The 115,343-nt window shown below is 71.3% G+C and carries 110 protein-coding genes (2 of these 110 only partly in view); 33 read left to right on the top strand and 77 right to left on the bottom strand.

Features of this window, described 5'->3' with window-relative positions; translation table 11 throughout:
* The 4 genes from infB to rimP form a co-directional block, all read right to left on the bottom strand.
* Nucleotides 1-1,359 carry the start of a translation initiation factor IF-2 gene (infB, locus tag F1734_RS12080; RefSeq protein WP_082061257.1) on the bottom strand. It extends 1,542 nt beyond the left edge of the window, so only the first 1,359 of its 2,901 coding nucleotides appear in the window; its start codon is at nt 1,357-1,359; its stop codon lies beyond the left edge, outside the window.
* Between the two features lie 150 nt (nt 1,360-1,509).
* A complete protein-coding gene (locus tag F1734_RS12075; RefSeq protein WP_010592706.1) occupies nt 1,510-1,830 on the bottom strand; it encodes a YlxR family protein in 321 nt (106 codons plus the stop codon).
* A gap of 44 nt (nt 1,831-1,874) precedes the next feature.
* Nucleotides 1,875-2,903: a transcription termination factor NusA gene (nusA, locus tag F1734_RS12070; protein WP_003938972.1), complete on the bottom strand. Its 1,029-nt coding sequence runs from the start codon at nt 2,901-2,903 to the stop codon at nt 1,875-1,877.
* Complete coding sequence (rimP, locus tag F1734_RS12065; RefSeq protein ID WP_010592707.1) at nt 2,900-3,508, bottom strand: ribosome maturation factor RimP; 609 nt, start codon at nt 3,506-3,508, stop codon at nt 2,900-2,902. The genes nusA and rimP overlap by 4 nt, the downstream gene beginning before the upstream one ends.
* Before the next feature lie 162 nt (nt 3,509-3,670).
* Here rimP and F1734_RS12060 point away from each other — a divergent pair, with 162 nt between their 5' ends.
* Nucleotides 3,671-4,171, top strand: a complete 501-nt coding sequence (locus F1734_RS12060) for a hypothetical protein (RefSeq protein ID WP_010592708.1) — start codon at nt 3,671-3,673, stop codon at nt 4,169-4,171.
* Nucleotides 4,168-4,614 (top strand): ferritin-like domain-containing protein, encoded by a 447-nt coding sequence (locus tag F1734_RS12055; RefSeq protein WP_010592709.1) that lies wholly within the window; start codon nt 4,168-4,170, stop codon nt 4,612-4,614. The genes F1734_RS12060 and F1734_RS12055 overlap by 4 nt, the downstream gene beginning before the upstream one ends.
* Before the next feature lie 18 nt (nt 4,615-4,632).
* On the opposite strand, the gene F1734_RS12050 is transcribed toward F1734_RS12055, so the two are convergent.
* On the bottom strand, nt 4,633-5,307 hold the full coding sequence (locus tag F1734_RS12050) for an O-methyltransferase (RefSeq protein WP_064066638.1): 675 nt from the start codon (nt 5,305-5,307) through the stop codon (nt 4,633-4,635).
* Between the two features lie 27 nt (nt 5,308-5,334).
* Nucleotides 5,335-7,068: a proline--tRNA ligase gene (locus F1734_RS12045; protein ID WP_203011724.1), complete on the bottom strand. Its 1,734-nt coding sequence runs from the start codon at nt 7,066-7,068 to the stop codon at nt 5,335-5,337.
* A 53-nt stretch (nt 7,069-7,121) separates the two neighbouring features.
* Here F1734_RS12045 and yaaA point away from each other — a divergent pair, with 53 nt between their 5' ends.
* Entirely contained in the window at nt 7,122-7,865 is a 744-nt protein-coding gene (gene yaaA / locus F1734_RS12040) for a peroxide stress protein YaaA (RefSeq protein WP_064066636.1), read from the top strand.
* Here yaaA and F1734_RS12035 read toward each other — a convergent pair.
* From F1734_RS12035 to mqo, 5 genes are all read right to left on the bottom strand, one after another.
* On the bottom strand, nt 7,836-8,969 hold the full coding sequence (locus F1734_RS12035) for an FUSC family protein (protein ID WP_064066635.1): 1,134 nt from the start codon (nt 8,967-8,969) through the stop codon (nt 7,836-7,838). The two genes, yaaA and F1734_RS12035, sit on opposite strands and share 30 nt — an antisense overlap.
* 159 nt (nt 8,970-9,128) lie before the next feature.
* The gene (locus tag F1734_RS12030; RefSeq protein ID WP_017680569.1) at nt 9,129-10,610 is read right to left on the bottom strand and encodes an MFS transporter; all 1,482 of its coding nucleotides are present in this window, start codon (nt 10,608-10,610) and stop codon (nt 9,129-9,131) included.
* An 11-nt stretch (nt 10,611-10,621) separates the two neighbouring features.
* Nucleotides 10,622-11,911: a uroporphyrinogen-III C-methyltransferase gene (gene cobA / locus F1734_RS12025; protein WP_225222750.1), complete on the bottom strand. Its 1,290-nt coding sequence runs from the start codon at nt 11,909-11,911 to the stop codon at nt 10,622-10,624.
* Nucleotides 11,912-12,022: 111 nt separating this feature from the next.
* Nucleotides 12,023-13,705 carry a long-chain-fatty-acid--CoA ligase gene (locus F1734_RS12020; protein ID WP_203011722.1) on the bottom strand — a complete coding sequence of 561 codons (1,683 nt, stop codon included), beginning with the start codon at nt 13,703-13,705 and terminating at the stop codon, nt 12,023-12,025.
* Between the two features lie 130 nt (nt 13,706-13,835).
* Nucleotides 13,836-15,365 carry a malate dehydrogenase (quinone) gene (mqo, locus tag F1734_RS12015; protein ID WP_026137715.1) on the bottom strand — a complete coding sequence of 510 codons (1,530 nt, stop codon included), beginning with the start codon at nt 15,363-15,365 and terminating at the stop codon, nt 13,836-13,838.
* A gap of 234 nt (nt 15,366-15,599) precedes the next feature.
* Between mqo and F1734_RS12010 the strand changes: the two genes are divergently transcribed.
* Both F1734_RS12010 and mtr read left to right on the top strand, forming a co-directional pair.
* A complete protein-coding gene (locus tag F1734_RS12010; RefSeq protein WP_026137714.1) occupies nt 15,600-16,607 on the top strand; it encodes an alpha/beta hydrolase in 1,008 nt (335 codons plus the stop codon).
* Between the two features lie 31 nt (nt 16,608-16,638).
* The gene (gene mtr / locus F1734_RS12005; RefSeq protein WP_203011721.1) at nt 16,639-18,012 is read left to right on the top strand and encodes a mycothione reductase; all 1,374 of its coding nucleotides are present in this window, start codon (nt 16,639-16,641) and stop codon (nt 18,010-18,012) included.
* Nucleotides 18,013-18,070: 58 nt separating this feature from the next.
* Here the strand turns inward: mtr and F1734_RS12000 are convergent, their stop codons facing one another.
* From F1734_RS12000 to F1734_RS11990, 3 genes are all read right to left on the bottom strand, one after another.
* Nucleotides 18,071-18,637 carry a hypothetical protein gene (locus F1734_RS12000; protein WP_026137713.1) on the bottom strand — a complete coding sequence of 189 codons (567 nt, stop codon included), beginning with the start codon at nt 18,635-18,637 and terminating at the stop codon, nt 18,071-18,073.
* Nucleotides 18,638-18,685: 48 nt separating this feature from the next.
* Nucleotides 18,686-19,543, bottom strand: a complete 858-nt coding sequence (gene map, locus F1734_RS11995; RefSeq protein WP_010592724.1) for a type I methionyl aminopeptidase — start codon at nt 19,541-19,543, stop codon at nt 18,686-18,688.
* A 70-nt stretch (nt 19,544-19,613) separates the two neighbouring features.
* A complete protein-coding gene (locus F1734_RS11990; protein ID WP_040271845.1) occupies nt 19,614-21,272 on the bottom strand; it encodes an AMP-binding protein in 1,659 nt (552 codons plus the stop codon).
* Nucleotides 21,273-21,378: 106 nt separating this feature from the next.
* Here F1734_RS11990 and F1734_RS11985 point away from each other — a divergent pair, with 106 nt between their 5' ends.
* Nucleotides 21,379-22,239 carry a helix-turn-helix transcriptional regulator gene (locus F1734_RS11985; protein WP_040271842.1) on the top strand — a complete coding sequence of 287 codons (861 nt, stop codon included), beginning with the start codon at nt 21,379-21,381 and terminating at the stop codon, nt 22,237-22,239.
* Nucleotides 22,240-22,279: 40 nt separating this feature from the next.
* Here F1734_RS11985 and F1734_RS11980 read toward each other — a convergent pair whose 3' ends face one another.
* From F1734_RS11980 to dxr, 5 genes are all read right to left on the bottom strand, one after another.
* Nucleotides 22,280-24,121, bottom strand: coding sequence for a penicillin-binding transpeptidase domain-containing protein (locus F1734_RS11980; protein ID WP_010592727.1), 1,842 nt, complete (start codon nt 24,119-24,121; stop codon nt 22,280-22,282).
* 67 nt (nt 24,122-24,188) lie between these two features.
* Nucleotides 24,189-25,025, bottom strand: coding sequence for a GNAT family N-acetyltransferase (locus F1734_RS11975; RefSeq protein ID WP_017680563.1), 837 nt, complete (start codon nt 25,023-25,025; stop codon nt 24,189-24,191).
* A gap of 84 nt (nt 25,026-25,109) precedes the next feature.
* Complete coding sequence (ispG, locus tag F1734_RS11970; RefSeq protein WP_010592729.1) at nt 25,110-26,264, bottom strand: flavodoxin-dependent (E)-4-hydroxy-3-methylbut-2-enyl-diphosphate synthase; 1,155 nt, start codon at nt 26,262-26,264, stop codon at nt 25,110-25,112.
* Between the two features lie 45 nt (nt 26,265-26,309).
* The gene (locus tag F1734_RS11965) at nt 26,310-27,527 is read right to left on the bottom strand and encodes a M50 family metallopeptidase (RefSeq protein WP_010592730.1); all 1,218 of its coding nucleotides are present in this window, start codon (nt 27,525-27,527) and stop codon (nt 26,310-26,312) included.
* 15 nt (nt 27,528-27,542) lie between these two features.
* Nucleotides 27,543-28,706 (bottom strand): 1-deoxy-D-xylulose-5-phosphate reductoisomerase, encoded by a 1,164-nt coding sequence (dxr, locus tag F1734_RS11960; protein ID WP_010592731.1) that lies wholly within the window; start codon nt 28,704-28,706, stop codon nt 27,543-27,545.
* A 142-nt stretch (nt 28,707-28,848) separates the two neighbouring features.
* On the opposite strand from dxr, the gene F1734_RS11955 reads away from it, so the two are divergent.
* Entirely contained in the window at nt 28,849-29,094 is a 246-nt protein-coding gene (locus tag F1734_RS11955) for a DUF2631 domain-containing protein (RefSeq protein ID WP_010592732.1), read from the top strand.
* A gap of 78 nt (nt 29,095-29,172) precedes the next feature.
* Here the strand turns inward: F1734_RS11955 and rlmN are convergent, their stop codons facing one another.
* Nucleotides 29,173-30,282 carry a dual-specificity RNA methyltransferase RlmN gene (gene rlmN / locus F1734_RS11950; protein ID WP_203011720.1) on the bottom strand — a complete coding sequence of 370 codons (1,110 nt, stop codon included), beginning with the start codon at nt 30,280-30,282 and terminating at the stop codon, nt 29,173-29,175.
* An 87-nt stretch (nt 30,283-30,369) separates the two neighbouring features.
* Here rlmN and F1734_RS11945 point away from each other — a divergent pair, with 87 nt between their 5' ends.
* Complete coding sequence (locus F1734_RS11945; RefSeq protein ID WP_040271831.1) at nt 30,370-30,738, top strand: LapA family protein; 369 nt, start codon at nt 30,370-30,372, stop codon at nt 30,736-30,738.
* A gap of 177 nt (nt 30,739-30,915) precedes the next feature.
* On the top strand, nt 30,916-31,776 hold the full coding sequence (locus F1734_RS11940; protein ID WP_017680559.1) for an HpcH/HpaI aldolase/citrate lyase family protein: 861 nt from the start codon (nt 30,916-30,918) through the stop codon (nt 31,774-31,776).
* A gap of 66 nt (nt 31,777-31,842) precedes the next feature.
* Here F1734_RS11940 and F1734_RS11935 read toward each other — a convergent pair whose 3' ends face one another.
* The 6 genes from F1734_RS11935 to rpsB form a co-directional block, all read right to left on the bottom strand.
* Entirely contained in the window at nt 31,843-32,541 is a 699-nt protein-coding gene (locus tag F1734_RS11935) for a class I SAM-dependent methyltransferase (protein WP_059174585.1), read from the bottom strand.
* Between the two features lie 37 nt (nt 32,542-32,578).
* Nucleotides 32,579-33,541 carry a phosphatidate cytidylyltransferase gene (locus F1734_RS11930; RefSeq protein ID WP_010592738.1) on the bottom strand — a complete coding sequence of 321 codons (963 nt, stop codon included), beginning with the start codon at nt 33,539-33,541 and terminating at the stop codon, nt 32,579-32,581.
* 2 nt (nt 33,542-33,543) lie between these two features.
* Nucleotides 33,544-34,101, bottom strand: a complete 558-nt coding sequence (frr, locus tag F1734_RS11925) for a ribosome recycling factor (RefSeq protein ID WP_006937444.1) — start codon at nt 34,099-34,101, stop codon at nt 33,544-33,546.
* Between the two features lie 28 nt (nt 34,102-34,129).
* Nucleotides 34,130-34,858: a UMP kinase gene (gene pyrH / locus F1734_RS11920; protein WP_003939001.1), complete on the bottom strand. Its 729-nt coding sequence runs from the start codon at nt 34,856-34,858 to the stop codon at nt 34,130-34,132.
* A 161-nt stretch (nt 34,859-35,019) separates the two neighbouring features.
* A complete protein-coding gene (gene tsf, locus F1734_RS11915) occupies nt 35,020-35,844 on the bottom strand; it encodes a translation elongation factor Ts (protein ID WP_010592739.1) in 825 nt (274 codons plus the stop codon).
* 159 nt (nt 35,845-36,003) lie between these two features.
* Complete coding sequence (rpsB, locus tag F1734_RS11910) at nt 36,004-36,837, bottom strand: 30S ribosomal protein S2 (protein ID WP_003939003.1); 834 nt, start codon at nt 36,835-36,837, stop codon at nt 36,004-36,006.
* Between the two features lie 321 nt (nt 36,838-37,158).
* Between rpsB and F1734_RS11905 the strand changes: the two genes are divergently transcribed.
* The gene (locus F1734_RS11905) at nt 37,159-37,707 is read left to right on the top strand and encodes a M23 family metallopeptidase (protein ID WP_203011719.1); all 549 of its coding nucleotides are present in this window, start codon (nt 37,159-37,161) and stop codon (nt 37,705-37,707) included.
* Here the strand turns inward: F1734_RS11905 and F1734_RS11900 are convergent.
* Together F1734_RS11900 and F1734_RS11895 are read right to left on the bottom strand one after the other, a co-directional pair.
* Nucleotides 37,662-38,918 (bottom strand): nucleotide-binding protein, encoded by a 1,257-nt coding sequence (locus tag F1734_RS11900; protein WP_017680557.1) that lies wholly within the window; start codon nt 38,916-38,918, stop codon nt 37,662-37,664. The two genes, F1734_RS11905 and F1734_RS11900, sit on opposite strands and share 46 nt — an antisense overlap.
* A gap of 492 nt (nt 38,919-39,410) precedes the next feature.
* Nucleotides 39,411-40,337, bottom strand: coding sequence for a tyrosine recombinase XerC (locus F1734_RS11895; RefSeq protein ID WP_017680556.1), 927 nt, complete (start codon nt 40,335-40,337; stop codon nt 39,411-39,413).
* Between the two features lie 97 nt (nt 40,338-40,434).
* On the opposite strand from F1734_RS11895, the gene F1734_RS11890 reads away from it, so the two are divergent.
* Nucleotides 40,435-41,595 carry a multidrug effflux MFS transporter gene (locus tag F1734_RS11890; RefSeq protein ID WP_017680555.1) on the top strand — a complete coding sequence of 387 codons (1,161 nt, stop codon included), beginning with the start codon at nt 40,435-40,437 and terminating at the stop codon, nt 41,593-41,595.
* Nucleotides 41,596-41,601: 6 nt separating this feature from the next.
* On the opposite strand, the gene F1734_RS11885 is transcribed toward F1734_RS11890, so the two are convergent.
* Nucleotides 41,602-42,396 carry a siderophore-interacting protein gene (locus F1734_RS11885; RefSeq protein ID WP_010592745.1) on the bottom strand — a complete coding sequence of 265 codons (795 nt, stop codon included), beginning with the start codon at nt 42,394-42,396 and terminating at the stop codon, nt 41,602-41,604.
* A 135-nt stretch (nt 42,397-42,531) separates the two neighbouring features.
* Between F1734_RS11885 and F1734_RS11880 the strand changes: the two genes are divergently transcribed.
* Nucleotides 42,532-42,768, top strand: a complete 237-nt coding sequence (locus tag F1734_RS11880) for a hypothetical protein (RefSeq protein WP_225222748.1) — start codon at nt 42,532-42,534, stop codon at nt 42,766-42,768.
* Nucleotides 42,769-42,771: 3 nt separating this feature from the next.
* Here F1734_RS11880 and dprA read toward each other — a convergent pair whose 3' ends face one another.
* The 9 genes from dprA to F1734_RS11835 all read right to left on the bottom strand — a co-directional run bounded on the left by dprA (nt 42,772) and on the right by F1734_RS11835 (nt 51,720).
* Nucleotides 42,772-43,899 carry a DNA-processing protein DprA gene (gene dprA / locus F1734_RS11875; RefSeq protein WP_010592747.1) on the bottom strand — a complete coding sequence of 376 codons (1,128 nt, stop codon included), beginning with the start codon at nt 43,897-43,899 and terminating at the stop codon, nt 42,772-42,774.
* On the bottom strand, nt 43,896-45,404 hold the full coding sequence (locus F1734_RS11870; protein ID WP_010592748.1) for a YifB family Mg chelatase-like AAA ATPase: 1,509 nt from the start codon (nt 45,402-45,404) through the stop codon (nt 43,896-43,898). The genes dprA and F1734_RS11870 overlap by 4 nt, the downstream gene beginning before the upstream one ends.
* On the bottom strand, nt 45,404-45,760 hold the full coding sequence (locus tag F1734_RS11865) for a YraN family protein (protein ID WP_026137711.1): 357 nt from the start codon (nt 45,758-45,760) through the stop codon (nt 45,404-45,406). The genes F1734_RS11870 and F1734_RS11865 overlap by 1 nt, the downstream gene beginning before the upstream one ends.
* Nucleotides 45,761-45,981: 221 nt before the next feature.
* A complete protein-coding gene (locus F1734_RS11860; RefSeq protein WP_003939014.1) occupies nt 45,982-46,296 on the bottom strand; it encodes a DUF2469 domain-containing protein in 315 nt (104 codons plus the stop codon).
* A gap of 37 nt (nt 46,297-46,333) precedes the next feature.
* Nucleotides 46,334-47,032 carry a ribonuclease HII gene (locus tag F1734_RS11855; protein WP_059174765.1) on the bottom strand — a complete coding sequence of 233 codons (699 nt, stop codon included), beginning with the start codon at nt 47,030-47,032 and terminating at the stop codon, nt 46,334-46,336.
* On the bottom strand, nt 47,029-47,787 hold the full coding sequence (gene lepB, locus F1734_RS11850) for a signal peptidase I (protein ID WP_017680550.1): 759 nt from the start codon (nt 47,785-47,787) through the stop codon (nt 47,029-47,031). Before lepB ends, F1734_RS11855 begins: the two co-directional genes overlap by 4 nt.
* Before the next feature lie 108 nt (nt 47,788-47,895).
* Nucleotides 47,896-48,237: a 50S ribosomal protein L19 gene (gene rplS / locus F1734_RS11845; RefSeq protein WP_003939017.1), complete on the bottom strand. Its 342-nt coding sequence runs from the start codon at nt 48,235-48,237 to the stop codon at nt 47,896-47,898.
* Between the two features lie 85 nt (nt 48,238-48,322).
* On the bottom strand, nt 48,323-49,228 hold the full coding sequence (locus F1734_RS11840) for a hypothetical protein (protein WP_026137709.1): 906 nt from the start codon (nt 49,226-49,228) through the stop codon (nt 48,323-48,325).
* Between the two features lie 146 nt (nt 49,229-49,374).
* Nucleotides 49,375-51,720, bottom strand: coding sequence for a Tex family protein (locus F1734_RS11835; protein ID WP_010592753.1), 2,346 nt, complete (start codon nt 51,718-51,720; stop codon nt 49,375-49,377).
* 112 nt (nt 51,721-51,832) lie between these two features.
* Here F1734_RS11835 and F1734_RS11830 point away from each other — a divergent pair, with 112 nt between their 5' ends.
* Nucleotides 51,833-52,789 carry a hypothetical protein gene (locus F1734_RS11830; RefSeq protein ID WP_010592754.1) on the top strand — a complete coding sequence of 319 codons (957 nt, stop codon included), beginning with the start codon at nt 51,833-51,835 and terminating at the stop codon, nt 52,787-52,789.
* 7 nt (nt 52,790-52,796) lie between these two features.
* Here F1734_RS11830 and trmD read toward each other — a convergent pair whose 3' ends face one another.
* From trmD to F1734_RS11750, 16 genes are all read right to left on the bottom strand, one after another.
* Nucleotides 52,797-53,498, bottom strand: coding sequence for a tRNA (guanosine(37)-N1)-methyltransferase TrmD (trmD, locus tag F1734_RS11825; RefSeq protein ID WP_010592755.1), 702 nt, complete (start codon nt 53,496-53,498; stop codon nt 52,797-52,799).
* Between the two features lie 6 nt (nt 53,499-53,504).
* A complete protein-coding gene (rimM, locus tag F1734_RS11820) occupies nt 53,505-54,062 on the bottom strand; it encodes a ribosome maturation factor RimM (protein ID WP_010592756.1) in 558 nt (185 codons plus the stop codon).
* A 10-nt stretch (nt 54,063-54,072) separates the two neighbouring features.
* The gene (locus tag F1734_RS11815) at nt 54,073-54,315 is read right to left on the bottom strand and encodes an RNA-binding protein (RefSeq protein ID WP_003939023.1); all 243 of its coding nucleotides are present in this window, start codon (nt 54,313-54,315) and stop codon (nt 54,073-54,075) included.
* Nucleotides 54,315-54,755 (bottom strand): 30S ribosomal protein S16, encoded by a 441-nt coding sequence (gene rpsP / locus F1734_RS11810; protein ID WP_017680547.1) that lies wholly within the window; start codon nt 54,753-54,755, stop codon nt 54,315-54,317. Before rpsP ends, F1734_RS11815 begins: the two co-directional genes overlap by 1 nt.
* A 176-nt stretch (nt 54,756-54,931) precedes the next feature.
* On the bottom strand, nt 54,932-55,678 hold the full coding sequence (locus F1734_RS11805; RefSeq protein WP_010592758.1) for a CPBP family intramembrane glutamic endopeptidase: 747 nt from the start codon (nt 55,676-55,678) through the stop codon (nt 54,932-54,934).
* Nucleotides 55,675-56,769 carry an amidohydrolase family protein gene (locus F1734_RS11800; RefSeq protein ID WP_203011718.1) on the bottom strand — a complete coding sequence of 365 codons (1,095 nt, stop codon included), beginning with the start codon at nt 56,767-56,769 and terminating at the stop codon, nt 55,675-55,677. The genes F1734_RS11805 and F1734_RS11800 overlap by 4 nt, the downstream gene beginning before the upstream one ends.
* A gap of 6 nt (nt 56,770-56,775) precedes the next feature.
* On the bottom strand, nt 56,776-58,356 hold the full coding sequence (gene ffh / locus F1734_RS11795; RefSeq protein WP_010592760.1) for a signal recognition particle protein: 1,581 nt from the start codon (nt 58,354-58,356) through the stop codon (nt 56,776-56,778).
* A 102-nt stretch (nt 58,357-58,458) separates the two neighbouring features.
* Entirely contained in the window at nt 58,459-60,972 is a 2,514-nt protein-coding gene (locus F1734_RS11790; protein ID WP_203011715.1) for a [protein-PII] uridylyltransferase, read from the bottom strand.
* Nucleotides 60,962-61,300, bottom strand: coding sequence for a P-II family nitrogen regulator (locus F1734_RS11785; protein ID WP_010592762.1), 339 nt, complete (start codon nt 61,298-61,300; stop codon nt 60,962-60,964). Before F1734_RS11785 ends, F1734_RS11790 begins: the two co-directional genes overlap by 11 nt.
* A 43-nt stretch (nt 61,301-61,343) precedes the next feature.
* Nucleotides 61,344-62,651 carry an ammonium transporter gene (locus F1734_RS11780; protein ID WP_010592763.1) on the bottom strand — a complete coding sequence of 436 codons (1,308 nt, stop codon included), beginning with the start codon at nt 62,649-62,651 and terminating at the stop codon, nt 61,344-61,346.
* Nucleotides 62,652-63,108: 457 nt separating this feature from the next.
* Nucleotides 63,109-64,698, bottom strand: coding sequence for a signal recognition particle-docking protein FtsY (gene ftsY, locus F1734_RS11775; RefSeq protein WP_203011714.1), 1,590 nt, complete (start codon nt 64,696-64,698; stop codon nt 63,109-63,111).
* Nucleotides 64,695-68,330 (bottom strand): chromosome segregation protein SMC, encoded by a 3,636-nt coding sequence (gene smc / locus F1734_RS11770; RefSeq protein WP_048772728.1) that lies wholly within the window; start codon nt 68,328-68,330, stop codon nt 64,695-64,697. The genes ftsY and smc overlap by 4 nt, the downstream gene beginning before the upstream one ends.
* A 25-nt stretch (nt 68,331-68,355) precedes the next feature.
* Nucleotides 68,356-68,643, bottom strand: a complete 288-nt coding sequence (locus F1734_RS11765; protein ID WP_003939033.1) for an acylphosphatase — start codon at nt 68,641-68,643, stop codon at nt 68,356-68,358.
* Entirely contained in the window at nt 68,643-69,569 is a 927-nt protein-coding gene (locus tag F1734_RS11760; protein WP_010592768.1) for an SMP-30/gluconolactonase/LRE family protein, read from the bottom strand. The genes F1734_RS11765 and F1734_RS11760 overlap by 1 nt, the downstream gene beginning before the upstream one ends.
* A 26-nt stretch (nt 69,570-69,595) precedes the next feature.
* The gene (locus tag F1734_RS11755) at nt 69,596-70,033 is read right to left on the bottom strand and encodes an OsmC family protein (protein WP_017680542.1); all 438 of its coding nucleotides are present in this window, start codon (nt 70,031-70,033) and stop codon (nt 69,596-69,598) included.
* A 19-nt stretch (nt 70,034-70,052) separates the two neighbouring features.
* Complete coding sequence (locus F1734_RS11750) at nt 70,053-71,000, bottom strand: LysR substrate-binding domain-containing protein (RefSeq protein WP_017680541.1); 948 nt, start codon at nt 70,998-71,000, stop codon at nt 70,053-70,055.
* 114 nt (nt 71,001-71,114) lie between these two features.
* Between F1734_RS11750 and pcaH the strand changes: the two genes are divergently transcribed.
* From pcaH to F1734_RS11705, 9 genes are all read left to right on the top strand, one after another.
* Nucleotides 71,115-71,867, top strand: a complete 753-nt coding sequence (gene pcaH, locus F1734_RS11745; RefSeq protein ID WP_203011713.1) for a protocatechuate 3,4-dioxygenase subunit beta — start codon at nt 71,115-71,117, stop codon at nt 71,865-71,867.
* On the top strand, nt 71,864-72,544 hold the full coding sequence (gene pcaG / locus F1734_RS11740) for a protocatechuate 3,4-dioxygenase subunit alpha (RefSeq protein ID WP_203011712.1): 681 nt from the start codon (nt 71,864-71,866) through the stop codon (nt 72,542-72,544). Before pcaH ends, pcaG begins: the two co-directional genes overlap by 4 nt.
* Before the next feature lie 147 nt (nt 72,545-72,691).
* Nucleotides 72,692-73,888, top strand: a complete 1,197-nt coding sequence (locus tag F1734_RS11735; protein WP_017680538.1) for a cation:proton antiporter — start codon at nt 72,692-72,694, stop codon at nt 73,886-73,888.
* Nucleotides 73,889-73,964: 76 nt separating this feature from the next.
* On the top strand, nt 73,965-74,669 hold the full coding sequence (locus tag F1734_RS11730) for a TetR/AcrR family transcriptional regulator (RefSeq protein WP_017680537.1): 705 nt from the start codon (nt 73,965-73,967) through the stop codon (nt 74,667-74,669).
* A gap of 31 nt (nt 74,670-74,700) precedes the next feature.
* On the top strand, nt 74,701-75,615 hold the full coding sequence (locus F1734_RS11725) for an ABC transporter ATP-binding protein (protein ID WP_010592776.1): 915 nt from the start codon (nt 74,701-74,703) through the stop codon (nt 75,613-75,615).
* On the top strand, nt 75,612-77,213 hold the full coding sequence (locus tag F1734_RS11720) for an ABC transporter permease (protein ID WP_203011710.1): 1,602 nt from the start codon (nt 75,612-75,614) through the stop codon (nt 77,211-77,213). Before F1734_RS11725 ends, F1734_RS11720 begins: the two co-directional genes overlap by 4 nt.
* A gap of 57 nt (nt 77,214-77,270) precedes the next feature.
* The gene (locus F1734_RS11715; RefSeq protein ID WP_017680535.1) at nt 77,271-77,849 is read left to right on the top strand and encodes a TetR/AcrR family transcriptional regulator; all 579 of its coding nucleotides are present in this window, start codon (nt 77,271-77,273) and stop codon (nt 77,847-77,849) included.
* Nucleotides 77,846-78,580: an ABC transporter ATP-binding protein gene (locus F1734_RS11710; protein WP_017680534.1), complete on the top strand. Its 735-nt coding sequence runs from the start codon at nt 77,846-77,848 to the stop codon at nt 78,578-78,580. Before F1734_RS11715 ends, F1734_RS11710 begins: the two co-directional genes overlap by 4 nt.
* Nucleotides 78,577-79,356, top strand: coding sequence for an ABC transporter permease (locus F1734_RS11705; RefSeq protein WP_017680533.1), 780 nt, complete (start codon nt 78,577-78,579; stop codon nt 79,354-79,356). Before F1734_RS11710 ends, F1734_RS11705 begins: the two co-directional genes overlap by 4 nt.
* Before the next feature lie 83 nt (nt 79,357-79,439).
* Here the strand turns inward: F1734_RS11705 and F1734_RS11700 are convergent, their stop codons facing one another.
* From F1734_RS11700 to nhaA, 3 genes are all read right to left on the bottom strand, one after another.
* Complete coding sequence (locus F1734_RS11700; protein ID WP_017680532.1) at nt 79,440-79,586, bottom strand: hypothetical protein; 147 nt, start codon at nt 79,584-79,586, stop codon at nt 79,440-79,442.
* 26 nt (nt 79,587-79,612) lie between these two features.
* A complete protein-coding gene (locus F1734_RS11695; RefSeq protein ID WP_203011708.1) occupies nt 79,613-82,615 on the bottom strand; it encodes a UPF0182 family protein in 3,003 nt (1,000 codons plus the stop codon).
* A gap of 139 nt (nt 82,616-82,754) precedes the next feature.
* The gene (nhaA, locus tag F1734_RS11690; RefSeq protein ID WP_010592782.1) at nt 82,755-83,981 is read right to left on the bottom strand and encodes a Na+/H+ antiporter NhaA; all 1,227 of its coding nucleotides are present in this window, start codon (nt 83,979-83,981) and stop codon (nt 82,755-82,757) included.
* A gap of 590 nt (nt 83,982-84,571) precedes the next feature.
* Here nhaA and F1734_RS26260 point away from each other — a divergent pair.
* Nucleotides 84,572-84,847, top strand: a complete 276-nt coding sequence (locus tag F1734_RS26260) for a hypothetical protein (protein WP_225222746.1) — start codon at nt 84,572-84,574, stop codon at nt 84,845-84,847.
* On the top strand, nt 84,844-85,698 hold the full coding sequence (locus tag F1734_RS11680) for an SDR family oxidoreductase (protein WP_234420184.1): 855 nt from the start codon (nt 84,844-84,846) through the stop codon (nt 85,696-85,698). Before F1734_RS26260 ends, F1734_RS11680 begins: the two co-directional genes overlap by 4 nt.
* A 9-nt stretch (nt 85,699-85,707) precedes the next feature.
* Here the strand turns inward: F1734_RS11680 and F1734_RS11675 are convergent, their stop codons facing one another.
* The 11 genes from F1734_RS11675 to F1734_RS11625 all read right to left on the bottom strand — a co-directional run bounded on the left by F1734_RS11675 (nt 85,708) and on the right by F1734_RS11625 (nt 98,466).
* A complete protein-coding gene (locus F1734_RS11675; protein ID WP_230831617.1) occupies nt 85,708-86,178 on the bottom strand; it encodes a hypothetical protein in 471 nt (156 codons plus the stop codon).
* Between the two features lie 93 nt (nt 86,179-86,271).
* Entirely contained in the window at nt 86,272-87,141 is an 870-nt protein-coding gene (mutM, locus tag F1734_RS11670) for a bifunctional DNA-formamidopyrimidine glycosylase/DNA-(apurinic or apyrimidinic site) lyase (RefSeq protein ID WP_017680528.1), read from the bottom strand.
* A 6-nt stretch (nt 87,142-87,147) separates the two neighbouring features.
* The gene (rnc, locus tag F1734_RS11665) at nt 87,148-87,909 is read right to left on the bottom strand and encodes a ribonuclease III (RefSeq protein ID WP_010592787.1); all 762 of its coding nucleotides are present in this window, start codon (nt 87,907-87,909) and stop codon (nt 87,148-87,150) included.
* A 20-nt stretch (nt 87,910-87,929) separates the two neighbouring features.
* Nucleotides 87,930-88,112, bottom strand: coding sequence for a 50S ribosomal protein L32 (gene rpmF / locus F1734_RS11660; protein WP_003939052.1), 183 nt, complete (start codon nt 88,110-88,112; stop codon nt 87,930-87,932).
* A gap of 2 nt (nt 88,113-88,114) precedes the next feature.
* Complete coding sequence (locus F1734_RS11655; protein WP_228287161.1) at nt 88,115-88,729, bottom strand: YceD family protein; 615 nt, start codon at nt 88,727-88,729, stop codon at nt 88,115-88,117.
* Nucleotides 88,730-88,846: 117 nt separating this feature from the next.
* Complete coding sequence (locus F1734_RS11650) at nt 88,847-89,608, bottom strand: DivIVA domain-containing protein (RefSeq protein WP_010592789.1); 762 nt, start codon at nt 89,606-89,608, stop codon at nt 88,847-88,849.
* Between the two features lie 191 nt (nt 89,609-89,799).
* Complete coding sequence (gene coaD / locus F1734_RS11645) at nt 89,800-90,294, bottom strand: pantetheine-phosphate adenylyltransferase (protein ID WP_003939055.1); 495 nt, start codon at nt 90,292-90,294, stop codon at nt 89,800-89,802.
* Complete coding sequence (gene rsmD / locus F1734_RS11640; protein WP_228287162.1) at nt 90,291-90,923, bottom strand: 16S rRNA (guanine(966)-N(2))-methyltransferase RsmD; 633 nt, start codon at nt 90,921-90,923, stop codon at nt 90,291-90,293. The genes coaD and rsmD overlap by 4 nt, the downstream gene beginning before the upstream one ends.
* The gene (locus tag F1734_RS11635) at nt 90,880-94,281 is read right to left on the bottom strand and encodes a pyruvate carboxylase (RefSeq protein WP_203011705.1); all 3,402 of its coding nucleotides are present in this window, start codon (nt 94,279-94,281) and stop codon (nt 90,880-90,882) included. Before F1734_RS11635 ends, rsmD begins: the two co-directional genes overlap by 44 nt.
* A 184-nt stretch (nt 94,282-94,465) precedes the next feature.
* Nucleotides 94,466-96,769, bottom strand: a complete 2,304-nt coding sequence (gene recG / locus F1734_RS11630) for an ATP-dependent DNA helicase RecG (RefSeq protein ID WP_010592792.1) — start codon at nt 96,767-96,769, stop codon at nt 94,466-94,468.
* A 59-nt stretch (nt 96,770-96,828) separates the two neighbouring features.
* Entirely contained in the window at nt 96,829-98,466 is a 1,638-nt protein-coding gene (locus tag F1734_RS11625) for a DAK2 domain-containing protein (RefSeq protein WP_017680525.1), read from the bottom strand.
* A 197-nt stretch (nt 98,467-98,663) separates the two neighbouring features.
* Here F1734_RS11625 and rpmB point away from each other — a divergent pair, with 197 nt between their 5' ends.
* Both rpmB and F1734_RS11615 read left to right on the top strand, forming a co-directional pair.
* Nucleotides 98,664-98,855, top strand: coding sequence for a 50S ribosomal protein L28 (rpmB, locus tag F1734_RS11620; protein WP_003939060.1), 192 nt, complete (start codon nt 98,664-98,666; stop codon nt 98,853-98,855).
* Between the two features lie 156 nt (nt 98,856-99,011).
* A complete protein-coding gene (locus F1734_RS11615) occupies nt 99,012-99,803 on the top strand; it encodes an enoyl-CoA hydratase-related protein (RefSeq protein ID WP_010592795.1) in 792 nt (263 codons plus the stop codon).
* Between the two features lie 68 nt (nt 99,804-99,871).
* Here the strand turns inward: F1734_RS11615 and F1734_RS11610 are convergent, their stop codons facing one another.
* The 3 genes from F1734_RS11610 to F1734_RS11600 are packed head-to-tail and all read right to left on the bottom strand — an operon-like array spanning nt 99,872 to nt 102,065.
* Complete coding sequence (locus tag F1734_RS11610) at nt 99,872-100,549, bottom strand: uracil-DNA glycosylase (RefSeq protein ID WP_010592796.1); 678 nt, start codon at nt 100,547-100,549, stop codon at nt 99,872-99,874.
* 18 nt (nt 100,550-100,567) lie between these two features.
* Nucleotides 100,568-101,089 carry a gamma carbonic anhydrase family protein gene (locus F1734_RS11605; protein WP_010592797.1) on the bottom strand — a complete coding sequence of 174 codons (522 nt, stop codon included), beginning with the start codon at nt 101,087-101,089 and terminating at the stop codon, nt 100,568-100,570.
* A 10-nt stretch (nt 101,090-101,099) separates the two neighbouring features.
* Nucleotides 101,100-102,065, bottom strand: coding sequence for a thiamine-phosphate kinase (locus F1734_RS11600; RefSeq protein WP_072786457.1), 966 nt, complete (start codon nt 102,063-102,065; stop codon nt 101,100-101,102).
* A 90-nt stretch (nt 102,066-102,155) separates the two neighbouring features.
* Between F1734_RS11600 and F1734_RS11595 the strand changes: the two genes are divergently transcribed.
* Nucleotides 102,156-102,752 (top strand): DUF3515 domain-containing protein, encoded by a 597-nt coding sequence (locus F1734_RS11595; RefSeq protein WP_010592799.1) that lies wholly within the window; start codon nt 102,156-102,158, stop codon nt 102,750-102,752.
* A gap of 23 nt (nt 102,753-102,775) precedes the next feature.
* Here F1734_RS11595 and F1734_RS11590 read toward each other — a convergent pair whose 3' ends face one another.
* Nucleotides 102,776-104,329, bottom strand: coding sequence for an acetyl-CoA hydrolase/transferase family protein (locus tag F1734_RS11590; RefSeq protein WP_010592800.1), 1,554 nt, complete (start codon nt 104,327-104,329; stop codon nt 102,776-102,778).
* 404 nt (nt 104,330-104,733) lie between these two features.
* Between F1734_RS11590 and F1734_RS11585 the strand changes: the two genes are divergently transcribed.
* From F1734_RS11585 to F1734_RS11560, 6 genes are all read left to right on the top strand, one after another.
* Entirely contained in the window at nt 104,734-106,836 is a 2,103-nt protein-coding gene (locus F1734_RS11585) for a RecQ family ATP-dependent DNA helicase (protein WP_203011704.1), read from the top strand.
* 141 nt (nt 106,837-106,977) lie between these two features.
* The gene (ectA, locus tag F1734_RS11580) at nt 106,978-107,517 is read left to right on the top strand and encodes a diaminobutyrate acetyltransferase (RefSeq protein WP_026137701.1); all 540 of its coding nucleotides are present in this window, start codon (nt 106,978-106,980) and stop codon (nt 107,515-107,517) included.
* 43 nt (nt 107,518-107,560) lie between these two features.
* Nucleotides 107,561-108,841 carry a diaminobutyrate--2-oxoglutarate transaminase gene (gene ectB / locus F1734_RS11575; RefSeq protein ID WP_010592803.1) on the top strand — a complete coding sequence of 427 codons (1,281 nt, stop codon included), beginning with the start codon at nt 107,561-107,563 and terminating at the stop codon, nt 108,839-108,841.
* A gap of 55 nt (nt 108,842-108,896) precedes the next feature.
* Nucleotides 108,897-109,292: an ectoine synthase gene (locus tag F1734_RS11570; protein ID WP_010592804.1), complete on the top strand. Its 396-nt coding sequence runs from the start codon at nt 108,897-108,899 to the stop codon at nt 109,290-109,292.
* Between the two features lie 49 nt (nt 109,293-109,341).
* Nucleotides 109,342-110,277 (top strand): D-isomer specific 2-hydroxyacid dehydrogenase family protein, encoded by a 936-nt coding sequence (locus F1734_RS11565; RefSeq protein WP_017680520.1) that lies wholly within the window; start codon nt 109,342-109,344, stop codon nt 110,275-110,277.
* 21 nt (nt 110,278-110,298) lie between these two features.
* A complete protein-coding gene (locus F1734_RS11560; protein WP_064066182.1) occupies nt 110,299-111,132 on the top strand; it encodes an NAD-dependent protein deacetylase in 834 nt (277 codons plus the stop codon).
* A 10-nt stretch (nt 111,133-111,142) separates the two neighbouring features.
* On the opposite strand, the gene proB is transcribed toward F1734_RS11560, so the two are convergent.
* The 5 genes from proB to F1734_RS11535 form a co-directional block, all read right to left on the bottom strand.
* The gene (gene proB / locus F1734_RS11555; RefSeq protein WP_010592807.1) at nt 111,143-112,243 is read right to left on the bottom strand and encodes a glutamate 5-kinase; all 1,101 of its coding nucleotides are present in this window, start codon (nt 112,241-112,243) and stop codon (nt 111,143-111,145) included.
* A 26-nt stretch (nt 112,244-112,269) separates the two neighbouring features.
* Nucleotides 112,270-113,724: a GTPase ObgE gene (obgE, locus tag F1734_RS11550; RefSeq protein ID WP_010592808.1), complete on the bottom strand. Its 1,455-nt coding sequence runs from the start codon at nt 113,722-113,724 to the stop codon at nt 112,270-112,272.
* Nucleotides 113,725-113,924: 200 nt separating this feature from the next.
* Nucleotides 113,925-114,188, bottom strand: a complete 264-nt coding sequence (gene rpmA / locus F1734_RS11545; protein WP_003939075.1) for a 50S ribosomal protein L27 — start codon at nt 114,186-114,188, stop codon at nt 113,925-113,927.
* A 36-nt stretch (nt 114,189-114,224) separates the two neighbouring features.
* Nucleotides 114,225-114,536: a 50S ribosomal protein L21 gene (gene rplU / locus F1734_RS11540; RefSeq protein ID WP_003939076.1), complete on the bottom strand. Its 312-nt coding sequence runs from the start codon at nt 114,534-114,536 to the stop codon at nt 114,225-114,227.
* A 202-nt stretch (nt 114,537-114,738) separates the two neighbouring features.
* On the bottom strand, nt 114,739-115,343 hold the final stretch of the coding sequence (locus F1734_RS11535) for a translation initiation factor IF-2 N-terminal domain-containing protein (RefSeq protein ID WP_203011703.1). The gene runs 2,608 nt beyond the window's last position; 605 of the gene's 3,213 nt are visible here — the last part of the coding sequence; its start codon lies off the right edge, out of view — the gene reads right to left on this strand; the stop codon is at nt 114,739-114,741.

Genomic DNA, 115,343 nt, shown 5'->3' with positions numbered 1-115,343 from the left:
GTCCTCGCCGTAGGTGATGTCGAACGACTCGAGCAGCTCGCGGTCCTCGTCCTCGGGGCTGACGACCTGAACGTTGTAGTTCATCTCGGAGCCGAGCAGCTCGAGAGTCTCGTCGTTCACCGACTGAGTGGCCGTGACCATCTCACCGAGGTTGAACAGCGCCTGCACGAGGGCCGACGGGTTCGCGTCGATCTTCTCCGCGAAGTCGGACAGGGACGCCCCGCGAGCGAGACGGATGGTCTCGCCGTTGCCGCGCGGCAGCCGCACACCGCCGACCGACGGTGCCTGCATCGAATCGTATTCCTGCCGCTTCTGCCGCTTCGACTTGCGGCCACGGCGCGGAGCGCCACCGGGACGGCCGAAGGCACCCGCGGTGCCACCGCGGCCACCGCGACCGGCACCACCGCCGCCACCACCGGGGCGACCGCGGAATCCACCGGGAGCGCCGGCACCGGTGCCGGCACCCGGAGCGCCGCCACCACCACCGCGGTAACCGCCGCCACCGCCGGCCGGACGCCCGCCGGGGGCACCGGGCCGACCGGGACGACCGGTCGGGGCGGGACGTGCAGCACGCTGCGGCATCGCGCCCGGGTTCGGACGCGGGGGCATCGATCCCGGGGACGGCCGGGGGCCACCCTGACCGGGGGCCGGACGGGGACCGCCGGGACCGGCCGCGGGGCGACCCTGACCGGGGGCCGGACGGGGACCGCCGGGACCGGCCGCGGGGCGACCCTGACCGGGGGCCGGACGGGCACCACCGGGACCGCCAGCGGGGCGACCCTGACCGGGAACCGGACGCGGGGCGCCCGGACGCGGCGCAGGACGCTCCGCGGGGGCGGACGAGTACGGGTTGTTGCCGACGCGCGGCGGCTTGGGACCGGGACGGGGACCGCCCGGCTTGGGACCGGGGCTCGGCGTCTGCGGGGCCGGCGCCTGCGGGGCCGGTGCCTGCGGCGCGGCCTGCGCGGCCGGGGCCTCCGGGGTGGCCGGCTTCGGGGCGGCCGGGCGCGGAGCGCCGGGCTTGGGGCCGGACGCGGCGGGACGCGCCGCCGGAGCCGGGCTGGGCGCCGGGGCGGCGGCTTCCGGCTGCGGGGCCGGGGCGGGTGCCGGTGCGGCCTGGGCGGGCGCAGCCGGACGGGGACCGGGGCGCGGCGCCCCGGGCTTGGGGGCCGCCGACGGGGCTGCGCCGTCGCCGTTCGCCTTCGCGAAGGACTCGCGCAGTCGGCGCGCCACCGGCGGCTCGACTGTCGAGGACGCCGACTTCACGAATTCGCCCTGTTCCTTCAAACGGGCGAGAAGTTCCTTACTGGTGACACCGAGTTCCTTGGCCAACTCGTGTACACGGGCCTTGCCTGCCACTGCTCTCCTCACTGATGAGGTCGAGCGGCTGGTGCCCGCACGACCTCGGGTTATCTCCGATGGACGTTCATCGCTGGTGCTTCACGGTGTGCTCATGAGTGTTCGTACCTGTTCTTCTCAGAGTTGGTGTCCCCGGTCCGGCGCGTATCGCTACGCCGAGTTCCCCTCGTTCCGGACCCCGACCAGCTGAACAAGCGCGGACGGGTCGATTGTTCCCGACACCCGCAGCGCTCTGCCGAATGCTCGACGCCGCTCCGCCTGACCGAGGCATTCCGGGTCGGGGTGCAGCCACGCGCCCCGACCGGGCATCCTCCGCCCCGGATCCGGCACCAGCACGAAACCTGTCGACTCCGTCGCCCGCGCCACGACCCTCAGCAGATCGGCAGCCAGCACCCGCTGCCGACACCCGACGCAGGTGCGCACCGGAGCGATGCGCTCTCGGCCGGCCGAGGGCAGCTCATGCTGAGCCATCGACCACTCTACCGCTGATCGGGCCGGAACCGTGCATTCCACCCCTACCTGCCTGTCGCGGGCGACCCCGCCGACTCCGAACCACCGGCCGCGGCGTCGCTGCGGATGTCGATCCGCCACCCGGTCAGCCGCGCAGCCAGGCGGGCATTCTGCCCCTCCTTGCCGATCGCGAGGGAGAGCTGATAGTCGGGGACGACGACCCGGGCCGCACGCGCGTCGGGATCGACGACTGTGACGGATACCACCTTCGAGGGGGACAGTGCGTTGCCGACGAACCTCGCCGGGTCCTCGTCGAAGTCGATGATGTCGATCTTCTCGTCCCCGAGTTCACGCATGACGTTGCGCACCCGTTGCCCCATCGGGCCGATGCACGCGCCCTTGGCGTTGAGCCCCGGCACTCGCGAATGGACCGCGATCTTGGAACGGTGGCCGGCTTCCCGCGCGACGGCGACGATCTCCACCGACCCGTCCGCGATCTCCGGCACCTCGAGGGCGAACAGCTTGCGCACCAGATTGGGGTGCGTCCGGGACAGCGTGATCTGAGGACCGCGCTGCCCACGGGAGACCCCGACGACATAGCAGCGGATCCGGTCACCGTGCTCGTACGTCTCGCCGGGCACCTGCTCGGCCGGCGGGATCAGCCCCTCGGCGCCGGTGGTCTCGCCACCGATCTTCACCACGACCATGCCGCGGGCGTTGGCGCGGGTGTCGCGCTGGACGACGCCGGCGACGACCTCGCCCTCGTGCGTCGCGAACTCCCCGAACCGCTGTTCGTGCTCGGCATCGCGAATGCGCTGCATGATCACCTGGCGCGCGGTGGTCGCCGCGATGCGGCCGAAGCCCTCGGGGGTGTCGTCCCACTCGGAGACGAGGTTGCCGTCCGCGTCGAACTCCTGCGCCATCACCCGCACAGCGCCGGTCCTGCGGTCCACGTCGACACTCGCGTGCGGCTGGTGCCCGTCGGTGTGCCGGTAGGCGGTGAGCAGGGCCGTCTGGATCGTCTCGATCAGCGCATCGAACGGGATGTTCTTGTCGGCCTCGAGGACCTTCAGGGCTGCGATGTCGATATTCACTTGTCCACCTTCACTTCGTCCGTGCCGTTGTAGTCGGTGCCGTTCTCGTCGTCCGGATCCTCGCCGTCGCTCTCGGCGATCTCGCCCGCACGCACCCGGCCGTCCGGCACCCCGCCCGCGAGTTCGAGTTCGCGCGGATTCGGCGCGTTGAACTCGACCTCGACAACGGCGCGGCGCACATCCGCGAGCGGAAGCACCCGCACGGACGGCCCGTTGCGGCCGGGGACGACGACCCGGACCTCGTCGCCGACGAGCTCACCGATGCGGCCGACGATCGTCTCGTCGTCCAGGTCGATCCGCGCCTTGCGGGCCTGGGACCGGCGCCAGTGCCGTTCGAGGGTGAGCGGGCGGCCGATGCCGGGGCTGGTCACCTCGAGCACGTAGGGCGACTCGCCGAAGTCGGCGACGGAATCGAAAACCTCCGAGACGAGAGTGCTCAGACGGGCGGCCTCGTCGAGGCTCAGTCCGGTGTCGCTGTCGACGAACAACCGCACCGTGCTGTGCTTGCCCGCAGACGTGACCACGACGTCCTCGAGGTCGTATCCCTCGCGCTCGATCGGTCCGGAGACGAGTTCGGCAATTCTCTCCGGGGGCGGCACCGGCATCGCGACAAGCTCCTCGTTCAGTTGTGATCGCAGCGGACGACATGCCGGCGCACGAGCGGACCGGCAGGTATCCCAGGATATCGCGCATTCGGTGCCCCCGTGACCAACCCCCGCGGCCGACCACCGTCGGATCCACGCGGACCGGGCTGGCACGATGGTGCGGTGCCGACGCTCGCATCCTCACCGCCCGTATCCCGCCGCACCGTGTTGCGGTGGTCCGGCGCCGCGCTCGGCGGTCTCGGCGCGCTCGCCGTCGCCGGGTGCGCTGCCGGCGAGGACGACGGCAGCGGAGAGGTCGATCCGCTGATCGCGCAGGCCGAGCGGGCGCGCGTCGACGCCGCGACCGCCGCCCTGCTCGTCGCGCTGCTTCCGGACCGTGCGCAGGCGCTGCAGGCCGTCGCCGCCGAACGCACGACCCACGCCCAGACCCTGGACGCCGAAGTGGCCCGGCTCGCCGGGACCGACCCGACGGTGTCGGACGTCACGACGACGACCGTCGCTCCGGCCGCGGATCCACCGACCCTCGATCTGATGCGCGACCGGCTGGGCACCTCGCGGCGCGCCGCCGCCGATCTCGCCCGCACCCTGCAGGGGTACCGGGCGGGCCTGCTCGCCTCGATCAGCGCCGCGTGCGCCGTGCACACGGGGGTGCTGCTGCCGTGAGTTCGCAGTCGCTGGGTGTCGAGCAGCAGGCCCTCGTGGACGCGTTGAACGCCGAGTACGCCGCGGTGTTCGGGTACGGAATCGTCGCCGCCTTCTCCAACCCCGCCCGGGCGGCCGAGGTCTCGGCCGACACCGCGGCCCACCGCGCCCGGCGCGACGCCACCACGGATGCGCTGCGGGCCGCGGGCGTGACCCCGCCCCCCGCTGCCGCCGGGTACACCACGCCCTTCCCGGTGACCGATCCGGTCTCGGCAGCACAGCTGGCGGTACAGATCGAGGCCGATGTCGCCGTGGCGTGGCGTTCCGTCGTCGAGCGGGCCCGCAGCGAGCACACCCGTGGAGCGGCGATCGAGGCGCTCACCGAGTCGGCGATGCGGGCGGCACGGTGGCGCGTCAACCTGGGGATCGCCCCGCCGTCCGTCGCGCTGCCCGGGCAACCCTGAGCCGTCCGGCGCGGCGGGTCAGGCGGTCATCACGGCGATCGCCACGCCGTCCCAGCCCTTGACCCCGACGGTCTGCAGCGCGGTCGCGTCGAGGCGGGGCTCCGCCCCCATGAGTTCGAGCACCTCCCGGGCGCCGCGCACACGCTCGTCGTCGAGGTCGGCATTGGTCACCGATCCGCCGCGGATCACGTTGTCGACGACGATCACGGTTCCGGGTCGGCCGAGCCGCAGCGCCCACCGCACGTAGTGCGGGTTGTTCTCCTTGTCGGCGTCGACGAAGACCAGGTCGAACGGGGCCTCGCCCTCGAGGGACGGCAGGAGGTCGAGGGCGGCGCCCACGCGGACCTCGACGCGCTCCCCCACCCCGGCGCGGTCGAGGTTGGCGCGGGCGACCTCGGCGTGCCGCGGTTCGTACTCGAGGGTGACCACGCGCCCGTCGTCGCCGACGGCCCGCGCCAGCCAGATGGTCGAGTACCCGCCGAGCGTGCCGATCTCGAGGATGCGCCGGGCACCGCGGATCCGGGCCAGCAGGTGCAGCAGCTTGCCCTGCACCGGTGCCACGTCGATCGGCGGCAACCCGGCCGCGGCGTTGGCCTCGAGCGCCGCGGTCAGGGCGGGGTCGTCGCCGACGAGGAGCTCGGCGAGGTAGCTGTCGGTGGCGGCCCAGTCGTCGGCCGTGTCGCTGTCGGTCATGACACCGATTGTGGGGTCCGACGCGCCTCAGCGGCCGAGGATCTCCTGCAGCGCCTCGTCGGCCGGAACCTCCCGGGACTCGCCGCCGAACCGGTCGCGCAGCTCGACCTTGCCGTTCGCCCATCCCCGTCCGACGACGACCACCAGCGGCACGCCGAGCAGCTCGGAGTCCTTGAACTTCACCCCGGGCGAGGCCTTGCGATCGTCGAGCAGGACCGCGACTCCGGCCTTGTCGAGTTCGGCCGCCAGGTTCTCGGCGCCCGCCCGGGCCGCCTCGTCCTTGTTGGCGATCACCAGGTGCACGCCGAACGGAGCGACCTCGGCCGGCCAGCGCAGACCCTTGTCGTCGTGCTGCTGCTCGGCGATCACCGCGACGAGCCGCGAGACGCCGACACCGTAGGAACCCATGGTCGGCCGCACCGGCTTGCCGTTCTCGCCGAGCACGTCGACGGCGAAGGCATCGGTGTACTTGCGGCCGAGCTGGAACACGTGGCCGATCTCGATGCCGCGCGCCGACACCAGGGGCCCGGCACCGTCGGGCGACGGATCACCGTCGCGCACCTCGGCGGCCTCGATCGTGCCGTCCGGGACGAAGTCCCGGCCCGCGACGAGTCCGACGACGTGCCTGCCGGGTTCGTCGGCGCCGGTGATCCACGACGTGCCGTCCACGACCCGCGGATCGACGAGGTAACGGACCCCGTTGTCCAGCAGCGCCTTCGGACCGATGTACCCCTTGACGAGGAACGGGTGGGCCGCGAAGTCGGCGTCCGTGAGCAGCTCGTACTCGGCCGGCTCGAGCGATGCACCGAGCCGCTTGTCGTCCACCTCTCGGTCGCCGGGGATGCCGATACCGAGCAGTTCCCACTCCCCGCCGGGTCGCCGCGTCTTGACGAGGATGTTCTTCAGGGTGTCGGCGGCGGTCACCGGGCGGTCGAGCGCCCCGGCTGCCCACTCGACGAGAGTCTCGATGGTCGGGGTGTCGGGGGTGTCGTGCACCACCGGCTCGGGCAGCCCGTCGAACGCGACCGGCTCGGGAGCCAGAGTGCGCACCGCTTCGACGTTCGCGGCGTAGCCCGACTCGAGGCAGCGCACGTACGTGTCCTCACCCACCTCGCTCTCGGCGAGGAACTCCTCCGACGCGCTCCCGCCCATCGCGCCCGAGGTCGCGGAGACGATGACGTACTTCACCCCGAGACGCGCGAAGATCCGCTCGTAGGCGTCGCGGTGGGCCCGGTAGGACTCGGCCAGGCCCTCGTCGGTGAGATCGAAGCTGTAGGAGTCCTTCATCACGAACTCGCGGCCGCGGAGGATCCCGGCACGCGGCCGCTCCTCGTCCCGGTACTTGGTCTGGATCTGGTACAGCGTGACCGGAAAGTCCTTGTAGGAGTTGTATTCGCCCTTGACGGTGAGCGCGAACATCTCCTCGTGGGTGGGCCCGAGCAGGTAGTCGGCGCCCTTGCGGTCGTGCAGCCGGAACAGCCCGTCGCCGTACTCGGTCCACCGGTTCGTGGTCTCGTAGGGGTCGCGCGGCAGCAGTGCCGGCAGCGAGATCTCCTGCGCGCCGATCGCGTTCATCTCCTCGCGCACGACGCGCTCGACCTGCCGCAGCACCCGCAGACCCAGTGGCAGCCACGAGTACACCCCCGGCGCTATGCGGCGGACGTAGCCGGCGCGCACGAGCAGCTTGTGGCTGGCGACCTCGGCGTCGGCCGGATCGTCGCGGAGGGTGCGGAGAAACAGGTGCGACATGCGGGTGATCACGGGAGAGCAGCCTACCTGCCGCCCCCGGACCGGCCTCGGTACGGTTACCGCTTGTGCTGGTGCTTCTGCCTCCTTCCGAAACCAAGTCCGACGGCGGCGACGGTGCGCCCCTCGACCTGGGCGAACTGTCGATGCCGCAGCTGACCGTGACTCGCGAGGCGCTGGCGCAGGCACTCGTCGACCTGGCCGCGGACCACGAGGCGTCGACCGTGGCGCTCGGCCTGGGTCCCACGCAGGCGGACGAGATCGAACGCAACGCCAAGCTGTGGGTCTCGCCCACGCGACCGGCGCTCGCGCGATACACCGGAGTGCTGTTCGACGCCCTCGACGCCGCCGGGTTCACCAGGGCGCAGCGGGCGAAGGCCTACCGGCGGCTCGCGATCGGGTCGGCGCTGTTCGGCGCGGTCCGTGCGGGCGATCCCGTCCCTGCATATCGCCTGTCGGGCGGATCGAAGCTGCCCGGGTTCGGCACCCTCGCGTCGTTGTGGCGCCCGGAACTGAGCGACGCACTGTCCGCGGAGGCCGCCGGGGAGCTCGTCGTGGACCTGCGCTCGGGGGTGTACCAGCAACTCGGACCTGTCCCCGGTGCGGTCACGGCAACCGTGCTCACCGAGCAGCCGGACGGCAGCCGCAAGGTGGTCAGCCACTTCAACAAGCACCACAAGGGCCTGCTGGCACGTGCGCTCGTGCTGACCCGCGCGGAGCCGGCGGACGTCGACGGTGTCGCGCGGGTCGCGGCCCGCGCGGGTCTGCGGGTGGAGACGGCGTCAGCCACCGAACTCGTGATTCTGACCTGATTGCGGTGTGCGCCCGGTGTCCTGCACCGCGGTGAGGAACCGGTGCGCCGGGTGCCAGAAGCTCCCGAGCACGGCCGCCACCCGGGGATCACCGGACCCGGCGGCCGAGCGCTGCAGTTCGGCGAGCCGGCGGGCGCACCGGTCGCGGGCCTCGTCGAATCGCGCGGGGTCGTCGTGGGCGTCCCCGATCCGGTCCACGAGCCCGGCAAGGGCCGTCAGGAGGGCGGGCACGGAACACCGCGCCGCGTCGTCCGCCTCGGCGAGAACACCGTCCGACGCCGCCTCGGCGACACGTGCGAGTTCGCGCAGCGCCGGCACGGCGTACCACAGCCGGTCCAGGACGCCCTGGGAGGCCGTGGCCTGGTCCCGGACCCGGTCTGCGATCGGACGCGGATTGAGCCGCGCGCTCTCGCGTGCCCACTGCGAGGATTCCGCCGCGCGCTCCATCATCCGGTCGATCTCCTCCGCCCGGCGCGCCCAGCCCCCGGTGCCCGGGCCCGCGTCGTCGCCCGTCCCGGCGGCCATGTCGCACAGCAGGGATCGGATCTCCCGGGTGAGTACCTCGAGCTCGTCTCCGACCGGGTAGACGGGCGGGAAGAGCGCCGCGGTCACCACGAGTCCGCAGACCGCGCCGATGGCGGTCTCGATCAACCGGTCTCCCAGCATCACCGGATCGCCCGCGACGCCCGTCGCGATGACGAACAGGGCGGTGATCGCCACCCAGATCCCGTTGGTGCCGAACACCCGCCACCGGCCGACGAACCAGCCGACGAGCACGGCTGCGCCGATCGACAGCGTCGGTCCGGGCACGAGCGCGATCGCCGCCGCGGCGAGCAGTACCCCGGACAGGACGATCGCCATCTGCACGAACGCCTGCCGGACCGACCGGAACACCGTCGTCTCGACGAGGAACACCGCGACGTACGGCGCGAGATAGGCCTGCGGCAGCGCGAGCCACTCGGCGGCGACGAGCCAGGCCATCATCGCAGCGACGGACGCCTTGGCAGCCTGGGTGGCGATGTGGCGCTCGTGGCCTCGTTCGCGGACGGCACGTACCGTCCACGACGCCGAGTATCGAACCCGGTCGGTGAAGGCGGACAGCATGTGCTCCGGCTACCCGGGACGCACGGCGGTCACACCCCGGTGCGGGCGGCCACCGCGGCGGAGGTCTGTGTGCTGTTGCACCTCCGGCGGCGGAGGTCTATGTACCCTGCGCCTCCGGCGGCGGAGGTCTATGTACCCTGTGCCTCCGGCGGCGGAGGTCTATGTACCCTGCGCCGCCTTCTCCGCTTCCTGGGCCTGCGCGACCTGCTCCGGGGTGAAGCGGATGAACAACGCCGCAGCCCCCGCGATCACGGCGCACACCGCGCAGCCGACGAGAGCGAACAGATAGCCCTCCCCCAGCGCGTAGAGCTGGGCGGGGTCCATGTCGGCGACGGCGCCGGACGTACCCCCCAGGGCCAGGGTCCGGGAGGTGGCCATCGCGCCGATCACGGCGAGACCGATCGGGCCGCCGAGCGTCTGCGCCACCTGGGCGATCGCAGCGAGCGGGCCGATCTCGTGCGAGCCGACGCCGGCGATCGCACACAGCGGCAGCGGGACCACGGCCAGGCCCACGCCGAATCCGACGACGAGCACCAGGACGAACAGCGTCGGCACGTACGCGACGGTGTGCGACATGGTCGACCCGTACAGCAGGCTGACCGCCATGATCAGGGCTCCGGTGACGACGAGCCACCGGGGCCGCACCCGGACCGCGAGCTTCGACGCGACCGCAGCGGCGGCGCCCAGCCCGAAGGCGAACGGCACGAACGCCAGACCGGCCTGCAGCGGCGAGTACCCGAGGATGTCCTGCACGAACAGGGCGACGAACGCGGCGAGGCTGAACATGACGGCACCGGCGAAGAAGATCGACACGAACGTCGCGACCCGGTCGGGATTGCGGAACAGCACGAACGGCAGCAAGGGGTTCTCGGCGCGGCGCTCCACGACGAGGAACACCGCGAGCAGCGCGGCACCGGCGAGCAGCGCGCCGACCACCGCCGGGCTGCTCCACCCCATCTCGGGGCCCTCGGTGAGCCCGAAGACGAGACCGGTGCAGCCGAGCGTGGCGAGCACCGCGCCCGGCACGTCCAGCGGCAGCCGCTCGGCGGCGGTCTCGCGGAGTGCGATCACGGCCAGGGTCACGATCAGGATCCCGATCGGCACGTTGATCAGGAAGATCCAGCGCCAGGACACCTCGGTCAGAGCGCCTCCGATGATCAGCCCGGCGATCGAGCCGACACCCGTCATGGCCGCGAAGATGGCGATCGCCTGGTTGCGGGCCGGTCCGGGTGCGAAGGTGGTGGCGACCAGCGCCAGGGCCGTGGGCGAGGCCACAGCGGCGCCGACGCCCTGCAGCGCGCGGGCCGCGACGAGGGTGCCCTCGTTGACGGCGAGTCCGCACAGCAGCGAGGCGAGCGTGAACAACCCGACGCCGGCGATGAACATGCGTTTACGACCGAAGGCGTCGCCGAGGCGTCCGCCGAGCAGCATGAGACCGCCGTAGCTCAGTGCGTACGACGTGAGCACCCAGTTGCGGCCCGCGTCGCTCAGGCCGAGGTCCTCCTGCAACGGGGCCAGCGCGAGATTGGCGACCGTGCCGTCGAGGACGACCATCAGCTGCAGGCCGCTGAGGACGACGATCGCCAGACCCAGCGCACGCGTGGTGACGGGGTAGCTCACGGGCGAGGAGGTTTCGGCCATGTGGATCAACGTTACCGAGCGTCCGAGGCGACCTCGGCCACCGGCCCGACGTCGAACGCGGCCACCGGCCCGATGACGACGATGGCCGGCGGGCGGATCTGCTCCTCCCGGACCCGCGCGGCGACGGTCGCCAGATCGGCGCGCAGCACCCGCTGGGTGCGCAGCGTGCCCTCCTGGATCACGGTGACCGGCGTCTGCGCGGGCCGGCCCCCCTCGAGCAGGGCGGCGGCGAACTGCTCGATCCGCTCGACCGCCATCAGCAGCACCAGCGTGCCGCGCAGGCGCGCGAGCGCACCCCAGTCGGTGAGCGAATCCGGGTGGTCCGGGGCCACGTGCCCGCTGACCACGACGAACTCGTGGGTGACCCCGCGATGGGTGACCGGGATCCCCGCCGCGGAGGGCACCGAGATGGCGCTGGTGATGCCCGGAACGACCGTCACGGGCACCCCGGCGGCAACGCATGCCTCGAGTTCCTCGTAGCCGCGGCCGAACACGTACGGGTCGCCGCCCTTGAGCCGGACGACGAACTTCCCGGCCTTCGCGCCGTCGATGAGGGCCTGGTTGATGGCCTCCTGCGCCATCGCCCGGCCGTAGGGGATCTTGGCGGCGTCGATCACCTCGACGTGGGGGCCGAGCTCGGCGAGCAGTTCCGGTGGGGCCAGCCGGTCGGCGACGACGACGTCGGCCCGGGCCAGCAGGCGCCGCCCGCGGACGGTGATCAGGTCGGGATCGCCCGGGCCACCCCCGACCAGCGCGACCCCGGGACGGGCGGGTTCGGCGTCTGCGACGACGGCGCCGGACTGCAGGGCCTCGCGGATCGCGGTGCGCACGGCCGCGGAGCGGCGGTGGTCGCCGCCGGCCAGCACACCGACGGTCATCCCGTCGTAGTGGGCGGTGGCCGGGGTGACCGCGGTGCCGCGACGGGCGTTGTCGGCCCGGACGCAGAAGATGCGGTCGCGTTCGGCCTCCGCGACGATCGCGGCATTCGTGTCCGGTTCGTCCGTGCAGGCGATGGCATACCAGGCGCCGTCCAGATCCCCGGCGCGGTAGTCGCGCAGTTCCAGGGTGATCTGCCCGGCGGTCGCCATGCCCTCGACGGCGGGCGTCGCGGCACGGGTGATCACGTGCACGTGGGCACCGGCGGCGACGAGCAGGCCGAGCCGCCGCTGTGCGACGGTACCGCCGCCGACCACCACCACGCGCCGGCCCCGCAGATTGAGCCCGACCAGGTAGTTGGTCTCGTCGTCGGCAGCACTGGACACCGGCACTTCCCATCTTTCGGCACTGTCTGCAACGCGCATCACGCTGCGTGGAACGCACAAACACTACGGGCACGGTGGTTTGCGGCGCCATCCGCCGTACGAACTTCGTGAGCGACGCCGCAGTCGCGACCCGCACGGCTGCCGGAGGGATCAGCCGGGGAGGAGAGACTCGCGGACCTGCCGGCGCAGCACCTTCCCGATCTGGGAGCGCGGCAGGTCCTCCACCACCACCACACGTCGCGGAACCTTGTAGGCGGCCAGGCGCGACCGGCAGTGCTCCCGCGCCGCCTCGGGGTCGACGTCCTCACCCGAAACCAGCACCGCCGCCACCACGTCCTCGCCGCCGTCGGAAGCCGGCAGTCCCACCACGGCGGCATCGACGATCCCCGGGAACGACCGCAACGCCGCCTCGACCTCGGACGGCATGACATTGAATCCACCGGTGATGACCAGTTCCTTGATCCGATCCACCACCGTGACGAATCCGTCCCGGTCGACCTGGACGATGTCCCCGGTCCGGAACCAGCCCCCGTCGAGCAGTGCTTCCGCCGTCTGTTCGGGCTTGTTCCAGTATCCGGAGAACACCTGCGGACCCCGGAGCAGCAACTCTCCCCGCTCCCCGGGTTCGACGTCGCGCGCCGGGTCGGCAGGATCGACCACCCGGATCTCGGTGCTCGGGAAGGGCACCCCGACGGCGCCGGGCCGGCGGGTGAGTCCGATGGGATTGCCGATCGCCACCGGCGACGTCTCGGTGAGCCCGTACCCCTCGACCAGTACCCCGCCGGTGACCTCCTCCCACAGTTCCAGGGTCTCCGTCGGCAAGGGCATCGCCCCGGAGATCGACCATCGCGCCGACGTCAGGTCCACCGATCGCTCCCGGGCCGCGCGGGCGAGCCGCTCGTAGATCGGCGGCACCGCCGGCATGAACGTGGGCGGGTGCTTCGCGGCGGCGGTGAGCACCAGATCCACGTCGAACTTGGGGAACAGGACCAGCCGGGCGCCGATACTCATCGCGAAGGTCACGCACAGCGTGAGCCCGTATGCGTGGAACATCGGCAACACCGCGTACACGACCTCTTCGCCGTCCACCAGGCCCGGTACCCACGCACGACCCTGGGCGGCGTTGGCGCCGAGGTTGCGGTGGGTCAGCATCGCGCCCTTCGGGACGCCGGTGGTGCCGCTCGTGTACTGGATCACCGCCAGATCCTCGACCGAGGGCCCCGGTCGATCGGGGTCGACGGGCCCGTCCGCCAGCAGCCGATTCCACGGAATCGTCCCGGGCGCAGAGCCGGTCAGCGCGTCCCGCGCCGCACGCGCTTTCGGAACGGGAAGGGCGAGCGCGAGCCGCTTGGACCACGGCATCGAACGCGTGATGTCCACCGCCACGATGTGCTCGACGGCCGTGTCCCCGGCGATCTGCTGCAGCAGCGGACAGACCTTGTCCCAGGCGATCGCCACCGTGGCGCCGTGGTCCGCGAACTGGCGGGCCATCTCTTCCTCGGTGTAGAGCGGATTGTGCTCGACCACCACGCCGCCGATCCGCAGGACCGCATAGAACGCGATCACATGTTCCGGGCAGTTCGGCAGGACGAGCGCCACCCGGTCACCGGGGCGCACACCGAGCCGCCGTAGCCCCTCCGCGCCGCGGTGCACCCGGTCGGCGAGTTGCGAATAGGTCAGTTCCGCGCCGAAGAACTCGAGCGCCGGACGTGGTCCGAACCGGGCTGCCGAAGTCTCGAGCATGTGGACCAGCGAGTGCTCCGGAGGCGTGATGTCCGAGGGCACGCCCTCGGCGTAGCTGGCGAGCCAGATCCGTTCCCTAGCGGTGCTCACAGCCCTGCCCCTCTCCACGCTGGAACCAGCGTAGACCGCCGGGCGGGGACACCGGCATGTTCCGGCGGACGAGGGCGGCCCGCGCGGGATCCGGGCGGGTCCCGCGCGGGCCGCCTCGACGACAGGACGGTCAGACCGTCGCCGGCTCCGCCGGGGCGGGGGCGTCGACCGGGGAGGCGACATCGAGCTGCAGGGACTTGGTACCCCAGCGCCAGACCTTGTCGAACAGTGCGGTGTCGTCCGAGAGCTTGACTCCGAGGGACGGCACCATCTCCCGCAGGGTGTCCTGCCATGCCGTCCACCGGTCGGGGAAGCACCGTTCGAGCACGTCGAGCATCGCCGGAACCGCGGTCGAGGCCCCCGGCGACGCGCCGAGCAGGCCGGCGATCGTGCCGTCGCCGGCATTGACCACGGCGGTGCCGAACTCGAGCACTCCGCCCGCGCCCTTGCGGCGGATGACCTGTACCCGCTGGCCGGCGGTGATGAGCTCCCAGTCCGCCATGCGGGCCTGCGGCACGAACTCGCCCAGGGTGCCGATGCGGTCGCGCGGCGACTGCATCAGCTCACCGATCAGGTACTTGGTCAGTCCCATCTCGGTGAGGCCGACGCCGATCATCGACAGCAGGTTGTTCGGCTTGACCGACCCGGGCAGGTCGGTGAACTTGCCGTTCTTGAGGAACTTCGGGGACCAGCCGGCGTAGGGGCCGAACAGCAGGCCCTGCTTGCCGCCGATCACGCGGGTGTCGAGGTGCGGGACCGACATGGGCGGTGCACCCACGGCGGCCTTGCCGTACACCTTGGCGCTGTGCATGGCGATCAGCTCCGGATTGGTGCAGCGCAGGAACTGACCGGAGACGGGGAAGCCGCCGAAGCCCTTGGCCTCCGCGATACCCGACTTCTGCAGCAGGTGCAGCGCGCCACCGCCGGCACCGACGAACACGAACCGGGCGTGCACCTTGCGGGCCTGGCCGGTGCGGCGGTTGCGGACCTTGACGCTCCAGCTTCCGTCGGACTGCTTGTCCAGATCCGTCACGTCGTGGCCGAAGTGCACGGTGCCGCCGGACGCGGCGACGTTGTTCAGCAGCTGCTTGGTGAGGGCGCCGAAGTCGACGTCGGTGCCGTCCTGGGTCCAGTTCAGCGCGATGGGCTCGGAGAAGTCCCGGCCCTGCGCCATCAGCGGCAGCCGTTCCGAGAAGTACTCGGGGCTCTCCGAGTACTCCATGCCGGCGAAGAGCGGGTGCCCGGCCAGCGCGTCGTAGCGGGCACGCAGGTACTTCACGTTGTCGGCGCCGTGGACGAAGCTGACGTGCGGAACGGGATTGATGAAGTTCTTGGGATCGGTGAGGATGCCGTTGTCCACCGCGAACGCCCAGAACTGGCGCGAGACCTGGAATTGCTCGTTGACGTTGATCGCCTTGGTGATGTCCACGCCACCGCCCGGCTTGGCGGGCGTGTAGTTCAGCTCGCACAGCGCCGAGTGGCCGGTGCCCGCGTTGTTCCAGGGATCACTGCTCTCGGCCGCCGCGGCGTCGAGCCGCTCGAAAGCGGTGATGGACCAGTCGGGCTGCAGCCGGCGCAGGATGGCGCCGAGTGTCGCGCTCATGATGCCCGCACCCACGAGCACTACATCGGTCTTGGCCTCTACCACGTTCTCTGACACTGGAGGATCGACTTCCTTGTCTGTTCGCACGCGCCGCTGCGTTCCGCACTGCACCGCGTGAGTGTCCCGTGCACGTCCGTGCTCGTCCGCCGGGTCTCGCTGAACTCACGGATCCCGGCGACGTCGCGGCCGCGCCGACTGCGACGAACAGGTTACCCGCGCGTTGTCCGGCGTTTGTCTTCACCCAATTGTGCCCCCACGACAGGTCCGCGTACCGACCAATACAGTGTGATCGTGACTACTTGGCAGCCCGATATCCTCGGCGACGGATACGAGCAGCTCACGCTGCATCTCGGCCCCGATCCGGACGGCGAGGGCGAGGCCACCGCCACCCTCGTCCGCTACCAGCCGTCCGTCTACCCCGGCGGCGAGTCCGCGCCGGACCGCGCGGTGATCTACGTGCACGGCTTCACCGACTACTTCTTCCAGCAGCACCTCGCCGAGCACTTCGCCGCCCAGGGGTACCGGTTCTTCGCCCTGGACCTGCGCAAGTGCGGGCGCTCGCGGCAACCCGGGCAGACCCCGCACTTCGTCACCGATCTGACCTACTACGACGCCGAACTCGAGGAGGCACTGCGGATCGTCCGCGGTGAGGTCGGCGGCGGGATCCTGCTCGTGGCGCATTCCACGGGCGGGCTGGTCCTGCCGTTGTGGCTCGATCGGATGAACCGCCGACCGGGCGGTACGGGCGGCGCCGGGATCCAGGGCCTGATCCTCAACAGCCCGTGGTTCGACCTGCAGGGACCGTCGATCCTGCGCGGCCTCGGCACCGTCGCGGTCGATGCCGTCGGCCGGGTGCGCAGCCGCGCCGTCATCCCGGGGCAGAGCCTGGACACCTACGGGATGAGTCTGCACAAGGACGCCAACGGCCACTGGGAGTACGACCTGGACTGGAAGCCGCTGGCCGGGTTTCCCGTCACGTTCGGCTGGCTCCGTGCCGTCCGCCGCGGCCACGCGACACTGCACCGCGGCCTCGATGTCGGCGTCCCGTCGCTGATCCTGCGGTCGAAGGACACCCGCTGGGCCCCCGCGTACGACCCCACGGTGGACACCGCCGACGCGGTCCTCGACGTCAAGCAGATCGCCCGGTGGGCCGGATGCCTGGGCGACCGCACGACGATCGTTCCGATCACCGGCGCCCGGCACGATGTGTTCCTCTCCACACCCGACGTGCTCGACGTGGCGTTCCGGGAATTGGATCTGTGGCTGGACTGGTTGGACGGTCACAGCAGATCCCTGTGATCGTCCACGCGAACCTGACAACGGGAGAACAGTGAGTCACTACGACCTGGCCATCATCGGCACCGGCTCCGGAAACTCGATCCTCGACGAGCGATTCGACGGCCGGAAGGTGGCGATCCTCGAGCAGGGCACCTTCGGTGGCACCTGTCTCAACGTCGGCTGCATCCCCACCAAGATGTACGTCTATGCGGCGGAGGTCGCGCAGACCGTGCGCAAGGCCGCGAAGTACGGTGTCGACGCGACGATCGACGGGGTCCGGTGGAGCGACATCGTCGACCGGGTGTTCGGCCGGATCGACCCGATCGCGGCCGGCGGCGACCGCTACCGCACCGAGGACTGCGCGAACGTCACCGTCCACCGCGGGCACGCCCGGTTCGTGGGCGAGCGCACCCTCGACACCGGCACGGGCGAGATCATCACCGCCGACCAGGTCGTCGTCGCAGCGGGCGCGCGTCCGGCGATCCCGCAGGAGGTACTCGACGGCGGGGTCCGCTACTACACCAACGACGACATCATGCGGCTGCCGAAACTGCCGGAATCGCTGGTGATCCTCGGCTCCGGGTTCATCGCGATGGAGTTCGCGCACGTCTTCTCCGCCCTGGGCACCCGGGTGTCGGTGCTCGCCCGCACCGGTCAGTTGCTGCGGCACCTCGACCACGACCTCGCCGAGCACTTCACCGGCCTGGCCACCGACCGGTGGGACGTGCACCTGTCCAACCCCGCGACGGCGTTCCGTCCCGTCGGCGACGGCGTCGAGGTGGAACTGGCCGACGGCACCACCGTCAGCGGCGACGCGCTGCTCGTCGCGGTCGGCCGGACACCCAACGGGGACGCACTCGACGCCGCCGCGGGCGGCATCGCGCTGCACGACGACGGCCGGATCGTCGTCGACGAGTTCCAGCGCACCACCGCGCGCGGGGTCTTCGCGCTCGGCGACGTCTCGTCGCCGCACCAGCTCAAGCACGTCGCCAATCACGAGGCCCGCGTCGTACAGCACAACCTGCTCCACGACGCGTGGGGCGAGGACGTCTCGGTCCTGCGCCGCTCGGACCATCGGTTCGTGCCGTCCGCGGTCTTCACCGACCCGCAGATCGCGACGGTCGGCCTGACCGAGGAACAGGCCCGCGCCCAGGGCTACGACGTCGCGGTGAAGATCCAGTACTACGGCGACGTCGCGTACGGCTGGGCGATGGAGGACACCGAGGGTTTCTGCAAGGTGATCGCCGACCGCACCACGGGCAAGCTGCTCGGCGTGCACATCCTGGGCGCCCAGGCGTCGTCGGTGATCCAGCCGCTGATCCAGGCCATGAGCTTCGGTCTCACCGCCCGGGAGACGGCCACCGGACAGTACTGGATCCACCCGGCCCTGCCGGAACTGGTCGAGAACGCTCTCCTCGGGTTGTGATCGGTGTGTCCTTTGGGCGGCTCCCACCGCCCAAAGGACACACCGGCGGCGAAGCCGCCTACCAGCTGCCGGTGCGCAGGGCGATCGCGCTGGCCAGTTCCGCCGGCGCCTCGGCCGGGATGTTGGCCACGCCGCTCAGTTCGACGACGCGGAACTCCGACAGGACGTACCGCATCGAGGCGTCGGCCTCCGGGCGGCGCGCGGCGCTGCCCACGAGCACGGTGGTGGGCACCTCGGCGGGGGCGGCGTCCGCGTCCCGTACGACGCCCTCGACGTCCGGCACCGCCGGGTGGCCCCGGTCGGCGACCACGAGGCTGGCGAACCGGCCGAACCGGCCCGAGGCGGCCGCCCACGCCAGCTCCGCTCCAGCCCCACTGCCGACGAGGTGCACCCACGGCAACTGCAGGGCGTCGAGCAATGCGTGCACGCCCGCGACGTCGAGACCCTCGATGGTCTCCGGTACGAACGTACGCAGATCCGAATGGTGCAGCCGCGCGCACACCGCGTCGTAGACGTCGGCGGATTCCCCGGCGCCGGGCAGCAGCAGCACCGCGTGCCGGCTCTCGGGGCCGTCGATTCGCACGGTGAAGGTGCCGGCCGGGATCGCCACGTCAGTCGGTTCCATGCCGAAGCACGGTACGCGACAAGGCGTTGCGCCCGGCACCCGGCCGCGTCACGGCAGCGTGAGGATATCCGCTCCGCTGTCGGTGACGACGATGGTGTGCTCGAACTGGGCGGTCCACTTGCGGTCCTTGGTGACCACGGTCCAGCCGTCGTCCCAGATCTCGTAGTCCACGGTGCCGAGGTTGATCATCGGCTCGATCGTGAACACCATTCCCGGCTCGAGCACGGTGTCGACGGACGGCTGGTCGTAGTGCAGGATCACCAGCCCGTTGTGGAACGTCTCGCCGATGCCGTGACCGGTGAAGTCACGCACCACCCCGTACCCGAACCGGTTCGCGTACGACTCGATGACCCGGCCGACGACGTTGAGGGCCCGGCCCGGCTTGACCGCCTTGATCGCCCGCATCGTCGCCTCACGGGTCCGTTCGACCAGCAGGCGGTGCTCCTCGGAGACCTCGCCCGCCAGGAACGTGGCATTGGTGTCACCGTGCACTCCCCCGATGTAGGCGGTGACGTCGATGTTGACGATGTCGCCGTCCTCGAGCACCGTCGAATCCGGGATGCCGTGGCAGATCACCTCGTTCAGCGACGTGCAGCACGACTTGGTGAAGCCCTTGTACCCCAGCGTCGAGGGATACGCGCCGTGGTCGCACATGTATTCGTGCGCGATCCGGTCCAGTTCGTCGGTGGTCACGCCCGGCGCGACGGCCTTGCCCGCCTCGGCCAGGGCCTGCGCGGCGATGCGGCCGGCGACCCGCATCTTCTCGATGGTCTCCGGGGTCTGCACCCACGGCTCGTGCCCTTCGTTCGCCGTCGGCTTCCACGCGTACTCCGGTCGCTCGATCCCGTTGGGGACGGCGCGGACGGGTGAGACGGTTCCGGGGACGAGTGCGGTGCGAACAGGCATGGTCACCAGGATAGGCCCCGACCGACGGGGGGCGACGCGGCGCCGGCCGCGCCGCCCCCACGCGGGCGGCTCAGCCCTGACGCAGGATGTAGCGCTGGATCTTGCCGCTGGGCGTCTTCGGCAGCTGCGGCACGAAGTGCACGGTCCGCGGGTAGGCGTGCGCCGCGAACTTGCGCTTGACCAGCTGCTGCAGCTCCACCTCGAGCTCGTCGGTGCCGTCGACGCCGTCGCGCAGCACCACGAACGCTTCGAGCACCTCGCCGCGCAGCTGGTCGGGCATGCCGACGACGGCGGCCTCGACGACGTGCTCGTGCATCACCAGCACGCTCTCGACGTCGAACGGGCCGATCCGGTAGCCCGCCATGATGATCACGTCGTCGTCGCGGGCGGAGAAGTAGAAGAACCCGTCCTCGTCGACCTGTCCGGCGTCGCCGGTGAGGTACCAGCGGCCGTCCTCGGTGAACCGCTGCGCGGTCTTCTCCGGCGCGTCCACGTACCCCGTGAACCACAGCAGGGGGCTGGCGTGGGTGTCGATCGCCACCCGTCCGGGCACGCCGGGGGCGGCGATGTCGTCGGAGTCGTCCGAGAGCACGGCGCAGGACCACCCGGGCAGGGGCTTACCCATCGATCCGGGCCGCACTTCTTCGCGCAGCCCGTCCGCCCACGCGTTGACGACGAACATGCCGTGCTCGGTCTGGCCGTAGTGGTCGCGCACGATCACGCCGAGGGTCTGCTCGGACCATGCCACGACGTCCGGGGTGAGCGGCTCGCCGGCGGACGAGGCGCGCCGCAGCGAGACCGACTCCGGCACGGGCGCCGAGTCCGCCCGCAGGCTGCGGTAGACGGTGGGCGCGGCCGCGAAGTTGGTGACCCCGAACTTTTCCATCACCTGCCAGGTGAGGGCGGCGGAGAACCCGGCGTGCAGCAGCAGGCTGCGCACACCGGCGGCCAGCGGCGCGAGCAGCGCGTAGTAGAGCCCGTACGCCCAGCCGGGATCGGCGGCGTTCCAGAACACGTCGTCCTCACGCACGTCGAGGCCGAAGTCCAGGTAGGCGTGGAACGACGCGAGCGCCCGCACCGGCACCGGCACCCCCTTCGGGGTGCCGGTCGTGCCGGAGGTGAACAGCTGCACGAGCCCGCCGTGCCCACCGACGGCGACCGCGGCGCCGCGCGGATCGTCCGCATCGTGCGAGGCCACCAGGTCGGCGAAGCGGACGCCGATGCCGGCGGTGCCGGCCTCGGCGGGACCGGCAACGACGATCTGCCACGGCGCGTCGGCGGGGATGTCCTCGCCGGGCGCGAGCTTGCCGACCTGGTCCGCGTCGGCGACGACGACCTTCGCCCCGCTGGCCTGCAGCCGGAAGCCGATCGCCGGGGGTGCGAAGGCGGTGAACAACGGCACGTGCACGGCACCGCGACGCCAGATGCCGAGCAGCGCCACCACCAGGTCCGCGGACTTGCCCATCAGGGTGGCGACATGGTCGCCCGGCTCGACGCCGAGATCGGCCAGGGCCGCGGCGAACCGGGAGGACTGCTCACGCAGCTCGCCGAAGGTCAGGTCGGTCGCGGTCAGATCCGCCTCGACCACTGTGAACGCGACGGCGTCCGCGGGATGCCCGTCGCACAGCAGCTGTGCGGCACACGCGTCGGCGGTGTCGTAGCGGTCCAGCAGTTCCCGCACCCGTGCCTCCTGCCCGGAATGCGCACGCGCGGTGGTCTCGGTGGTCATCGAATCCGTCCTCTCGTGAAGCGCCCCGGGGTGAACGTCCCGAGGATCGATTCCTTTATGATCCAAGTCACACGTCCGTCCCGATACCCCCGGAAAGGGGTGACCGATGGCGCCGGCCGGCACCTCGCCTCTCCTTCGTCCCCGCGACAGCGACGCCCTGCGCGGGGAGCTTCGCCGTACCGCGGCCGAGGCCCTGATCCCTGTCGTGTTCGCCGGGGAGGTTCGCGACGGGAACCTGCACCTGACCGAGTTCTTCGGCACCCGCACCAACGCTCTCGAGGGGGTCGTGGTCCCGCCCCGGGCCGGTCTGGGCGGCCTCGTGGTGGACCGGGCCCGGCCGGCGACGGTGCCGGACTACGGCCGGTCGTCGTCGATCACCCACCACTTCGATCGGCCGGTCCTCGGCGAGGGGCTGCGCTCGATCCTCGCGGTGCCGGTGATGGTGAGCGGGGCGGCTCGTGCCGTGCTCTACGGCGCGATCCGGGAGTGTTCCCCGCTCGGCGACCGCGCGGTGGGAGCCTTCGTGCAGGCGGCGCGACGGCTCAGCAGCGAGATCGCCGTCCGGGACGAGGTGGACCGGCGGCTGGCGATGCTCGGTTCCCTCGACCGCCCGGTCGAGAGCCCGGTCGCGGCCGCCCAGATCCGGGACGTGCACGCAGAACTGCGCGGTCTCGCCCAGTGCGTCGAGGATGCCGGCCTGCAGCGTAAGCTGCGGGACCTGTCGGACCGGCTGGCCGGGGCGCTCGGCGGCGCGGCACCGCTCCAGAGCGACGTGGTGCTCTCGCCGCGCGAGACCGACGTGCTCGCGCACGTGGCGCTGGGATGCACCAACGCCGAGATCGCCGACCGGCTGTCGGTCGGCCCGGAGACGGTCAAGAGCTACTTGCGCAGCGCGATGGGCAAGCTCGACGCCCACACCCGGCACGAGGCCGTCGTGTCGGCGCGACGCCTGGGGCTGCTGCCCTGACCGGCGGCCGGTGGGCTCTCCCGCGGCGCGCCCGGGCCGGTCAGTAGCCCTCCGGCAGCGCCGCGAACATGTCGCGGGTGACGGCGACGGCGTTGTCGGAGCTGCCGCCGCGCACGACGAGCGTCGCGAAGGCCAGGTCACCGCGATATCCGACGAACCATGCGTGGGAGCCGCCCGCGACCTCGGCCTCACCCGTCTTGCCGTACACCTCGCCCTGGTCGCGAATCCGGTCGGCGGTACCGCTGGTGATCACCAGGCGCATCATGCCGCGCAGGCCGTCGACCATCTCCGGGGTGACCGGCGGCCGGTCGCCGGTGACGACGGTCTCGCGTCCCTGCAGCAGGTAGGGCACGGGTGCGCTGCCGTGCGCGACGGTCGCCGCGGCCAGGGCCATCCCGAACGGGCTGACGACGACCCTGCCCTGACCGAAGCCGTCCTCGGCGCGCTGGACCAGGTCCTCCGCGGGCGGCACCGATCCGGAGAACGTGGGCATGCCCACCACGTCGTACTCGGGTCCGATGCCGAACTGCGCGGCCGCGACGGTGAGGGCGTCGGGCGCCATCTCGGAGGCGAGTTTGGCGAACGAGGTGTTGCACGAGCGCGCGAACGCCGTCGCCATCGGCACGGTGCCGACCGAGAATTCGTTGTAGTTCGGAACACTGCGCTCGCCGATCGTGATCCGGCCCGGGCAGGCCACCATGGTGCCCGGTCCCGCGAGCCCGCTGGAGATGGCGGCACCCGAGGTGATGATCTTGAAGGTGGAGCCGGGCGGGTACTGTCCGGCCAGCGCGACCGGCCCGTCGCGGTCGGCGGCCTTGTTCTGCGCGACGGCGAGGACCGCGCCGGTGGACGCCTCGATCACCACCATCATCGCCTGTTCCGTGCGGGCGTCGACGGCGGCCTGCGCCGCCACCTGGATGGGACGGTCCAGGCTGACGGAGAAGGACGGCGCGGGTTCGGGCGGCGTCTCGGTGAGGACCCCGGTGTCGACACCGTTCTGGTTGACCGCGACGACGCTCCACCCGGCCTTGCCGTCCACCTCGTCGATCACGGTCTTCTTGACCTGGCCGACGAGGTCGGGGGCGAAGGTACGGTCGGTGGCGACGAGATCGGCCTGCTCGGTGATCGTGACCCCGGGCACCGCCGCGAGGGTGTCGGCGACGCGTTCGTAGTCCTCCTCACGCAGCCGCACGACCGAGTAGGCGCCGTCGGCGGCGGTCGCGGTCTCGGCGATCGACTGCGCGGTCAGCGACGGGTCGAACTCGGTCAGCGCCGCCGACAGCGCCCGCGCCGCGGCCCGGACATCGCCCGCCTGCGCCGCATCGAAACCGATTCCGTAGACGATGCCCGGAACGAGCACGTCCGAGCCGGAATGCTCGTTGACGCGGGCACGCGGGGCGGGATTGGTCCGCAGCTGCATCCGCTGCCGGTCCCCGAGCTGGGGATGCAGGTTCGACCGCGTCCAGCGCACCACCCAGTCCTCGCCGCTGCGGCCCATGTTCATCTGCCCGGAGTACCGCCACACGCGCTCGCCGGGCAGGTCCCACTCGTAGACGTAGGTGACGGTCGCGGTGTCCCCGTCGATCCGCACCCCGTCGGTGTCCACCTCGAGACCCTCCGCCTGCAGCCCCGTCCACGTCGCCGCGAGCGCCTCCTCGGCCGAGTCGGGACGATCGGTCAGGGCAGCGGCCGCAGCGAAGTCCCGCTCGGCGAAGTCGGTGAGGAACTCCTGTGCGGCAGGCTCCGGTCCGGCGGGTTTGGGGGTGCATGCCACGACGCCGCCGGCCAATGCGACGGCGGCTGCCAGGATCGGCAGGAGCCGACGCGGTGCCTGGACGAACCGGACGGACGGGACCGGGGCGCAGACGGGTCGAGTTCTCATCGCCGTCATCGTAGGACCGGTGGCACCCGGGATCGGGGAGGCGACACGGCCCGGACGGAGCGGCCCCTCAGTCCAGCAGAACCGTGCAGAAGGTCGCGACCTGCCGGAAGCCGATCCGGGCGTACGCCGCGCGAGCGCGGTGATTGAAGCTGTTGACGTACAGGCTCGGCAGCCGGCCACCGGCGGTGACGGCGGCGGCGACGGCCGCGGTGCCGGTCGAGCCGAGGCCGGCGTCGCGCCTGCCGGGGTCCACCCACACGCCCTGGATCTGCCCCACAGACGAGGACTGGGAGCCGATCTCGGCCTTGAACACCACCCGGCCGTGCTCGAAGCGGGCCCATGCGCGTCCGGTGGCGATCAGGCTCTGCACCCGGCGGCGGTATCCCGCTCCGCCGTCACCCGCGCACGGATCCACACCGACCTCCTCGCGGAACATCGCGATCGCGGCCGGCATGTAGGCGTCGATCTCGTCCGGTCGCACGCGCCGCACCAGCGGGTCGGGGACGACGAGGGGTTCCCGGTCGAGCACCAGCAGCGGTTGCTCGGCCCGCACCTCGCGGGCGGGACCCCATTCCGGCTGCAGGACCTCCCACATCGGCAAGGCGAGTTCGGCACGGCCGACGAGCGACGAGCACAGGCGGGGGCCGCGGGCGGCGCGGTCCGCGAAGGCATGCAGGTCGTCGCGATCGCCGAGCAGCGGGACGAGGTTCGCCCCCGAGAAGCACAGCGACTCGTCGGGTCCGCCCCGGCTCCACATGTCACCGCCGACGGCGCGGGAGTCGAGGCCGTACTCCTCGATCCGGCCGGCCACCATGCACGCCGCCACCGGATCGCGGGCCAGCACCCGCAGCACGTGTGCGGTGTCACGGCCGCCGAGAGACCGGACTCCCAGAAGCTTGAGCACGTCCCACCACCTGTCGACTGCGGATACGCACTCAGACTGCCAGAAGCCGGGGCCGCGCGGGAGTCCTGTGCCCGCCGAACCGGTTCAGCCGACCGAGACCACCGGGTTTCCGGTGCCGGCGTCGCCTTCCATCTCCTCGGCGATGCGCATGGCCTCCTCGATGAGGGTCTCGACGATCTGGGCCTCGGGGACGGTCTTGACGACCTTGCCCTTGACGAAGATCTGGCCCTTGCCGTTGCCGGACGCGACGCCGAGGTCGGCCTCGCGTGCCTCACCGGGGCCGTTGACGACGCAGCCCATGACCGCGACGCGCAGCGGCACCTCCATGCCCTGAAGGCCTGCGGTGACCTCGTCGGCGAGGGTGTAGACGTCGACCTGCGCGCGGCCGCACGACGGGCAGGAGACGATCTCGAGCTTGCGCGGCCGCAGGTTCAGCGACTGCAGGATCTGGGTGCCGACCTTGATCTCCTCGGCGGGCGGCGCCGACAGCGACACCCGGATGGTGTCGCCGATGCCCTCGCTGAGCAGCGCACCGAACGCGACGGCCGACTTGATCGTGCCCTGGAAGGCGGGCCCTGCCTCGGTCACACCCAGATGCAGCGGGTAGTCGCACTGCGCGGCGAGCTGACGGTAGGCCTCGACCATCACGACGGGGTCGTTGTGCTTGACCGAGATCTTGAGGTCGCCGAAGCCGTGCTCCTCGAACAGGCTCGCCTCCCACAGCGCGGACTCGACGAGCGCCTCGGGCGTGGCCTTGCCGTACTTGCTCAGGATGCGCGGATCCAGCGAGCCGGCGTTGACTCCGATACGGATCGGGATGCCCGCGGCGCCGGCGGCTTTGGCGACCTCCTTCACGCGGCCGTCGAACTCCTTGATGTTGCCGGGGTTGACGCGCACGGCGGCGCAGCCGGCGTCGATGGCGGCGAAGATGTAGCGCGGCTGGAAGTGGATGTCCGCGATGACCGGGATCTGGCTCTTCTTCGCGATCGCGGCGAGCGCGTCGGCGTCCTCCTGCCGCGGGCACGCGACCCGGACGATGTCGCAACCGGACGCGGTGAGCTCCGCGATCTGCTGCAACGTCGCGTTGACGTCGTGCGTCTTGGTGGTGCACATCGACTGCACCGACACCGGGTGGTCGCTGCCCACGCCGACGTCGCCGACCATGAGCTGACGGGTCTTGCGCCGGGGCGCGAGGACGGCGGGAACTTCGGGCATGCCCAAACCGACGGGGCTGGTCACGTTTCGCCTTCTTTCGTAGCTACGCGGCAATTCTAGCGGTGTGGGTCAGAACAGCTGGATGGGGTTGACGATGTCCGCGGTGAGTGTCAACAGCATGAACGCGCCGCCGATGAGGACGAACACGTAGGTGACGGGCAGCAGCTTCGTGTAGTCGACCGGGCCGCCGACCGGCAGCCCGCGCAGCCCGCGGATCCAGTTGCGGACCTTCTCGTACACGACGACGGCGATGTGGCCGCCGTCGAGCGGCAGCAGCGGGAGCAGGTTGAACATGCCCAGGAAGAAGTTCAGCTGGGCGAGCAGCAGGACGAACATCTGCCAGATGCCCCGCTCGGCGACCTGCCCACCGATGACGGAGGCACCGACCACGCTGATCGGGGTGTCGGGGTCGCGTTCGCCGCCCGTCACCGACTCCCACAGCGCCCCCACCTTGCTGGGCAGGTCGGCGAGGGCCTGCGCGGTGAGCACGAACATGTCGCCGGTGAACTGCAGCGTGCCGCCCACCGCGGTGAACGCGTTGTATTCGGTGACGGACGGCGGCGCGGCCACCCCGATGGCGCTGACGGTCTCCGAGGTGATCGCGCCCGTCTCGGGATCCTGCACCCAGCGCTGGGCGGACTGGACCGGCACCGGGATCGTCAACGTGCGACCGTCGCGCTCGACGACGAAATCCACCGTGCCGGTTGCGGCGCGGGTGACCTCGACCAGGTCCGCGAATGTCGCGACCTCGGTGCCGCCGACGGAGACGACGACGTCCCCGACCTCGAGGCCGGCAGCGGCGGCCGGACCCGGCCCGCTGCACGGCGCGAGCTCGTAGCCCCCGGATTCACCGGCCTGGGTCGGTGCGACGCACGAGAGCTCCCCGATCTCCGCCGGGGTCTCCCCCAGCCGCGGCAGACCCCACGCCACGGCGAGCCCGAAGATCAGCACCATCCCGAGGAGGAAGTTCATCGCGATGCCGCCGGACATCACCACCACGCGCTTCCATGCCTTCTGCTTGAACATGGCGCGCTCGTGCTCGTCGGGAGCCAGCTCGTCGAGCGCCGTCATGCCCGCGATGTCGCAGAAGCCGCCCGCCGGGATCGCCTTGAGGCCGTACTCGGTCTCACCGCGCCGGAACGAGTACAGCCGCGGCCCGAACCCGATGTAGTAGCGCCGCACCTTCATGCCGAGGCGCTGCGCGGTCCACATGTGCCCGGCCTCGTGCAGGGCGATGGATACGGCGATGCCGAGGGCGAACAGCACGACGCCCAGAACGAACATCATCGGTGGCCGGTCCTCCTACTTCACGAGCGCGCGGGCTCGGTCCCGAGCCCAGCCGTCGGCGGCGAGCACATCTTCCACGGTAGCGGGTGCCGCGGACCAGGCGTCGGCGTCGGCCAGCACCGCCGCCACCGTGCGCACGATCCCGGGGAACGGCAGCGCCCCCGCCAGGAAAGCCTCCGCGGCCACCTCGTTCGCGGCGTTGTACACCGCGGTCAGGCATCCGCCGCCCACCCCGGCGGCCCGGGCGAGTTCGATCGCGGGGAAGACGTCGTGATCCACGGGTTCGAACTCCCACGTCGAGGCGGTCGTGAAGTCGAGGGCCGGCGCCGCGTCCGCGATCCGGTGCGGCCAGCCCAGCGCGAGCGCGATCGGCAGCTTCATCGACGGCGGCGACGCCTGGGCCAGCGTGGACCCGTCGGTGAAGGTGACCATCGAGTGCACGATCGACTGCGGGTGCACGGTGACGTCGATCCGGTCGTAGCCGATGCCGAACAACAGGTGCGTCTCGATCAGTTCCAGGCCCTTGTTCACCAGCGTCGCCGAGTTCAGGGTGTTCATCGGGCCCATCGACCAGGTCGGGTGGGCGCCGGCCTGCTCGGGGGTGACCGACTCGAGCCGTTCGGCCGTCCAGCCGCGGAACGGACCACCCGAGGCGGTCAGCACGAGCCGGGCCACCTCGTCGGGGCTGCCGCCGCGCAGGCACTGGGCCAGCGCCGAGTGCTCCGAGTCCACCGGCACGATCTGCCCCGGGGCCGCGGCGGCGGTGACCAGTGCGCCGCCCGCGACGAGCGACTCCTTGTTGGCCAGCGCCAGGCGTGCGCCCGTCGCCAGTGCGGCCAGCGTCGGCTCCAGGCCGAGGGATCCGACGAGGGCGTTGAGCACCACGTCGGCCTCCACGTCGCGCACCAACCTCGTCACCGCCTCCGGCCCGCTGCGGACCTGCAGGCCCGGGAGGTCGAGGCGCGCGGCGGCCTGTGCGTTCGCGACGGCCACCTCGGTCACGCCGGTGACGCGGATCTGTTCGGCGAGCAGATCGATGTTGCCACCACCGGCGGCGAGACCGACCACCTCGAACCGGTCGGGGTTGGCGGCGATCACCTCGAGTGCCTGGGTGCCGATGGAGCCGGTGCTGCCGAGCAGCAGGACACGGGTGCGGGAGCTGGGTTGCGAGTCGGCCACGCCGACATTGTTCCCGACCGCCCTGAGGGGAGGCTGAATCACCCGCCCGGCGCGCGGGAGCGCGCCCCCACTTCGTACGACGGGCGGTCGTATGTCACGATTGGCCCAACAGCGAAGATCTTTGCGACCAGGAGGACAAGCGGTGGCCGGTACCGAGTTGAAGACCACTGGCGTCGACACGGCCGAGGTGCCGTCGGCGGAGTGGGGCTGGAGTGGCGAGGCGCCCCGCCTGTTCCGTTTCATGGGCTGGCTCATCGCCCTGTTCCTGCTGGCGATGATCATCGGCAACCACAACGGCAACGTCGAGAACTGGTTCCTGATCGGTTTCGCCGCGCTGCTCGTCGCCATCCTGGTGCGCGACATCGTCCAGCGCCGGCGCCGCAGGTAGCCGCACGTCCCCACAGCAACACCGAAGGGTCCGCCCGGTTCGTCCCGGGCGGACCCTTCGCTTGCCGCGAGTCCGTATTCAGTTCTCGGCGGCGAGCTGGCCGCAGGCTGCCGCGATCTCCTGGCCCCGGGTGTCCCGCACGGTGCACGAGACCCCCTGAGCCTGGACGCGACGAACGAACTCGCGCTCGACCGGCTTCGGGCTGGCGTCCCATTCGCTGCCCGGCGTCGGGTTGAGCGGGATCAGGTTCACGTGCACCAGCGGGCCGAGCGCCTTGTGCAGCTTCTTGCCCAGCATGTCCGCCCGCCACGGCTGGTCGTTGACGTCGCGGATCAGGGCGTACTCGACGGAGACACGGCGACCGGTCCGGTCGGCGTAGTAGCGCGCGGCGTCGAGCACCTCGGCGACGGGCCAGCGGTTGTTGACCGGCACCAGCGTGTCGCGCAGTTCGTCGTCCGGCGTGTGCAGCGACACGGCGAGGGTCACGCTCAGGTCCTCGTCGGCCAGCCGGCGGATCGCCGGCGCCAGACCGACGGTGGAGACGGTGACCGACCGCTGCGACAGGCCCAGTCCCTCCGGCGGCGGGGCGGTGATGCGCCGCACCGCGGCCACCACCCGCTTGTAGTTCGCCAGCGGCTCCCCCATCCCCATGAACACCACGTTGGACAGACGACCCGGTCCCCCGGCCACGTCACCGTCGCGCAGGGCCGCGGCCGCGGCGCGCACTTGATCGACGATCTCGGCGGTGGACAGGTTCCGATCCAGGCCGCCCTGGCCGGTCGCGCAGAACGGGCAGGCCATCCCGCAGCCGGCCTGGCTCGAGATGCACAGGGTGGCGCGGTCGGGGTAGCGCATGAGCACACTCTCGAGGAGGGTGCCGTCCCCGGCGCGCCACAGCGTCTTGCGGGTCTCGCCGCCGTCGCACGCCACGTGCTTGACCGGTGTCAGCAACGCGGGGAAGAACGCCGCCCCCACCTGCTCGCGCACCTTCGCCGGCAGATCCGTCATCTTCTCCGGATCGGCCTCGAGCCGCCCGTAGTAGTGCCGGGCCAGCTGATCGGCCCGGAAGGACGGCAGGCCCAGTTCACGCACGGCCGCCCGGCGCTGCTCGGCGTCGAGGTCGGCGAGGTGACGCGGCGGCATACCGCGTTTGGGCGCGTCGAAAACCAGGGGAAGAGAGGAGGGCATAATGACCCATTATCCATTACGGCGGCGGAGCCGGTCTTCCTCGCCGAATACGGTGTGCAGCGGCAGCCGGAGCGAGATGATCGATCCATGACCGACCGCCCCGCGAATCTGCCCGATCCGGTACCGGACCTGCCCGGCGGGGATCGGCCCGACCGGCAGGGCTCGACGAAGGCCACGCCCGATTCCGACCTCCGTCCCGCGCCGGAGATTCCCCTCGACCGCAGCCGCGCGGCATCGACGTGGACCGGCCTGGTCATCGGTGTTCTGGTCCTGATCCTGCTGCTCGTGTTCATCCTGCAGAACCTCGACTCGGTCACCATGGAACTGTTCGCCTGGGAGTTCACCCTGCCGCTGGGGGTGAGCCTGCTGCTGTCGGCCATCGCGGGAGCCCTCGTCATGGCGCTGGCGGGCGGTGTGCGGATCCTGCAGATCAAGCGTGCCGCGAAGCGGCGCTAGCACCGCGCCGCCCAGCGGCGGTGACACAGCGCCGCCCAGCGGCGGTGACACAGCGCCGCCCAGCGGCGGTGACACCGCGCCGCCCAGCGGCGGGTGACGAACACAACGCACCCAATCTCCCCAACGCGGCGACAAGAGGGCACCCTGGAGACAAGACCTTCACCCGAGGAGCCTGACGTGACCGCCCACCTGGATGCCCCCGCCTCCGCCACCGTCGCACCCGAGCTCGCCCGATCCTGGCTGCTCGTTCCGGGCACCGCCCCGGAGCGCTTCGCGGCGGCTGCCGCGTCCGCAGCCGATGCCGTGATCCTCGACCTCGAGGACGCCGTGCCGGCGGCCGGCAAAGCCGCCGCACGGGGTCACGTCGTCGAATGGCTGCGCGGCGGTGGCCGTGCCTGGGTGCGGATCAACGACGCCACCACCGTGCACTGGGCCGACGATCTCGCCGCGCTCGCCGCGGTTCCCGGCCTGCAGGGCGTGATGCTCGCCAAGACCGAAAGCGGCCAGCAGGTCGACGCCACCGCCGCTCAGTTGCCGCCCGGAACCCGCATCCTCGTGCTCATCGAGTCGGCGGTGGGCCTCGAGGCCACGCCCGAGATCGCCCGCGCCGACGGGACGTTCCGGCTGGCTTTCGGCAGCGGCGACTTCCGCCGCGACACCGGAATGGACGACTCCCCGCTCGCGATGGCGTACCCGCGTTCCCGCCTGGTCGTGTCGAGCCGGGCGGCCCGCCTGCCCGGTCCCGTCGACGGACCGTCGCTGACCGACGACCCCGAGGTTCTCGAGCGGGAGGCGAAGCTGACCGCCTCCATGGGAATGACCGGGAAGCTGTGCATGACCCCGGCCCGGGCACCGTTCGCCAACGCCGCCCTGAGCCCCAGTTCCGACGAGGTCGGCTGGGCCCGCGACGTGATCGACACACTCGGGGAGGACGGCCGCGGTGTGCGCGACGGCAGTGACCTGCCCCGCCTGGCCAAGGCCAAGAGGATCAGCGAACTGGCCCGGGTGTTCCGCATCCGGGGCACCCACCACCGGTAGGTTCGCGGCCCCGGCAGGTCCGCAGCCCCCGGCAGGTCCGCAGCCCCCGGCAGGTTCGCGGCACGGTCAGGCGATCTCCAGTCCCCGGGGCTTGCGGCGCACGTGCAGCCGGTAGCGCACCGTGAGGGCGGTGCCTGCCGTGCCACGCACCGCACGCTCGGCAACCTGGGGGCCGAACTCGATGCCGAGTACGCGCTCGAGCGTGGCGCGGTCCGGGAAACGCCACTCCGTGTCGAGCCGGCGCAGGTCGAAACCTTGGGCGTCGAAGAACGATTCGACTGTGCGCGGGTCGTAGTGCGGCAGGTCCGCGCGCATCCATTCGCCGTACGGATGGGCGGTCGCGTCGAGATCGACGATCGCGAGGGCGCCGCCGGGCCGCAGCACGCGCATCGCCTCGGCGATACCTGCCCCGCACCCGGGACCGAAGAAGTACGCGGTACGGGCGTGCACGAGGTCCACGCTGCTGTCCGCGAGCGGCAGGTGCTCGGCCGAACCGGTCTGCACTCGCACGCCCGGCCCGCCCCGCGTCCGTCGCCGTGCCAGTTCCACCAGCGGCGGGTGCGGTTCGACACCGGTCACGGTGCGCGCCGCGGCCGCGAACATCGGCAGGTGGAAGCCGGTGCCGCAGCCCACGTCGACCACGTCCCGACCGGCCCAGTCGTATGCCTCGCGCAGCGCCGTGTACACGACGCCGTGGACGTCCTGGGCGCGGTTCTCTTCCTCGTAGACCTCCGGCCAGTGCCAGATGTTGGGGCTGGGCACCACCCCGTGCGTGTCGGACCGCTGCCTTCTCGTCACCGGCCTAGACGAAGGCCCCGAGGACGAGCCAGGTGACGAACGCGGACGGCAGGATGGAGTCCAGCCGATCCATGATCCCGCCGTGGCCGGGCAGCAGGGTGCCCATGTCCTTGATGCCGAGATCCCGTTTGACCTGCGACTCGATCAGGTCGCTCGCCGTGGCCGTGGCGGCGAGCACGACGCCGAGGAGCACACCGATCCACCAGGCGGCGTCGAGCAGCAGGGTCACCGTGAGCACACCGGCGACGGTGCAGGCGAGAACCGAGCCGCCGAAACCCTCCCAGGACTTCTTCGGGCTGATCGCGGGCGCCATCGGGTGCTTGCCGAACAGCACCCCGGACGCGTATCCGCCGACGTCGGATGCGACGCACACGATCATCAGGCAGAACACCCGGGCGGCACCGTCGTCCTCGAGGACCATCAGCGTCGCGAACGACGCGAGGAAAGGTACCCATGCCGCGGTGAAGACGGTGACCGCGGTGTCGCGCAGGTAGTTGCGGGGCCGGCCGCGCAGTCCGCGGTCGAACAGCCGCCACAGCATCGACACGACGGTGGTGCCGGCGAAGGCGCCGAGCACGCCGGTGGTGCCGTAGGGCCAGCCGAGCCAGATCATCGCCTGCCCCCCGACCAGGAGCGGGACCCGGGGAACCAGGACGTCCGCCTCACGCAGGCGCTTGGTGACCTCCCAGGTGGCGATCGCGATGGCCACCGCGACGACGAGGAGCCAGGCCTTGGGGGCGAACGCGAGCACGCCGATGACGAGGCCACCGAGCCCGGCGCCCACGCCCACGGCGGCGGGCAGGTTCCGGCCGGCGCGGGACGCCTTCTTCTCCGGCTCCGCGGCAGGGGTCGGATCGGGCCGGCCCGGCGGGACCTCGGTGCCCGCCTTCGCGGCGTCGGCCGCCGAGTCGGCGTCGGTGACGCCCAGGGGGAGCTGCGGATCGGACGACCCGGCGGCGGTACCCACGGTTAAACCTCCAGCAGCTCGGCTTCCTTGTGCTTGACCAGCTCGTCGATCTGCGCCACGTACTTCGCCGTGGTCTTGTCGAGCTCCTTCTCCGCGCGGGTGACGTCGTCCTCGCCGGCCTCGCCGTCCTTCTGGATGCGGTGCAGCTCCTCCATCGCCTTGCGTCGCACGTTGCGCACGGACACCTTGGCGTCCTCACCCTTGGCCTTGGCCTGCTTGACCAGCTCGCGGCGGCGTTCCTCGGTCAGCTGCGGGATGGAGATGCGGATCAGGGACCCGTCGTTGGTCGGATTGACCCCCAGGTCGGAGTTGCGAATCGCGGTCTCGATCGGGCCGAGCTGCGAGGCCTCGTAGGGTTTGACGACCACCATGCGCGCCTCGGGGACGTTGATGCTGGCCATCTGCGTGACCGGGGTGGGCGCGCCGTAGTAGTCGACGACGATCCTGGAGAACATGCCGGGGTTCGCGCGGCCGGTGCGGATGGATCCGAGATCGTCCTTGGCCACCGTGACGGCCTTTTCCATCTTCTCCTCGGCTTCGAAGAGAGCTTCATCGATCACGGCTGTTCCTCCATGTTCCGTTGTCCGTTCATGACCGTACGAGTGTTCCGATCTTCTCACCGGCGACAGCCCGAGCGATATTCCCCTCGGTGAGCAGGTTGAAGACCATGATCGGCATGTCGTTGTCCATGCAGAGACTGAAGGCGGTCGCATCCGCGACCTTGAGGCCCTTCTCGATGACCTCGCGGTGGGTGATCTCGGTGAACAGGGTCGCGTCGGCGTCGATCCGGGGGTCGGCCGAGTAGACCCCGTCGACAGCCTTGGCCATAAGGACCACCTCCGCGCCGATCTCGAGGGCGCGCTGCGCGGCGGTGGTGTCGGTGGAGAAGTACGGCATGCCCATGCCGGCACCGAAGATCACCACGCGGCCCTTCTCGAGATGCCGGCGGGCACGCAGCGGCAGGTACGGCTCGGCGACCTGCCCCATCGTGATAGCGGTCTGGACGCGGGTGTCCACGCCCTGCTTCTCCAGGAAATCCTGCAACGCAAGGGAATTCATTACCGTGCCGAGCATGCCCATGTAGTCGGAGCGAGCGCGGTCGAGACCGCGCTGCTGCAGTTCGGCGCCCCGGAAGAAGTTGCCGCCGCCGATGACCACGGCTACCTCCACCCCGGAGCGGACGACCTCGGCGATCTCCTCGGCGACGGTCGTCACCACGTCCGGGTCGAGACCGACCTTGCCCCCGCCGAACATCTCCCCACCGAGCTTGAGCAGCACCCGACGGAAACCGGGACGTTCCTGGGCGTGTTCGGACATGGTTCTCCTCGGGTCGAGCGGTGGGTCGGCCCTTTCATCCTGCCTCATCCGACCCCGTGGAACCGAGACGGGGGCGCGAGTGTCCGATCGGCCCGAAATCGGGTCGCCGACGCGCCTCGACCCCGCCGGCGAGCGCCGACGGGGTCGAGGAAACGAGAGGTCTAGCTGCCGCCGACCTCGAAACGCACGAAGCGCGACACGGTGGCACCGGCATCGTCGAGCAGCGCCTTGACGGTCTTCTTCGAGTCCGTCACCGAGGCCTGCTCGAGCAGCACGACGTCCTTGAAGAAGCCGTTGAGCCGGCCCTCGACGATCTTCGGCAGGGCGGCCTCCGGCTTGCCCTCGTTCTTGGCGGTCTCCTCCGCGATGCGGCGCTCGTTCTCGACCGTGTCGGCCGGAACCTCGTCGCGGGAGAGGTACTTCGCCTTCAGCGCGGCGACCTGCATCGCGGCGGCACGGGCGGCCTCTGCGGCGGCGTCACCCTCACCGGAGTACTCGACGAGCACGCCGACAGCCGGCGGCAGGTCGGACGCACGCTTGTGCAGGTACACCGCGACGGGGCCGTCGAAGACGGCGAGACGGCGCAGCTCGAGCTTCTCGCCGATCTTGGCGGAGAGCTCCTGCACGAGGGTGTCGACGGTCTTGCCGTCGACCTCGACGGCCTTGAGGGCCTCGAGGTCGGCCGGCTTGGCCTCGGCCGCAGCGGTGACGATCTTCTCGGCGAGAGCCTGGAACTCGTCGTTCTTGGCGACGAAGTCGGTCTCGGAGTTGAGCTCGATGAGCACGCCGTTCTTCGCGGCGACCAGGCCCTCGGCGGTGGAGCGCTCGGCGCGCTTGCCCACGTCCTTGGCGCCCTTGATGCGCAGCTGCTCGACGGCCTTGTCGAAGTCGCCGTCGTTGTCGGCGAGGGCGTTCTTGCACGCCAGCATTCCGGAGCCGGTGAGCTCACGCAGACGCTTGACGTCGGCGGCGGTGTAGTTCGCCATGGGAAGCGAGCCTCCTGTGTCTGTTGTGCGCGATGGGTGCTCGCGCGGAAGTTTCCTCTGATGCGGCTCGGTCGCGTGCGGGTGCACTGATGCGGCGCGGTCGCGTGCGACGGCCCCGACCATGATCTCAGGATCTACCGGTCAGGGCCGCGCATCGGATCAGGCTTCGGCGGAGGGCGCCGCGTCGGCGGCGGGGGCCTCGGCTTCGGCGGCCGGGGTGGCCTGCGCGAGCAGCTCCTGCTCCCACTCGGCGAGCGGCTCGCCGGCGCCGGCCTCCGGCTTGGCGTCCTTGTCGGCGCTCTGGCCGGCGCGGGCCTGCACGCCCTCGGCGACGGCGGAGGCGACGACCTTGGTCAGCAGCGCAGCCGAACGGATCGCATCGTCGTTGCCCGGGATCGGGTAGTCGACGACGTCGGGATCGCAGTTGGTGTCGAGGATCGCGACGACCGGGATGTTCAGCTTGCGGGCCTCGCCGACGGCGATGTGCTCCTTGTTGGTGTCGACGACCCAGATCGCCGACGGCACCTTGGCCATGTCGCGGATGCCACCGAGGGTGCGCTCGAGCTTGGTCTTCTCACGCGTGAGCATGAGGATTTCCTTCTTGGTGCGACCCTCGAACCCACCGGTCTGCTCCATCGACTCCAGCTCCTTCAGGCGCTGCAGGCGCTTGTGGACGGTGGAGAAGTTGGTGAGCATGCCGCCGAGCCAGCGCTGGTTCACGTAGGGCATCCCGACCCGGGTGGCCTCTTCCGCGATGGACTCCTGCGCCTGCTTCTTGGTGCCGACGAACAGCACGGTGCCACCGTGGGCGACCGTCTCCTTGATGAACTCGTACGCCTTGTCGATGTACGTCAGGGTCTGCTGCAGGTCGATGATGTAGATGCCGTTGCGGTCGGTGAAGATGAACCGCTTCATCTTCGGGTTCCAGCGACGGGTCTGGTGACCGAAGTGGGCGCCGCTGTCGAGCAGCTGCTTCATTGTTACGACAGCCATGGCTGTTCTCTCTTTCGGTTCGGTTGCCGCGGGAGATCGGGTGATCCCCGCCCTGGCGTCCGCATGCCCGTCGGACCCTTGCGGGACCGGCCGACGGCCAATTTCCGATGGCGCCCGGAGCACCGGGCGGCGATCAGCGCGCGGACGCGCGAAGTCGATCTGCGAACACAGACCGCTCGAACAGTGTACGGCCTTGCCCTGCGGGAACCACAACTGCCTGATCAGCGGGCCGGTTCGGACGATCTGTGGACGAATCGGAGGGTTGTCCACAATGCCGGGCAGACTCTGTCCGTCGCAGGCACCGCCCGGCACGCTGGGCGGATGAAGATCACCGGGATCGCCGTCCTGACCGCGCTCGCCACACTGGCGGGGTCGGTTCCCGCCGCGGCGTCTCCCCGCGAGTTCGGCTGGCCGCTGCAGCCACGGCCGGCGGTGGCCCGCCCCTTCGACGGTCCCGAGCACGACTGGCTTCCCGGGCACCGGGGCGCCGACCTCGCCGGCCGGCCCGGGCAGCCGGTGCTCGCCGCCGGTGCCGGCGTGGTGGTGTTCGCGGGGACCGTCGCCGGCAAACCCGTGGTCTCGGTGGAGCACGCCGGCGGGCTGCGCACCACCTACGAGCCGGTGACCGCGACGGTCACCGCCGGCCGGCGCGTGGAACGGGGGGACCCGCTCGGCACCCTCGAGCCGGGCCACGAGGGTTGCCCCGCGGTGGCCTGCCTGCACTGGGGAATGCGCCGAGGCCGCGACGACTACCTCGACCCGTTGCCGCTCGTGCGGTCGGTGATCCGTCTCGAGCCCGTGTCCGGGCGCGGCGGCGGGACCGCTCAGGCGCGCCCGCGGCTCGGCTCCGGGCCGCGGCCCGCGGCGTGACGTCCCGACACCGCGGCGAAGTCGTCGGCGACCATGGCGGCGAGTTCGAGGAAGGCGCGACGAGTGGCGGGCCGGAGCAGAGCGAGGTCGATCTCGGCCCCCTCGGCGAGGTGCTCGTCGAACGGCACCACCTGCACGGCCCGGCACCGCGCGAGGAAGTGGCCCGTCAGTGCCTGCATGTCGATGTTGGTGGCCCCGGGCCGGGCAGCGCTGATCACCACGACGGTGCGCTCGACGAGCGCCCCGAAACCGTGGTGCTGCAACCAGTCGAGCGTCGCGGCAGCGCTCCGGGCCCCGTCGATCGCCGGGGATGCGACGAGCACGAGCGCGTGGGCGAGATCGAGCACCCCCCGCATCGCCGAATGCATGATGCCCGTGCCGCAGTCGGTGAGGACGACGTTGTAGTACACCCGCAGGATGTCCACGACGCGGCGGTAGTCGTCCTCGCTGAACGCCTCGGACACGGCCGGGTCGCGTTCGCTCGCAAGCACCTCGAGACGGCTCGGCGCCTGCGACGTGTGCGCGCGGACGTCGGCGTAGCGGGAGATCCGCGGGGCCGCGGCGAGCAGGTCGCGCACCGTGGACTCGGTCTGCTGGGGCACTCGCTGCGCGAGCGTCCCGAAGTCGGGATTCGCGTCGACCGCGATCACGCAGTCCCCCCGCAACGAGGCGAACGTGGAGCCGAGACCGACGGTGGTCGTCGTCTTCCCGACACCGCCCTTGAGGGAGAGCACCGCGATCCGGTAGTCGCCGCTGATCGGCTGCCGGACCCGGTCCCGGAGCTCACGCCGGTACGCCTCGTCGGTCGATTCGCCGGGCGCGAGGATCCCGCCGGTGAGCCGGTGCACGCTGCGCCGCCAACCGGCTGCCGGAGAGCGCCGGGACCGCCGGACCAGGGCGCCGGAGGTCAGGTCCTGATCGGACGGCCGGGGCTCCGGCGCGCCGGACTCCACCGTGCCGGTTTCCCGGCGGTGTCCTGGGGTGGAATGCCCGGGAGGGGTCGACGACGTCGGGCGTTCGGGATCGTCCGCCGCTCGCAGGGGTGACCCGGCGGCGTCCGCGCCGGGCGTGGGTGGACGCGGTGCGGGCTCGGTGCGGTGATGTTCCCCCGGACCGTTCTGCCCCGCCGCCTCCTCCGGACCGGTCGCAGTCGCGGGCCCGGCCACCGCGGCGTCGGCGGGTTGTCCGGTGACAACCGGTTCCGGCACCACCGGTTCTGTTGTTGCGGCTTCGAGGGCGGGTTCCGGGTCCGCAGGTTCGGGCTCCCCAGGTTCGGGGTCCCCAGGTTCGGGGGTGACGGGTTCGGGGGTGACAGGTTCGACACGGGACGGTTCGGGAACCGCTGCATCGACGATCCGCGCTTCGGGCACAGATGCGGGACGTTCTCGAGGAGGCATGCCGAACGGGACCGACGGCACCGGATCCGGCAGACCCGTCGACCGGTCCACCTCGACGGGCGCGGGCCGGGACGGCGGATGTACAGGCTGCGCAGGCGGCTCCGGCTGCGCAGGCAGCTCCGGATGCGCAGGCAGCACGACCGCACGGTCGCCACCCCGTCGCCTTCCGCGGCGGCCGACCGGCGCCGGTTCGTCCCGAAGCCAGGCAGGCAGAGCGTGCGTCGACTCCTCGTGTCCCACAATTCCCCCCGGATTGCGCAGCAGATGCGGCGGCGACCGTACCAAACCTCGGGTTCGTCGCCCGAGTCACGCCCGCGGATGCGCCTGTTCGTGCGCCGCCCTCAGCCGCGCTACCGACACATGGGTGTAGAGCTGGGTCGTCGCGAGGCTCGCATGTCCGAGCAACTCCTGCACCACCCGCAGGTCGGCCCCGCCCTCGAGCAGATGGGTGGCGGCGCTGTGCCGCAGCCCGTGCGGCGCGAGGTCGGGCGCGCCGGGCACCGCGGCCACGTTCTCGTGCACCACGGAACGGACCTGGCGCGGGCCCAGCCGCCCGCCGCGTGCACCCAGCAGAAGTGCGGGCCCGGAGTCCGGGCGCGCGAGGGCGGGCCGTCCGCTGTGCAGCCACGCGTCGAGCGCAGTGGCGGCGGGCGCACCGTACGGCACGGTCCGCTCCCTGTTTCCCTTGCCGAGCACGCGCAGCGCCCGACGATCGGCATCGACGTCGTCGACGTCGAGCCCGCACAGCTCCCCGACCCGGATCCCCGTCGCGTACAGCAGCTCCAGCACGAGCCGGTCGCGCAGCGCCACCGGGTCCAGCTCGCGCGCACCGGCTTCCGCAGCCGCCATGACCTCGCATGCCTGGTCGGCCCGCAACACCGGCGGAAGGGTGCGATGGGTGCGGGCCGACACCAGCCGAGCCGCGGGATCGTGGTCGAGCCGGCCGGTACGGGCCAACCACGCGCAGAAGGTCCGGGCGGAGGAGGTGCGCCGCGCCAGGGTCGTACGGGCAGCGCCACCCGCGACCTGGTCGGCCAGCCAGGAGCGCAGCACCTCGAGGGTGAGGTCGTCGATCCGCGCATCCGGGTGGCCGGCCTCGAGGTGGGCGAGGAGGGTGCGGATGTCGGTCGTGTACGCGCGGATCGTGTGGGCAGACCGGCCGCCCTGCAGGTCGAGGTGCTCGACGAACTCCTCGAGGTGCACGGCGAGAGGCGGCGGCAGCGCGGTGTCCATGGCCGTCACCGTGCGCCGTGGGTACCGCCCACGCAACCGAACACGCCGATCGGGCCCACACTAAGGTTAGTTCGTGAGTAAAACGATTCCGTTGCCGATGCTGTTCGGTCTGGCACTGCTCTCCGCCACCGCACCGCTGGCCACCGACATGTATCTGCCGGGACTGCCGATCATGTCGGAGAGTCTCGGCACCAGCACGGTCGGCATCCAGCTCACGCTCACCACCTTCATGGCCGGCCTCGGCGTCGGGCAGCTCGTCGTGGGACCGCTCTCCGACGGGTGGGGCAGGCGTCGCCTGCTACTGGCGGGCACCGTCGTCCTCGCCCTGAGCAGCGCCCTGTGCGCGACGGCGCCGACAGTGGAGGTGCTCATCGCGGCGCGCCTGATCCAGGGCTTCAGCGGCGGCACGGGAATCGTGCTGGCGCGCGCGGTGATTGCGGATCGCTCCCGCGGCAACGAGGCCGCCCGCCTGTTCAGCATCATGATGATCATCGGCGGAGTGGCACCGATCGTCGCACCCCTGCTCGGCGGCGTCCTCCTCGGGCCGATCGGTTGGCGCGGCATCTTCTGGGTTCTGACGGGCCTCGCGGTGGTGATGGTCGTCGCGGTGCTCACGGTCGTTCCGGAGACACTGCCGCCCGAACGCCGCCACAGCGGGGGCCTGGCCACGCTCGCCCGCAACTTCGGCACGGTGATCGGCAATCGGCAGTTCGTGGGTTACGCCGCGACGTTCGCGCTCGGCTTCGGCGCCATGTTCTCGTACATCTCCGCGTCACCGTTCGTGGTCCAGGAGGTCCTGGGAATGACGCCGGGACAGTTCTCCCTGATCTTCGCCGTCAACTCGGTGGGCCTCGTCGCAGGCAACATCGTCAACACCCGGCTCATCGGCCGCTTCGAGGTGCGGAACCTGTTGCGGTACGGCGTAGCCCAGATGCTGGCCGCCGGAATCCTGCTGGTGCTCGCGGTCCTGGTCGCGGACACCGCCCGCTGGCTGGTGCTGCCCCTGCTGTTCCTCGTCGTCTCCAGCCTCGGCTTCGTCATGGGCAACGCGACGGCGCTGGCGCAGGGGCAGGTGCCGAAGACGGCGGGCACCGGTTCCGCGGTCATGGGCGCCTCGCAGTTCGGCCTGGCCGCCCTGGTGTCGCCGCTGGTCGGGCTCGGCGGGGAGGACACCGCGCTGCCGATGGCGCTGGCGATCGCGATCTCGGCCGCGCTGTCGATGACCGCACTGCTCACCCTCACCCGCGAACGCCCCTGAGCCCGCTCACCGCGCTTCGGCCGTGGCGAGTTCGCGCTTCCACTCCCGGAAGCCCTCCTCGCTGCGGCCGCGCCGCCAGTACCCGGAGATCGACGCGCGTGCCGCCGGAACCCCGCGGGTCTTGCGGACGTACGGCCGCAGGTACTGCATGACCGTCTCCGCTTCCCCGTGGATGAACACGTGCGGGTCTCCCGGCAGCCACTCCGCGCCGGTCACGGCCGAGACCAGGGGCGCGCTCGCGCCGGACAGGTCCGGCCCGGCATTTCCGGCAGCGGAGCCGCGGTGCAGCCAGGTGACCTCGACTCCGGCGGGCGCCGCGAGGGCGATTTCGTCGTCGGGGCCGGCCACCTCGAGGAACACCCGGCCCCGCGCATCCGGAGCCAGGGCTTCGAGCGCCGCGGCGACGGCCGGAATCGCGGTGTCGTCCCCGGCGAGCAGGTGCCAGTCGGCGTCCGGATCCGGACGGTAGGCGCCTCCCGGGCCACGGACCACGACGGTCTGCCCCGGCCGTACGGACGCCGCCCAGGGGCCGGCGACACCCTGATCGCCGTGGACGACGAAATCGATCGCGATCTGCCCGGCCTCCCGGTCCACAGCCCGCACCGTGTACGTACGCAGGACCGTCTCGCCGTCGGCCTCCAGCTCGAGTTTGACGTACGAATCCGTGTGCGGGCCGGGTTCGAACTCGTCGAACCCGGGACCGCCGAGGTACACCCGCACCAGGTGCGGGGTCAGGCGTTCGCTGCCCGTCACCGTCAGGGTCGTCGATCGCGGGGACTTCGGGGCCACGCCCACCTCCATATTTGCTCAGCCTTACCTAACCACTGCAGCGTACGCGTGCCGTTCGTCGGCGGCCACCGCCCCCCGCATCGACGCGACACCACCGGGATCGGCCGATCCGCCGACATCGCCCCGGAATTCCGCCATCGTTGCGGTATGCGAGAAACGATGAACACCGTCACGTCGCAGTACCTGACCAGCCTCGTCGGCGCCCTCGAGGAGACGGACCGCCGGCGCGAGGCGATCGGCGCACAGCTGGCCGAGCTCGAGTACGTCCTACTCCAGACCGGGGAGACCGAGCTCGCGGCCCAGGTGACCCGGGTGCTCGGCGACAAGTACTACAAGCCCATCCTGGCCAAAGCCGAGGAGCTACGCGGGCACGAGCAGTCCTGACGCTCACCCGCCGCCGCGCGCCCACCCGGCTGCCTCCCGCTGCACGTGTCCCTCGAGTTCGAGCAGCGGAAGCGCGGCCCGCACCCGCTCCGGGAGCAGCCCCGACGCCACCGACAGTTGCTGCACCGACACCGCACCCACCGCGGGCAGAGCTTCGTACACGGCCGCCATGTCGCCCGAGAGCCCGTCGAGCGCTCGCGCCCACCGCCCGTCACCGTCGTCGGCCACACCCATCGGGCCGACCTCCTCGACCACCTCGCGTGCGGTGCCCACCAGTCGCGCCTCCTGTTCCCGGATCATCCGATGACAGCCCTGCGACGCCGCCGACGTCACGGGCCCCGGAACCGCCAGTACCGGCCGTCCCAGCCGTCTCCCCCACGCCGCCGTGTTCCGCGCCCCGCTGCGCCAGCCCGCCTCCACCACCAGCACGCCCCCGCCCAGCGCCGCGACCAGTCGGTTGCGGGCCAGGAACCGGAACCGCGCCGGCAGCGTGCCGGGCGGATACTCGCTGACCACCGCCCCCTGCTCGGCGATCTGCCGCAACAACCCGGTGTGCGCTGCCGGATAGGCGCGGTCCACTCCGCACGCGAGCACCGCCATCGTCGCGCCACCGACCCCCAGGGCCGCCCGGTGCGCCGCCGCGTCGATCCCGAAGGCCGCCCCCGACAGCACCGCCCACCCGTCGGTCGCCAGGTCCCCGGCGATCTCCGCGGTCACGTTCTCGCCGTAGCCACTGGCCGCACGCGTGCCGACGACGGCAACGGACCGCTCCACCAGCTCGTCGATCCGCCGTCGCCCCAGCGCCCACAACGCCGGCGGCGCGGCATCGGCGTCCGCGCCGTCGAGACCGTCGAACGCGAGCAACTGCCACGCCGGCCACTCGTCGTCGTCGGGTGTGACCAGACGGCCGCCCAGCCGCTCCACCAGCTCGAGGTCCCTCGCCGCGGAGTCGAGATGGGCACGGGCGGCGGTACGCCTGCGGAGGGGACCGCCGATCGAACCGTCGCGCACCGCTGCCGCGACCACCTCCGGGCCGGCCTCCGCGATCGCGGCGTTCAGCATGCGCGACGCCCCCTGCGCCACGACCGACAGGTAGGCCCACGCCAGCCGGCGCGGATCCGTCGCGCTCACACCGTCCCCCGATCCCGGAAATCCAGAGCCGTCGCCACCTGCACTTCTCCCGGGGCGTCGAGCCCCGCGAGATCTGCCAGCGTCCACGCGACTCGCAACGCACGATCCGCGCCGCGCGCGGTGATCGCCCCCTTCCGCAGCGCCCACTCCACGGGCCCCAGCGCCGCGCGCGGCAGGCGGAACTTCTGCCGCAGCGCGGGACCCGGGACCTCGGCGTTGGTGCTCCATCCGTGCGCGTTCCAGCGGGCTGCCGCGGCGGCCCGGGCCCGGGCCACCCGGGCGCGAACATCCTCGGTGCTCTCCCCCGCCTCCCCCATGAGCGCGCCGGTCGCTACCGTCTCCATCCGAACCCGCAGGTCCACCCGGTCGAGCAGCGGGCCCGACAACCTTCCCAGGTAGCGGCGGCGCGCGGCGGGCGGGCACACGCAGTCGGCGTCGCGAGGCGGCGCACACGGGCACGGATTGGCGGCGAGAATCAGCTGGAAGCGCGCCGGATAGCGCGCGACGCCGTCGCGGCGGGCGATGCGCACCTCACCGTCCTCGAGCGGGGTCCTCAACGCCTCGAGCGCCTTGGTGCCCATCTCGGCGACCTCGTCCAGGAAGAGGACGCCCCGGTGGGCACGGCTGACCGCACCAGGCTTGGCCGTGCCGCTGCCCCCGCCGACGAGCGAGCTGACCGACGCGGTGTGGTGGGGAGCGATGAACGGCGGGTCGGTGACGAGCGGCTGATCCGCCGACAGCGTTCCGGCGACGGAGTGGATCGCGGTCACCTCGAGCGCCTGTTCCTCCGTCAACGCCGGCAACACCCCGGGAAGCCGCTGGGCGAGCATCGTCTTCCCGATGCCGGGCGGGCCGGTGAGCATCAGATGATGCGCACCGGCGGCCGCGATCTCGATGGCCCGTCGTGCCTCGTGCTGACCGACCACCTCGCTCATGTCCGCACGTCCCGGCCGCTCCCCCGGTGGACGGGGACCGGGTCGCTCGAGCGGTCCGTCGCCGCGCAGCCACAGCACCACCTCGGTGAGAGTGCCCGCCCCGTAGATGTCGATGCCGTCGACCAACCCGGCCTCGGGCATCGTCGCGGCCGGCACCACCACCCGCTCCCACCCGGCACGCTTGGCGGAGAGCACCGCCGGAAGGACTCCCCGCACCGACCGGACCCGGCCGTCGAGCGCCAGCTCCCCGAGCAGAATCGTCCGCGCAACCGACTCCGGTGGAATCGACTTGGCGGCGTTGAGCACGGCGCACGCGAGGGCGAGGTCGTAGACGCTGCCCACCTTCGGCAGCGTCGCCGGCGACAGGGCCAGCACCACCCGCGAATCCGGCCATTCGCCACCGGAATTCGTCACCGCCGCCCGGACTCGGTCCCGGGACTCCTGGAGCGCGGTGTCGGGCAGACCGACCATCTTCACTCCCGGCAGTCCGCGGCCGATGTCGGCCTCGATCTCCACGACCTGTCCGTCCACCCCCGTGACCGCCACCGAGTAGGCCTTCCCCAGCGCCATCAGAGCACCTGCCGGCGATGGGTGATCACGGGTGCGCCCCGGGATGGGAGCAGCACCGTGACCACATCGACCCGGATGCGCCGCCATCGTCGCTCGTGGCTGGAAAGCCACAGCGCGGCCAGCCGCCGGATGCGGTCCGCCTTCGCCGCGGTCACCGCCTCGGCCGGCGTGCCGTACCCGAGGCCGGTGCGGGTCTTGACCTCCACGAACACCACGGTGTCGCCGTCCTCGGCGATCAGATCGAGTTCGCCGTACCGGCTACGCCAGTTGCGCGCGAGCACCACCAAGCCCGCCGACTCGAGAAACTCGGCGGCCAGGTCCTCCCCCAGCGCCCCCACCTGCTGATTACGTCCCATCCCCGTCCCTCCCTGTGTGGCAACCACTGTGCAGCACAGGAGGGACGCCCGCGGCCCCCGCCGGTCCGGATCACGGAATCTGTGGATGAACTCGCCGGGTGTGGACAACTCCTGCCGACGGGGCGAGGCCGGGGAACGGCCCGTGGCCGAATGTCACACCGCTTCGATCGAATCGACTGAATGTGACATTCGGCCACGAAGGCGCGGATGGGGTGAGCCGGCTATCCCAGCTTGTCGGGCAGGCGCAGGTCCGGCTTGTCGAGCTCTTCGATGTTGACGTCCTTGAAGGTGATGACCCGGACGTGCTTGACGAAGCGGGCCGGACGGTACATGTCCCACACCCACGCGTCGGACATGCGCACTTCGAAGTACACCTCGCCGCCGGAGTTGTGCGGGAGCAGTTCGACCGCATTGGCGAGATAGAACCGTCGCTCGGTCTCCACGACGTACGCGAACTGACCGACGATGTCCCGGTACTCCCGGTACAGCGAGAGCTCCATCTCGGTTTCGTACTTCTCGAGATCCTCGGCACTCATCGGTCTCGGTGTCCTCCCGTTCTGGTGTGTCGATCCATCATCCCGCATCCGCCTCGTCGGAGCCGAATCGGCCGTGGCCGGAGTCGTCGCCGAGGAGGGCGGCGACGTTGGCGTATCGCAGGCGATGCTCCCGGCTGGGGCCGAGATCGCGCAGCGCCGCCATGTGCGCGGCGGTGCTGTAACCCTTGTGGACGGCGAAGCCGTAGCCGGGCAGCTCGCTGTCCAGGTCGACCATGATCCGGTCCCGGGTGACCTTGGCGAGCACGCTCGCCGCCGCGATGCAGGCCGCCGCGGCGTCCCCGCCGATGACCGGCAGCGACGGCGCCGGCAGGCCCGGGACCCGGAACCCGTCGGTGAGAACGTACCCGGGCGCGACGGACAGCCGCATCACCGCACGGCGCATGCCCTCGATGTTGGCCACGTGCACACCGATGGCGTCGATCTCGGCGGCCGGCACGATCACCACGCTCCACGCCACCGCGCGGCGTCGGATGATCGGGAACAGCTCCTCCCGGGTCTTCTCGGTGAGCTTCTTGGAGTCGTCGAGACGCGCGAGCGTCGGATGTGGTCGGGGATCGAGGATGCACGCGGCGACGACGAGCGGCCCGGCGCAGGCGCCGCGGCCTGCCTCGTCGACCCCCGCGACCGGCCCGAGCCCGCATCGCACGAGCGTCGACTCCATGGTGCGCAGGCCCGCAGACCTGCGGATCACAGCGCGCGGCGGCCACGGGGTCACGGTTGCTGGATCTCCGGGGAATCGATGGTGCCCCACCGCGAGGGCGGCAGGACGATGAACCGGGCCTTGCCGATGACGTTGTCGACCGGGATGGTGCCCTGGTTCTCGTCGGCGACGTGGTAGCGCGAGTCCGCGGAGTTGGAGCGGTTGTCCCCCATGACCCAGATGTGGCCGTCCGGCACGGAGACCGGACCGAAGCAGCGGCCCGAGCGCACCTCGGTCTCGCAGGTGACCACGCCGGGGGTGAACGGGAAGTCCATCTCGATGTACGGCTCGTCGAGGGGGCGGCCGTCGACGAGGACGCGGCCCTGGTCGTCGCAGCATTCGACGGTCTGCCCGCCGACGGCGATCACGCGCTTGACGAGGTCGTTCTCGTCGGGTGGGACGAGGCCGACGAGGGAACCCACCTCCTGCACGCCGCGGATCACGACGTTGTCGGAGCGGGTGGAGACGTATCCGGTGGACCAGGAGTCGGGGCCGCGGAAGACCACGACGTCGCCGGGCCGGGGATCGCCGAAGCGGTAGCCGATCTTCTCGACGACGATCCGGTCGCCGGTGCAGCCGGGGCAGCCGTGCAGGGTGGGCTCCATCGACTCCGAGGGAATGAGGTACACCCGCGCGACGAAGGTCTGGAGCAGGAAGCTCAGCACGAGCGCGACGAGGATCAGGACGGGCAGTTCCCGCAGGAACGACTTCTCCTTCTTGTCCTGTTTCCGATCGCGTCCAGGCGTGTCGTCGGTGCTGTGCTGCTGCATCTCCGGCACGGCCGGGTCTCGCGAGGAATCTGCCACCGAATCAGAGTAGCCCGGCCCGGAACGGATCCGGACCGGGCTACTCGGGGCCTGACGGTCAGCGCGTGACGATCAGCGCTTTTCCTTGATCTTGGCGGCCTTGCCGCGCAGCTCGCGCAGGTAGTACAGCTTGGCGCGGCGCACGTCACCACGGGTGACGACCTCGATCTTGGCGAGGTTGGGGCTGTGCACCGGGAAGGTCCGCTCGACGCCGACACCGAACGAGACCTTGCGCACGGTGAAGGTCTCGCGGATGCCACCGTTCTGGCGACGGATCACGACGCCCTTGAAGACCTGCACGCGCTCCTTGGAGCCCTCGATGACCTTGACGTGCACGTTCAGGGTGTCGCCGGCACGGAAGTCCGGAATGTCGTCGCGCAGGGACTTGGCGTCCAGGAAGTCCAGGGTGTTCATCGGTTGTCATCCTCGCTTGTTCGCATGAGCAGAGGAACCGAGCGGCATCCACCGGAAGGCGGTGCTCGACTGGTTCGTGCCCAGGTCAGGTATGCGTGCCCGAGCCGGGCAACCCGTCAATTGTGCCAGACGGTGCCGGGGTGGCGGAAATCGGCGGGGGTGCGGCGTGCACGGTGCGGGCCAGTTCGGCTTCGGCGGCGACGCGGGAGTGCTGGACGGCTCCCTGCACGGTGTCCATCGTCGGCTTGCCTGCCACGAGGTCCTGCACGAAGATCTTCGCCCGGATCACCGGGCGTCGGTAGCGCCGCTCGCGTTCGATCGCGCGGCGCATCTTGCGGGTCTTGCCGGTGTAGCGCCAGCGGGCCCAGGGTGCGCCGGGCCGCGACAGGCGCACCGCCCCGACCAGCAGCAGGGGGAAGACGAACAGACCGACCAGGCCCGTCCAGATCTTGCCCTTGGCCAGCACGACCGCCGCGAGGGCCAGATTTCCGACAGCGGAGAGGGCGATCAGGGTGCGGGTCACCCATGACGGGTCCTCCCGGAAGTTGGTGATGTCGGCGAATTCGAGGGGCTGCAGGCCGAGCAGCACCAGGCCGGTGACGGCGATCGCGACGAAGACCGCATCGACCGAGACGCGTCCCTCCTGCTCCCAGTACACGTCGTTGAGGTAGAAGATCAGGGCGAACTCGTCGAGCACGAGCGCGGTCCCGATGCCGAAGAGCGTGGCCAGGGCCGCCCCGGTGGTCTGCGTGCCGTCCTCGTAGACGGCGATGAGGGATCCGCCCGCGATCACCATGGTGACGACGCCGAACACCACGTGGTGCACGTGGTGGCCGCCGGGGGTGACGTTGCCGGGCCACCAGCGCACCTGGGCGCGGATCATGCGGACGCTGAACCGGATGAACAGGAACGCGAGGAGAAATCCGAGCAGGAAGAACAGCAGTGGCAGGCGCCCGCGGTCGATGATCTCGCGTTGCAGCCACTCGGTCACGGCCGTCACGGCGCGATCGCCCTCGGGACTTCGTCGGCGGGGCGGGGCGGGTCCTTCGGCGCGCGGCCGGTCGTCACCGTGGGCTGCATGCTCCCGAGGATGTCAGGAACCGGGCCGCGCCGGTAGTCGGCGCGGCCCGGCGGCGTCTACTTGCCGAATCCGGCGCGCCGCAACGCGTCCGCCATCGAGCCGGCGGCCGGCGGGGCGTCCTGGCGACGGTCCCCGCGGTGACCACCCTGCCCCTGCCCGCCCTGACGCTTGCCCTGCTGCCGGCCACCCGGCCGGCGTCCGCCCCGGTCCTGCGGACCGCGCGAGTCGCCGCCGCCGGACGGGGCGCCAGCGGGGATCTCGTCGTCGAGGCGCAGCGTCAGGCCGATCCGCTGCCGCGGCACGTCCACATCGAGCACCTTGACCTTGACCACCTCGCCGGACTTGACGACGTCGCGCGGGTCCTTGACGAAGCTGCGGGACATCGCGGACACGTGCACGAGACCGTCCTGGTGCACCCCGACGTCGACGAACGCCCCGAACGCCGCGACGTTGGTGACCACGCCCTCGAGCACCATGCCGGGTTTCAGGTCGGCGACCTTCTCGACGCCGGCGGCGAACGTCGCGGTCTTGAACTCCGGGCGCGGGTCGCGGCCCGGCTTCTCGAGTTCGGCGATGATGTCGGTGACCGTGGGCAGACCGAAGCGGTCGTCGACGAAGTCCTCCGCGCGCAGGCGCCGCAGCACTGCGGTGTTGCCGACCAGCTCGCGCACGCCGCCGCCCGCGGTGTCGACGATGCGCCGCACGACCGGGTACGCCTCGGGGTGCACGCTCGACGCGTCGAGCGGATCGTCGCCGTTCGGGATGCGCAGGAAGCCGGCACACTGCTCGAACGCCTTCGGGCCGAGGCGCGGCACCGCGGTGAGGTCCTTGCGGGTGCGGAACGGCCCGTTCCCGTCGCGGTGGGCGACGATGCTCTCGGCGAGGGACGACGTGATGCCCGACACCCGGGCCAGGAGCGGCACCGACGCGGTGTTGACGTCCACACCGACGGCGTTGACCGCGTCCTCGACGACCGTGCCGAGGGAGCGGGCGAGCAGCGTCTCGGACACGTCGTGCTGGTACTGGCCGACGCCGATCGACTTGGGATCGATCTTGACGAGTTCGGCGAGCGGGTCCTGCAGGCGCCGGGCGATGGACACGGCACCGCGGATCGACACGTCGAGGTCCGGCAGTTCCTTCGAGGCGTACGCCGACGCCGAGTATACGGACGCGCCGGCCTCGGACACCACGATCTTGGTCAGGTTCGTGGCGCCGGACTTCGCGATCAGTTCGGTGGCGAGGGCATCGGTCTCGCGGGAGGCGGTGCCGTTCCCGATCGCGATCAGTTCCACACCGTGCTGCGCGACGAGCCGCGCCAGGGTGGCCAGGGCCTGGTCCCGCTTGTTGTGCGGCTGGTGCGGATAGATCGTGTCGTGCGCGACGACCTTGCCGGTGGCGTCGACGACGGCGACCTTGGTGCCGGTGCGGAAACCGGGGTCGAGTCCCATCGTCGGCCGGGTGCCGGCGGGGGCGGCGAGCAGCAGGTCGCGCAGGTTCGCGGCGAACACGTCCACGGCGTCCTTCTCGGCGGACTGCCGCAGCCGCATGCGGATGTCGAGGGCGAGGGAGACGAGCAGTTTGGTGCGCCACGCCCAGCGGACGGTGTCGAGGAGCCACTTGTCGGCGGCCCGGCCCTCGTCGGCGATGCCGAAGCGGGTGGCGATGCGGCCTTCGTAGTAGGTGCGCTGCCCGGGCTCGGGTTCCTCGGAGTCCGGTTCGAGCGACAGGCTCAGCACCTCCTCCTTCTCGCCGCGCAGCGCCGCCAGGATGCGATGCGAGGGCAGGTCGGGGAAGGGCTCGGAGAACTCGAAGTAGTCGGCGAACTTGGCACCCTCGGTTTCCTTGCCGGGACGCACGGTGGACTTCAGCTGGCCGCGGGTCCACATCGCCTCGCGCAGCTCGCCGACGAGGTCGGCGTCCTCGGCGAAGCGTTCGACGAGGATGGCGCGGGCGCCGTCGAGCTGTTCGGCGCTGTACTGCGCGGGGTCGGTGGTGGGGTCGCCGAGGAGGGCGTCGGCGACGGGCTCGTGACCGGCCTCCCGCGCGATCTGCGCCTTGGTGCGGCGCTTCGGCTTGAACGGCAGGTAGATGTCCTCGAGCCGGGCCTTGGTGTCGGCGAGCAGGATCTGCGTGCGCAGCTCGTCGTCCAGCTTGCCCTGGGATTCGACGGACTCGAGCACCGCCGTGCGGCGCTCGTCGAGTTCACGCAGGTATCGCAGGCGTTCTTCGAGCTGCCGGAGCTGGGCGTCGTCGAGCCCGCCGGTGACCTCCTTGCGGTAACGGGCGATGAACGGCACCGTCGCGCCGCCGTCGAGCAGGTCGACCGCCGCGGCGACCTGACCTTCCCGGACGGCGAGTTCCTCGGCGATGCGCTGATTCACGGTCTTGAGAGCGGTCGTCACAGCGGTCGACCCTACCGCTATCCTTCCTCCGCCCTCGGTGACGCGGAGGGGCGTGCGCGTCTCCTCGACGGTGGGACGAGTTCGTCGGACAATCGACAACAGGAGGGTGGATATGTCCCGGGTGCGCGGCGGACGCTGGGCGATGCTGGCGCTGTCGTTGCTGACCGCAGCGACGGTGGGGGCGTGCGGCCCGGAGCCGGTCGGGTCGCCGGTCGCCCTGCCGTCCGCCGGCGTCGAGTCCCCCGGTCCGCTCGAACCACTCGGTTCGCTGCCCGATCGGATGACGGCCGCGGCGGCGACCGCGGCCGGGCGCGGCGCCGACGTCACGATCGCCGCGCTCGACCGGCGGACCGGGCTCCGGGTCGTCGGCGGCGTCGACACACCCGTCGAGACCGCGTCGGTGGCCAAGCTGTTCATCGCCGACGACCTGCTGTACCGGGCGGCGACGGGCGAGTTGCCGCTCGGCGGCAGCGACTACGACCGGATCACCGCGATGCTCGAGTCGTCGGACGATTCGGCGGCGAACGACCTGTGGTTCCGGCACGGCGACTCGGAGATCGTCGAGCGTACCGCCGCGCGGCACGCGCTCACCGGCACCGTCGCGCCGGCGGACGGGCTGTGGTGGAACACCGTCACCACCGCGTCGGACCTGCTCACCTGGTACGCGGATCTGCTCGACGGCACGGGCGGGCTCGACGAGTGGGGCCGGGCGACGATCCTGGGGCACCTGCGTGCCGCCGGCCCCGTCGGCGCCGACGGGTACGACCAGCGATTCGGGTTGCCGGACGGGCTGAGCGACACCACCGGGCTCGGCGTCAAGCAGGGTTGGATGTGCTGCCTGGACGGGCGCTGGATCCATCTGTCCACGGGGTTCGTCGGGGACGACGAGCGGTACGTGCTGGTAGTGCTCTCCCGCGAACTCGTGCACTACGACGCGGACGACGACCGGTGGACCGATCTGCCGGACACGGCGCTGTTCGATGCGACCGGGGATGCGAGCGCGCAGCACGCGCGGGAGACGGTGACCGAGGTGGTCCGCACGGTGTTCGGCAGCGCCGGGACGCACTGAGCGTGGGTCAGTCGGCGAGCAGGTCGGGTCGGCGTTCGCGGGTGCGCTCGAGCGCCTGTTCCCGCCGCCACGCGGCCACCTTGGCGTGGTCCCCGGACAGCAGTACCGGCGGCACGTCGAGGCCGCGCCAGCTGACGGGGCGGGTGTAGCTGGGGCCCTCGAGCAGCCCGTCGGAGAACGAGTCCTCCTGGTGGGACTGCTGATTGCCGAGGACGCCGGGCAGCAGCCGCACGACGGCCTCGGTCATGACGAGGACGGCGACCTCGCCGCCGATGAGCACGTAGTCGCCGATGCTGACCTCTTCGACGCGTACCCGGCGCGCGGCGTCGTCGAAGACGCGCTGGTCGATGCCTTCGTAGCGGCCGCAGGCGAATACGATGCGCTTCTCGCCGGCCCAGCGTTGCGCGGTGGCCTGGTCGAACGGCACACCGGCCGGGGTGGGGACGACGAGCAGCACGTCGGGGTCGGGTTCGCCGTCGGGCCCGGCGAGGACGTCGTCGAGGGCGGGCCCCCACACCGTGGGTTTCATGACCATGCCCGGTCCCCCGCCGTACGGGGCGTCGTCGACGGCCTTGTGCACGTCGTGGGTCCAGTCCCGCAGGTTGTGGATCCCCACGGAGACGAGTCCCTTGCCGATCGCCTTGCCGAGCAGCGCGACGCGCAGCGGCTCGAGGTATTCGGGGAAGATGGTGACGACGTCGAAACGCACGGGAGGCTATGTCTCCGAACCGAAGTCGGGGTCGAGCAGACCCTCGGGCGGATCGATCTCGACGACACCGGCCGCGAGCGAGACCGTCGGCACGATCGCGGTGACGAACGGAATCAGCAGTTCGCGCTGTTCGTCGCCGGCCGGCCGGACGGAGAGCAGTTCGCCGGCGGCGGTGTGCAGCACCTCGCGAACGGTGCCGATCTCGGTGCCGGCGTCGGGCCGGCCCTCGACGATACGTACGGACAGTCCCTCGAGTTCGTGGTCGTAGAACTCGTCCGGGTCGTCGGACGGCGGCAGATCGGCGCTGTCGACGACGAACAGGGTGCCGCGCAGGGCGTCGGCGGCGCTGCGATCGGTGACGCCCCGCACGCGCAGCAGAAGCCGCCCGGAGTGTTCCCGGGCGGCTTCCACCGTGTACGTCTGCAGGGTCTGCTCGCGGGGCTTGCGGCCGTGCAGCACCGCGCCGACGGCGAAGCGCTCCTCGGGTTCGTCGGTGCGAATCTCGACGACCACCTCACCCTTGATGCCGTGCGACTTGGCGACACGGCCCACCACGAGCTCCACCGCGGTGCGCCTACTGGTCGGTGTCGACGACGTCGACGCGGATCCCTCGGCCACCGATGCCGGAGACGAGGGTCCGCAGGGCGGTCGCGGTGCGGCCACCGCGACCGATGACCTTGCCGAGATCGTCGGGGTGCACGTGCACCTCGACGGTGCGCCCCCGACGGCCCGTGATCAGCTCGACGCGCACGTCGTCGGGGTTGGCGACGATTCCACGGACGAGATGCTCGACGGCATCGGCGACAACGGCGCTCATTACTCGGCAGCCTCGGTGGACTCGGAGGACTCCTCCGCGGCGTCTTCCTTGGCGGCCTTCTTCTTCTTGGGCGTGATGGCCTCGGCAGCCGGCGCGTTCTCGGCCTGCGCGAGGGCAGCCTGGAACAGCTCGAGCTTGGACGGCTTGGGCTCGGCCTTGCGCAGGGTGCCCTCGGTGCCGGGCAGGCCCTTGAACTTCTGCCAGTCGCCGGTGATCTTGAGGAGGTTCTCGACCGGCTCGGTCGGCTGTGCACCGACGCCGAGCCAGTACTGGGCCCGCTCCGAGTCGATCTCGATCAGCGAGGGCTCTTCCTTCGGGTGGTACTTGCCGATGGTCTCGATGGCGCGGCCGTTGCGGCGGGTGCGCGAGTCGGCAACCACGATGCGGTACTGCGGGTTGCGGATCTTGCCGAGACGGGTGAGCTTGATCTTGACAGCCACTGCTGCGAATCTCCTTCGGCGCATGCGAAATACGCCTGTCACGTGCAATTCGGACGACGCGCCCTTCTGGCACGCCCGGTTTTGCCTCTATCCTGTGACCGCCGCGCGGTGCGTAACCGGATGCGACGACAGCGGTCCATTCTGCCAGATCCACCCGGCGGGACGAAAACGACAGGTCAGAGCAGCAGCAGCAGACCCAACGCGGGCAGGGTGTTGTTGAGCGAGTGCGCCACCCAGGACGAGAACACCGACCGGCCGCGCAGCCGCGCGAACCCCATCGCCGCGCCGCCCCACAGCAGCACCGGCAGCCGCCACCATTCCTGATGCCACACGGCGAACACGACGGTGGTGATCGTCAGGACGCCGATCGGGCGTCCCCACCACCGGTCGGGCCGGCGTTCGAGCGCCCCCCACAGCATGCCGCGGAACATCAGTTCCTCGCCGAGGGGGGCGCCGAACCACACCCAGGCCACGAGCAGCAGTTTCCACCCCGTGGGCAACCCGACCAGCGCGGTGAGCGGGGAATCGGCGGCGTCGATTCCCAGGGCGACGACGAGGATCGCCGCCAGGATCAACGCGCCGAGCAGCGCGATCCCCCCGCCGAGCAGACCGACCCCGAGCTGGTCGCGGAACTCCGCCCACGACCGCGGCAGACCGAAGTCGGCGACGGGCCCGCAGCCCCGCCACACGCTGAACGCGAGGGCCGCCGCCCCGGCGAGCAGGGTGGGGGCCATGATGGCGAGCACGTACGTCTCGGCGACGAAGCCCTCCCCGGCCAGGATCGGTCCCAACGTGAATCCGACGAGGTTGACGGCCAGCACCGCCAGCGCGGCGGGGATACCCCACCGGTGTGCGGGCCGGGACGGTGCGGGCAGCGCGGGAGCCGCAGCGGTCCCCGGGTCGGGCGGTTCGGGGGCGGTCATGTGCGGGCGGCGCGGCGGGTGACGACGGCACCCCGGAGCATCACCAGATCGGGCCGGGCCAGCACGTCCGGGCCGCTGCGCGGGTCGTCCGCGTACACCGTGAGGTCGGCCGGCGTGCCCGGTTCGAGGCTCGGGTGTCCCAGCCAGGTGCGGGCCGCCCAGCTGGCGGCGGCGAGCGCCTCGGTCGGGGTCAGCCCCGCCTTCCCGAGGGCGGCGACCTCGTCGGCGATGCGCCCGTGCCGCACCGAGCCGCCGGCGTCGGTGCCGGCATAGATCGGGATTCCGGCGTCGTGGGCGGCGCCGACGATGTCCGCGACGCGGGCGTGCAGGTCCCGCATGTGCGCCGCATAGACCGGGAACCGGGCGGCCGAGTCGGCGATCTCCGGGAAATTGTCGATGTTGACCAGCGTCGGCACGAGGGCCGTGCCCTGCGCGGCCATCGCGGCGATGGTGTCGTCGGTCAGGCCCGTGCCGTGTTCGAGGCAGTCGATCCCGGCGGCGAGCAGGCCGGGCAGCGCGTCCTCCCCGAACACGTGCGCGGTCACCCGCGCTCCCTCCCGGTGGGCCGCGGCGATGGCCTCGACGAGGATCGCGTCCGACCACAGCGGGGCGAGATCGCCGGTGCCGCGGTCGATCCAGTCGCCGATGAGCTTGACCCAGCCGTCGCCGGCACGGGCCTGGCGCACCACTTCATCCGGCAGCTGGGATTCGTCGTCGAGGTCGACGGGCAGGCCGCGGATGTAGCGCTTGGGCGCGGCGATGTGCCGTCCCGCGCGCACGATCCGCGGCAGGTCGGCCCGCGCGTCGAGGTGCCGGGTGTCGACCGGGGATCCCGCGTCGCGCAGTAGCAGTACCCCGGCGTCGCGTTCGGTGACGGCCTGCGCGATCAGCCCGTCCGCGTCCTCCGCGCCGCCACCGAAGCGGATCCCGACGTGGCAGTGGGCGTCGACGAGACCGGGCAGGATCCAGCCGTCGGCGGTGAGCAGTTCGGCCCCGGGGATCGGCTCGGCGGCGAACGTGCCGTCGTCGTCGATCCACAGCTCGATCGGTTCGCCGTCCGGCAGGGACCGTCCGCGCAGGGTGAACGCCACGGCGGTCTACTTCTTCGGCAACTTCAGCTGCGAGAGGTCGAAGTTCTCGAGACCGGGCGGCAGCTCGTCGAGGCCCTTCGGCATCTTCGACAGGTCCGGGAACCCGGCGGGCATCCCACCCATGCCGGGCATGCCGGCGGGCATGCCGCCGGGGAACCCGCCCTTGATCTTCGGCGGGGTCGGCCCGCGGCCGCCCTTCTTGCCCTTCTTGCCCTTCTTCGCGCGCTGCGGCTTGCGGGATCCGGGCATGCCCATGCGCCCGGCCATCGCGGCCATCATCTTGCGGGCTTCGAAGAACCGGTCGACGAGCTGGTTGACGTCGGAGACCTTGACGCCGGAGCCGTTGGCGATCCGCAGCCGCCGGGAGGCGTTGATGATCTTCGGGTTGGCGCGTTCCGCCGGTGTCATGCCGCGGATGATCGCCTGGATGCGGTCGAGCTGCTTCTCGTCGACGTTCGCGAGGGCGTCCTTCATCTGGCCCGCACCCGGCAGCATGCCGAGCAGGTTCGCGATCGGCCCCATCTTCCGCACGGCCATCATCTGGTCGAGGAAGTCCTCGAGGGTGAGCTCACCGGAACCGATCTTCGCGGCGGTGGCCTCGGCCTGCTGGGCGTCGAAGACCTGCTCGGCCTGCTCGATGAGGGTGAGCACGTCGCCCATGCCGAGGATGCGGCTGGCCATGCGCTCGGGGTGGAAGACGTCGAAGTCCTCGAGCTTCTCACCGGTGGACGCGAACAGGATCGGCTGGCCGGTCAGCTCACGGACGCTGAGGGCGGCACCGCCGCGGGCGTCGCCGTCGAGCTTGGTGAGCACCACGCCGGTGAAGCCGACACCGGCGCGGAACGCCTCGGCGGTGCTCACGGCGTCCTGGCCGATCATGGCATCGAGCACGAACAGCGTCTCGTCGGGCTGCACGGCGTCGCGGATGCCGGCGGCCTGGGCCATCAGCTCCTCGTCGATGCCGAGACGGCCGGCGGTGTCGACGACGACGACGTCGTAGTGCTTGGCGCGGGCCTCTGCGATGCCGTCGCGGGCGACGTTCACCGGGTCGGCGGCGGTGATGCCGAGCGGGTTCTCGCCTCCGCCGATCGAGGTGCCGGGGTGCGGGGCGAACACGGTCGCGCCGGCGCGCTCACCGACGATCTGCAGCTGGGTGACCGCACCGGGTCGCTGCAGGTCGCAGGCGACGAGCAGCGGGGTGTGTCCCTGGTCCTTGAGCCACTTGGCGAGCTTGCCGGCGAGGGTGGTCTTACCGGAACCCTGCAGACCGGCGAGCATGATCACCGTGGGCGGGGTCTTGGCGAACTGCAGCCGGCGGGTCTCACCGCCGAGGATCCCGACGAGTTCCTCGTTGACGATCTTGACGACCTGCTGGGCGGGGTTGAGCGCGCCGTGCACCTCGGCGCCCTTGGCACGTTCCTTGATCTTGGCGATGAACGAGCGCACCACGGGAAGCGCGACGTCGGCCTCGAGCAGCGCCAGGCGGATCTCCCGGGCGGTCGCGTCGATGTCGGCGTCGGAGAGGCGCCCCTTGCCGCGCAGGTCCTTGAGGGCTCCGGTCAACCTGTCGGAAAGGGATTCGAACACCGAATGCGCTCCTGGGTCTGGCGAAGATGCGGACAGTTCTGCGTTCCAGGGTAGCCGTTCGCGGCACGAGTTCTCGCACGTGCACGAGCGCCCGCCCCACGCTCAGCCGTTGTCCTCGGGTTTCTTCGGTTCCGGCGCGGGCACCACGGCCAGCACGGCCCGCTCGATCCGCTCCCGGTTCTCCCGGGTGTCGGAGCCTGCGAGGTCGATGCAGAACGCGTCCACGACGGTGCGTCCGAGAGTGGCGACCCGGGCCCACCGCACGTCGGCACCGCACCGTTCGAACGCGTCCGCGAGCCGGCACAGCATGCCCAGCCGGTCCTCGGCGCGCAGTTCCAGAATCGCCTGCCCCTGCTCCGGGGCGTCGATCCAGATCAGGTGCGGAGGCGCCTGCGCGTAGGTGCCCGGCACGGCCCGCTCCGGTCGTTCGGGCAGCTGCGCCTCGCGGGCGGCGTGCTCCTTCGCGGCGAGTGTGGCGAGCAGGTCCAGATCCCCGGAGCGGGCCCGGACGAGTTCCTGCCGCAGCAGGCCCGCCGCCGGCGGGGACCCGAACAGCGGGGCGACGGCGAAACTGTTGACCGCGCTGCCGGCGTGGCTGCCCACCGAGGCGGACAGCACGCGCAGGCCGTACAGTGCCAGCACTCCGGCGGCGTCGGACAGCAGACCCGGTTCGTCGGGCGCGACAACCGTCACGGTGTAGGCGTGCGGGTTCTCCCCGGGTTGCAGGTCGACGTGGATGCCGCCCTGTTCCGCCCGCCCGGCGAGCTGGGGGTCGATCGGATCGGGGTGCGGCAGCTCCTCCCCCGCCATCATCAGCCGGCAGCGCCGGACCAGTTCCCGGATGAGCGCCGCCTTCCAGTCGCCCCACACTCCCGGGCCCGTCGCGAGCGAGTCCGCCTCGGCGAGTGCGTGCAGCAGTTCGAGCAGCACCGGGTCGCCGTCGATGGCCTCGACGACGGACTCCACCGTGGCGGGGTCGTCGAGATCGCGCCGGGTCGCGGTGTGCGGAAGCAGCAGATGGTGGCGGACCATCGCGGACAGCACGGCGACGTCGGAGGGCCACAGGCCCATCCGGCGTCCGATCCGGGTGGCGAGTTCGGCTCCGACGACGCTGTGGTCGCCGCCGCGGCCCTTGCCGATGTCGTGCAGCAGCGCCCCGAGCACCAGCAGATCGGGGCGCGCGACGCGGGTGGTCAGGCCTCCGGCCTGCACGGCGGTCTCCACCAGGTGCCGGTCCACCGTCCAGATGTGCACGGCATCGCGCGGGGGCAGATCCCGCACGGCGCCCCACTCGGGCAGCAGGCGGCCCCACAGTCCCGTCCGGTCGAGGGCCTCGATGGGGTCGATCGCGCGGGTCCCCGAACCGAGCAGCACGAGAAGGTCGTTCAGTGCGGTGCGCGGCCACGGTTCGCGCAGTTCCGGTGCGTTGTCGGCCAGCCGGCCGAGAGTCGACGCGGAAATGGGCAGGTCGTGCTGCGCCGCGGCCGCCGCGACCCGCGTGATCAGACCGGGGTCCTTGCGGGGGTTCGCGTCACGGGCCAGCGTCACCTCCCCGCCGTGCTCCACGACACCCTCGTCGAGGGGACGGCGGACGGGGACGCGCCGCAACCGGGACAGTCCCTTGCGGGGCAGCGCGTTCCCGGCCGTGCGTACGCCGACCTCCACCGAGTAGCTCACGGTCCGCGCAGCCTCGGTGAGCACGCGGGCCAGGTCGAATCGGTCGCCGATGCGCAGGGCGGCGCCGATCTCGTCCGCGTCCTGGGCGCGGAGCTGGTCGCGGGGCCGGCCGGCGACGCGGTGCAGCTCGGTGCGCACATCGAGCAGGCGGCGGTGCGCGGCCGCGAGCCCGCCGCCGGGAACGTCGGGGCCGAGGCCCGGCATGCCGTCGGTGAGCTGCGCGACGGACAGGGCGTTGAGCAGTTGCACGTCCCGCAGCCCGCCGCGGCCGCTCTTGAGATCGGGTTCGGCCCGGTGCGCGATCTGCCCGCTGCGCTCCCATCGGGCCTCGGTCAGTGCGATGAGCTCGTCGAACCGGCTGCGGATGCCGGTGCGCCACTGCCGCCGCACACCCCCGATCAGCAGGTTGCTCAGTTCGGGGTCGCCGGCGATGTGGCGGGCTTCGAGCATGCCGAGCGCGGCGGTCAGGTCGGATGCCGCTACCTGCAGAGCCTGCGGGACGGTCCGGACGCTGTGGTCGAGCTTGATGTGGGCGTCCCACAGGGGGTACCAGAGCCGGTCGGCGACGCGGGACACGACCGCTGGGTCCATGTCGTCGTGGAGCAGGACGAGGTCGAGGTCGGAGTAGGGCAGCATCTCGCGACGGCCGAGGCCGCCGACGGCGACGACGGCGAAGCCGCAGTCGGGTGCGATGCCGAGTTCGGCGCCCTTGGTGACGAGCCAGAACTCGTGGAGGTCGACGAGGGCGTGGCGCAGGGCCGGGGCGTCGAGTCGGCGGTGGCGGGCACCACCGGAGAGCAGCTGGGTTCGGGCTCGGGCGAGGTCGGTGGCGGCGGTGCCGGTTCCGGCCGGTCCCGCAGACACCGGCGGCCCCGATCCCGCTGCGGAGGCAGCGGGACCAGGGCCGCGAGTTCCGGACCCGTTGGGGTCAGAGTGCATCGGCACCTCGTTCACCGGTGCGCACCCGGACCACGGTCTCGACCGGGGTGACCCATACCTTGCCGTCGCCGATCTTGCCGGTGCGGGATGCCTCGACGATGGTCTCGACCACCTTGTCGACGGTGGCGTCGTCGACGACGACCTCGACGCGGACCTTGGGAACGAAGTCGACGGAGTACTCCGCTCCGCGGTAGACCTCGGTGTGGCCCTTCTGGCGACCGTATCCCTGCACCTCGCTGACGGTCATGCCGAGCACACCCGCCTGCTCGAGGCCTGCCTTGACGTCCTCGAGGGTGAACGGCTTGACAATTGCCGTGATCAGCTTCATATCCTCATCCCTTCCCAGTCTCCAGTGCCCTGCTGTCTTCTTATCACTTGAGGGCGGCCGCGAAGTCGTATGCCGACTCCGCATGCTCGGCCTCGTCGATGCCGCGTGCCTCTTCCTCCTCCGACACCCGCCAGCCGAGCGGCTTGAGCGCGAAGGCGACGATCGCGGTGACGATGCCGGTGTAGACCAGGGCGAATACTGCGATGACGATCTGGATCACGAGCTGCTTGTAGTCGCCGCCGTAGAACAGTCCCGTCTCGGTGCCGAGGAAACCGATCGCGACGGTGCCCCACAGGCCCGCGACGAGGTGCACGCCGACGACGTCGAGGGAGTCGTCGTACCCGAACCTGTACTTCAGGCCGACCGCCAGGGCGGACAGGACGCCCGCGACCGCGCCGAGCACGATGGAGCCCACCGGGCTGAGCGCACCGGCCGCCGGAGTGATGGCGACCAGGCCGGCGACGGCACCCGAGGCGGCACCGAGGCTGGTGCCCTTGCCGTCGCGGATCCGTTCGGCGAGGAGCCAGCCGAGGATCGCGGCGGCGGTGGCCGTGGTGGTGTTGACCCAGGCCAGGCCGGCCACGCCGTCGGCGGCGAACGCGGAGCCGGCGTTGAACCCGAACCACCCGAACCACAGCAGCGCGGCGCCGAGCATGACGAACGGCAGGTTGTGCGGACGGAAGGCCGTGCGGCCGAACCCGGCGCGCTTGCCGATGATCAGCACCAGGACGAGCGCGGCGATGCCGGCGTTGATGTGCACGACCGTGCCACCGGCGAAGTCGATGGGCGCGACGGTCGCGACGAGCCCGCCCTCACCGTCGTCGGAGGTGCCGAAGATCTTGGCGGCGAGGCCGTCCTCGGAGCCGGAGAGCAGGCCGCCACCCCACACCATGTGGGCGAGGGGGAAGTACGCGACGGTGACCCAGACGGCGGCGAAGGTCAGCCAGGTGCCGAACTTCACGCGTTCGGCGAGGGCACCGCTGATCAGGGCGGTGGTGACGACCGCGAAGGTCACCTGGAAGGCGATGTCGATGATCTGCGGATAGTCGCCGAGACCGGGCAGGAACTCACCGGCGTCGTCGTAGATGGCGCCCTGCAGACCGAACATCTGGAACGGGTTGGCGAAGATGCCCCCGATGTCCTCGGTGCCGTAGGACATCGACCAGCCCCACAGCACGTAGATCACCGCGATGACCGCCATCGCCCCGAAGGACATCATCATCATGTTCAGGACGGCCTTCGTGCGCGACATGCCACCGTAGAAGAACGCCAGACCGGGCGTCATCAACAGCACCAGGGACGCCGATATCAGCATCCATGCCGCGTCGCCGGTGTTCACCACTTCCTCCACTTGCAACCTCCCTGTTGGCCGCGCCGGTCAGCGCGTCGTCGAGAGAAGAATGCTGTGGTGATGTTTCGGTGGGAGCGCCGCGCTGTTTCAGCGCAGTGAACGCAAATCGGACATGTGTTTCGTTCGTGTTTCGCCGCGAACCCGGCCGCCGCGGACCGTCCTCCGCGTCTCCCCGACGGTGGTCGCGGGAGGCGACGGCGGCGGGTCGGCGGGACTCGGGCCGGACGGATCCGGCGGGACCGGGTGGCCAGCGCGGCGAGCTCCCGCAGGAGCCTCTCGTCGCTGCTTCCCCGTCGCCACCCGCTCCCGCGGGATCCGTCCGGCACCTGTTTCTACCGAACCCGAGTGGCAGATGGGAACCGAGTGACGATTTGTTATCTTTCCGTGACAAAAACCGGCCACCCGGTCGGAGGCCGGGTGGCCGGGGTCGGTCGCGAGGCGGCGGGGTGCCGGGGCGTCAGCCCAGCAGGGCGTCGACGAATGCCCCCGGCTCGAACGGCGCGAGATCGTCCGCGCCCTCCCCGAGTCCGACGAGCTTCACCGGAACCCCGAGTTCGTGCTGGACCTGGAACACGATTCCGCCCTTGGCGGTGCCGTCGAGCTTGGTCAACACCACCCCGGTGATGTCGACGACCTCGGCGAACACGCGCGCCTGCATCAGGCCGTTCTGCCCGATCGTCGCGTCGAGCACCAACAGCACCTCGTCGACCGCGGCCTTCTTCTCCACGACCCTCTTGACCTTGCCGAGCTCGTCCATCAGACCGGTCTTGGTGTGCAGGCGGCCGGCGGTGTCGACGAGCACGGCGTCCACGCCCTGCTCGGTACCCCGGGCGACGGCGTCGAAGGCGATCGCGGCCGGGTCGGCCCCCTCCTTGCCGCGCACGACCTCGGCCCCGACCCGCTCGGCCCACGTCTGCAACTGGTCGGCGGCCGCCGCCCGGAAGGTGTCGGCGGCGCCCAGCAGGACGCGGCGGCCGTCGGCGACGAGGACCCGGGCGAGCTTGCCGGTGGTGGTGGTCTTCCCGGTGCCGTTGACCCCGACGACCAGCAGCACCGCCGGGTGATCCTGGTGCGGCAGGGCCCGGATCGACCGGTCCAGCTCCGGGTGCAGCGCCTCGACCAGCACGTCCCGCAGGACGGCCCGGGCCTCGGCCTCGGTGCGCACGCTGCGGGCGGCCATCTGCACGCGCAGCCGCTCGACGATCTGCGTCGTGGTCGCGGCGCCGAGGTCGGCGATCAGCAGGGTGTCCTCGATCTCCTCCCACGAGTCCTCGTCGAGGTCGCCACCGCCGAGCAGACCGAGCAGGCTCTTGCCCACGGCCGACTGCGACCGCGCGAGCCGGCCACGCAGCCGGTCCAGCCGGCCCTCGGTCGGGGCGATCTCCTCGATCGGCGGCACCTGCGGGACCGGCGCAACCTCGGGCTCGACGGCCGGTGGCGCGATGACCTCGGGTTCGGCGGCGGGAGCCGGCGGGGCTTCCTCCACCGGCGGGGCCTCCTCCACCGGCGGGGCCTCCTCCACCGGCGCGGCTTCCTCCACCGGTGCGGTCTCCTCGACCGGCGGGACGACCTCGGACGGTGCCGGCGCCGTCTGCGGCTCGACGCCGGGGACGGGCTCGACCCGGGGTGCCGGTTCGACGGTGGGGGCGGCGCCGGCTTCCGGAGCCTGCTCGGGTTCGACCGTCGGTGCCGGAGCCTCCGAGACCTCCGCCGGCAGTGGCACGACCTTCGGTTCCGGGAGCACCGTGGATTCCGGAGCGACCGGCGGTTTGGGGGACGCCGGCGGTTCCGGGATCACCGGAGGTGTGGGGGCCGGCCGCTCGACCGGCTGCGGTGGCGCCGTCGCGGTCGCACCCTGACTGAAGCTGAATCCGCCCGCAGCCTTGTAGCCGCCGGATCGGTCCTTCTGCTCGGTGCTTTCGAGCTGCGGTGTCTGCTGCGCTGTCAGCGACACCTGCCGCCTCCGGTACAGCGTCAAGCCGACGACGAGCGCGACGAGGAGGACGGCAAGCGCCGCCGCGATGGCTATCCAGGCTCCGGTACTCACGCCCCCATACTGTCAGGCGCGGCGGCGGCGTTCAGCTCTGGGCGAGAAAGATCCTGACCGCGCATCCGCTGGGAGATGACACGGGTGATGCCGTCACCGCGCATGCTGACTCCGTACAGGGCGTCGGCGATCTCCATCGTCGGCTTCTGGTGGGTGATGACGATGAGCTGGGACTTTTCCCGCAGCTGCTCGAACAACCCGATCAGCCGGCGCAGGTTCGTGTCGTCGAGGGCGGCCTCCACCTCGTCCATCACGTAGAACGGCGACGGCCGGGCCCGGAAGATCGCCACGAGCATCGCCACCGCGGTCAGCGACTTCTCGCCTCCGGAGAGCAGCGACAGCCGCTTGACCTTCTTGCCCGGCGGCCGGGCCTCGACCTCGATGCCGGTGGTGAGCATGTCCGACGGATCCGTCAGCACGAGGCGGCCCTCGCCGCCGGGGAAGAGCTTGGCGAACACCTGCTCGAACTCGCGCTCGACGTCCGCATAGGCCTCGGTGAACACCTGCAGGATGCGGGCGTCGACGTCGGCGACCACGCCGAGCAGGTCCTTGCGGGCGTTCTTGACGTCCTCGAGCTGCGTGGCGAGAAAGTTGTACCGCTCCTCGAGGGCGGCGAACTCCTCGAGCGCCAACGGGTTGACCTTTCCCAGGGTCGCCAGGTCCTTCTCCGCGCGCTTGGCGCGCCGCTCCTGGGTGGCACGGTCGTACGGCTGCGGCTGCGGCGCGACGACCTGCTCGCCGCGCTCGCGCGCCTGCTCGAACTCGGCGATCTCGAGTTCGCTGGGCGGCAGCGGCACGTCGGGGCCGTACTCGGCGACCAGGTCGTCGGGTGCTATGGCGAACTGCTCGACGACGGCCTGCTCGAGCTGCTCGATCCGCAGCGCCGCCTGCGCGCGGGCGACCTCGTCCCGGTGTACCGCGTCGGTGAGCTGGGCGCGCTGCGCGCCGAGGTCGCGTACCCGTTCCTTGACCCGGTCGAGTTGTTCGGCGCGCTCGGCGCGCTGACGGGTCAGCTCGTCGCGGTGGGCCGATGCGGCGGCGATCACCTCGTCCAGGTGGGCGGCGACCCGGGCTCCGGACTCGGCCACGGCCGCGGCGACGGTCGCGGCCTGCCTGCGGGCCCGCTGCGCCCGCTCGGCGCGGGCCCGCGCCTCCCGTTCGGCCTGGGCGGCACGGCGCAGCGAGTCCGCCTTGCCACGCAGCGCCTGGGCGCGTTCCTCCGCGGTGCGGGCCGCAAGCCTCGCCTCCATCTCCACCGCCCGGACCTCGGCGAGGGCGGCCGCGGCGACCTCCCGGTCGAGGGCCGTCGCGTCCGTGCCGGGGTCGGCGCCGTCGTCGCCCTGCTCCTGCTCGGCCAGCCGCAGCCGCTCCTCGAGCTCGACGACCTCCCGGCGGGCCGTGTCCCGTTCCGTCTCGGCGCGGGTGCGCTGCGCGGCGAGCCGCTCGGACTCGGCGTGGGCGGCGCGCGCGGCCTGCCCGAGCCGGCCCAGTTGCTCGTACACCGCGGACATCGCGGCGTCGGATTCGTTGAGGGCCGCGAGGGTCTGTTCGGCCACCTCGGCACGTGCCGCCTGCTCGGCCAGGGCCCCGGCGAGGGCCGCCGAGAGTTCCTCGGAGCGCCGCACCGCGCGGTCGAGGTCGGTGCGGGACGCGTCGATCGCGGCCTGCACCTCGAGCGTGCTCGGCGCGCGCCCGGAGCCGCCGACGACCCAGCCGGAGCCCGCGAGATCACCGCTGCGGGTCACGGCCCGCAGGTCGGGACGCACGTGGCACAGTTCGATCGCGGAGGGCAGGTCGTCCACGACGACGGTGCGCGCGAGCAACGCGTCGAGTCCGCCGCGCAGTTCCGGCGGGCAGTCGATCACGCCCCGCACCCAGCGTGCCCCGGCCGGCAGGCTCGCCGGCTCGGACGGTGCGGTGGTGCCGCCGGCGACGAACGCGACCCGGCCCTGGTCGGCGTCCACCAGCGCGGCGACGGCCGCGGCGGCCGCCGGGACGGAGTCCGCGGCGAGCGCATCGGCGGCCGGGCCCATCGCCGCTGCGACGGCGACCTCGTATCCGGCCTCGACGCGGACGCGTTCCGCGAGCGGCCCCGCCAGTCCGAGATCGGGACGGTGCTCGAGGAGCCAGGCGGCGCCGTCCTTGCGTTCGAGGCCCATCGACAGCGCCTCGATGCGCGCCCCGAGGGAGGCGACCTCCTTGCCCGCCGCGCGCTCGGCGTCCTGCAGTTCCTGCACGCGCGCGTCGGCGAGCCGCAGGGCCTCGAGGGCGCGTTCGTGCTGGGCGTCGGCGTCGATCTCGCCGGCGTCGAGGTCGTCGATGCGGGCCTGGGCCGTCTCGAACTCGGCCTGGGCGGCGACACCCCGCAGCCGGGCCTCCTCGATGGCGACGGTCAGCCGGGTGACCTCCGCGTCGATGGACTCGGCGCGCGTGCGCACGGTCTCGACCTGTCCGGCCAGGCGCGCGAGTCCCTCCCGCCGGTCGGCGACGGCCCGCACCGCGGCCAGGTGCGCCCGCTCGGCGGCCGCGGCGGCCTCCTCCTGGGCGGCGAGTTGCTCCTTCGCGGCTTCGAGGGTGCCGTGGGCGATCTCGACCGCCTCGAGCAGGTCGGCCTCCTCTTCGGCGATCCGGTCGGCGCGGGCCTCCATCTCGTCCGGGTCCTGGCCGTCGCGGGCCGCCGGGGCGGTGTCGAGGTGGCGGGCGCGTTCCTGGGCGATGCGCACGGTGGCACCGAGGCGTTCGGCGAGCGCGGAGAGGCGGAACCAGGTCTGCGACGCAGCCTCGGCGCCGGGGGTGAGCCGAGCGACCGCCTCCTCGTGGCGTGCGAGTTCGGCGTTGGCGTCGTCCAGTTCCGCAGCGACGTGATCGAGTCGTTCGCGCAGGACGCGTTCCTGCTCGTCCTGATCGGCGAATTCGGCGCGCCGGGTCACGAGGTCGTCGGCGGCGAGCCGCAGGCGGGCGTCGCGCAGGTCGGCCTGGATGGTCTGGGCGCGGCGCGCCACCTCGGCCTGACGGCCGAGCGGTTTGAGCTGGCGGCGCAGCTCGGCGGTGAGGTCGGTCAGGCGCGCCAGGTTGGCCTGCATCGCGTCGAGCTTGCGGACCGCCTTCTCCTTGCGCTTGCGGTGTTTGAGGACACCGGCAGCCTCCTCGATGAAGGCACGGCGGTCCTCCGGCCGGGACTCGAGGATGGCGGAGAGGCGGCCCTGACCGACGATGACGTGCATCTCCCGGCCGATGCCGGAGTCGGACAACAGTTCCTGCACGTCCATCAACCGGCACGAGTTCCCGTTGATCTCGTATTCCCCCGCGCCGTCGCGGAACATCCGCCGGGTGATGGACACCTCGGAGTACTCGATGGGCAGCGCGCCGTCGGAGTTGTCGATGGTGAGGGTGACCTCGGCCCGGCCCAGGGGCTGCCGGCCGGCGGTGCCGGCGAAGATGACGTCCTGCATCTTGCCGCCGCGCAGCGCCTTGGCGCCCTGCTCGCCCATCACCCAGGTGAGGGCGTCGACGACGTTGGACTTGCCGGAACCGTTCGGCCCTACGACACACGTGATGCCCGGTTCGAACCGCAGAGTCGTCGCGGACGCGAAAGACTTGAAGCCCTTGAGCGTCAGACCCTTCAAATACATGTGCGAGAACCTTACCGGCGGGCCGTCACCGCTCGACGAAGCCGGTCAGGTCGCCGCGCGCCGGCTCCCAGCTCTCCACCACCAGCCGCACCGTGCCCGGTGTCTCGCCCGAGCGCAGCGCGGCGAGCAGGCGTTCGAGGGCGTCGCGGGGGCCCTCGGCGATGACGAGCACGCGTCCGTCGGGGTGGTTGGTGGCGTGACCGACGACGCCGAGTTCGAGGGCGCGCGAGCGGGTCCACCAGCGGAATCCCACACCTTGGACGTACCCGTGCACCCAGGCGGTGAGCCGGACCGCATCCGGCGACGACTGCATCACGACGGCTCCCCGGCATCGCGGACCGGACGCACGGCGTGGACGGAGCCGTCGAATCCGGTGGTGTAGAGGACGTCCGGGTCCCAGCCGGGACCGTCGCCGAACGCGACGGCGGAGACGAAGGGGACCCCGGTGGCGATCGTGCAGCCGGCGCCGGTCACCGGGTCGACGCGCAGGATCCTGCCGGCGACGTTGAGCGGGACGTACAGCGCACCGTCGGGCCCCACGTCGAGGTCGTCGGCGGTTTCGAGGGGGCCGGGACCGGACGGGTCCAGAGTCCGGGCCGGGCCGTCGAGATCGTCGGCGTCGAGCGCATGAATCCGGGTGGTCGGATCGAATGTTGTTGCTGCATACACGGTTTTGCCTTCGATCGCGAGTCCGTTGACGGAACCGAGGTCGGTGCGGAGCGTCTCCGGAGCGCGGCCGTCGACCGGGACCCGGGTCAGGCCCGGGGGGCTGCCCAGATTCCGACTGACGAGGAAGTCTCCGCCGGGGAGGCGGACGAGGCCGTTGGGCATCGTGAGGCCCGCCGCGACGGTGCGGCGCGCCCCGGTGTCGAGGTCGACGGCCTCCAGGGTGCCGTCGGTGCGGCCGAGCAGCCCGGAGACGGTGCCGTTGCCCGTCGTGAAGAACGCGGTGCCCTCGTCGACGACGATGCCGCCGGGCGCCGGGACCTCGGCCACCACGGTGTCGGCCCGCCCGTCGGGGGTGAGGGTCAGCAGCGACCCGCCGCCCGCCGGCGTGGACGCCGAGGCCAGCAGTCCGCCCCGGCCGTCGAAGGCGAGGTTCTCGAGGATGCCGAGCCCGGACGCGACGACGTCCACCCGCCACGGCGTGCAGCTCGTCGGGGCGGACGCGGCCGCCGCCGGCGCTCCGCCCGCGAGGAGCCCGACGGCGAGCGCGAGTCCGGCCGCTTTGCGATCCATCCGCCCTCCCTGCCGATATCCGCCGCTCACGCGTCCCGAACGATGTTCAACGTCACCTTGGTGCCGGCCTCGAGGGTACGGCCGACGGTGCACACCTTGTCGACGGATCGCTCGACGAGCGCGACAAGACGCCGTTGCGCCTCCTCGTCCAGCTCGCTGAGGTCCAGCACCATCTCCTCGACGAGGTGCGGGTACACCTCGTTCTCCCGGTCCGCAGCGCCGGAGACCCGGATCGTGGCGTCGTAGTCGTCGCCGAGCCGGCGCGAGAGCGGGAAGTCCGAGCTCATCCCCGAGCAGGCCGCCAGCGCGATCTTCAGCAGCTCGCCGGGGGTGAAGACGCCGTCGACGGTCTCCGATCCGATCAGCACCTCGGCACCGCGGGAGCTGCGACCGGTGTAGCGGCGGGTGCCGGTGCGCTCGACCCACAGCTCGGTCGTCGGGGTGTCGGAAGTCTGTTCAGCCATGCGGGAGATCCTGCCATGATCACCCGACGGCCAGTTCGCGCAGGATCGCGACGAGCTCCTCGGCGGCGACGGGCGTGTCGGCGCTGGTGCGGCGCAGCAGCCCGACGGGTTCGGCGGTGCCGGGCGTGGGCACCGGCAGCCGCACGAGCGTGCCGTCGTCCAAATCGCCCTGCGGGACCCGCTCGGGGGTCAGCCACACGGCGTCGCCGGTGCGCACCAGCCCGCGCGCGACCGAGACGTCGAGGGTCTCGATGATGCCGGACGGCAGCCGCAGCCCGTGCCGGGCGAGGAAGCCCTCGGTGTGGTGCCGCGGCACCGTGCCGGCGGTGGCGACGACGAGGGGATGATCCAGCACCGCCGGCACCGACACCGGACCCTCGGCCAGCGGATGATCCGGGCGCACGACCAGGGCCAGCGACTCGGCGTACAGAAGTTCGAACGAGAGCCCCCGCATGGTCTCCGGGTCGGCCGTCCGGCCGAGGACGAAGTCAAGTTCGCCCGCGCGCACCGCGCCGAGGAGGGCGGTGTTCGGGCCCGTGCGGATCTGTACGCCGACGTGTGGGCGCCGGTCCCGAAACCGGGTGATCGCGCCGGGCAGCAGGGTGCTCGCGACGGTGGGCAGGGCGCCGACCCGCACCGGGGCAACGGCCGGTTGTCCCGTTCCGGCCAGCACGCCTGCGGCGGATGCCAGCGCATCCGTGACCTCGACGGCACGACTCAGGAATTCTTCCCCGGCCCGCGTGAGCCGGGCGCCGTGCCGTCCCCGGTCCACGAGGCGCGCGCCGGAGAGCGCTTCGAGCTCGTTGAGGGTCTTGGTGACCGCCGGCTGGCTCAGGTGCAGCCGGGCGGCAGCCCGGCCGAGGTTGCCCTCCTGGGCGACGGCGACGAAACACGTCAGGTGACGTAACCGGATGCGATCGAGAAGCCGCGATGCCCGGTCACCCGGTGGGACGCCCTCACTTTGCATCACTGAAAGTTATGCAAGATCGCCGAAATCGTCAATTTACATGACTCTTGCTCACCCATAGCGTGATGCACATCCCGTCCGTCGCAGTGCGACAGTTCCCAGGAGTACCGCCTCATGATCATCGCCGCCCCCGGCGCCGCGTCCGGCGAGTTCGTCGAACGCGACCACACCCAGCACCCGCCCGCGCTGACCCCCGGATACCGCACATCGGTGTTGCGTTCCCCACGCAATGCACTGATCGCACCGCGCCCCACGCTCTCGGAAACGACCGGGCCGGTGTTCGACCCGCGCGAGCTCGGCGAGAAGGACAACGACCTCATCCTCAACTTCGCCAAGGAAGGCTTGCCGATCGGTGAGCGCCTGATCGTGCACGGCTACGTACGCGACGAGTTCGGCAACCCGGTGAAGGGCGCCCTGGTCGAGGCCTGGCAGGCCAACGCCGGCGGCCGCTACCGCCACAAAAAGGACCGCTACCTCGCGCCGATCGACCCGAATTTCGGCGGTTGCGGCCGCATGATCACCGACGAGAACGGCTACTACTTCTTCCGCACCATCAAGCCCGGGCCGTACCCGTGGGCCAACAGCACCAACGCCTGGCGGCCCGCGCACATCCACTTCTCGATCAACGGCACCGGCTGGGCACAGCGCCTGATCACCCAGATGTACTTCGAGGGCGACCCGCTCATCGAGCGCTGCCCCATCGCGAAGACCGTTCCGACGCTGGACCAGCTGCGCAGCCTGATCGCACAGGAGGATCCCGCCAACAACGCTCCCTTCGACGCGCGTACCTACCGCTTCGACCTCACCCTGCGCGGCCGCCGCGCCACCTTCTTCGACAACATCACCCTTCCCGGAGCCCCCCGATGAGCCTTTCCCCGCACAGCATGATCGCGCGCCGCCCGGAGACCCCCTCGCAGACCGGCGGCCCGTACGTCCACATCGGGCTCGCGCCGCAACAGGCCGGGTTCGACATCTTCGACCACAACTTCGGCAACGTCCTCACCACGCCGGAGACGAAGGGCGAGCACATCACCCTCGAGGGCCGCGTGTTCGACGGCACCGGCACCCCCGTGCGCGACGTGCTGATCGAGATCTGGCAGGCCAACGCTGCCGGCAGGTACGCCCACCCCGGCGATTCCCAGGACGGCCACACCCAGGGCGGCCGTACCCAGGCTCGGGAGATCGATCCGACCTTCCGCGGCTGGGGCCGCACGGGCGGCGACTTCGACACCGGCGTCTACACTTTCGAGACGATCAAGCCGGGGCCGGTGCCGGCGAACGACGGCGGGACCCAGGCCCCGCACATCCTTATGGTGCTGTTCGCCCGGGGCATCAACCTCGGCCTGCACACCCGGGTCTACTTCGACGACGAGGCCGACGCCAACGCCGCCGACCCCGTCCTGACCGGGATCGAGTGGGAGACCCGCCGCGACACGCTGATCGCGACACGCTCCGAACGCGACGGCAAGGTGGTCTACACCTTCGACGTGTACCTGCAGGACACCCCGGGGGGCGGCCACGAGACCGTGTTCTTCGACATCTGAGCGGGATCCACGGGCGAGGGCGCGCGTTTCGGGGAGTGGCCGCGTGGGCATCCTTGCGCCGACCACATCGCAGCGAACGAAGGCCCGGCACTGGACACCGCGATCATCTACGTCTCCGCCGGGCTCGCGCTGCTCTTCGCCGTCACCGTGCCTCGGCTCTTCCACAACCGCGCGATCTCGGCACCCATGATCGTGCTGGTGGCCGGCGCGTTGCTCGGGCTGCTGTTCGACAATGTCGAAGCCGTCACCCCCGGCTGGCACCCGGCCGTGGCGGAGTACCTCAGCGAGGTCTGCGTGATCGTCGCGCTCATGGGAGTCGGCCTCGCGATCGACCGCCCGCTCGGGTGGCGGTCGTGGAAGTCCACCCGGCGGCTGCTGCTGGTCGCGATGCCCCTCGGCATCGTGGCCGTCGCGGTGCTGGGCTGGTGGGCCGCGGCCCTCACTCCGGCGGCCGCCGTGCTGCTCGGGGCCGCCCTCGCCCCGACCGATCCCGTCCTCGCGTCCGACGTGCAGGTCGAGGGGCCCACGTCCGGGGAGGGTTCCCACCGCGAGGACGACGAGGTGCGGTTCGCGCTCACGTCCGAGGCCGGCCTCAACGATGCGCTGGCGTTCCCCTTCGTCTACCTCGCGCTCTTCCTGTTCACGAAGGGACCGATCGAGGACTGGATCGTGTCCTGGGTCCTGTGGGAGCTGCTCGGCAAGATCGTCCTGGGCGCCGTGGTGGGCGCGCTGGCGGGCCATCTCGTCGGGCGGGCGGTGTTCCACTTCCCCGTCGCGCACGTGCGGCTGGCCGACCGGGGTGAACCGATCGTCGCGCTCGCGGCCACCTTCGCGGTGTACGGAATCGCCGAACTGGTCGGCGGCTACGGCTTCCTCGCCGTCTTCGTGTGTGCGGTCGCCATGCGGCGCATCGAACGCGCACACGAGTACCACGCGGAGATGCACAGCCTCGTCGAGCAGCTCGAGCACGTCCTCACGCTTGCGGTCCTGCTCCTGCTGGGGGCCGGCCTCACCACCGGCCTGCTCGCCGAGTTGTCGTGGGGTTCGGTTCTCGTCGGGGCCGCCCTGGTCCTGGTGATCCGGCCCGTGGTCGGCTGGCTCTCGCTCCTGGGCTGTGACGAGATGGACGTCCGCGAACGCCGCGTCACGGCCTTCTTCGGCGTGCGCGGCATCGGCTCCGTCTACTACCTCGCGTACGCCGCGGCGGAGCTCGACATCGCGCAGGAGCAGGAGCTGTGGGCCGCCGTCGCCTTCACCGTCGTCTTCTCCGTTCTCGTGCACGGAGTGAGCGCGACGAGGGTGATGCGCATGCTCGACGACGCGCGCGCGCAGGGCCCGCCGTAGGCGCTCCTCGTCCTCGACAGGCGGGTTAAGCGCTCCCCTCTTGTCAGCGACTGAACACGCGTTTAACATACTGATCATGAGTTCAACGCCGGGTCGGCTCTCGGCGGCCGAGCGCCGGGATCTCACGTCCGCCGCGCGCATCCGGGAGGCCGCAATCCTCCGTTTCGCCCGCGACGGGTTCGGCGCGTCCCTGCGGACCATCGCCGCGGACGCGGGCGTGAGCGGGGCGTTGATCGTGCACCACTTCGGATCCAAGAAGGATCTGCGACGGGCGTGCGACGCGTGGGTCCTGGAACAGATCCGCGACTCCAAGCGGACGACTCTCGCGGACGGCGACTCCGGCCCGTGGCCGGCCCAACTCGGGCGGGCCGAGCGGTACGCTCCGCTCGCCGTCTACGTCGCCCGCACCTTTCAGGCCGGCGGCGAGAGCGCGGCCGAGTTCTTCGACCACTTGGTCGACGACGCGGTCGACTACCTCGCCGAGGGCGAACGCAGCGGCCTGATCCGGCCGTCCCGGGACAACCGCGCCCGGGCCCGCCTGCTCACCGCCATGAACGTGGGGTCGATGCTGCTGCAGATGACCCTGCACCCGGATCTCCTGCGGGGCGGGGACTTCACCGGGTTCTTCCGGCACCTGACCGAGACCGTCACCGCCCCGGCCCTCGAACTGTATTCCGAGGGCCTGCTCACCAGCCGCAAGCTGCTCGACGACTACCTGATGTACGTCCCGGACCCACCGGCGGGCGCCGGGGGCGGCGAATCCGCCGCTCCCCCTTCCTGATCCGGAACCCGCCTACCCTCAGGACACAGTCATGAACACGATCGTCGAGGTCCACGACCTCACCAAGACGTTCGGCGCCACGACCGCGCTGGACGGTCTCAGCTTTCAGGTCGGCCGCGGTGAGGTGGCCGGCTTCCTCGGCCCCAACGGTGCCGGCAAGTCCACGACCATCCGGATCCTGCTGGGGCTCCTGCGCGCCGACGGCGGCTCCGCAACCGTGCTCGGGTTCGATCCGTGGCGCGATGCCGTCGAGTTGCACCGGCACCTCGCGTACGTCCCGGGCGAGGTGAACCTGTGGCCGTCGCTCACCGGCGGCGAGGCCATCGACTTCCTGTGCCGACTGCGGGGAGGGGCCGACCGCGCACGTCGCACCGAGCTGGTCGAACGCTTCGAACTCGACCCTCGCAAGAAGTGCCGCGCCTATTCCAAGGGCAACCGCCAGAAGGTGGCGCTGATCTCGGCACTCGCCTCGGACGTGGATCTCCTCGTCCTCGACGAGCCGACGTCCGGCCTCGACCCGTTGATGGAGCGGGTGTTCCAGGACTGTGTTGCCGAAGCGACCCAGCGCGGGTCGTCGGTGTTGCTGTCGAGTCACATCCTCGCCGAGGTGGAAAAGCTCTGCGACACCGTGACGATCATCCGGGACGGACGGACCGTGGAATCCGGGTCGCTGGCCCAGCTGCGGCATCTCACCCGGTCGACGATCACGGTCCGCACCGACCTCGACGCGTCCGGACTGGCGCAGGTCGAAGGCGTACACGAGCTGCGAAACGAGCACGGGCACACCGTGTTCGAGGTCGACAACGGTCACCTCGAGGAGGTGGTCCGCCGGCTCGCGGAGTACGGCGTCCGCAGCCTCGAGAGCGCACCGCCGTCGCTCGAGGAGCTGTTCCTGCGCCACTACGGCAGCGATCGACAGGTCGCCGGCGTGGGCGGCGGACGATGAACGCCTTCGCCGGGACCGCCTTCCTGGTCCGCTTCGACCTGCGCCGGGACCGGATCCGGCTGCCGCTGTGGGTGATCGGCATCTCGGCCCTGGCGGCGTACTTCGTCGCGGCCCTGCGGCTGGCGTACCCGGACACCGAGGACCTCCGCAGCGTGGCCGGTTTCGCCGACAATCCAGCGGGGGTGATGATGTCGGGTCCCGGCTACGGCATGGACGACCCCACGCTCGAGGCATTCGTGGCGAACCAGTACGGGCTGTACCTGCTGGTCGCCGCCGGGTTCATGAATATCCTCCTCGTCGTCCGGCACACCCGGGGCGAGGAGGAGAACGGTCGCACCGAACTCGTCCTGGCGGGTCAGGTGGGCCGGCGCGCCCCGCTGACCGCGGCCCTGGTCACCGCGCTCGTCGCGAACGCCGCCCTCGTCGTGGCCGGCGGCGCGGCAATGACGGCGGCCGGGGTGGACGCCGGCGGGGCGGTGCTGTTCGCCGCCGGGTTCGCGGCGCTGGGGCTGTTCTTCGCCGCACTCACCGCCCTGGTGTGCCAGGTGTGCGAACACGCGCGCACCGCCACAGGACTGGCTGCAGCGGCACTGGGAACGGCCTTCGTCGTGCGGGGCGTCGGCGACGTCCTGGAGCGGCACGGCAGCGCGGTGTCCTGGCTGTCCCCCATCGCCTGGTCTCAGCAGACGCGAGCATTCGTCGATCCGCGATGGGGACCGCTGGCCTTGTCGTTCGGGTTCGCGGCGGTCGCCGCAGCGGCCGCGTACCGGGTCGTGGACCGTCGCGACCTCGGCGCCGGACTGGTGCCCCCGCGGCCGGGCCGCGACGAGGCGGCACCGGCGCTGGCGACCCCGTTCGCGCTGGCGCTACGGTTACAGCGCGGCAGCATCGCCGGGTGGGGCACGGGCCTGGCACTGACGGGATTGTTCTACGGCTCCCTGACCGGCTCGATCGCCGAGAGCTTCGCGAACCTGCCCGAGGACATTCTTGTGCTCATGGGTGGTTCGACCGCGAATCTCGTCGACGGCTTCCTGGGCCTGACCGGGTACACGATGGCCTTCCTCGCCTCCTGCTTCGCGATCCTGTCCGTCCGTCGCTTGCGGAGCGAGGAGCAGTCGGGCCGGATCGAGCCCGTCTTGGCGACCGCGACGGGCCGGGCCGGATGGATGGCAGCGGGGCTGTCCGTGACCGCCCTGGGCGTGGTGGCGCTCCTCGCACTCGCCGGCCTGGGGACCGGGCTGGGGGCTGCGGCGTCCACCGGCGAGCCGATCCGGGTGGCCGCGTCGGTATGGGCGCTTCTCGGCTACGTTCCCGCCGTGCTCGGTGTCGCGGCGATCGCAGCGGCGCTGTTCGGTCTCGTCCCTCGCGCCTTCGATCTGGTCTGGGTGCTGGTCGTCTACGGCTACCTGGTGGGCAGTTTCGGACCGATCCTGGATCTGCCCGGCAGCACCGGCGCTCTCTCCCCGCTGAACCATGTACGGCAGATGCCGCTCGAACCGTTCGCCGCGGGTTCCTTCGTCGCTCTCGTCGTTCTGGCCGCGCTCGTCACGGCGGCCGGGCTGGCCGCGTTCCGGCGGCGCGACCTCCGGAGCGCATGACCCACCCGCGGCGGACTCTCCTTGCCCCTCCGTAATGTTAGTAGCTAACATTACGGGGTGTCCAAGTCCGCGCGAACCCGTCAGCGCATCCAGGCGACGGCGGTGCACCTGTTCACCGAGGACGGCTACGACGCCGTCACCGTGGACCGGATCGCCTCCGCCGCCGGGGTGTCGCACATGACGTTCTTCCGGCACTTTCCGTCCAAGGATGCGGTCCTGCTCGACGACCCCTACGATCCGGTCATCGCGGAGGCCGTGGCCGCGCAACCGGCGGACCGGAGCCCGCTGGAACGGGCGTGCCGGGGGATCCTCGAGGCCTGGGCGCAGATTCCCGAGAGCGACCTCGGGGACGTGCGCACCCGCCTGAGAATCGTCGCGACGCATCCCCGGCTGCGCGCGCGGATGTGGGAGAACACGCTGCGCACCCAGGAGGCCGTCGCCGCCGCGCTCGCCGAACCGGGCACCCGACGACTCGAAGCCGCCGTCGCCGCCGGGGCCTGCATGGGCGCCCTCATGGCGGCGCTGACGGACTGGGCAGAGACCGGCGACGGGACGCTCGGCAACCGCATCGCGTCGGCCCTGCGCCAGCTCGTACCGCAGGCCCATCCCTCGCGGCAGTCGCGGGAGACGTCATGACGACGGTCGGCGACGTCGTGCTCGAGTGCCGCGACGTGTGCACACGCTACGGCTCCACGACGGTGCTCGAGAACGTCTCCACCGAGGTGCGTGCGGGCGAGGTGCACGCCTTCGTGGGCCTCAACGGGGCAGGCAAGACGACCCTGATGCGCCTGTTCCTCGGCATGATCGAGCCCGACGACGGAATCGTGCGCGTCCGGGGCCTGGCACCGGCGTCGATGCCGGCTCGGCACTGGACGGGGGTCGGGCACCTCGTCGAAACACCGCTTCTCTACCCCGAACTCACCGTCGTGCAGAACCTGCGCATCGCGGGGCGTCTCGCCGGCCTGTCCGCGGCGGGCGCCACCGCCGCGGCCGACCGGTGGATCGAGGAACTCGTCCTGGCCCGGTGGGCGCGGACCGGTGCCCGGAAACTGTCCCTCGGCAACCGGCAGCGACTGGGGCTGGCCGCGGCACTGATCGCGGACCCGGATGTGCTGATCCTGGACGAGCCGACCAATGCGCTGGATCCGGCCGGGATCATGCTGTTGCGCACGCTGCTGCAGCGCAGCCGGGAGCGTGGCACGGCGACGCTGGTGTCGAGTCACCACCTCGACGAGGTCGCCCGCGTGGCCGACCGCATCACAGTCGTGAACGAGGGGCGCACCGTCGGCGCCCTCGACCCTCGCGGCATCGATCTCGAGCGGCAGTTCTTCGACCTGGTGTACCGCGACAGCGAGGCGCGCCGATGACCACGTCCGAGCAGGTCCGGGCCGCACTGGCGGTGGAATGGGCCAAGTTCCGGCGGGCGCGTCCCGTGTGGGTCACCACCGTCCTCCTCACGACGGGGGTGGTGGCCATGTGCGTGCTGACCCTGCGATCCGTGCACGGCGCCGACGCCACGATGGCGGGCAAGGCGCAGGCGATCGTCGAGGACGGCGGCCGTGCGGGGCTGTTCGCCGCAGCCGATACCATCGTCTCGGTGGGCGGGCTTCTCGGGTTCGGTGTGGTCGTCGGCTGGGTCTTCGGCCGCGAGTTCACCGACGGGGCGATCAGCGGGCTGTGGGCCGCCCCGGTCTCCCGCCCGGCCGTCGCTGCAGCGAAACTGCTGATCCTGCTGACCTGGTCCGTCGCCGTCAGCGTCGCGACGGGCGCCGCGCTTGCGGTCGCGGGAACGTTCGTCGACGACGATCCCCTCGACCCCGGGACGGCTGCGCTCGTCGGCCGATTCCTCGCCGTAGCCCTGCTCACCGCGGGGCTCGCCGTTCCCTGCGCCTGGGTCGCCACCGTGGCACGGGGATACCTGCCCGCGATCGGGACGATCATCGCCGTGGTGATCGCCGCCCAGATGGCGGTCATGACGGGAGCCGGCGGCTGGTTCCCGTTCTCCGCTCCGGGTCTGTGGGCGGCGGGACCGCAGGCCGGTTCCGTGACCGCTCCGCAGCTCGTGCTGGCCCTCACCGTTCCGGTCGTCTCGGCGGGCCTGACCCTGTGGTCGTGGCGTCGGCTCAGCCTCGTGCACCAGTGACTTCAGGCGGGACCGAGGCTCCCTCGATCCGGGCCTGATGCCCGGAGTGCCGGGAAATCCGGTCGGCGATCGGTGCTCGCATTTCACGACCAGGGAGGCACCATGGGCCGTGCCGCGGTGGACGTGCCGCCCGGGACGACGTCCCGCCGTCCGAGATCGTGGTCGTCGACACCGATCCGTTGATGCGCGAGGTCGCCGCCCACGGCAGCCACGATTGCGAGCGGCTCCACGACACCGGCATCGGCCGCGGTGAACCTCAGTTGGGGCTTCCCCCGGCCGCCAGGAAGTTGTCGACGGCGCGTTGGAGCCGGTCGAGCGCGGCGCCGTACGACGTGAAGTCGCCCGTGCGCTGAGCCTCGCGCAGATCCGCCAGGGCGCTGTTCAGTTCGACGACGGCGGCGGTCAGCTGCTCCGGGGTCGGCTCCGCGGCCGGCGGGGGCGCGGTGGTCGGCGGCACCGCGGCGCCGTCCTCGGGCGGCGGCGCGGTCGCAGGATCCGGCGAGGTCGCGGCGTCTCCTCCGGGCGCGGTCGCCACCCGGCCCGTTCCCGCCCCGAAGACCTGGTCGAGGGCCTCGGCGAGGGTGGGCGCGTACCCGACACGGACGCCGCCGGCGCTGGGTTCGCGATAGCTGACCAGCACCCGCGACAACTGCGGGAACGTCGAACCGTCGGCGGTGCTCGTGAGACGTTCGGTGAACAGGGGCTCGACGTAGAGCACCCCGCCGTCCGCTATCGGCAGCGTCAGCAGATTGCCGTAGTGGATCCGGTTTGACCGCTCGAGCAGGGTGCGTTCGGAGGCCACCCGGGTGTCGGAGATCATCGAGTTCTGGGTCTGCTGCGGACCCTGGGTCTGCGTGTCGGTCGGCAGCTGCAGCACCTCCATCCGGCCGTAGTTGTCCGGGTCGGAGTCCACCGAGATGTAGGCGGAGAGGAATTCTCGGTTGAACCCCACCATCGCGCTGGCCAGACGGAAGGACGGTTCCGCGCTCTCGCGGTCACCGACCAGCACGTAGTACGGCGGCTGAGACCCCACGGCCTCGGAGGTGGGGTCGCTGGGAACGGACCAGAACGCATTGTTGGTGAAGAATTCCCGTGGGTCGTCGACGTGGTACTTCGCGAGCCGGTCCCGCTGGAGACCGAAGAGGTCCTCCGGGTAACGGAAGTGGGAGCGCAGTTCCGGGCTGATCGATTCCGGCGGTTGCACGGCGTCGGGGAAGGCGCCCATCCACGCCGCGAGGACCGGGTCGTTCGTGTCCACCTGGTAGAGGGTGACGGTGCCGTCGTAGGCGTCCACCGTGGCCTTGACCGAGTTCCTGATGTAGGAGACGGCCTCACCCGGCAACAGCCGGCCGGTCTCGGTGACGCCGGCGCCGGGCAGCGCGCCGGCCTGGGAGTACGGGTAGTGCGCGAGGGTGGTGTAGCCGTCGACGATCCAGACGATCCGGCCTGCCACCACCGCCGGGTACGGGTTGGCGTCGGTGCGCAGCCACGGCGCGACCCGCTCCACGCGGGTCTTCGGATCACGATCGAAGATGATCTTCGAATCCGCCCCGATGGCGCCGGAGAACAGGATGTTGCGCTCGCCGTAGCGCACCGCGAAGGCCAGCCGGTTGATCCAGCTCCCGATCGGCACTCCCCCGCTTCCGGTGTAGGTGTACTGGGAGGTGTCCGTGTCGTACTCGCGCGGCGCCGCACCGGCGGGCCCGCCGACGATCGCGTAGTCCGGGTCCGACGCCGCGATCAGCTCACCGAAGTAGATGCGCGGTTGCTCGACCGGGATCAGTTGCCGGCCGGAGGCCTGGGAAGCGATGTCGCTGACGGTGTAGATGGGGTAACCGCTGTCGCTTCCGCTGCCGGCCGCGGCCGCGTCCCGGACGGCGGCGTTGACCCGGTTCGCCGGCGCCGCCACGAATCCGTTGCCGTGGGTGTAGACGGTGTGCCGGTTGATCCACTGGGTCTGGTTGCCGCTCAGACTGTCCGGGGAGAGTTCCCGGGCGGCGACGATGTAGTCACCGACCTTCCCGTCGATGGTGTACCGGTCGATGTCCAGCTGCGGAGTGAACCCGTAGAAGTTCTTCAGCTGCTGTTGCTGGGTGAAGGTCCTGGAGAGCACGTTCGGGTCCAGCAGCCGGGCATTGGCGATCGTGGTGACGTCGGCCGGGATCTCCCGCGGCGGCCGGGTTCCGACCCCGGGATAGTCGAGGTACTCGACGCGATCGGCCTCGATCTCGTACGCCTGCCTGGTCGCGGCGATGTTGCGCTCGATGTACGGGCTCTCGCGATCGGCCGCATTCGGGCGCACCGAGAACTGCTCCGTGAGCGCCGGGAAGACACCGCCGACGACGATCGACGACAGGACCAGGAGCGCGGTCGCCATCAACGGCACCCGCAGGTCGTCCAGCATTATCGAGGCGAAGAACGCCGCCGCGCAGAGCACGGCGATCGCCACCAGGATCAGGCGCGCCGGCAGGACCGCGTTGATGTCGGTGAACCCGGCCCCGGTGAACGTCGGTTCCTTCCGGCCGCTCCACAACAACTCGTACCGGTCGAACCAGTACGCGACCGCCTTGAGCGCGACGAAGCTCCCGGCGAGAACCGCGATCTGGATCCGGGCCGCGCGCGTCGTCGCGCCGGTGGTACCGCGTCGGGTCTCGGAGCCGGTCGTGAAGGGCACCCGGAGTCCACCGAAGAGGTAGTGGGTAGCCGCGCAGAGCACGAGTGCCAGGAACAGCGCGACGAACGCCCACGTCAGCAGGAGCCGGTAGAAGGGCAGGTCGAAGACGTAGAACCCGATATCGTGCCCGAACTCGGCGTCGGAGCTACCGAATGCTCCGCCGTGGAGGAAGAGCTGCACTCTGGCCCACTGGCTCTGTGCGCTCAGGCCGAAGAACAGTCCCAGCAGCAGCGGGATGCCGATCGCGTACAGTTTCGGGCGCCGCAGCACCATGATCCGGTATCGCTCGATCGGATCGTCCGGACCGGTGGCGAACAGAGGGCGCGATCGGTACGCCCACACCGTCGCTCCGAAGAGCAGCCCCGTCACCACCAGCGTCACCACGGCGAACAGCACCAGCCGGGTCACGAGGACGGTGCCCCACACGTCTCGGTAGCCGACTTCCCCGAACCAGAGCCAGTCCGTGTACACCGCCACCAGCCGAGGTCCCACGACGAGCAGAGCGAAGAGGACCAGAAACGCGACGAGCGCCCGATACGCCCGGCGGGGTAGCACACGCGCGGGTTCGGAGGGATGCACGTCCACCTCCGATCACCCGCGTACACCGCGGTGGCCGGGGCGGCGCGGGATCGGGTGCCGCCGCGATGTCCGTCCGTCCATTCTAGGCGGGGTCGATCGCCTCGCCCAGGAATCGCCGATCCCTGTCACGCGACCCGGCGGAGCCTCAGCGCTGGTAGACGTCCGGGATGCCGTCGTGATCCGCGTCGACGGTCTCGAGTTCGGCGATCCTGCGGTAGGCCCGGTTCCGGGAGCGGAGCACGACCGAGGCGGCGAGCGCCGCCGTGAGGGAGCCGACGAGGACGGCGACCTTGACGTGGTCGGCCGCGACCGTGCCGGCGCCGTACGCGAGATCCCCGATGAGCAGGGAGACGGTGAAGCCGATGCCGCCGAGCAGCGCGACCCCGAGCACGTCCAGCCAGCTCAGACCCTCGTCCAGGTGGGCGCGGGTGAACCGGGCCATCAGGTAGGTGACGCCGAAGATCCCGACGACCTTGCCGAGCACGAGGCCCGCGACGACACCGATCGAGATCGGGTCGCGGAGCGCTTCACCCAGGCCGTCGAGGCCACCGATCGTCACGCCGGCGGCGAAGAACGCGAAGATCGGGACAGCCACCCCGGCCGACAGTGGCCGGAGGCGATGTTCGAACTGCTCGGCCATGGCTTCGGTTCCGGTGCGTGTCCGGCGGGCGACCGGCACGGTGAACCCGAGCAGGACGCCGGCCACGGTGGCGTGCACGCCGGATTCGTGGACGAGGAACCATGTGAGCGCCGCCAGCGGCACCAGCAGCCACCAGAACCGGATGCCTCGCTGCACCGCGAGCGCGAAGGCGAGCAGCGGCAGCAGCGCCAGTCCGAGGTATACGAAGTCGAGGTCGTCGGTGTAGAACACCGCGATCACGGTGACGGCGAGCAGGTCGTCGACGACAGCGAGCGTCAGCAGGAAGGTACGCAGGGCGGCCGGGAGGTGCGTCCCGATGACGGCGAGGATGGCCACGGCGAAGGCGATGTCGGTGGCGGTGGGCACGGCCCATCCCGCCAGGGCGTCCCCTCCGCCACGCAGATTCACCGCGACGAACACCACGGCGGGAACCGCCATTCCCCCTACCGCGGCGGTGATCGGCACCGCGGCGCGCCGTAGATCGCGCAGGTCGCCGGCGACGAACTCGCGCTTGAGTTCCAGGCCGACGACGAAGAAGAAGATGGCGAGCAGGCCGTCGGCCGCCCACGTCCCGAGAGACAGGTCCAGATGCAGGGCGGACGGGCCCACCGTCGTGTCGCGGAGGCTGTGGTAGGCGTCGGACCACGGCGTGTTGGCCCAGATCAGGGCCGCGAGCGCGCCGATGAGCAGCAGGATGCCGCCGACCGTCTCCTTACGGAGAATCTCGGTCACCCGCTTGGATTCCTCCCACGATCCACGTGAGAGCAACGGCAGGCGGGAGAAGGGTGTCGTCATCGATCGTCCTCGGATTTCGCGCAGCGGTCATCGTTTGCCGACCAGACTTCCCGGCGCACCGAGTCCACCGTATCCCACCCGGCGCCCCCGATCCGAGCCGAGAGCACCGAAGGCGACACCGCCGCGCAGACGGCAATGCGGGTCTTCGGCGTCGACGATGCGGTGCACACCGGGCGTCCGCGCGAAACGCCGGACGGTCTTCCCGTCGCCCTGGCATCGCCCCCGTACCGGACCCGGCAGCTCGAGCGAGGCATTCTGCAAGCAGACGCGCGAGTGCGTGGGTCCCCGATCGCCGCGAATCAGAATGCATGCCGCGCGAACGGGATACGCTCCGGAAGGTGTTCACCGTCTCCGAGGTCGAGACATATTCGAAGCCTGCCCACTTCGCCCCCCGCGCCCCTGGGGTCGTGGACGTACTGCGATGTGACCGGTGTCGCCATCCGGTACCGCACAGATCCGCAGGCCCGACGCGTCACGTCCCGGGGGGCTTCGAGATCACCGAAGCGGTCGTCGAGATCGGATACGCGATGAACCGCGGCGTGGGGTCGATGGCCGGCGGCGGCTACATCCCACACATCGGCAGGCCCGGCACGGCCCTGAGCCACCCGACGCTGTACCCGATCGATCTCACCTACACGCAGGAGGGGCAAGCGGAGGGAACGATCGACCGGCATTTGCTCACCTGGGAGGAGAACCCCACCCAGAGGCACGTCGCCGACGCTCCGGCCGGATTGCCGATCGACGACGTCACGCGCGGCCACCAGGCCCTCCAGGTCGCCTCGGCACGGAGGTTGTGGACATGAGCGGGCATTTCGAAGGAGGGGTGTGCGTCGTCACGGGCGGGGCCTCGGGGATCGGCCGCGCCGTCGGCGAGGCGCTCGCGCGCGCGGGCGCGGTCGTCGTGCTCGCCGACCGAGACTCGGAGCGGCTCGCCGCGGCACGTGAGTCCCTCGTCGAGCACGCCGGCCGCGTCGAGTGCGCAACCGTGGACGTGATGCGGCAGCAGGAGGTCCAGCACCTGATCGAGGAGGCGGCCTCCCGCCACGGCCGCCTCGACTTCCTGTTCAACAACGCGGGGGTAGGCGGCACGTTGCCGATCGGTGAGGCGACGCTCGAACAGTGGCGGCGCATCGTGGATCTGAACCTGTGGGGTGTGATCTACGGGATCCATGCCGCCCTGCCGATCATGCGGAGGCAGGGCGGCGGTCACCTCGTCAACACCGCATCGGTCGCGGGGCTGGTGCCGTTCCCATATCAATCGCTCTACTGCACAACGAAATTCGGGATCGTAGGGTTGAGCGAAGCATTGCGGTACGAACTTGCCGCCGACGGCATCCGGGTCTCGGTGGTGTGCCCCGGCAACGTTGCCACCCGGATCTTCGAGACCTCGCTCATGGGAGATCCCGTCGCGGGCCGAGCCCCCGACGACTCGATCACCGCCGACGAGGCCGCGCGGACGATCCTGGACGCCGTCGCCGCGGGGGAAGGGATCATCGCCTTCCCCGAGGGCCCGAAACACCTTTGGGACGTCTACCGCACAGCCCCCGAGCAGGTCGCCGAATACATGCTGGGCCTGGCGGATCAACGCCGGTCCGCCTACGCGACGGACGACGCCGAGGCGCTGTTCCGCCCACGCCGGCTCGGAGACGGCTGAGCAGCGCCGCTACGGAGACGGATAGGTACTGATCGAGATCAGCGTCCCGTCACCACCCGACGAGACCGAGATGGAGGCGCCCTCCCCCGTCTTCCTGATCGTGAGACTCGTGCTGTACGGAGTGACACTTTCGGAGACCGTCTGCCACCCCTCCCGGCCCACGAAGTCGAGGTAGAAGGCGCCGACCTGTTCGATCGGGTCGGAGGTCGTCAGGACGGTCGAGCCGATCGATCGGCTGACGAGTGTCGACGGCTGATAGGCCGGGATCCCACCCGTCGCTTCGGTGACCTGCGGCTCGGTGCCCGGCTGCCCGGGTTCGGAACCGGCCGTCCCGGTCGGTGGGGTCGTCTCCGGGGCTGTCTCGGTGGTCGTCTGCGCCGACTCGCTCGGGTACGTGTCGTCGGTGCCGCAGCCGCCGACCGCGAGTGCCACCGCCAGCGCTGCCGCAGCCACGGGTACGGCCGTCCTCGATGTTCGCATGTGCGTCCTCCTCCGCCGCTCCCACTGTGCCTGCCCGGAGCGGGATCGTGAGGCGGATTCGCCGCTTCGACGGTTTCGGAGGTGGGCGGAAGCTCAGACTCGCCGCGCGCTCCGGGGCGGCGGCTGACAGGTCGGGCAACTGAACGACGAGCGGTTCATGAACTTCTCGCGCCGGACCGGCGTACCGCACCGTGGGCACGGCAGGTTCTCCTGGCCGTAGACGTTCAGCGACCGATCGAAGTATCCGGACTCGCCGTTGACGTTGACGTAGAGGGCATCGAACGAGGTGCCACCCTGCGCGAGTGCCTCGCCCATCACGTCGCGGGCCGCGTCGAGGAGCCGGCGCAGGGTCGGTCCCCCGAGCCGGTCGGCGGCACGGTTGCCGTGCACGCCGGCCCGCCACAGCGATTCGTCGGCGTAGATGTTGCCGATGCCCGACACGACGGTCTGGTCGAGGAGGAGGCGCTTGATCTCGGAGTGCTTGCCGCGCAGCACCTTCACCACGGCGGCCGCGTCGAACGCGGGGTCCAGGGGGTCGCGGGCGATGTGCGCGACGGGTTCCGGCAGGACGGCACCGTCGACCTCGACGAGCGGGGCGAGGGCCCAGCCGCCGAAGGTGCGCTGATCCACGAACCGCAGATCGGTGCCGTTGTCGAGAACGGCACGGATGCGCAGGTGTTTCTCGTCCGGCACCGCAGGCGGCTGGACCAGCATCTGTCCGCTCATCCCGAGATGCACGACCAGCGCGACGTCGGCGGGCTCGAGGACGAGCCACAGGTACTTGCCGCGACGCTGGACCGCGGCGACGGCCTGCCCGGTCAGCCGCAACGCGAGATCCCGCGGACCGGGTTCGTGCCGGCGCACCGCACGCGGATGCAGCACCTGGACGGACTCGATGGTGGCGCCCCGGACGTGCGCGTCCAGGCCGCGGCGGACGACCTCGACCTCGGGCAGTTCGGGCACGTCGGGTCAGTTCTGGTCGGCGGCGGCGCCGGTGGGGGCGGCGTCGCTGTCGGACAGGCTCTGCCAGGCCGCGGCGGCGGCCTTCTGCTCGGCTTCCTTCTTCGTGCGTCCCACGCCGACACCACGGGCGTCGCCCGCGACGATCACGGTCGCGGTGAATTCCTTGTCGTGGTCCGGGCCGGTGGCGGTGATCTCGTACGCGGGCACGCCCACGCCGCGTTCCGCGGTCAGTTCCTGCAGGCTCGTCTTCCAGTCGAGGCCGGCGCCGAGGCGCGGGCCCCGCTCCAGGAGTTCGGCGAACAGGCGCAGCACGACGGTGCGTGCGACGTCGATGCCGTGCTGCAGGTGGACGGCACCGAGCAGCGACTCCATGCCGTCCGCGAGGATGCTGGGCTTGTCACGGCCCCCGGTGAGTTCCTCACCCTTGCCGAGCAGCAGGTGCGGACCGAGGCCCCCCTCCCCGAGGGAGCGCGCGACCTCGGCGAGGGCGTGCATGTTCACCACCGAAGCGCGGATCTTCGCGAGTTCACCCTCGGACTTGTCCGGGTGTGACAGGTACAGCTTCTCGGTGACGGTGAGGCCCAGGACGGCGTCACCGAGGAACTCGAGACGCTCGTTGGTCGGCAGGCCGCCGTTCTCGTAGGCGTAGGAGCGGTGCGTGAGCGCAAGCGTCAGCAGCTCCGGATCCACATCGACACCGAGGGCGGCGAGAAGGGACACGTGTTCCCCTTCGCCGCCCTCGGATGCGGTGGTCGAATCGCTCGTCACGATGTCTCAGAATTCGAGAACTAGACGGCGGCGGTCACCTGACGGCCGTTGTAGGTGCCGCACGACGGGCACGCCACGTGGGGCAGCTTCTTCTCACCGCAGCCACGGTTCGGGCAGGTGACGAGCGTCGGCGCAGTGGTGTTCCACTGGCTCCGCCGCGACCGGGTGTTCGAACGCGACATTCTGCGCTTGGGGACGGCCACGTCTACTTCTCCTCGTTGTTCTTGCTGTCGGGTGCACTGCTGGGTTCTTCGGAGCCTGCGCCGAAAGCGGCTGCCAACCCAGCCCAGCGAGGATCCATTCTCTCATGCCCGTGCCCGGATTCCGCAATCGCCAGGCGAATGCCGCATTCGGGGCACAGTCCCGCGCAGTCGTCACTACACAACGGCCGCAGCGGAAGTTCCAGTCCGACGGTGTCGACGATGACCGGCTCGAGGTCGATCGTGTCGTCCACCAGGCGGTGGACCTCGTCCTCGTCGGTGGTCTGCTCCGTGACGCTGTTCGGGTAGGCGAACAGCTCCGTCAGGTACAACTCCACCGAGTCCTCGAAGGGTTCGAGGCAGCGCGAGCACTCGCCGACTGTATCGGCACGCACGGTCCCGGTGACGAGGACCCCCTCCGAGACCGCTTCCAACCGGAGGTCGAGTTCCACATCCGTGCCTTCCGCGATCGCGATCGCGTCGAGTCCGATCCGCACCGGCGCGGGTACCACTTCGCGGACGGTGCGCATGGAGCCCGGACGGCGGCCGAGCGAGAGTACGTCCAGCACGAGACCCGAATCCCGGGCGGGATGCTGGGAGCTGCGACGGCGGGCAGACACGGGAATGCTTCTTCCTCTTTCCAGGTGGCGGATGCCGCGGGGCGGCTGGGCAACCACTCCACGATACGCGACGGACCCGGGCGCGGCGAAATCGCCCCCGCGCGGACGCCGGTGGCGTCAGCGGCGCCGCTCGGACCGGCGTTCGGCTTCCGTGTAGTCGGGCACCCCGGCGCCTGTTCGCAACTGCTGCCGGCCGCGGCCCACCGACCGCAGGGTCGTGCCGAGCACGTCCTCGAACTCGGCGAGCTTGGAGTCGACGTACTCGTCGCATTCCGACCGCAACCGATCCGACTCGGCGTGTGCGGCGTCGATGACCCGGGCCGACTCGGCGTGCGCGGCCTGGACGACCTCCGTCTGCGACACCAGCCGGGCCTGCTCGGCCTCGCCGTCGGCGACCGACCGCTCGTACGAGGCCTTGCCTGCCTCGATCATGCGGTCGGCCTCGGCCTGCGCGCGGGCCGTCACGGACTCGTACTGGTCCTTGGCGTCGGCGATCGTGTCGTCGGCTTCGGCCTGGGCGTCGCGCAGCAGATCGTCGGCGTGGGCGCGGGCCTCCTGCACCATCCGGTCCGCCTGCGCCTTCGCGTCGGCGAGCATGCGATCCGCGTCCGCGCGGGCGTTGTCGAGAGTCTCGCGGGCCTCCGCGTCGGCATCCGCGACCGTCTTGTCGGCCTGAGTCCGCGCGTCCCCGATGAGCTTGTCGCGATGGTCCAAAACGTCCTGCGCGTCGTCCAGTTCCGCCGGCAGCGCGTCGCGGACGTCGTCGAGCAGATCCAGTACGTCGCCGCGCGGGACCACGCAGCTCGCGGTCATCGGGACACTGCGTGCTTCCTCGACGATCGCGACCAGCTCGTCGAGTGCCTCGAATACGCGGTACACGCCCAACCCCAATCGTCGTCCCGGCGCGGCCGGTGCGACCGGCGCCGGATGCAAGTCTGCCGCAGGTACCGTCCGAGTCGCGCATCGCGCACCCGGTGTGTCGGCAATCGAACGGGCCGCGCCGACCCGCCCGTCGGATCCGATCAGCGCTGCGCGGCTGGGTCCGATCAGCGCTGCGCGGCTGGGTCCGATCAGCGCTGCGCGGCTGTCCGCTCCGCGATCCGCGCCAGGAGCCGCTTGTGCACCGTTGCCGGAAGCATGTCGGCGACGTCGCCGCCGTAGGTGGCGACCTCCTTGACGAGTGAACTCGACAGGTAGCTGTAGGCCGGGTTGGTCGCGACGAAGAGGGTGTCGACGCCGGTGAGCTTGTGGTTCATCTGCGCCATCTGCAGCTCGTAGTCGAAGTCGTTGGCCCCGCGCAGGCCCTTGACGATGGCGGTGATCCCGTGGGCGCGTGCGTAGTCCACCAGCAGGCCCTGCCAGGAGTCGACGCGCACGTTGCCGAGATGGGCGGTGGCTTCGGTGAGCATCTCGATGCGCTCGGGGACCGTGAACATTCCCTGCTTGTTGGGGTTGATCACGACGGTCACCGTCACTTCGTCGAACTGCACGGCAGTCCGCGAGATGACGTCGAGGTGGCCGTTGGTCACGGGATCGAACGAACCGGGGCAGACCGCACTGCTCATGAGTCCGAACCGTAGCAGGTGGCGATCTCGATCCGGGTCTCACCGTACTTGCGGACGCGTTCCGGTTCGAGGGCGTCCGGCCAGACCGTCTCCGGCGAGCGGGAAGAACGCTCGAGCACCACCACCGAGCCCTCCCCCACCCAGCCCCCGTCGACCAAAACGGTGAGCATCGCGGACACCGCCTGCTCGGTCACCGCATACGGCGGATCTGCGAGCACGAGGTCGTAGACCCGGTCCGGGGCACCGCCGAGCACCGCGGCCACCGGCGCCGCCCGCAGCACCGCAGGCAGCCCGAGTTCGCGGATGTTCCGGCGAATCACCGCGGCGGCCTGCGCGTCGGACTCGACGAGCAGGGCGTGGGCAGCGCCCCGGGACAACGCCTCGAGTCCGAGCGCGCCGGAGCCGGCGTACAGGTCCAGCACCGACGCGCCGTCGAGCTCCATCCGGGCCGTGAGCGAGCTGAACAGCGCCTCGCGGACCCGCTCGGAGGTGGGGCGGGTCCCGCGGGGCGGCACCTTCAGGCGCCGCCCCCCGGCCCGGCCGGCCACGATCCGGGTCATCGCACCGTCCCGGAGAACCGTCCGATCACTCCGCGCTCTCCTCGGTGGACACGACGACCAGCAGGTCACCGCCCTCCACCTGGGACACCCCGGCGAGGGCGACGCGAGTGACCACGCCGCCGCGCGGAGCGGTGATCGCGGCCTCCATCTTCATCGCCTCGATGGTGGCGACGGTGTCGCCGGCGGCGACCCGGTCACCCTCGGCGACCAGGAGGGTCACGGCGCCGGCGAAGGGCGCGGCGACGTGCCCGGGGTTGGCGCGATCGGCCTTCTCCGCGGCCGGAACCTCGCTGGCGACGGACTTGTCGCGCACCGACACCGGGCGCAGCTGCCCGTTGAGGATGCACATCACGGTCCGGAAGCCGCGCTCGTCCGGCTCGGAGATCGCCTCGAGCCCGATCAGCAGCTCGACGCCCTTGTCCAGGCGCACCCGGTGTTCCTCCCCGCGCCGCAGCCCGTAGAAGAACTGGTTGGCCGACAGCTCCGAGGTGTCGCCGTAGCGGTCCCGGTGCTCGAGGAACGCCTGGGTCGGGCCGGGGAACAGCAGCCGGTTCAAGGTGGCGCGGCGCTCGGTGGAGGTGTCGTCGAGGGCCTTCTCCTCCTCGGACGTCAGCGGCACCTCGGCCTTGGGGGCGCCCCGGCCCTCGAGGGCCTTCGAGCGGAACGGCTCGGGCCACCCGCCGGGCGGAGTGCCGAGCTCGCCGCGGAGGAATCCGATCACCGAGTCCGGGATGTCGAAGCGGGACGGATCGGCCGCGAACTCCTCGCTGGCGACGCCGGAGCCCACCAGGTGCAGAGCCAGGTCACCGACGACCTTCGACGAGGGGGTGACCTTGACCAGCCGACCGAGCATCCGGTCGGCGGCGGCGTACTTTGCCTCGACCTCCTCGAACCGGTCACCCAAGCCCAGCGCGATGGCCTGCTGCCGCAGATTCGACAGCTGCCCGCCGGGGATCTCGTGGGTGTAGACGCGGCCCGTGGGTGCGGGCAGGCCCGACTCGAACGGCGCGTACACCTTGCGCAGCGCCTCCCAGTACGGCTCGAGGTCGCACACGGCCTGCAGGTCGAGGCCGGTGTCGTGCTCCGAGTGGGCCGCCGCGGCGACGATCGCCGACAGCGCGGGCTGACTGGTGGTGCCGGCCAGCGCGGCGGACGCCCCGTCGACGGCGTCGGCGCCGGCCTGCCACGCCGCGAGGTACGTCGCGAGCTGGCCGCCGGGGGTGTCGTGGGTGTGCACGTGCACCGGCAGGTCGAAGTTGCTGCGCAGCGCCGAGACCAGGGTGGCGGCCGCGGGGGCGCGCAGCAGTCCGGCCATGTCCTTGATCGCCAGCACGTGGGCCCCGGCCTCGACGATCTGCTCCGCCAGGCGCAGGTAGTAGTCGAGGGTGTAGAGCGTCTCTCCGGGATTCGACAGGTCCCCGGTGTAGGACATCGCGACCTCGGCCAGGGCGGTCCCGGTCTCGCGGACCGCGTCGATCGCCGGCCGCATCTGGTCGACGTTGTTCAGCGCGTCGAAGATGCGGAAGATGTCGATGCCGGTGTCGGTGGCCTCACGGACGAACGCGCGGGTCACCACCTCCGGGTACGGGGTGTAGCCGACCGTGTTCCGGCCGCGCAGCAGCATCTGCAGGTTGATGTTGGGGATGGCCTCGCGCAGCGCCGCGAGACGCTCCCACGGATCCTCGTGCAGGAACCGCAGCGCGACGTCGTAGGTGGCGCCGCCCCACGCCTCGATCGACAGCAGTTGCGGGGTCATCCGCGCGACGTGACCGGCGACGGTGAGCAGGTCCTTGCTGCGCACGCGGGTCGCGAGCAGCGACTGGTGCGCGTCGCGGAAGGTGGTGTCGGTGACGGCGAGGGCCTTCTGTTCGCGCAGCGCCTTCGCGAAGCCGTCCGGGCCGAGGGCGAGCAGCCGCTGCCGCGAGCCTGCCGGCGGGGCGGCGTCGAGGTCGATCTTCGGCAGCTTGTCGTGCGGGTACACCGTCGTCGGGCGCTCGCCGTGCGGCTTGTTCACCGTCACGTCGGCCAGGTACTCGACGATCTTGGTGCCGCGGTCCGCGGACGTCTTGGCGGTCAGCAACTGGGGTCGCTCGTCGATGAACGACGTGGTGACGTTGCCGGCCCGGAAGTCCGGGTCGTCGAGCACGGCCTGCAGGAAGGGGATGTTCGTCGACACGCCGCGGATGCGGAACTCGGTGACCGCGCGGCGGGCGCGGGCGACGGCGGTGGGCAGGTCGCGGCCGCGGGCCGTGAGCTTGACCAGCATCGAGTCGAAGTGGGCGGAGACCTCGGCGCCGACGGAGGTGCCGCCGTCGAGGCGGATGCCGGCGCCGCCGGGCGTGCGGTAGGCACTGATGCGGCCGGTGTCGGGCCGGAAGCCGTTGGCCGGATCCTCGGTGGTGATGCGGCACTGCAGCGCCGCGCCGCGGATGGCGACCTTGTCCTGCGACAGGCCCAGGTCGGTCAGCGACTCGCCGGAGGCGATGCGCAGCTGCGCCTGCACGAGGTCGACGTCGGTGATCTCCTCGGTAACCGTGTGCTCGACCTGGATACGCGGGTTCATCTCGATGAAGACGTGGTTGCCGCGGGAGTCGAGGAGGAATTCGACGGTGCCGGCGCAGCTGTAGCCGATCTGCTTCGCGAACGCGACGGCGTCCGCGCAGATCCGCTCGCGCAGCTCGGGCGCGAGGTTCGGTGCCGGGGCCAGCTCGATGACCTTCTGGTGGCGGCGCTGTAGCGAGCAGTCTCGCTCGAACAGGTGCATGACGTTGCCCTGGCCGTCGGCCAGGATCTGCACCTCGATGTGCCGGGGATCGACCACGGCCTGCTCGAGGAACACCGTGGGATCGCCGAACGCCGCGTCCGCCTCTCGGGACGCCGCCTCGATCGCCTCGCGCAGCTGGCTGCGCTCGGCGACGCGCCGCATGCCGCGTCCGCCGCCGCCGGCGACGGCCTTGACGAAGATCGGGAACTCCATCGACTCGGCCGCCTCGAGCAGCTCCTCGAGGTCGGCCGACGGCTCGGACGACGCCAGCACCGGCAGGCCCGCCGCCTTCGCCGCGGCGATCGCCCGGGCCTTGTTCCCGGTCAGCTCCAGCACGTGCGCCGACGGACCGATGAAGGTGATGCCTTCCGCCGCACACGCCGCCGCCAGATCCGGGTTCTCGGACAGGAAGCCGTAGCCGGGGTAGACCGCGTCGGCCCCGGCCTTCTTGGCGGCGGCGACGATCTCAGCCACGGACAGGTACGCGCGGACCGGATGCCCCTGCTCCCCGATCTGGTAGGCCTCGTCGGCCTTGAGCCGGTGCAGGGAATTGCGGTCCTCGTACGGAAACACCGCGACGGTACCGGCACCCAGTTCGTAGGCGGCACGGAACGCGCGGATCGCGATCTCGCCTCGGTTGGCGACAAGCACTTTGGAGAACATTGGACGACGGTACCGCGACGTAACACTCCGTTCGGCGCCTGCATCCCAGATCGTGGGACGAACGGCAGTCTTCGGCCGACTGAAACGATGCAGGTCGAGAGATCTTTAACGCGCCGGAAACACGGAGGAGGCGTCCGCCGTCACCTCACGCGGGCGCCGCACCCGACGTGCGCGAAACGTAACCTCACGACTTCTCGAGGTACGCGACCCGTTCGGTGTCGAGCGCGGCCGAGACCATGCGGGCCAGACCGGGGTGGTCCTCGAGCCGCGGATCACGGTCGGTCACCGCACGGGCGAAGGCCTGCGCGGCCGAGATGACCTCGACGTCGTCGACGAGCGAGAGCATCCGCAGCGTCGACGTGGTGCCCGACTGGGCGACGCCGAGCACGTCCCCCTCGCGGCGCTGCTGCAGGTCCAGCTGGGCGAGCGCGAATCCGTCGGTCGTCGCGGCGACGGCCTCGAGGCGGGCCATGGCGGGCGCGCCCGGTTTTGAATCGGTCACGAGCAGGCAGAGCCCCGCATGCCCGCCCCGGCCCACCCGGCCGCGCAGCTGATGCAGCTGGCTGACCCCGAAGCGATCGGCATCCACGATGACCATCACCGTCGCGTTGGGCACATCCACGCCCACTTCGACGACGGTGGTGCACACCAGCACGTCGATGTCGCCCGCGGCGAAGTCGCGCATCACCGCGTCCTTCTCGTCGGCGGGCAGGCGCCCGTGCAGCAGCCCGACCCGCAGATGGGCGAGCGGCCCCCCGGCGAGCTCCTCGAACTGCTGGAGAACCGACTTCGTCTCGGGAGGCGTGCCCTTTCCCCTGCGCCCGCCGGTCGTCTCCGCCTCGTCGACGTCGACGTCGACGAGGTCGGCGTCCTCGTCGCTGTCGCCGTCGCCGATGCGCGAGCACACCACATACGCCTGCCGGCCCGCCGCGACCTCCTCGCCGATGCGTTCCCAGGCGCGCGTCACCCAGCTCGGATGCACCTTCGCCGCCACGACCCGGCTGGTGATGGGCGACCGGCCGCGGGGCAGTTCCCGCAATGTGGACACCTCGAGGTCGCCGAGGACGGTCATCGCGATGGTGCGCGGGATCGGTGTCGCCGTCATCACCAGCACGTGCGGGCTGGCACCGTCGCGGCCGCGGTTGCGCAGCACGTCGCGCTGCTCCACCCCGAAGCGGTGTTGTTCGTCGACGACGACGAGCCCGAGGTCGTGGAACTCGACGCCCTGCTGGATCAGCGCGTGGGTGCCGATCACGAGCCCCGAGTCGCCGCTCACGATGTCGAGCAGGGCCTGCCGCTTGCGGGCCGTGCCCATCGATCCCGTCACGAGGGTGACCTTCGTGGCCAGTTCGTGGGCACCGAGTTCGCCCGCCTCGGCGAGGTCGCCGAGCATCCTCGTCAGCGACCGCGCATGCTGGGCGGCGAGAACTTCGGTCGGGGCGAGCAGCGCGCACTGGTGCCCCGCGTCGATGACCTGCAGCATGGCCCGCAGCGCCACGATCGTCTTGCCCGAACCGACCTCGCCCTGCAGCAACCGATTCATCGGATGCTCGCCGGCGAGGTCGGCCGCGATCTCGCCCGCGACGGCGAGCTGGCCGGCGGTCAGTTCGAACGGCAGCCTCCGATCGAACTCGTCGGCGATACCGCCGCTGCGGCGCGGGCACGCCGGGGCGGTGCGCACCGCGACGTCGTGTCGGCGCCGGGCGAGCACGAGCTGCACCGCCGCGGCCTCGTCGAACCGCAGGCGCTCGCGGGCGGCGGTGACGTCGTCCCGGTCGTCGGGCAGGTGGATGCGGCGCAGCGCCTCGTCCAGCCCGATCAGGCCGTGCTCGCGACGCACCCAGTCGGGCAGCGGGTCGTCGACGGTCTCGAGCTGGTCGAGGATCTGCCGCACGCATCGCATCACGGTCCACGATTCGACGTCGCGGGTGGCGGGATACATCGGGATGAGGGCCCGGTCGAAGATCGACATGTCGATGCCGCCGTCGCCCTGGGCACTGCGGGCCATCCCGGCGAGGGCGCCGGCGCCACGTACCCGGGCGGGCCGGGGGGCCGCGCCGCCGATCTCGGGGCCGCGGGGCTCGGGCAGGATGATGTAGCTCGGGTGGGCCAGGCTCCACTTGTCACGGAAGTACTTGACAGTGCCGGAGAACATGCCGCGCACCCCGGGCTTGATGTTGTACTTGACCTTGTGCGGGTTGAAGAAGGTCACGTCGATCTTCTGCCGGTCCGATTCGAGCACGACAGCGAGACGGGTACCGGGGCGGCTCTTCATCCGCACCTCGTCGGCCTTGGCCACCCGCGCGATGATCGTCACGTGCTGGCCCTCGGCCGGTTGCGAGTCGCCGAGCTCGGCGCCCTGGGTGGCGTACCGGTGGGGGTAGTGGCGCAGCAGGTCCTCGACGGTGGTCATGCCGAACGACTCGGCGAGTGCCTCCGCGGTCTTGCGGCCGAGAAGATGATCGAGTCGGTCCGCGAGTGTCGCCACTGCCGTCCTCTCCGCTCCGATCGACACCGGTATCCGGCGTCCGACTGTTCCTGTGCCGGCTATTCCACGCCGAGCTGCAGCAGGTCGCTGCGCTGCCCTCCGTGGTACACCAGCACCTCCACCTCGGGGTGGCGGTCGTTGACGTGCCGGGTCAGCTGCTCGGCGAGTCCGTCGGGGGCGTCGAGACCGACGAGCATCGTCACGAGCTCTCCGCCCGCGGCGAGCACCTTGTCGAGCAGCGACGCTCCCGCCGTCACGAGATCATGCTCGATGACTACGACATCGTGACCCGACAGGCCCAGGCTGTGCCCCGGCTCGCAGGTTCCCACCCAGGTCAGGGCGCGTTCGTTCGCGATGCGCAACGAGCCCCACCGCGTCGCGGCGGCCGCCTCCGACATGGCGAAGGCGTCGTCGGCGGAATCGCGGCTCGGGTCGTGCACCGCGAGCGACGCCAGCCCCTGCACCATCGACGAACAGGGCAGGAACATCACCTCACGCCGGTGGTCGCGGGCCGCCGCACCCACGGCGACGAGTTCCTGGGCGGGCAGCGCACCGTTGGGCAGAACCATCACGTCGCGGCTGCCCAGCCGGCGGATCGCGTCGAGCAGATGCCGGCGGGTGATCGGATGGTCCGCTCGCACGATCGCGGCACCCTCGGCTTCGAACAGTTCCGCCGCTCCGTCGCCGGCCACGACGGCGAGCACCGAGCGAGTTCCGGCACCGGAACCGACCGGATCGACGCCGCTCCGCTGCCGAGCCTCCAGCGCGAAGCAGGTGACGCTGACCTGGTGCAGCCTCCCGGCCTCCAGGCCGGCCTCGACGGCGGCTCCCGCGTCGCAGCAGTGCACGTGCACGGACCAGGTGCCGGCGCCGTCACCGACGACGGCAACCGAGTCCCCCAGCGCGTCGAGACGGGCACGCAGGACGTCCATGCGGGTGGTGTCGGAGCCTTCCACGAAGTACATGACCTCGAAGTCCTGGCCGTCGTCGCGGAGGCCGCGCCCGTCGTGCCCGACATGCCGGACGGGGGCGCCGGGCCGCGACGTCGCGATCGGCGCCCGGTCCGGACGCCGGCCGGAAACCGTCTCGACGAACGCGTCCAGCAGCAGGAGCAGACCGAGTCCACCGGCATCGACGACCCCAGCCTCGGCCAGCACGTCGAGCTGTGCCGTGGTGCGTTGCACGGCCTCGGCGGCGGCATCGGCCGCCGCGGTCGCCACCGCCACGAGCGAACCGGATCCGCCGGCCGCGTGCGCGCCGTCGGCGGCCGCGTGCAGCACACTGACGATCGTGCCCTCGGCGGGGCAGCTCAGGGCGCGGGTGACGAGGTCGGCGGCATGACACCAGGCGCGCCCGAGTTCGGCGCCGTCGACCACGACGGCACCGTCGAGCGCATCGGCCAGGCCACGCAGCATCTGGGCGAGGATGACCCCGGAGTTGCCGCGGGCGCCGTGGAAGGCGCCGCGCGCCAGGGCGCCGACGATCGTGGCGACATCGTCGGCGTCGGCCGCGGAGGTGTCGAGTTCCGCTGCCGCGGAGCGCAGGGTGACGAGCAGGTTGGTGCCGGTATCGCCGTCGGGGACGGGGAAGACGTTGAGGCTGTTGATCTCGTCGCGGCGCTCGGCGAGGACCCGCAACCCGAGATCCACCCATCTGCGCAGGGCGGTCCCGTCGACTGCTTCCCCGACCTCGAGCACCTGCTTCCCCCTCTTCGCCCACCACGCAACCGGTGACGCAAGGGTAACGGTGTGCCCGCAGGCCGGCCGGTTTGGCCATTGCCACACCCACCCGCTACGCTTGCAGGGTTGCCTCGCACGGGTGGCGGACGCCTTCCCGTGTTCGCAGGCCGACGAAGACACGAAAATATCCACTACTCACCAAGGAGTTCGCGACTATGGCTGCCGTCTGCGACGTATGCGCCAAGGGCCCCGGCTTCGGTAAGTCGGTCTCGCACTCGCACCGGCGTACCAACCGTCGTTGGAACCCGAACATCCAGAGCGTTCGCGCTCAGGTTGCCCCGGGCAACACGCGCAAGGTCAACGTGTGCACCTCCTGCCTCAAGGCAGGCAAGGTCGTCCGCGGCTGATATCCGGTTCGACGAGGCCCCGGCGTTGCGACGCCGGGGCCTCGTCGTGTCCGGTCCCCCTCGCGAGGGACTCGCAACCACCCGTCACAAGAGGCTCGCCCGGACGGTAGCGACGGCCTCGCACCGACCGTCGGGGCACCCGGTAGGGTGCCCCGGGTGACCGAATCAGTACTGTCCCACGTCCGTATCGAGGACGGCGTGCTGCGCATCGCCGTGGCGACCGCCGAGCGTGGCACCTCCCTCTCCCCCGCGGGCATGGCCCAGGGGATCGAGGCCCTGCGATCCGCCGGCGCCGGGGTCGGCGCCGTTCTGCTCGTCGGTGAAGGCGCCAACTTCTGCGCGGGCGGCGACGTCCGTGCGTTCGCCGCCGCGCCGGACCGCGGCGAGTTCGTCGGCGACGTCGCACGCCTGTTCCACGACTTCGTCCGTGCCCTCGACGCGGCTCGCATGCCCGTGGTGGCCGCGGTCCAGGGCTGGGCGGCGGGCGCGGGCATGAGCATCGTGCTGCACGCAGACATCGCACTCGGCGGTCCCTCGACGAAGCTGCGCCCGGCGTACCCGTCGATCGGGTTCACACCCGACGGCGGGATGTCGTGGACCTTGCCGCGCGTCGTGGGGGTCGCCCGCGCGCGGGAGATCATCCTGACCGACTGTGTCCTGAACGCCGACGAGGCCGTGCGGCTCGGGGTGCTCAGCCGTCTCGTGGCCGACGACGAGGTGCAGGGCGAGGCGATGCGGGTGGCTCGCACCCTCGCGAACGGTCCCACCGCCGCCTACGCCGGCATCCGGCGACTGGTGGCCGAGTCCACGGGACGGTCGTTGTCCGAGCAGCTCGACGCGGAGGCCGAGGCGATCGCCGCGGCGGCCACCACCCCCACGGGCATCGAGGGTGTCGACGCGTTCGTAGAGAAGCGGCGCCCCGACTTCGAGTCGATCGACCGGGGCTGAGCGACTGCGGCTGAGCGACCGGGGCTGAACGACCGGGCCTGAACGACCGGGGCTCAGCCGCACCCGGTTCAGGCCAGGCGCCAGTCCACCGGGTTCCCGCCCTGATCGGCCAGCAACGCGTTCGCTCGGCTGAAGGGGCGGGAACCGAAGAACCCGCGGGAGGCCGACAGCGGCGACGGGTGCGCCGACTTCACGGTGGGCACGTCGCCGAGCATCGGCTCGAGCGTGGCCGCGTCCCGACCCCACAGGATCGCGACGAGTGGTGCCGTGCGCGCGACGAGCGCTCGGATCGCCTGCTCGGTCACGCGCTCCCAGCCCTTGCCGCGGTGCGACGCGGGCTGGCCGGGCTGCACCGTCAGGACGCGGTTGAGCAGCAGCACCCCCTGCGCCGACCACGGCGTGAGGTCGCCGTTCGGTGGTGTCGGCAGGCCGAGGTCGTCGCTGTACTCGCGGTAGATGTTGGCCAGGCTGCGCGGCACCGGACGTACGTCCGGTGCGACCGAGAAGCTCAGCCCGACGGCATGACCCGGCGTCGGGTACGGGTCCTGGCCGACGATGAGCACCTTCACCCGGTCGAACGGCTCGGTGAAGGCCCGCAGCACGTTCGCGCCGGCGGGCAGGTAGCCACGTCCGGCGGCGTTCTCGGCGCGCAGGAAATCACCCATCGCGGCGATGTCGTCGGCGACGGGGGCCAGTGCCCGCGCCCAGCCCTCCTCGACGATCTCCGGCAAGGGTCGTACAGCCATCGGTGGTGCCCGGTCCTTCTAGTCGATCCGCCGCAGCGCGCCGCGGTAGTACTCGGCGTTCGCCGCGTACATCTTGGCGTTGGCGTCGATGTGCCCCTCCGGCACCTCGTATCCCTCCCGGACCTTCGCCGGGACACCCATCGCCATCGAGCGCGGCGGGACCTGGAAGCGGGGAGCCACGAGCGCACCGGCCGCGACGATCGCCCCGTCGCCGACGACGGAGCCGTTGAGCACGAGGGAGCCGGAACCGATCAGGCAGCCGTCGCCGATGGTGGAGCCCTCGATGTGGGCGTTGTGGCCGACGACGGTTCCGGCGCCGATGACGGTGGCGTCCACGGCGGTGCAGTGGATGATCGTCCCGTCCTGGATGTTGCTCTCGGCGCCGACGACGATCCGGCCGTAGTCGCCGCGCAGGACCGCGGTGGGCCACACCGAGGCGCGGGCACCGAGGGTGACGTCGCCGATGACCACCGCATCGGGATGGACCCAGGCGTCGGGATGAATATCGGGCACACGGTCGCCGAGCGCATACACAGCCATGTCCTGAAACCTATCTCGAGAAGCTCTGCCAGCCTCCGGGGCCCGGCCGGTCGTGACCGTCGACGGTGACGCCGCGGCCCTCACGCACCGTGCCGACGGGACGCCAGCCGGCGGGTAGCGACGCGTCCGGGGGAAAGCAGGCGGCCAGGGCGTGGTCCTCGCCGCCGGTGAGCACCCACTCCCACACGTCGACACCGAGTTCCGCGGCGGCGGACCGCAGCCCGGGTCCGGGCTCGAGCAGCTCGTGCGAGACGTCGATCGCGACGCCGGACGCGGCGGCGATGTGCCCGAGGTCGGCGAGCAGGCCGTCGGAGATGTCGGTTGCGGCGTGGGCCCCGGCGGCGGCCGCGGCGGGGCCCGCGGCGTACGGGGGCGACGGCACCTTGTGGGCGGCCACCAGATCCGGGTGACCGGCGAGTCCGGCGGTGAGCACGGCCAGTCCGGCGGCGGAACGCCCGGTCGGACCGGCCAGCGCGACGATGTCGCCGGGCCGGGCCGCGGACCGCAGGAGAGGCGGGTTCCCGCCGAGGTCGCCGAGGACGGTCACCGCCACGACCAGTTGCGACGCCTGCACCAGGTCGCCGCCGACTACGCCGGCGCCGAGCGCCTCGGCGGCCTCCCCGATCCCGGCGGAGACGCCGTCGAGCACGCCGACCGGGGTGTCGGGCGGGCAGCCGAGCCCGACGAGGAAGGCGGTGGGGCGAGCGCCCATCGCCGCGACGTCGGCACCGTTCTGGGCGACGGCCTTACGCCCGACCTCGTGCGGGGTGGACCAGTCGAGGCGGAAGTGCCGGCCCTCGACGAGCATGTCGGTGGAGACGGCGACCCGTCCGTCGGCGGCGGCGACGAGAGCCGCGTCGTGTCCCGGTCCGACGAGGGTGGTGGGGGGCTGGCGGCGTCCGGCGACCGCGCGGTCGATCACGGGGAACTCGCCGAGGTCGGCGACGGTGGGGCCGGGGCGGTCGGGCGCGGTGATGCGATCCTCCCGTTCGTGGGTCGATGCGGGGCGGGCGGTGGCGGACACGGTAGTTTCGACCACGCTACCGTTCCCCGACTCCGAGAGATCATGACCGAGCCGACAGTCTCCCCCGACCCCGATCCCGACGGCACGTCCGGCGACGACGAGCACCGCCGCAGCCCTGCCCTCGTCGCCACGGCCGTCGCGCTGCCGGTGGCGTTGCTGATCGGCATCGTGGTGGCGGCGGTGCTGGCGAACCGCACCCCGGAACTGGCGCCCGTGGCGCTGGGACCGGTGGTGGCGCCGCAGGCCGAGTCACCGGAGTGCGCGGCCCTGCTGGGAGCGTTGCCCGAGGAGGTCGGCGACCTGCGCCGCGCGGAGCTGACGGACCCGGCCCCCGCGGGCGCCGCGGCGTGGCAGCCCGTCGAGGGCGAGCCGGTGGTGCTGCGGTGCGGACTGGAGCGGCCCGCGGAGTTCGATCGCGCGGCGGCGCTGCAGGTGGTCGACGGCGTCCAGTGGTTCGAGGTGTCCGGCGCCGCGGAGGGCATCGACGCGAGCACGTGGTTCGTCGTGGACCGGCCGGTGTACGTGGCGCTGACGGTGCCGAACGGTTCGGGTCCGACTCCGCTGCAGACGGTGTCGGCGGCGGTCACGCAGTCGCTGCCCCAGCAGCCGATCGATCCCGCGCCGGTCGCCGGCGGCTGACGCCGGTCGGCGACCCGCGGGATTCACTGCGCCAGCATGGATCCCGTCTCCAGGAAACGCTGGTGGAAGGACAGGGCCTCGCCGAGCAGATGCGGGGTGTGTCCCGCATCCGGCACGGCCTCGGCCCGGTCGACGTAGTCGTGCAACATGTCCCGGTAGTCCGGGTGGGCGCAGTTGTCGACGACGACCCGCGCCCGGCGCCGCGGCGACAGCCCGCGCAGGTCCGCAAGTCCCTGTTCGGTGACCAGGACCTGCACGTCGTGTTCGGTGTGGTCGACGTGCGGCACCATCGGCACGATCGACGAGATGCTCCCGCCCTTCGCGGTGGACGGACTCAGGAACATCGACAGGTAGCCGTTGCGCGCGAAGTCGCCGGATCCCCCGATCCCGTTCATGATCTTGGTGCCCATGACGTGGGTGGAGTTGACGTTGCCGTAGATGTCGGCCTCGAGCATGCCGTTCATGGCGATGATGCCGAGGCGGCGCACGATCTCGGGATGGTTGCTGATCTCCTGCGGACGCAGCACGATGTGCTCGCGGTAGAAGTCGATGTTGGACACCAGCTCGTCGATCCCGGCCTCGCTCAACGCCAGCGACGTGGCGGACGCGAAGCGGACGGTGCCGTGCTTGATCAGGTGCAGCATGCCGTCCTGGATGACCTCGGAGTAGCAGGTCAGCCCCTTGTGGGGTCCGGCGTCGAGCCCCTGGAGGACCGCGTTGGCCACGTTGCCGATGCCGGACTGGAGCGGCAGGAGCGCATCCGCGGGCAGCCGTCCGCGGGAGACCTCGTGCTCGAAGAAGTCGAGCACGTGCGCGGCGATCGCCCGGCTCACCGCGTCCGGCGGGGTCAGCGGGCTGGCGCTGTCGCGGGCATGGGTCTCGACGACCGCGACGACCTTGTCGGGGTCGACGCGGAACGTGCTCTGGCCGATGCGGTCCTCGACGTCGGTGAGCATGATCGGCTTGCGGTGCGGCGGCAGCGCGGTGCCGTAGTACACGTCGTGGATGCCCGTCATCGCGGCCGGAACCCACGAGTTGACCTCGAGGATCACCTTCTCGGCGACGTCGAGCCAGGTCTTGTTGTTGCCGATCGACGCGGACGGGATCAGTTCCCCGGTCTCGGTCACGCCGGAGACCTCGACGACCGCGACGTCGACGTGTCCGTAGTAGCCCTCCCAGACCTGCTGGGCGACGTGGGACAGGTGGATGTCGACGTAGTCCATCCGGCCGTTGTTGATGTTGCGGCGGGCGGTGGGTTCGGCCTGGTACGGCATCCGCAGGGAGATGCCGGCCACCTCGGACAGCATCCGCTCGGTCTCGGCGGAGACCGACGCGCCGGTGAGGAGGTTGACCGTGAAGTCGGTGCCGGCCGCGCGGGCCGCCCCGATGCGTTCCGCGAGCGCGGGGGTGATCGCCTTCGGCGTGCCGGCGCTGGCGAAGCCGCTGATGGCGACGGTGTGGCCGGGCTGGATCCAGCGGACGGCTTCCTCCGCGGAGACGACCTTCTGCCGGAACGCCGGGTGGTCGATTCGGCTCGGGGAAGAGTCGGATGCGGGGCGGAGGAACTGCGTCTGCATAGCGAACAGGGTACGAGCATGCCCGGCGGTCGACGAAGTCTCCGTCACAGCGATCGGCCGGTTGGGGCGCGGACCACTCCCCCGCCGCAGGCCACCCCACCGGATCCACGCGGCCGCACGCCACCCCCGCGACGGTGCCCGAAAGTGCCTGTGCGGCAGTCGGTCCTACCATCGCGACTGCACCGCTCCCGGCTCCGGGCGGCTGGGACGCCGACGGTCCCGACGCGAACGGCGTCCCGCGTCCACGCGGGGACGGGACGCGGCATCCCGACCGGCCCGACGGGTCGTTCGCCGCCGGAACGACCCCGTTCGTCGCGGAACCGGGCACGTTCGTCCCCGAAGCGGACACCACCGCCGGCCTCGCCGGCGCCCCGATGTCGTCACCGTCCGGCACGATGGGTCCCATGAGCACCGCCACCACGGATCTACGCGACGACGCCGAACGACTGCTCCGCGATCTCGCCGGACCCGGGGCCCGGTTGCGCGAGGACCAGTGGAACGCCATCGAGGCACTGGTGGTGCATCGCCGGCGAGCGCTGGTCGTCCAGCGCACGGGGTGGGGCAAGTCGGCGGTCTACTTCATCTCCGCCAAGTTGCTCCGTGCCCGCGGGCACGGGCCGACCGTGATCGTCTCCCCCCTTTTGGCCCTGATGCGCAACCAGGTGGAGGCGGCGCGGCGCGCGGGTGTCCATGCCGCCACGATCAACTCCGGCAACGTCACCGAGTGGGAAGAGATCCATCGGCAGGTCGCCGACGGCGCGGTGGACGTGCTGCTCGTCAGCCCGGAGCGACTGAACAATCCGGACTTCCGCGACCAGGTGCTGCCGTCGCTCGCCCGCGACGCCGGGCTGGTGGTGGTCGACGAGGCGCACTGCGTCTCGGACTGGGGCCACGACTTCCGCCCGGACTACCGGCGTATCCGCACCCTCGTCGCCGACCTCGGCGAGGGCATCCCGGTGCTCGCGACCACCGCGACCGCGAACGACCGCGTCGTCGCGGACGTGGCGGCACAACTCGGCGTCGGGGAGGGCCGGGGCGAGACCCTCGTACTGCGCGGGGGCCTCGACCGGCCGTCGCTGCACTTGTCGGTCCTGCGGATCGACGAGCCCGCCCGCCGGGCGGCGTGGCTCGCCCAGCACCTCGACGAGCTGCCCGGGTCCGGGATCGTCTACACCCTCACCGTGTCGGCCGCGCACGACCTGGCCGCGCTGCTGTCCGAGCACGGTCACACCGTCGCGGCATACACCGGGCAGTCGGACCCCACCGAGCGGGAACAGCTCGAGGCGGACCTGCTCGGCGACCGGGTCAAGGCGCTGATCGCCACCTCGGCCCTGGGCATGGGCTTCGACAAACCGGATCTCGGGTTCGTCGTGCACCTGGGAGCCCCGTCGTCGCCGATTTCCTACTACCAGCAGGTCGGGCGCGCGGGGCGCGCGACCGAGCGCGCGGAGGTGATTCTGCTTCCGGGTCCCGAGGACCGGCAGATCTGGAGCTGGTTCGCGTCGGTGGCCTTCCCGCGGGAGGAGGTGGTGCGGCGGGTGATCGAGGTGCTCGAGCCGGAGCGGCCGCAGTCCACGCAGGCCCTCGAGCCACTGGTCGACCTCACCCGGTCCCGGCTGGAGATGGTGCTCAAGGTGCTCGACGTGGACGGTGCGGTGCGCCGGGTCAAGGGCGGCTGGATCGCCACCGGTGCGCCGTGGGAGTACGACGCCGACCGGTACGCCAAGCTCGAGCAGGCGCGTGCGGCCGAGCAGGAGGCGATGCTCGAGTACGAGCGGACCACCGGGTGCCGGATGGTGTTCCTGCGCACCCAGCTCGACGATCCCGGCCTGACATCCGAGACCGCGGGCTGCGGTCGGTGCGACAACTGCTGCGGGGCCCGGTGGTCGGCGGACGTCGACGACACCGAACTGGGCCGGGTGCGGGCCCGGTTGGATCGGCCGGGGGTGGACCTACCGCCGCGGCGGCAGTGGCCGACCGGAATGGCCAAGCTCGGCGTGGCGCTGTCCGGAAAGATCACCGACGGACCCGAGCCGGGGCGGGTCCTCGGCCGGCTGTCGGACCTGGGATGGGGGCCGCGGCTGCGGGCGCTGCTGGACGGCCCGGACGCGCCGGTGCCCGATGCGGTCGTGCAGGCCGCCGTGGACGTGCTCCGAGCATGGGACTGGACGCAGCGGCCGACCGCGGTGATGGCCCTGGAGTCGGCGACCCGGCCCCTGCTGGTCGGTTCCCTCGCGACGCGCCTGGCGCAGCTGGGCCGGCTCGAGGATCTCGGCGTGCTGCGTGCCCGGCCCGGCCGGCCCGCGGTGACGGCAGCGAACTCGGCGTACCGGATCGCCGGCCTCGTGGACGCGTGGGAGAGCCCCGACCTCCACGGAAACCCTGGGCCGATCCTGCTCGTCGACGCGGTCACCGACACCGGCTGGACGCTGACGATGGCGGCCCGGACCCTGATCCGCGCGGGTGCGTCCGCGGTGCTCCCGCTGGCTCTCGCGAGCCCGAAATAATCGCCGCGACCGGTCCGGGCGCTACATCGAGTGATCCTTCTCACACCCGCGTCTCACCTGCACGGAGGCGGGGTATCCGGTGACGGATTCCGACAAGGCGGGTGAATCCCGCCCGCGAAGTTGTTAGGTTCGAGACCGCTTATGACGCCTGTGACACCGAGAAGTACCCCGCCCACCGCGCCTGCCGAAACGGTGAACGCACCTGCCGAGCCGAATTTCCGCGCACCGCGCATTTCCGACGGAATTCGCATGTGGCAGATCGCGCGCGATTCGAAAGTGCTCGACGTCAATTCCAGTTACGCGTACGTGCTGTGGTGCCGCGACTTCGCGGCGACCTCGGTGGTCGCCACCGCTGGTGACGACGAGGCGGTCGGTTTCGTCAGCGGCTACCGCCGTCCGGAGGCACCGGACACGCTGTTCGTCTGGCAGGTGGCCGTGGACCAGGACCAACGGGGCCGCGGCGTCGCGGGCCGGATGCTCGACAGCCTGTGGGACCGACTCACCGACGCCGGTGTGACCCGGCTCGAGACGACGGTCAGCCCGGACAACGAGGCATCGATCGCGATGTTCACCGCGCTCGCCCGGCGACGCGGACTGCGCATCACCCGGAGCGAATTGTTCACCCCTTCGGATTTTCCCGATTCACACATGGCCGAGGATCTCTACACGATCGGCGAATGAATACACGACCGGCGAAAACGAATTCGCCGCAGGAGGACGAGGAATGACCATCCTGGAGCACCCCGAAACCCCCGCCAAGCACAGCATTTTCGATCACCTCGAATCCGAGGTGCGCAGCTACAGCCGTGGCTGGCCGGCCGTGTTCGAAACGGCATCCGGATCGTGGATCCGCGACGAGAACGGCAAGGACTACCTCGACTTCTTCGCCGGTGCGGGAGCCCTCAACTACGGGCACAACAACCCGATTCTGAAGACCGCGCTCGTGGACTACATCATGGGCGACGGCATCACCCACGGCCTGGACATGGCCACCCCCGCCAAGCGGGAACTGCTGGAGTCGATCGAGAGCCACATCCTGGCTCCGCGCGGCCTCGACTACAAGGTCCAGTTCCCCGGCCCCACGGGCACCAACTCGGTCGAGGCGGCCCTCAAGCTCGCCCGCAAGGTCACCGGTCGCGAGTCGATCATCAACTTCACCAACGCGTTCCACGGGATGACGCTGGGTGCGCTGTCGGTGACGGGCAACTCGATGAAGCGGGCCGGGGCCGGCGTGCCGCTGGTGCATGCCACCCCCATGCCGTTCGACAACTACTTCGACGGCGTCACCGAGGACTTCCACTGGTTCTCCCGCGTGCTCGACGACTCCGGCAGCGGCCTGAACCGCCCGGCGGCGGTCATCGTCGAGACCGTGCAGGGCGAGGGTGGCGTGAACGTCGCCCGTCCCGAGTGGCTGCGAGCCCTCGCGGACCTGTGCGCCGAGCGCGACATCCTGCTCATCGTCGACGACGTGCAGATGGGCTGCGGCCGCACCGGCCCGTTCTTCTCGTTCGAGGTCGCCGGGATCACCCCGGACATCGTGACCCTGTCGAAGTCGATCGGCGGGTACGGCCTGCCGCTCGCGCTGACGCTGTTCAAGCGTGAACTCGACGTGTGGGGCCCGGGCGAGCACAACGGCACGTTCCGCGGCAACAACCCGGCGTTCGTCACCGCGGCGAAGGCGCTGCAGCACTACTGGGCCGACGACCGTCTCGAGCGCGACACGCTGCGCAAGGGCGAGCGGATCCGGCAGACCTTCATGAACCTGTCCGACATGTTCGACGGCGTCTCCACCCGCGGCCGCGGCATGGTTCAGGGCCTGGTGTTCGACGAGCCGAGCGACGCGCAGAAGGTGTGTGCCCTGGCGTTCGAGCAGGGCCTGCTCGCGGAGACCTCCGGCCCCTCCGACGAAGTCGTCAAGCTGCTCCCGCCGCTGACGATCAGCGACGACGAGCTCGAGCACGGCCTGAACATCCTGTGCGAGGCCACCTCGGTGGTCCGGGCCTGAGCCCCGGCCACCGTCGAACCCCGCACGCGAAGACGAGCACCGGAAGGACCTGCCCATGATCGTCCGTACCACCGAAGAAATCACCGGCACCGACCGCGACATCACGTCGGACAACGGCAACTGGCGCAGCAAGCGCATCGTGCTCGGCGGCGACAAGGTCGGTTTCTCGTTCCACGAGACCACGATCGAGGCCGGCACCGTCAACGAGTTCCACTACGCCAACCACGTCGAGGCCGTGTGGCTCATCGAGGGCACCGGCACGCTCACCGACCTCGAGACCGGCACCGTGTACCCGCTCGCGCCCGGCACGATGTACCTGCTCGACGGCCACGAGCGGCACCGGGTCGAGCCCGACACCCGGATGCGCATGTTCTGCGTGTTCAACCCGCCGGTCACCGGCCGGGAGGTCCACGACGAGAACGGCGTGTACCCCCTCGTCGAGGTCGTCTGAGCGCCCGCAGCGTGTGACCGGCCGGCCCTTCGCGCCTAGAGTCGGATCCATGACCTACGAGCGACAGCCGCGGATCGCCGTCGGCCCCGCCCCGGACATCGTGTTCGACCGGGCGATCGGGGCCGGCGGCGGTCGCGTATGCGGGTTCGACGACCACCCGGACGCGGTGGTCTGGACCGGCGGATCGGACGAATTCCCCGCGGCGTTGCCGACGTCGGTGCGATGGGTCCAGCTACCCGCCGCCGGCGTGGAGGACTGGCTCGACGCCGGCATCATCCGCGCTCACCCCCAGGTGACGTGGACGTCGGCTGCCGGGGCGTTCGCCGCGACGGTCGCCGAGCATGCGCTCATGCTGCTGCTCGCCGGGGTGCGGGCGCTGCCCGACCATCTGGCCGCGACGTCGTGGACGCCGGGCGTGTTCTACCCCCAGCTGGGAACCCTGCGCGGCGCCACCGTCGGCATCATCGGCGCCGGGGGCATCGGCCGGGCCCTGATCCCCATGCTCGGCGCGCTGGGCGCGCAGGCGCTCGCGGTCACCCGCAGCGGCCGTCCGGTCCCGGGCGCCGTGGAGACCGTCCCCGTCGCACGGATCGACGAAGTATGGTCCCGCGCAGATCATTTCGTGATCGCCGCCCCGGCCACGGCTGAGACCGAGCAGCTGGTGGGGGCCGACGAACTCGCCGCGATGAAGCCCACCGCGTGGGTGATCAACGTTGCCCGCGGTAGCCTCGTCGACACCGACGCGCTGGTGGATGCTCTCAGCCGCCGTGTCATCGCGGGCGCCGGTCTGGACGTCACGGATCCCGAACCGCTGCCGGACGGGCACCCCCTGTGGTCCCTGCGCAATGCCATGATCACGCCACACGATTCCAATCCCCCGGCGCTGCGCATCCCCGCGTTCGCCGAGCACGTCACCGAGAACGTCACGCGCTTCGCGGCCGGCCTCGACCTCGCCGCGGTCGTCGACCCGAGCGCCGGGTACTGACGCACCGCTATCCTGGGCGGGGTGATCGAACCGCTGCACCACCTGCTCGACGGCCGGCGGTTGTGCGTGCTCACCGGCGCCGGGATCTCCACCGATTCCGGCATCCCGGACTACCGCAGTCCCGGCGCGCCACCCCGCAACCCGATGACCTACCAGCAGTTCGTGGGCGATCCCGAGTTCCGGCGCCGCTACTGGGCGCGCAACCACGTCGGGTGGCGGCACATGGACTCCGCGCGGCCCAACGCCGGGCACCGTGCCCTCGCCGCGCTCGAACGGCGCGGCGTCGTCCTCGGTGTCCTCACCCAGAACGTGGACCTGCTGCACACCAAGGCCGGCAGCCGGCGGGTGATCGACCTGCACGGCTGCTACGCGCAGGTGCGCTGTCTGGCGTGCAACCACCGGCTCTCGCGGTTCACCCTCGCCGAGCAACTCGCCGCCGCGAATCCGGGCTTCCTCGACCGGGTCCGGGGGACGACAGGCCTGGAGGTGGCCCCGGACGCCGATGCGGTCGTCGACGACACCGACAGCTTCCGCCCGGTGGACTGCGAGCGGTGCGGGGGAATGCTCAAACCGGACATCGTGTACTTCGGTGAATCGGTGCCTCGCGAACGTGTCGAGCGCGCGTTCGCGCTCGTCGACGAGGCGGATGCGCTGCTCGTGGTCGGCAGCTCGCTCACCGTGATGTCCGGACTGCGCTTCGTGCGGCACGCCGCGAAACTCGGCAAGCCCGTGGGCATCGTCAACCGGGGCACCACCCGGGGCGATGCGCTGGCCACGGTGAAGGTCGACGCCGGGTGCTCGGAGGTGCTCACGGCCCTCGCTGCCGGATCGCCGGCTGCCGCACCGGTCCGGTGAGCGCCCGCCTCTACAGGGTCACGAGGTCGTCGGCGTGCACCACCGGCCGCTGCAGGTCCGCCGGCAGCTGCCGGGTGGAGAACCCGATCATCCAGTCCAGTTCGGCCGCGTCGTAGGCCACTACTCCGCGCCCCACCGTCCGACCGTCGGGACCGACCAGCGCCACCACGTCCCCGCCGTGGAAGCGACCGCTCATGCCGGTGATGCCCGCCGCGAGCAGCGAACGGCGCCGTTCGACCACTGCCCGCACCGCGCCCGCGTCCAGGTGCAGGGTGCCGTGGGTGTCGGCAGCGTGCCGCACCCAGAATCGCCGCGCGGACATCCGGTCGGGCCGAGGGGCGAACGCGGTCCCCACATCCGCGGCACCGAGGGCGCGGTCGGCCTGGGACGCGGCGGTGAGCAGCACCGGCACCCCCGAGTCGGCGGCCAGTCGCGCCGCGGACAGCTTCGAGGCCATCCCGCCCGTGCCGAGGGCGCCCCCGGACCCCGCGACGACGCCGTCGAGGTCCTCCGGGCTCGTCACCTCCGCGATGAGGTGCGCATCGCCCTTGCGGGGATCGCCGTCGTAGAGGCCGTCGACATCGGAGAGCAGGATCAGCGCGTCCGCCCCGACGAGGTGCGCGACGAGCGCGGCGAGACGGTCGTTGTCACCGAAGCGCAGTTCGGCGGTCGCGACGGTGTCGTTCTCGTTGACCACCGGCACGGCGTGCAGCGCGCGCAGCCGGTCGAGGGTGCGCTGGGCGTTGCGATGCTGGGTGCGTCGCGCGATGTCGTCGGCAGTGAGCAGCACCTGCCCGACGGTGCGGCCGTACCGCGCGAAGGAGGTACCCCACGCGTGGGCGAGGGCGAGCTGCCCGACGCTGGCCGCGGCCTGCTTGGTGGCCAGGTCACGGGGCCGGACGGTCAGGCCGAGCGGGGCGAGTCCGGCACCGACCGCACCGGAGGACACCACCACGACGTCCGAGCCGCCGCGCATGCGCCCCTCGAGCGCGTCGACGAGACGGTCGAGTCGGTCCCGGTCCAGTCCGCCGACCAGGCTGGTGATGGCGGACGAGCCGATCTTCACCACGACGCGGCGTGCGCCGGCGACGGCCTCCCGGGTATCGCTCACGATCTCCTGCTTCTGGTTCGAGGTGGTCAGAACTCGTCGTCGGTCGCGAGACCGCGTCGCACCTTCTTGGCGTGGCGACGTTCGGCCGCCCCGACGCGATCGACCTGGTCGAGGCGGGCGTCGGTGCCGCGTCCGGTGGGCACGACGTCCACGCCGGCCTGCGTCTGCGGCTCCCACTCGAAGGAGACGTCGCCGATCGTGACGGACGCGCCCGGTTCGGCGCCCTGCTTGACGAGTTCGTCCTCGACACCGAGGCGGGCCAGCCGGTCCGCGAGGTAGCCGACGGCCTCGTCGTTGTCGAATGCGGTCTGCCGCACCCAGCGTTCGGGCCGGGTGCCGCGCACGATGAAGCCGCCCGGCGTCTCGGGATCGGCAACGACGCTGAACCCGGTCTCGTCGACGGCGACGGGCCGGATGACGGGCCGTCGCGGCGCCGCCGGCGGATGCGCCTTCCGGTACTCCTCCACCATTCGCGCCAGCGCGAACGTCAGTGGCCGCAACCCCTCCCGGCTGACGGCGGAGATCCTGAACACCGGCCAGCCCCGCTCCTCGAGATCCGGGGTGACGAAGTCCGCGAGTTCGGCGGCGTCGGGCACGTCGACCTTGTTCAGGATGACGATGCGGGGACGGTCGGCGAGATCACCCAGGCTGCTGTCGCCGGACAGCGCCGGCCGGTAGGCGGCCAGCTCGGCCTCGAGCGCATCGATGTCGGAGATCGGGTCGCGGCCCGGCTCGAGCGTGGCGCAGTCGACGACGTGGGCCAGCACAGCGCACCGCTCGAGGTGGCGCAGGAAGTCCAGGCCGAGCCCGCGGCCCTCGCTGGCACCGGGAATCAGGCCCGGCACGTCGGCGACGGTGAACGTGGTGTCGCCCGACTGCACGACCCCGAGGTTGGGGACGAGGGTGGTGAACGGGTAGTCGGCGATCTTCGGCTTGGCCGCGGACAGCACCGACACCAGGGACGATTTGCCCGCCGACGGGAAACCGACCAGCCCGACGTCCGCGACGGACTTGAGTTCGAGGACGAGGTCGCGCTCCTCCCCCTCCTCGCCGAGCAGGGCGAAGCCGGGGGCCTTGCGGGCCTTCGACGCCAGGGCCGCGTTGCCGAGACCTCCGCGGCCGCCGTGCGCGGCGACGAAGCGGGTGCCGGAGCCGACCAGGTCGGCCAGGATCCGGCCGTCCTTGTCGAGCACGACGGTACCGTCGGGCACCTTCAGCACGAGGTCGCCGCCGTTGGCGCCGTCGCGGTTGCTGCCCGCGCCCTGGGTGCCGTTCGTGGCCTTCGCGTGCTGGTGGAAGTGGAAGTCGAGGAGGGTGTGGACACCCTCGTCCACCTCGAGCACGACGTTGCCGCCGTTTCCGCCGTTACCCCCGTCGGGGCCGCCGAGCGGCTTGAACTTCTCCCGGTGGACGGAGGCGCAGCCGTTACCACCCTTGCCGGCGGTGACGTGCAGCACCACCCGGTCGATGAAGCGGGACATGGGTGGACCTCCGTCGAATGGTGGAACTGTTGTGTCGGCCGGTGCTCCCGCTGTGCCGGGATCACCGGAGTCGTGCCGGGACCACCGCGCTGCCGATGGTCCGAAAACAGTAGGGGCGGACCCGGGTGTGCGACCCTGGTCCGCCCCTACTGGGAGTATGTGCGAAGGAGACCTTCGCGGTGTCCGATTCGGACGGCAGATCAGGCGTCTGCCGCGACCGGAACGATGTTGACCGTCTTGCGACCACGCTTGGTGCCGAACTCGACGGCACCGGCAGCAAGCGCGAAGAGCGTGTCGTCGCCGCCACGACCGACGTTCACGCCGGGGTGGAAGTGGGTGCCACGCTGGCGCACCAGGATCTCACCGGCGCTGACGGCCTGGCCGCCGAAGCGCTTGACGCCGAGACGCTTGGCGTTCGAATCGCGACCGTTGCGGGAGCTGGATGCACCCTTCTTGTGTGCCATGACGAACCCTCCTGGGGTTTGAAGCGGAAGCCCGAATTACTTGATGCCGGTGACCTTCAGGACCGTCAGCTTCTGACGGTGACCCTGGCGCTTGTGGTAGCCGGTCTTGTTCTTGAACTTGTGGATGCGGATCTTCGGGCCCTTGGTGTGCTCGACGATCTCGCCGGTGACCGTGACCTGCGCCAGCTTGTCGGCGTCGGTGGTCAGCTCGGCTCCGTCGACGACGAGGACCGGAGCAAGCGAGACAGCAGTGCCGGGCTCACCCTCGATCTTCTCGACCTTGACGAGATCGCCCTCAGCGACCTTGTACTGCTTACCGCCGGTCTTGACGATCGCGTACGTTGCCATCGGACGGCTACCCCTTGCTAGTTCGAACGTGCTCGCGCCACGGTGTGCAACGCGACTGGTCTGGTGGTTGCTGACTCGGGGCCGCCACAATCCCGCATCGGGCGCAGCAGGGCCGTATCGCCGAGTAGCGACTGACCAAGATTACGGGAAGGTGACTGCCAGGGTCAAACCGGGCCCGGCCGCGGTCGGGCCCGGTTCGACCTCATGCCTGCGCTTCGACCGGCGGGCCGGCAGGCCGGCCGGCGGCCCGGCGACGACGTGGCCGTCGAACGGTCACCGGTTCGGCGCTGTCACCGTCCGAAACCGCCGCGGTGGTCACCGGCTCCGGGGCCGGAGCGGTGGCCACGGGCTCCGGGGTCGGAGCGGTGGCCACGGGCTCCGGGGCCGGAGCCGGCACCACGAAGACGGTGCCGGTGCCGTCGCCCGTCGGAGCCGAAGGAGCCCGCGAGACCCGGCGACGGCGACGGGCCGCCGGCTCGGCGGCCTGCTTACCGGCCTCCGGTGCTTCTGCCGGTTGCGCCTCGCCCGATTCGGCCGGCGCCTCGCGCGATTCGGCCGGGTGCGCCTCGCGCGGTTCTGCCACCGGGGCCGACGCGGCTTCGGTGGGCGTCTTCTGCGCGGGCGCTGCCTCCGCCGGCTCGGCACCGGACTCGGTCGGGTGCTCGTCATGGTTGTCGTGGTGCGCGGCCATCGCCAGAGCGACCGGGTGGGCGCGCTTGACCGTCGCGTCCACCACCGGCGCCTCGGGGGCCGGCTGGGGTGCGGCCGTCTCGGTCGTCGCCGGTTCCGGCTGGGTGCCCCGATCAC

Origin of the sequence: Rhodococcus ruber (assembly GCF_016804345.1) — a bacterium.
GTDB lineage: Bacteria > Actinomycetota > Actinomycetes > Mycobacteriales > Mycobacteriaceae > Rhodococcus > Rhodococcus ruber.
Note: the sequence above shows the minus strand (reverse complement) of the source record. Positions and strands in the feature narration are given on the sequence as shown.

Bases quoted from the DNA above. Each gene is read 5' to 3' on its own strand.
- F1734_RS12075 (WP_010592706.1), bottom strand. From the start codon at position 1,830: ATGGCTCAGCATGAGCTGCCCTCGGCCGGCCGAGAGCGCATCGCTCCG.
- rimP (WP_010592707.1), bottom strand. From the start codon at position 3,508: ATGCCGGTGCCGCCCCCGGAGAGAATTGCCGAACTCGTCTCCGGACCG.
- F1734_RS12050 (WP_064066638.1), bottom strand. From the start codon at position 5,307: ATGACCGACAGCGACACGGCCGACGACTGGGCCGCCACCGACAGCTAC.
- F1734_RS12035 (WP_064066635.1), bottom strand. From the start codon at position 8,969: ATGCTGTCCGCCTTCACCGACCGGGTTCGATACTCGGCGTCGTGGACG.
- F1734_RS12030 (WP_017680569.1), bottom strand. From the start codon at position 10,610: ATGGCCGAAACCTCCTCGCCCGTGAGCTACCCCGTCACCACGCGTGCG.
- cobA (WP_225222750.1), bottom strand. From the start codon at position 11,911: ATGCGCGTTGCAGACAGTGCCGAAAGATGGGAAGTGCCGGTGTCCAGT.
- F1734_RS12000 (WP_026137713.1), bottom strand. From the start codon at position 18,637: ATGGAACCGACTGACGTGGCGATCCCGGCCGGCACCTTCACCGTGCGA.
- map (WP_010592724.1), bottom strand. From the start codon at position 19,543: ATGCCTGTTCGCACCGCACTCGTCCCCGGAACCGTCTCACCCGTCCGC.
- F1734_RS11990 (WP_040271845.1), bottom strand. From the start codon at position 21,272: ATGACCACCGAGACCACCGCGCGTGCGCATTCCGGGCAGGAGGCACGG.
- F1734_RS11985 (WP_040271842.1), top strand. From the start codon at position 21,379: ATGGCGCCGGCCGGCACCTCGCCTCTCCTTCGTCCCCGCGACAGCGAC.
- F1734_RS11980 (WP_010592727.1), bottom strand. From the start codon at position 24,121: ATGAGAACTCGACCCGTCTGCGCCCCGGTCCCGTCCGTCCGGTTCGTC.
- F1734_RS11965 (WP_010592730.1), bottom strand. From the start codon at position 27,527: ATGATGTTCGTTCTGGGCGTCGTGCTGTTCGCCCTCGGCATCGCCGTA.
- rlmN (WP_203011720.1), bottom strand. From the start codon at position 30,282: ATGCCCTCCTCTCTTCCCCTGGTTTTCGACGCGCCCAAACGCGGTATG.
- F1734_RS11945 (WP_040271831.1), top strand. From the start codon at position 30,370: ATGACCGACCGCCCCGCGAATCTGCCCGATCCGGTACCGGACCTGCCC.
- pyrH (WP_003939001.1), bottom strand. From the start codon at position 34,858: ATGTCCGAACACGCCCAGGAACGTCCCGGTTTCCGTCGGGTGCTGCTC.
- tsf (WP_010592739.1), bottom strand. From the start codon at position 35,844: ATGGCGAACTACACCGCCGCCGACGTCAAGCGTCTGCGTGAGCTCACC.
- rpsB (WP_003939003.1), bottom strand. From the start codon at position 36,837: ATGGCTGTCGTAACAATGAAGCAGCTGCTCGACAGCGGCGCCCACTTC.
- F1734_RS11905 (WP_203011719.1), top strand. From the start codon at position 37,159: ATGAAGATCACCGGGATCGCCGTCCTGACCGCGCTCGCCACACTGGCG.
- F1734_RS11895 (WP_017680556.1), bottom strand. From the start codon at position 40,337: ATGGACACCGCGCTGCCGCCGCCTCTCGCCGTGCACCTCGAGGAGTTC.
- F1734_RS11890 (WP_017680555.1), top strand. From the start codon at position 40,435: ATGCTGTTCGGTCTGGCACTGCTCTCCGCCACCGCACCGCTGGCCACC.
- F1734_RS11885 (WP_010592745.1), bottom strand. From the start codon at position 42,396: ATGGAGGTGGGCGTGGCCCCGAAGTCCCCGCGATCGACGACCCTGACG.
- F1734_RS11880 (WP_225222748.1), top strand. From the start codon at position 42,532: ATGCGAGAAACGATGAACACCGTCACGTCGCAGTACCTGACCAGCCTC.
- F1734_RS11870 (WP_010592748.1), bottom strand. From the start codon at position 45,404: ATGGCGCTGGGGAAGGCCTACTCGGTGGCGGTCACGGGGGTGGACGGA.
- F1734_RS11865 (WP_026137711.1), bottom strand. From the start codon at position 45,760: ATGGGACGTAATCAGCAGGTGGGGGCGCTGGGGGAGGACCTGGCCGCC.
- F1734_RS11860 (WP_003939014.1), bottom strand. From the start codon at position 46,296: ATGAGTGCCGAGGATCTCGAGAAGTACGAAACCGAGATGGAGCTCTCG.
- lepB (WP_017680550.1), bottom strand. From the start codon at position 47,787: ATGCAGCAGCACAGCACCGACGACACGCCTGGACGCGATCGGAAACAG.
- rplS (WP_003939017.1), bottom strand. From the start codon at position 48,237: ATGAACACCCTGGACTTCCTGGACGCCAAGTCCCTGCGCGACGACATT.
- F1734_RS11830 (WP_010592754.1), top strand. From the start codon at position 51,833: ATGTCCCGGGTGCGCGGCGGACGCTGGGCGATGCTGGCGCTGTCGTTG.
- F1734_RS11815 (WP_003939023.1), bottom strand. From the start codon at position 54,315: ATGAGCGCCGTTGTCGCCGATGCCGTCGAGCATCTCGTCCGTGGAATC.
- F1734_RS11805 (WP_010592758.1), bottom strand. From the start codon at position 55,678: ATGACCGCCCCCGAACCGCCCGACCCGGGGACCGCTGCGGCTCCCGCG.
- F1734_RS11790 (WP_203011715.1), bottom strand. From the start codon at position 60,972: ATGCACTCTGACCCCAACGGGTCCGGAACTCGCGGCCCTGGTCCCGCT.
- F1734_RS11785 (WP_010592762.1), bottom strand. From the start codon at position 61,300: ATGAAGCTGATCACGGCAATTGTCAAGCCGTTCACCCTCGAGGACGTC.
- smc (WP_048772728.1), bottom strand. From the start codon at position 68,330: ATGTATTTGAAGGGTCTGACGCTCAAGGGCTTCAAGTCTTTCGCGTCC.
- F1734_RS11765 (WP_003939033.1), bottom strand. From the start codon at position 68,643: ATGCAGTCGTCGCCGGATGCGGTCCGGCTCACCGCCTGGGTGCACGGG.
- F1734_RS11760 (WP_010592768.1), bottom strand. From the start codon at position 69,569: ATGGATCGCAAAGCGGCCGGACTCGCGCTCGCCGTCGGGCTCCTCGCG.
- F1734_RS11755 (WP_017680542.1), bottom strand. From the start codon at position 70,033: ATGGCTGAACAGACTTCCGACACCCCGACGACCGAGCTGTGGGTCGAG.
- F1734_RS11750 (WP_017680541.1), bottom strand. From the start codon at position 71,000: ATGCAAAGTGAGGGCGTCCCACCGGGTGACCGGGCATCGCGGCTTCTC.
- pcaH (WP_203011713.1), top strand. From the start codon at position 71,115: ATGATCATCGCCGCCCCCGGCGCCGCGTCCGGCGAGTTCGTCGAACGC.
- pcaG (WP_203011712.1), top strand. From the start codon at position 71,864: ATGAGCCTTTCCCCGCACAGCATGATCGCGCGCCGCCCGGAGACCCCC.
- F1734_RS11730 (WP_017680537.1), top strand. From the start codon at position 73,965: ATGAGTTCAACGCCGGGTCGGCTCTCGGCGGCCGAGCGCCGGGATCTC.
- F1734_RS11725 (WP_010592776.1), top strand. From the start codon at position 74,701: ATGAACACGATCGTCGAGGTCCACGACCTCACCAAGACGTTCGGCGCC.
- F1734_RS11720 (WP_203011710.1), top strand. From the start codon at position 75,612: ATGAACGCCTTCGCCGGGACCGCCTTCCTGGTCCGCTTCGACCTGCGC.
- F1734_RS11710 (WP_017680534.1), top strand. From the start codon at position 77,846: ATGACGACGGTCGGCGACGTCGTGCTCGAGTGCCGCGACGTGTGCACA.
- F1734_RS11705 (WP_017680533.1), top strand. From the start codon at position 78,577: ATGACCACGTCCGAGCAGGTCCGGGCCGCACTGGCGGTGGAATGGGCC.
- F1734_RS26260 (WP_225222746.1), top strand. From the start codon at position 84,572: ATGAACCGCGGCGTGGGGTCGATGGCCGGCGGCGGCTACATCCCACAC.
- F1734_RS11680 (WP_234420184.1), top strand. From the start codon at position 84,844: ATGAGCGGGCATTTCGAAGGAGGGGTGTGCGTCGTCACGGGCGGGGCC.
- F1734_RS11675 (WP_230831617.1), bottom strand. From the start codon at position 86,178: ATGCGAACATCGAGGACGGCCGTACCCGTGGCTGCGGCAGCGCTGGCG.
- coaD (WP_003939055.1), bottom strand. From the start codon at position 90,294: ATGAGCAGTGCGGTCTGCCCCGGTTCGTTCGATCCCGTGACCAACGGC.
- F1734_RS11635 (WP_203011705.1), bottom strand. From the start codon at position 94,281: ATGTTCTCCAAAGTGCTTGTCGCCAACCGAGGCGAGATCGCGATCCGC.
- rpmB (WP_003939060.1), top strand. From the start codon at position 98,664: ATGGCTGCCGTCTGCGACGTATGCGCCAAGGGCCCCGGCTTCGGTAAG.
- F1734_RS11610 (WP_010592796.1), bottom strand. From the start codon at position 100,549: ATGGCTGTACGACCCTTGCCGGAGATCGTCGAGGAGGGCTGGGCGCGG.
- F1734_RS11605 (WP_010592797.1), bottom strand. From the start codon at position 101,089: ATGGCTGTGTATGCGCTCGGCGACCGTGTGCCCGATATTCATCCCGAC.
- F1734_RS11595 (WP_010592799.1), top strand. From the start codon at position 102,156: ATGACCGAGCCGACAGTCTCCCCCGACCCCGATCCCGACGGCACGTCC.
- F1734_RS11590 (WP_010592800.1), bottom strand. From the start codon at position 104,329: ATGCAGACGCAGTTCCTCCGCCCCGCATCCGACTCTTCCCCGAGCCGA.
- F1734_RS11585 (WP_203011704.1), top strand. From the start codon at position 104,734: ATGAGCACCGCCACCACGGATCTACGCGACGACGCCGAACGACTGCTC.
- ectA (WP_026137701.1), top strand. From the start codon at position 106,978: ATGACGCCTGTGACACCGAGAAGTACCCCGCCCACCGCGCCTGCCGAA.
- ectB (WP_010592803.1), top strand. From the start codon at position 107,561: ATGACCATCCTGGAGCACCCCGAAACCCCCGCCAAGCACAGCATTTTC.
- F1734_RS11570 (WP_010592804.1), top strand. From the start codon at position 108,897: ATGATCGTCCGTACCACCGAAGAAATCACCGGCACCGACCGCGACATC.
- F1734_RS11565 (WP_017680520.1), top strand. From the start codon at position 109,342: ATGACCTACGAGCGACAGCCGCGGATCGCCGTCGGCCCCGCCCCGGAC.
- obgE (WP_010592808.1), bottom strand. From the start codon at position 113,724: ATGTCCCGCTTCATCGACCGGGTGGTGCTGCACGTCACCGCCGGCAAG.
- rpmA (WP_003939075.1), bottom strand. From the start codon at position 114,188: ATGGCACACAAGAAGGGTGCATCCAGCTCCCGCAACGGTCGCGATTCG.
- rplU (WP_003939076.1), bottom strand. From the start codon at position 114,536: ATGGCAACGTACGCGATCGTCAAGACCGGCGGTAAGCAGTACAAGGTC.